Annotated in this window: 103 protein-coding genes and 1 riboswitch (1 of these 104 running past the window's edge); of the genes, 63 read left to right on the top strand and 40 right to left on the bottom strand. The window is 42.5% G+C overall.

What is annotated here, in order from left to right; translation table 11 throughout:
* From dnaA to GM182_RS00045, 9 genes are all read left to right on the top strand, one after another.
* The gene (gene dnaA / locus GM182_RS00005) at positions 1-1,353 is read left to right on the top strand and encodes a chromosomal replication initiator protein DnaA (RefSeq protein WP_449186547.1); all 1,353 of its coding nucleotides are present in this window, start codon (positions 1-3) and stop codon (positions 1,351-1,353) included.
* On the top strand, positions 1,350-1,616 hold the full coding sequence (locus tag GM182_RS00010; protein ID WP_449186548.1) for a hypothetical protein: 267 nt from the start codon (positions 1,350-1,352) through the stop codon (positions 1,614-1,616). The genes dnaA and GM182_RS00010 overlap by 4 nt, the downstream gene beginning before the upstream one ends.
* The gene (locus GM182_RS00015) at positions 1,607-2,731 is read left to right on the top strand and encodes a DNA polymerase III subunit beta (RefSeq protein ID WP_449186549.1); all 1,125 of its coding nucleotides are present in this window, start codon (positions 1,607-1,609) and stop codon (positions 2,729-2,731) included. Before GM182_RS00010 ends, GM182_RS00015 begins: the two co-directional genes overlap by 10 nt.
* A gap of 91 nt (positions 2,732-2,822) precedes the next feature.
* A complete protein-coding gene (yaaA, locus tag GM182_RS00020) occupies positions 2,823-3,050 on the top strand; it encodes a S4 domain-containing protein YaaA (RefSeq protein WP_449186550.1) in 228 nt (75 codons plus the stop codon).
* Positions 3,040-3,663, top strand: coding sequence for a PP2C family protein-serine/threonine phosphatase (locus tag GM182_RS00025; RefSeq protein WP_449186551.1), 624 nt, complete (start codon positions 3,040-3,042; stop codon positions 3,661-3,663). Before yaaA ends, GM182_RS00025 begins: the two co-directional genes overlap by 11 nt.
* A 755-nt stretch (positions 3,664-4,418) precedes the next feature.
* On the top strand, positions 4,419-5,057 hold the full coding sequence (locus tag GM182_RS00030; RefSeq protein WP_449186552.1) for a PP2C family protein-serine/threonine phosphatase: 639 nt from the start codon (positions 4,419-4,421) through the stop codon (positions 5,055-5,057).
* An 872-nt stretch (positions 5,058-5,929) separates the two neighbouring features.
* On the top strand, positions 5,930-7,159 hold the full coding sequence (locus GM182_RS00035) for a dicarboxylate/amino acid:cation symporter (protein ID WP_449186553.1): 1,230 nt from the start codon (positions 5,930-5,932) through the stop codon (positions 7,157-7,159).
* Positions 7,140-7,838 (top strand): cysteate racemase, encoded by a 699-nt coding sequence (gene cuyB, locus GM182_RS00040; RefSeq protein ID WP_449186554.1) that lies wholly within the window; start codon positions 7,140-7,142, stop codon positions 7,836-7,838. Before GM182_RS00035 ends, cuyB begins: the two co-directional genes overlap by 20 nt.
* A 327-nt stretch (positions 7,839-8,165) precedes the next feature.
* The gene (locus tag GM182_RS00045) at positions 8,166-8,555 is read left to right on the top strand and encodes a hypothetical protein (protein ID WP_449186555.1); all 390 of its coding nucleotides are present in this window, start codon (positions 8,166-8,168) and stop codon (positions 8,553-8,555) included.
* A 533-nt stretch (positions 8,556-9,088) separates the two neighbouring features.
* Here the strand turns inward: GM182_RS00045 and GM182_RS00050 are convergent.
* Positions 9,089-10,771 carry a methyl-accepting chemotaxis protein gene (locus GM182_RS00050; RefSeq protein ID WP_449186556.1) on the bottom strand — a complete coding sequence of 561 codons (1,683 nt, stop codon included), beginning with the start codon at positions 10,769-10,771 and terminating at the stop codon, positions 9,089-9,091.
* 156 nt (positions 10,772-10,927) lie between these two features.
* Between GM182_RS00050 and GM182_RS00055 the strand changes: the two genes are divergently transcribed.
* From GM182_RS00055 to GM182_RS00065, 3 genes are all read left to right on the top strand, one after another.
* A complete protein-coding gene (locus GM182_RS00055; protein WP_449186557.1) occupies positions 10,928-11,560 on the top strand; it encodes a hypothetical protein in 633 nt (210 codons plus the stop codon).
* A 43-nt stretch (positions 11,561-11,603) separates the two neighbouring features.
* Positions 11,604-12,005, top strand: coding sequence for a hypothetical protein (locus tag GM182_RS00060; RefSeq protein ID WP_449186558.1), 402 nt, complete (start codon positions 11,604-11,606; stop codon positions 12,003-12,005).
* 131 nt (positions 12,006-12,136) lie between these two features.
* Positions 12,137-12,508: a hypothetical protein gene (locus GM182_RS00065; RefSeq protein WP_449186559.1), complete on the top strand. Its 372-nt coding sequence runs from the start codon at positions 12,137-12,139 to the stop codon at positions 12,506-12,508.
* A 13-nt stretch (positions 12,509-12,521) separates the two neighbouring features.
* Here the strand turns inward: GM182_RS00065 and GM182_RS00070 are convergent, their stop codons facing one another.
* From GM182_RS00070 to GM182_RS00080, 3 genes are read right to left on the bottom strand one after another with little or no spacing between them, the layout of a single operon-like run.
* On the bottom strand, positions 12,522-13,316 hold the full coding sequence (locus tag GM182_RS00070) for an alpha/beta hydrolase (protein WP_449186560.1): 795 nt from the start codon (positions 13,314-13,316) through the stop codon (positions 12,522-12,524).
* Position 13,317: 1 nt separating this feature from the next.
* Positions 13,318-14,502: a M20 metallopeptidase family protein gene (locus GM182_RS00075; protein WP_449186561.1), complete on the bottom strand. Its 1,185-nt coding sequence runs from the start codon at positions 14,500-14,502 to the stop codon at positions 13,318-13,320.
* Positions 14,486-15,229, bottom strand: a complete 744-nt coding sequence (locus GM182_RS00080; RefSeq protein WP_449186562.1) for a hypothetical protein — start codon at positions 15,227-15,229, stop codon at positions 14,486-14,488. Before GM182_RS00080 ends, GM182_RS00075 begins: the two co-directional genes overlap by 17 nt.
* Before the next feature lie 198 nt (positions 15,230-15,427).
* Here GM182_RS00080 and GM182_RS00085 point away from each other — a divergent pair, with 198 nt between their 5' ends.
* The gene (locus GM182_RS00085; protein WP_449186563.1) at positions 15,428-15,580 is read left to right on the top strand and encodes a hypothetical protein; all 153 of its coding nucleotides are present in this window, start codon (positions 15,428-15,430) and stop codon (positions 15,578-15,580) included.
* A gap of 367 nt (positions 15,581-15,947) precedes the next feature.
* Here GM182_RS00085 and GM182_RS00090 read toward each other — a convergent pair whose 3' ends face one another.
* On the bottom strand, positions 15,948-16,403 hold the full coding sequence (locus tag GM182_RS00090; protein ID WP_449186564.1) for a glucosaminidase domain-containing protein: 456 nt from the start codon (positions 16,401-16,403) through the stop codon (positions 15,948-15,950).
* Positions 16,375-16,557, bottom strand: a complete 183-nt coding sequence (locus GM182_RS00095; protein ID WP_449186565.1) for a YvrJ family protein — start codon at positions 16,555-16,557, stop codon at positions 16,375-16,377. The genes GM182_RS00090 and GM182_RS00095 overlap by 29 nt, the downstream gene beginning before the upstream one ends.
* Before the next feature lie 558 nt (positions 16,558-17,115).
* Between GM182_RS00095 and GM182_RS00100 the strand changes: the two genes are divergently transcribed.
* On the top strand, positions 17,116-18,021 hold the full coding sequence (locus tag GM182_RS00100) for a DUF4349 domain-containing protein (protein ID WP_449186566.1): 906 nt from the start codon (positions 17,116-17,118) through the stop codon (positions 18,019-18,021).
* Here GM182_RS00100 and GM182_RS00105 read toward each other — a convergent pair.
* Both GM182_RS00105 and GM182_RS00110 read right to left on the bottom strand, forming a co-directional pair.
* Positions 18,018-18,761: a class I SAM-dependent methyltransferase gene (locus tag GM182_RS00105; protein ID WP_449187305.1), complete on the bottom strand. Its 744-nt coding sequence runs from the start codon at positions 18,759-18,761 to the stop codon at positions 18,018-18,020. The genes GM182_RS00100 and GM182_RS00105 overlap by 4 nt on opposite strands.
* A complete protein-coding gene (locus GM182_RS00110) occupies positions 18,748-19,593 on the bottom strand; it encodes a KaiC domain-containing protein (RefSeq protein WP_449186567.1) in 846 nt (281 codons plus the stop codon). Before GM182_RS00110 ends, GM182_RS00105 begins: the two co-directional genes overlap by 14 nt.
* Before the next feature lie 197 nt (positions 19,594-19,790).
* Here GM182_RS00110 and GM182_RS00115 point away from each other — a divergent pair, with 197 nt between their 5' ends.
* Complete coding sequence (locus tag GM182_RS00115; RefSeq protein WP_449186568.1) at positions 19,791-21,983, top strand: methyl-accepting chemotaxis protein; 2,193 nt, start codon at positions 19,791-19,793, stop codon at positions 21,981-21,983.
* A 168-nt stretch (positions 21,984-22,151) separates the two neighbouring features.
* On the opposite strand, the gene GM182_RS00120 is transcribed toward GM182_RS00115, so the two are convergent.
* The 3 genes from GM182_RS00120 to GM182_RS00130 form a co-directional block, all read right to left on the bottom strand.
* Complete coding sequence (locus tag GM182_RS00120) at positions 22,152-22,844, bottom strand: HesA/MoeB/ThiF family protein (protein WP_449186569.1); 693 nt, start codon at positions 22,842-22,844, stop codon at positions 22,152-22,154.
* A gap of 5 nt (positions 22,845-22,849) precedes the next feature.
* The gene (locus GM182_RS00125) at positions 22,850-23,707 is read right to left on the bottom strand and encodes a damage-control phosphatase ARMT1 family protein (RefSeq protein WP_449186570.1); all 858 of its coding nucleotides are present in this window, start codon (positions 23,705-23,707) and stop codon (positions 22,850-22,852) included.
* 67 nt (positions 23,708-23,774) lie between these two features.
* A complete protein-coding gene (locus GM182_RS00130) occupies positions 23,775-24,857 on the bottom strand; it encodes an aromatic amino acid transport family protein (protein ID WP_449186571.1) in 1,083 nt (360 codons plus the stop codon).
* A gap of 189 nt (positions 24,858-25,046) precedes the next feature.
* Between GM182_RS00130 and GM182_RS00135 the strand changes: the two genes are divergently transcribed.
* From GM182_RS00135 to GM182_RS00160, 6 genes are all read left to right on the top strand, one after another.
* A complete protein-coding gene (locus tag GM182_RS00135) occupies positions 25,047-25,241 on the top strand; it encodes a DUF1659 domain-containing protein (protein WP_449186572.1) in 195 nt (64 codons plus the stop codon).
* A 13-nt stretch (positions 25,242-25,254) separates the two neighbouring features.
* Positions 25,255-25,464 carry a DUF2922 domain-containing protein gene (locus tag GM182_RS00140; protein ID WP_449186573.1) on the top strand — a complete coding sequence of 70 codons (210 nt, stop codon included), beginning with the start codon at positions 25,255-25,257 and terminating at the stop codon, positions 25,462-25,464.
* 408 nt (positions 25,465-25,872) lie between these two features.
* Complete coding sequence (locus tag GM182_RS00145; RefSeq protein WP_449186574.1) at positions 25,873-28,275, top strand: copper amine oxidase N-terminal domain-containing protein; 2,403 nt, start codon at positions 25,873-25,875, stop codon at positions 28,273-28,275.
* A gap of 70 nt (positions 28,276-28,345) precedes the next feature.
* Entirely contained in the window at positions 28,346-28,876 is a 531-nt protein-coding gene (locus tag GM182_RS00150; RefSeq protein WP_449186575.1) for a type IV pilus modification PilV family protein, read from the top strand.
* A 1-nt stretch (position 28,877) separates the two neighbouring features.
* A complete protein-coding gene (locus GM182_RS00155; RefSeq protein ID WP_449186576.1) occupies positions 28,878-29,648 on the top strand; it encodes a type II secretion system protein in 771 nt (256 codons plus the stop codon).
* A 14-nt stretch (positions 29,649-29,662) separates the two neighbouring features.
* On the top strand, positions 29,663-32,824 hold the full coding sequence (locus GM182_RS00160; protein ID WP_449186577.1) for a hypothetical protein: 3,162 nt from the start codon (positions 29,663-29,665) through the stop codon (positions 32,822-32,824).
* Between the two features lie 421 nt (positions 32,825-33,245).
* On the opposite strand, the gene GM182_RS00165 is transcribed toward GM182_RS00160, so the two are convergent.
* The 3 genes from GM182_RS00165 to GM182_RS00175 form a co-directional block, all read right to left on the bottom strand.
* On the bottom strand, positions 33,246-35,012 hold the full coding sequence (locus tag GM182_RS00165; protein WP_449186578.1) for a Na+/H+ antiporter NhaC family protein: 1,767 nt from the start codon (positions 35,010-35,012) through the stop codon (positions 33,246-33,248).
* A 96-nt stretch (positions 35,013-35,108) separates the two neighbouring features.
* Complete coding sequence (locus GM182_RS00170) at positions 35,109-38,081, bottom strand: GGDEF domain-containing protein (protein ID WP_449186579.1); 2,973 nt, start codon at positions 38,079-38,081, stop codon at positions 35,109-35,111.
* Between the two features lie 25 nt (positions 38,082-38,106).
* A complete protein-coding gene (locus GM182_RS00175) occupies positions 38,107-38,613 on the bottom strand; it encodes a flavin reductase family protein (RefSeq protein WP_449186580.1) in 507 nt (168 codons plus the stop codon).
* A 102-nt stretch (positions 38,614-38,715) separates the two neighbouring features.
* On the opposite strand from GM182_RS00175, the gene GM182_RS00180 reads away from it, so the two are divergent.
* Together GM182_RS00180 and GM182_RS00185 are read left to right on the top strand one after the other, a co-directional pair.
* The gene (locus GM182_RS00180; RefSeq protein WP_449186581.1) at positions 38,716-40,269 is read left to right on the top strand and encodes a methyl-accepting chemotaxis protein; all 1,554 of its coding nucleotides are present in this window, start codon (positions 38,716-38,718) and stop codon (positions 40,267-40,269) included.
* Positions 40,270-40,321: 52 nt separating this feature from the next.
* Positions 40,322-40,906, top strand: coding sequence for a GerMN domain-containing protein (locus GM182_RS00185; RefSeq protein WP_449186582.1), 585 nt, complete (start codon positions 40,322-40,324; stop codon positions 40,904-40,906).
* Here GM182_RS00185 and GM182_RS00190 read toward each other — a convergent pair whose 3' ends face one another.
* Positions 40,907-41,842, bottom strand: coding sequence for a hypothetical protein (locus GM182_RS00190; RefSeq protein ID WP_449186583.1), 936 nt, complete (start codon positions 41,840-41,842; stop codon positions 40,907-40,909).
* A 122-nt stretch (positions 41,843-41,964) separates the two neighbouring features.
* Positions 41,965-42,237, bottom strand: coding sequence for a thioredoxin family protein (locus GM182_RS00195; protein ID WP_449186584.1), 273 nt, complete (start codon positions 42,235-42,237; stop codon positions 41,965-41,967).
* A gap of 121 nt (positions 42,238-42,358) precedes the next feature.
* Here GM182_RS00195 and GM182_RS00200 point away from each other — a divergent pair, with 121 nt between their 5' ends.
* From GM182_RS00200 to GM182_RS00215, 4 genes are read left to right on the top strand one after another with little or no spacing between them, the layout of a single operon-like run.
* Complete coding sequence (locus GM182_RS00200; protein ID WP_449186585.1) at positions 42,359-42,577, top strand: DUF2905 domain-containing protein; 219 nt, start codon at positions 42,359-42,361, stop codon at positions 42,575-42,577.
* Positions 42,574-43,236 (top strand): hypothetical protein, encoded by a 663-nt coding sequence (locus GM182_RS00205; protein ID WP_449186586.1) that lies wholly within the window; start codon positions 42,574-42,576, stop codon positions 43,234-43,236. The genes GM182_RS00200 and GM182_RS00205 overlap by 4 nt, the downstream gene beginning before the upstream one ends.
* 1 nt (position 43,237) lies before the next feature.
* Positions 43,238-43,555 carry a hypothetical protein gene (locus tag GM182_RS00210; RefSeq protein ID WP_449186587.1) on the top strand — a complete coding sequence of 106 codons (318 nt, stop codon included), beginning with the start codon at positions 43,238-43,240 and terminating at the stop codon, positions 43,553-43,555.
* 1 nt (position 43,556) lies between these two features.
* On the top strand, positions 43,557-45,170 hold the full coding sequence (locus GM182_RS00215) for a putative manganese-dependent inorganic diphosphatase (RefSeq protein WP_449186588.1): 1,614 nt from the start codon (positions 43,557-43,559) through the stop codon (positions 45,168-45,170).
* Between the two features lie 47 nt (positions 45,171-45,217).
* Here the strand turns inward: GM182_RS00215 and GM182_RS00220 are convergent, their stop codons facing one another.
* Positions 45,218-46,144, bottom strand: coding sequence for a hypothetical protein (locus tag GM182_RS00220; RefSeq protein ID WP_449186589.1), 927 nt, complete (start codon positions 46,142-46,144; stop codon positions 45,218-45,220).
* 153 nt (positions 46,145-46,297) lie between these two features.
* Between GM182_RS00220 and guaB the strand changes: the two genes are divergently transcribed.
* A complete protein-coding gene (gene guaB / locus GM182_RS00225) occupies positions 46,298-47,755 on the top strand; it encodes an IMP dehydrogenase (protein ID WP_449186590.1) in 1,458 nt (485 codons plus the stop codon).
* Between the two features lie 47 nt (positions 47,756-47,802).
* Positions 47,803-49,341, top strand: a complete 1,539-nt coding sequence (gene guaA / locus GM182_RS00230) for a glutamine-hydrolyzing GMP synthase (RefSeq protein ID WP_449186591.1) — start codon at positions 47,803-47,805, stop codon at positions 49,339-49,341.
* 48 nt (positions 49,342-49,389) lie between these two features.
* Here guaA and GM182_RS00235 read toward each other — a convergent pair whose 3' ends face one another.
* The gene (locus tag GM182_RS00235; RefSeq protein WP_449186592.1) at positions 49,390-51,402 is read right to left on the bottom strand and encodes a hypothetical protein; all 2,013 of its coding nucleotides are present in this window, start codon (positions 51,400-51,402) and stop codon (positions 49,390-49,392) included.
* Between the two features lie 141 nt (positions 51,403-51,543).
* Between GM182_RS00235 and GM182_RS00240 the strand changes: the two genes are divergently transcribed.
* Together GM182_RS00240 and GM182_RS00245 are read left to right on the top strand one after the other, a co-directional pair.
* Entirely contained in the window at positions 51,544-52,368 is an 825-nt protein-coding gene (locus tag GM182_RS00240; protein ID WP_449186593.1) for a PLP-dependent cysteine synthase family protein, read from the top strand.
* Between the two features lie 71 nt (positions 52,369-52,439).
* Entirely contained in the window at positions 52,440-53,261 is an 822-nt protein-coding gene (locus GM182_RS00245) for a PLP-dependent cysteine synthase family protein (RefSeq protein WP_449186594.1), read from the top strand.
* Between the two features lie 2 nt (positions 53,262-53,263).
* Here GM182_RS00245 and GM182_RS00250 read toward each other — a convergent pair whose 3' ends face one another.
* From GM182_RS00250 to GM182_RS00260, 3 genes are all read right to left on the bottom strand, one after another.
* A complete protein-coding gene (locus tag GM182_RS00250; protein WP_449186595.1) occupies positions 53,264-54,511 on the bottom strand; it encodes a glycosyltransferase family 2 protein in 1,248 nt (415 codons plus the stop codon).
* A complete protein-coding gene (locus GM182_RS00255; protein ID WP_449186596.1) occupies positions 54,508-55,338 on the bottom strand; it encodes a GGDEF domain-containing protein in 831 nt (276 codons plus the stop codon). Before GM182_RS00255 ends, GM182_RS00250 begins: the two co-directional genes overlap by 4 nt.
* Positions 55,339-55,400: 62 nt before the next feature.
* Positions 55,401-56,423, bottom strand: coding sequence for a glycoside hydrolase family 5 protein (locus GM182_RS00260; protein ID WP_449186597.1), 1,023 nt, complete (start codon positions 56,421-56,423; stop codon positions 55,401-55,403).
* A gap of 113 nt (positions 56,424-56,536) precedes the next feature.
* Between GM182_RS00260 and GM182_RS00265 the strand changes: the two genes are divergently transcribed.
* The 4 genes from GM182_RS00265 to GM182_RS00280 all read left to right on the top strand — a co-directional run bounded on the left by GM182_RS00265 (position 56,537) and on the right by GM182_RS00280 (position 61,163).
* Positions 56,537-58,201, top strand: coding sequence for an oxygen-binding di-iron domain-containing protein (locus tag GM182_RS00265; RefSeq protein WP_449186598.1), 1,665 nt, complete (start codon positions 56,537-56,539; stop codon positions 58,199-58,201).
* A 74-nt stretch (positions 58,202-58,275) separates the two neighbouring features.
* Positions 58,276-59,115, top strand: coding sequence for a hypothetical protein (locus GM182_RS00270; RefSeq protein ID WP_449186599.1), 840 nt, complete (start codon positions 58,276-58,278; stop codon positions 59,113-59,115).
* Between the two features lie 96 nt (positions 59,116-59,211).
* Entirely contained in the window at positions 59,212-60,570 is a 1,359-nt protein-coding gene (locus GM182_RS00275; protein WP_449186600.1) for a hypothetical protein, read from the top strand.
* Between the two features lie 5 nt (positions 60,571-60,575).
* Positions 60,576-61,163 carry a hypothetical protein gene (locus GM182_RS00280; RefSeq protein ID WP_449186601.1) on the top strand — a complete coding sequence of 196 codons (588 nt, stop codon included), beginning with the start codon at positions 60,576-60,578 and terminating at the stop codon, positions 61,161-61,163.
* Between the two features lie 222 nt (positions 61,164-61,385).
* Here GM182_RS00280 and GM182_RS00285 read toward each other — a convergent pair whose 3' ends face one another.
* Positions 61,386-62,270: a creatininase family protein gene (locus tag GM182_RS00285; protein WP_449186602.1), complete on the bottom strand. Its 885-nt coding sequence runs from the start codon at positions 62,268-62,270 to the stop codon at positions 61,386-61,388.
* Between the two features lie 231 nt (positions 62,271-62,501).
* Between GM182_RS00285 and GM182_RS00290 the strand changes: the two genes are divergently transcribed.
* From GM182_RS00290 to GM182_RS00300, 3 genes are all read left to right on the top strand, one after another.
* Positions 62,502-64,373 (top strand): ATP-binding protein, encoded by a 1,872-nt coding sequence (locus GM182_RS00290; RefSeq protein ID WP_449186603.1) that lies wholly within the window; start codon positions 62,502-62,504, stop codon positions 64,371-64,373.
* Positions 64,374-64,423: 50 nt separating this feature from the next.
* On the top strand, positions 64,424-65,053 hold the full coding sequence (locus GM182_RS00295) for a hypothetical protein (RefSeq protein ID WP_449186604.1): 630 nt from the start codon (positions 64,424-64,426) through the stop codon (positions 65,051-65,053).
* 141 nt (positions 65,054-65,194) lie between these two features.
* A complete protein-coding gene (locus GM182_RS00300) occupies positions 65,195-66,889 on the top strand; it encodes a hypothetical protein (RefSeq protein WP_449186605.1) in 1,695 nt (564 codons plus the stop codon).
* Between the two features lie 71 nt (positions 66,890-66,960).
* Here GM182_RS00300 and GM182_RS00305 read toward each other — a convergent pair whose 3' ends face one another.
* Positions 66,961-68,265: a methyl-accepting chemotaxis protein gene (locus GM182_RS00305; RefSeq protein WP_449186606.1), complete on the bottom strand. Its 1,305-nt coding sequence runs from the start codon at positions 68,263-68,265 to the stop codon at positions 66,961-66,963.
* Positions 68,266-68,516: 251 nt separating this feature from the next.
* On the opposite strand from GM182_RS00305, the gene GM182_RS00310 reads away from it, so the two are divergent.
* The 6 genes from GM182_RS00310 to GM182_RS00335 all read left to right on the top strand — a co-directional run bounded on the left by GM182_RS00310 (position 68,517) and on the right by GM182_RS00335 (position 74,395).
* Positions 68,517-69,830 carry an S-layer homology domain-containing protein gene (locus tag GM182_RS00310; RefSeq protein WP_449186607.1) on the top strand — a complete coding sequence of 438 codons (1,314 nt, stop codon included), beginning with the start codon at positions 68,517-68,519 and terminating at the stop codon, positions 69,828-69,830.
* A 42-nt stretch (positions 69,831-69,872) separates the two neighbouring features.
* Positions 69,873-70,397, top strand: a complete 525-nt coding sequence (locus GM182_RS00315) for a hypothetical protein (protein ID WP_449186608.1) — start codon at positions 69,873-69,875, stop codon at positions 70,395-70,397.
* Positions 70,398-71,510: a hypothetical protein gene (locus GM182_RS00320; protein WP_449186609.1), complete on the top strand. Its 1,113-nt coding sequence runs from the start codon at positions 70,398-70,400 to the stop codon at positions 71,508-71,510.
* 3 nt (positions 71,511-71,513) lie between these two features.
* The gene (locus tag GM182_RS00325; RefSeq protein ID WP_449186610.1) at positions 71,514-72,164 is read left to right on the top strand and encodes a glutamine amidotransferase-related protein; all 651 of its coding nucleotides are present in this window, start codon (positions 71,514-71,516) and stop codon (positions 72,162-72,164) included.
* A gap of 9 nt (positions 72,165-72,173) precedes the next feature.
* Positions 72,174-72,491, top strand: a complete 318-nt coding sequence (locus tag GM182_RS00330) for a hypothetical protein (RefSeq protein ID WP_449186611.1) — start codon at positions 72,174-72,176, stop codon at positions 72,489-72,491.
* 137 nt (positions 72,492-72,628) lie between these two features.
* The gene (locus GM182_RS00335) at positions 72,629-74,395 is read left to right on the top strand and encodes a M3 family oligoendopeptidase (protein WP_449186612.1); all 1,767 of its coding nucleotides are present in this window, start codon (positions 72,629-72,631) and stop codon (positions 74,393-74,395) included.
* Positions 74,396-74,658: 263 nt separating this feature from the next.
* Here the strand turns inward: GM182_RS00335 and GM182_RS00340 are convergent, their stop codons facing one another.
* The 6 genes from GM182_RS00340 to GM182_RS00365 all read right to left on the bottom strand — a co-directional run bounded on the left by GM182_RS00340 (position 74,659) and on the right by GM182_RS00365 (position 78,732).
* Entirely contained in the window at positions 74,659-75,225 is a 567-nt protein-coding gene (locus GM182_RS00340) for a biotin transporter BioY (protein WP_449186613.1), read from the bottom strand.
* Between the two features lie 87 nt (positions 75,226-75,312).
* Positions 75,313-75,696, bottom strand: a complete 384-nt coding sequence (locus GM182_RS00345; RefSeq protein WP_449186614.1) for a hypothetical protein — start codon at positions 75,694-75,696, stop codon at positions 75,313-75,315.
* Positions 75,697-75,706: 10 nt separating this feature from the next.
* On the bottom strand, positions 75,707-76,009 hold the full coding sequence (locus GM182_RS00350) for a NifB/NifX family molybdenum-iron cluster-binding protein (RefSeq protein ID WP_449186615.1): 303 nt from the start codon (positions 76,007-76,009) through the stop codon (positions 75,707-75,709).
* A gap of 46 nt (positions 76,010-76,055) precedes the next feature.
* Positions 76,056-76,775 carry an ABC transporter ATP-binding protein gene (locus GM182_RS00355; protein ID WP_449186616.1) on the bottom strand — a complete coding sequence of 240 codons (720 nt, stop codon included), beginning with the start codon at positions 76,773-76,775 and terminating at the stop codon, positions 76,056-76,058.
* Entirely contained in the window at positions 76,763-77,854 is a 1,092-nt protein-coding gene (locus tag GM182_RS00360; RefSeq protein ID WP_449186617.1) for an ABC transporter substrate-binding protein, read from the bottom strand. The genes GM182_RS00355 and GM182_RS00360 overlap by 13 nt, the downstream gene beginning before the upstream one ends.
* Positions 77,851-78,732, bottom strand: coding sequence for an ABC transporter permease (locus GM182_RS00365; RefSeq protein ID WP_449186618.1), 882 nt, complete (start codon positions 78,730-78,732; stop codon positions 77,851-77,853). The genes GM182_RS00360 and GM182_RS00365 overlap by 4 nt, the downstream gene beginning before the upstream one ends.
* 35 nt (positions 78,733-78,767) lie before the next feature.
* Positions 78,768-78,873, bottom strand: a riboswitch (TPP riboswitch).
* Between the two features lie 110 nt (positions 78,874-78,983).
* Between GM182_RS00365 and GM182_RS00370 the strand changes: the two genes are divergently transcribed.
* Positions 78,984-80,216: a cation:proton antiporter gene (locus tag GM182_RS00370; protein ID WP_449186619.1), complete on the top strand. Its 1,233-nt coding sequence runs from the start codon at positions 78,984-78,986 to the stop codon at positions 80,214-80,216.
* Positions 80,217-80,268: 52 nt separating this feature from the next.
* On the opposite strand, the gene GM182_RS00375 is transcribed toward GM182_RS00370, so the two are convergent.
* Entirely contained in the window at positions 80,269-82,248 is a 1,980-nt protein-coding gene (locus GM182_RS00375) for an immunoglobulin domain-containing protein (RefSeq protein WP_449186620.1), read from the bottom strand.
* A gap of 90 nt (positions 82,249-82,338) precedes the next feature.
* Between GM182_RS00375 and GM182_RS00380 the strand changes: the two genes are divergently transcribed.
* Entirely contained in the window at positions 82,339-83,130 is a 792-nt protein-coding gene (locus GM182_RS00380) for a hypothetical protein (protein WP_449186621.1), read from the top strand.
* A 46-nt stretch (positions 83,131-83,176) separates the two neighbouring features.
* Here the strand turns inward: GM182_RS00380 and GM182_RS00385 are convergent, their stop codons facing one another.
* Both GM182_RS00385 and GM182_RS00390 read right to left on the bottom strand, forming a co-directional pair.
* A complete protein-coding gene (locus GM182_RS00385; RefSeq protein WP_449186622.1) occupies positions 83,177-84,952 on the bottom strand; it encodes an SMP-30/gluconolactonase/LRE family protein in 1,776 nt (591 codons plus the stop codon).
* Positions 84,953-85,113: 161 nt separating this feature from the next.
* A complete protein-coding gene (locus tag GM182_RS00390; protein ID WP_449186623.1) occupies positions 85,114-86,931 on the bottom strand; it encodes a hypothetical protein in 1,818 nt (605 codons plus the stop codon).
* Between the two features lie 244 nt (positions 86,932-87,175).
* On the opposite strand from GM182_RS00390, the gene GM182_RS00395 reads away from it, so the two are divergent.
* The 5 genes from GM182_RS00395 (at position 87,176) to GM182_RS00415 (ending at position 92,424) form a co-directional block, all read left to right on the top strand.
* Positions 87,176-87,631, top strand: coding sequence for a flavodoxin domain-containing protein (locus tag GM182_RS00395; RefSeq protein ID WP_449186624.1), 456 nt, complete (start codon positions 87,176-87,178; stop codon positions 87,629-87,631).
* 86 nt (positions 87,632-87,717) lie between these two features.
* Entirely contained in the window at positions 87,718-89,175 is a 1,458-nt protein-coding gene (locus tag GM182_RS00400) for a DnaJ domain-containing protein (RefSeq protein WP_449186625.1), read from the top strand.
* A gap of 5 nt (positions 89,176-89,180) precedes the next feature.
* Positions 89,181-90,572 carry a TldD/PmbA family protein gene (locus GM182_RS00405; RefSeq protein WP_449186626.1) on the top strand — a complete coding sequence of 464 codons (1,392 nt, stop codon included), beginning with the start codon at positions 89,181-89,183 and terminating at the stop codon, positions 90,570-90,572.
* Positions 90,572-91,879, top strand: coding sequence for a TldD/PmbA family protein (locus tag GM182_RS00410; protein WP_449187261.1), 1,308 nt, complete (start codon positions 90,572-90,574; stop codon positions 91,877-91,879). Before GM182_RS00405 ends, GM182_RS00410 begins: the two co-directional genes overlap by 1 nt.
* A 137-nt stretch (positions 91,880-92,016) precedes the next feature.
* Positions 92,017-92,424, top strand: a complete 408-nt coding sequence (locus GM182_RS00415) for a bacteriohemerythrin (protein ID WP_449186627.1) — start codon at positions 92,017-92,019, stop codon at positions 92,422-92,424.
* A 20-nt stretch (positions 92,425-92,444) separates the two neighbouring features.
* Here GM182_RS00415 and GM182_RS00420 read toward each other — a convergent pair whose 3' ends face one another.
* Positions 92,445-94,070: a methyl-accepting chemotaxis protein gene (locus GM182_RS00420; RefSeq protein ID WP_449186628.1), complete on the bottom strand. Its 1,626-nt coding sequence runs from the start codon at positions 94,068-94,070 to the stop codon at positions 92,445-92,447.
* A gap of 153 nt (positions 94,071-94,223) precedes the next feature.
* On the opposite strand from GM182_RS00420, the gene GM182_RS00425 reads away from it, so the two are divergent.
* Entirely contained in the window at positions 94,224-95,309 is a 1,086-nt protein-coding gene (locus GM182_RS00425; RefSeq protein ID WP_449186629.1) for an SLC13 family permease, read from the top strand.
* A 247-nt stretch (positions 95,310-95,556) separates the two neighbouring features.
* On the opposite strand, the gene GM182_RS00430 is transcribed toward GM182_RS00425, so the two are convergent.
* On the bottom strand, positions 95,557-96,483 hold the full coding sequence (locus GM182_RS00430; protein WP_449186630.1) for a DUF2202 domain-containing protein: 927 nt from the start codon (positions 96,481-96,483) through the stop codon (positions 95,557-95,559).
* A gap of 244 nt (positions 96,484-96,727) precedes the next feature.
* Entirely contained in the window at positions 96,728-98,698 is a 1,971-nt protein-coding gene (uvrB, locus tag GM182_RS00435) for an excinuclease ABC subunit UvrB (protein WP_449186631.1), read from the bottom strand.
* Positions 98,699-98,779: 81 nt separating this feature from the next.
* On the opposite strand from uvrB, the gene GM182_RS00440 reads away from it, so the two are divergent.
* Both GM182_RS00440 and GM182_RS00445 read left to right on the top strand, forming a co-directional pair.
* Positions 98,780-99,370, top strand: a complete 591-nt coding sequence (locus GM182_RS00440) for a metal-dependent hydrolase (RefSeq protein ID WP_449186632.1) — start codon at positions 98,780-98,782, stop codon at positions 99,368-99,370.
* 5 nt (positions 99,371-99,375) lie between these two features.
* Positions 99,376-99,834 (top strand): flavin reductase family protein, encoded by a 459-nt coding sequence (locus tag GM182_RS00445; RefSeq protein ID WP_449186633.1) that lies wholly within the window; start codon positions 99,376-99,378, stop codon positions 99,832-99,834.
* Positions 99,835-99,883: 49 nt separating this feature from the next.
* Here GM182_RS00445 and GM182_RS00450 read toward each other — a convergent pair whose 3' ends face one another.
* Positions 99,884-100,948 carry a hypothetical protein gene (locus GM182_RS00450; RefSeq protein ID WP_449186634.1) on the bottom strand — a complete coding sequence of 355 codons (1,065 nt, stop codon included), beginning with the start codon at positions 100,946-100,948 and terminating at the stop codon, positions 99,884-99,886.
* A gap of 151 nt (positions 100,949-101,099) precedes the next feature.
* Here GM182_RS00450 and GM182_RS00455 point away from each other — a divergent pair, with 151 nt between their 5' ends.
* The 4 genes from GM182_RS00455 (at position 101,100) to GM182_RS00470 (ending at position 104,047) form a co-directional block, all read left to right on the top strand.
* Positions 101,100-101,744, top strand: a complete 645-nt coding sequence (locus tag GM182_RS00455) for a DUF47 domain-containing protein (protein WP_449186635.1) — start codon at positions 101,100-101,102, stop codon at positions 101,742-101,744.
* Between the two features lie 13 nt (positions 101,745-101,757).
* Positions 101,758-102,717, top strand: a complete 960-nt coding sequence (locus GM182_RS00460; RefSeq protein ID WP_449186636.1) for an inorganic phosphate transporter — start codon at positions 101,758-101,760, stop codon at positions 102,715-102,717.
* A gap of 90 nt (positions 102,718-102,807) precedes the next feature.
* Positions 102,808-103,767 (top strand): inorganic phosphate transporter, encoded by a 960-nt coding sequence (locus GM182_RS00465; protein ID WP_449186637.1) that lies wholly within the window; start codon positions 102,808-102,810, stop codon positions 103,765-103,767.
* Position 103,768: 1 nt separating this feature from the next.
* The gene (locus tag GM182_RS00470) at positions 103,769-104,047 is read left to right on the top strand and encodes a hypothetical protein (RefSeq protein ID WP_449186638.1); all 279 of its coding nucleotides are present in this window, start codon (positions 103,769-103,771) and stop codon (positions 104,045-104,047) included.
* Here the strand turns inward: GM182_RS00470 and GM182_RS00475 are convergent.
* Genes GM182_RS00475 through GM182_RS00485 form a run of 3 tightly spaced genes read right to left on the bottom strand, consistent with a single transcriptional unit; the run spans position 104,016 to position 109,131 of the window.
* The gene (locus GM182_RS00475; protein ID WP_449186639.1) at positions 104,016-105,977 is read right to left on the bottom strand and encodes an HD-GYP domain-containing protein; all 1,962 of its coding nucleotides are present in this window, start codon (positions 105,975-105,977) and stop codon (positions 104,016-104,018) included. The genes GM182_RS00470 and GM182_RS00475 overlap by 32 nt on opposite strands.
* On the bottom strand, positions 105,967-107,979 hold the full coding sequence (locus GM182_RS00480; protein WP_449186640.1) for an HD domain-containing protein: 2,013 nt from the start codon (positions 107,977-107,979) through the stop codon (positions 105,967-105,969). The genes GM182_RS00475 and GM182_RS00480 overlap by 11 nt, the downstream gene beginning before the upstream one ends.
* A complete protein-coding gene (locus tag GM182_RS00485; protein ID WP_449186641.1) occupies positions 107,980-109,131 on the bottom strand; it encodes a DnaJ C-terminal domain-containing protein in 1,152 nt (383 codons plus the stop codon).
* 119 nt (positions 109,132-109,250) lie between these two features.
* Between GM182_RS00485 and GM182_RS00490 the strand changes: the two genes are divergently transcribed.
* On the top strand, positions 109,251-109,943 hold the full coding sequence (locus tag GM182_RS00490; RefSeq protein ID WP_449186642.1) for a hypothetical protein: 693 nt from the start codon (positions 109,251-109,253) through the stop codon (positions 109,941-109,943).
* A 24-nt stretch (positions 109,944-109,967) separates the two neighbouring features.
* Positions 109,968-111,185, top strand: a complete 1,218-nt coding sequence (locus GM182_RS00495; RefSeq protein ID WP_449186643.1) for a hypothetical protein — start codon at positions 109,968-109,970, stop codon at positions 111,183-111,185.
* 44 nt (positions 111,186-111,229) lie between these two features.
* Here the strand turns inward: GM182_RS00495 and dnaK are convergent, their stop codons facing one another.
* The gene (dnaK, locus tag GM182_RS00500; RefSeq protein WP_449186645.1) at positions 111,230-113,095 is read right to left on the bottom strand and encodes a molecular chaperone DnaK; all 1,866 of its coding nucleotides are present in this window, start codon (positions 113,093-113,095) and stop codon (positions 111,230-111,232) included.
* Positions 113,096-113,303: 208 nt separating this feature from the next.
* Here dnaK and GM182_RS00505 point away from each other — a divergent pair, with 208 nt between their 5' ends.
* The 3 genes in view from GM182_RS00505 to GM182_RS00515 are tightly spaced (at most 54 nt apart) and all read left to right on the top strand, a layout consistent with a single transcriptional unit that may run on beyond the window.
* Positions 113,304-114,404 (top strand): tungsten cofactor oxidoreductase radical SAM maturase, encoded by a 1,101-nt coding sequence (locus tag GM182_RS00505; protein WP_449186646.1) that lies wholly within the window; start codon positions 113,304-113,306, stop codon positions 114,402-114,404.
* Positions 114,405-114,458: 54 nt separating this feature from the next.
* On the top strand, positions 114,459-115,046 hold the full coding sequence (locus GM182_RS00510) for a TlpA family protein disulfide reductase (RefSeq protein ID WP_449186647.1): 588 nt from the start codon (positions 114,459-114,461) through the stop codon (positions 115,044-115,046).
* A 9-nt stretch (positions 115,047-115,055) separates the two neighbouring features.
* Positions 115,056-115,343: the 5' portion of a hypothetical protein gene (locus GM182_RS00515; RefSeq protein WP_449186648.1), read on the top strand. It continues 189 nt past the right edge of the window; the window shows 288 of its 477 coding nt (coding positions 1-288); it begins with the start codon at positions 115,056-115,058; the stop codon falls past the right edge of the window.

Raw genomic sequence — 115,343 nt, forward strand, 5'->3', positions numbered from 1 at the left:
TTGAACACAGAAGAGATTTGGAATGCAGTCAAAGAAAGGCTCTCCCAAACATTGGGTGAACGAGTGTATCAGTTGTGGATAAACCAGATGTCTATTAAAGATATAGATGGTGAAAAAGTCATCCTGGCCGTACCAAACAAGACCGCCAAAGAAAAAGTCAAAGAGCAATACGGTATTGTTATAGAAGATGCACTTGCTAAGGTCATGAATATACCTTCAGTAGAAATAGAGGTGGTAGTGGAAGAGCCTCCTCAGGAAGAGAAACCTGAGCCAGTACTTCCCAAGACGGTGCCACCAAAGATTTCATATGGGGAAGACGGGCTCAATCCCAACCGCACATTTGATAATTTTGTGCCCGGTCCATCAAACAAGCTGGCATACAGTGCCAGCAAAAAGGTAGCAGAAAAGCCCGGCCTTGTCTATAATCCCTTATTTATATACGGAAAGGTAGGGCTAGGAAAAACCCACCTTCTTCATGCCATTGGCAATGCCGTGAAGAAGCAATATCCACATCTTAAGGTAAAGTACATGCAGGCAAAGCAATTCACAGAGGATTATGTATCCCACATCAAGAGCGACAAGCAGAGTGAATTTAGAGAAAAGTATAGGGAAATAGATGTGCTCCTTGTTGACGACATACAATTTCTTACCAAAGGCGAGTCGACACAGGAAGAGTTCTTCCATATATTCAATGAGCTATACGAACGGCAAAAGCAGATTGTCATTGCAGCCGATAGGAGCCCCAAGGAGCTGGAAAAAATCTCCGAAAGGCTCCGGACCCGTTTTGCATGGGGACTTATCGCCGATATCTCCAAGCCAACGCTGGAAGAAAGGGTCCTCATTCTGGAGCAGAAGGCACAGGAAAGGGGGGTATCCCTCCCCAAAGAGGTACTTGACATCATAGCATCTGAGATAGATTCCAATGTTAGAGAACTGGAAAGTGCCCTCAACAAGCTCATACTATACATGGAAATGAACGGTATAGAGGTACCCGACGAAAGCATCGTGAGACAGGCACTTCCTGATCTGTTCGCCGGTAAACGCTCCAAAGAAGAGCTATCCGCCGAGACCATCAAGCAGGCAGTGGCAGACTATTTTGGCATAAAAATATCAGACCTCGAAGGAAAACGTCGCACAAAGAATATTGCATATGCCAGACAGATTGCCATGTATGTTATCAGAGAACTTCTTGATATGTCAACAACGGAGATAGGCAGCGCCTTTGGTGGAAGAGACCACTCAACAGTGCTGCACGCCTATGACAAGATACGCAATCTTATAGAAAGAGACAGTCGCACAAAAAGAGATGTCAGGGAGATTATGCAGATATTAGGGGTGGATAAACCGTTATGATGATGTGGATAACTAAAAACTGGGTTGTTGATAACATATGTGAAAGTCAGACTTATCCACATAGGACAATTGAGAACATCACATTATGTGGAAATGTGGAAAACTATGTGGATATTATCCACAACCTACCAACAGCCATTTTGCAGGCATACAACAGAAATAATAGGTTATCCACAGATACACATGTCGTATCTTCTTCAACTTCCAATAAAAAGACTTATATAATGAAAGAGACGATAAGGAGGGGTGCCTTATGGGCATAAAAATGGTATTCAAAGTAGAAGACATACAGAAAATCCTGGATATCGGCAAGAAAATACTCTCAAAGAGAGCAGGCGCATTTGACATCACATCTGCCCTGCTGTTCTCTGTAAAAGATGGTGTTGTTGAAGTCAAGGCGACAGATTTAAAGAACTTCATCACCATCAAAACCAACGCCGAGGCCGAGGGCGACGGCGAAGTGGGTATTAGCATTAGCCACCTGAGGACTGTGCTCAAAGACAACGACGCAGATGAGGTTGTCATTGAAGCAACTTCCAGTGGTGCGGTGCTAACGGCTGGCAAGGTTAAGCTTAGGGTCTCCGTGGTGGACGGCTCCGCATTTCCACGCTTCCCTGAGATGCCGGCTGAAACGCACCTTGTTAAGATGAAACCATCCTTCCTTGAGGAAGTTATGACAAGGGTTAGGCCCTTTGCCGACAAGAAGGGTGGTTCTCTTGGTGTTGTCCACTTTGAACTGGAAGACGAAGGTTCTACAGCGGCTGTTGCCACCGATGGTTTCAAGCTTGCCGTCTACAGAGATGAGGATATCCAGTGGGAAGAGGGCCTTAAGATGTTTACCGTCAGGGTAGAGCCTTTAGAGGTTCTACACAGCACCATTAAGGACTGGGAAGAGATATATGATGTAGAGGTACAAGTTGCAGATAGCAGACAAGCCCTGTCTTATGGACCTGTTACCATTATTACTGATCCACCAACTGCTTCTTTCCCTAACTGGCGTAGGGTGTTCCCCAAAGAGGCTGTCATGATAGTGTCTGTGTACACCGACGAACTGATGAAGGTGCTCCGCCGTGCTGCTGAGTTTATGGGGGCCGATGTCGTTATGGGTGTTGATATTACCACAGATGGTAGCAGTCTTATTATCAAGGCCGATGTGCCTGATGTCGGATACTATGAGGACTTTGTTCCTCTGACCCACTTTGAAGGAGAAATTCTTTCACTGGCATTTAACCCCAAATTTCTCACCGATGCCCTCAGTTCTATGAAGGGCTTTGATGAGACACAGATGATATTCGTCTCTCAGCATGTGCCAGCCCTTCTATCTCCTAAAGACGACCAGGAACGCGTTCAGGTATTGATAATGCCTGTGAAGAGATAAGAAAGTATATGCCTTATACAGATAGGTCCCTTCGGGGGCCTATTTGTGTTTTTGTTAAGCTTCATTAGAATACATGTGAGGGGTGAGAACAATGGAAGAGATCACTTTTAGCGTTAGGGGTGAGTATATTACACTTGGTCAGCTTCTCAAGGTGCTAGATTTGGTGCCTACTGGGGGCCAGGCCAAAATGGTCATTCAGTCTGGGGAAGTAAAGGTTAACGGAGAGGTGGAAACCCGCCGCGGTAGAAAGCTCCGGCCCGGTGACATTGTGGAGATATGGAACTATCGTATAAAGCTGGTGGGAGAGGGTGAAGTATAGAATAAGAAGCTTTTGTCATCAGGGATATGTGCGACAGAATATGGAAGACAGTGCGTATCCCCCATGTGGCTTTGATGGTATCAAAAAGACCCCTTGTGCCATCGCTGTAGCTGACGGGGTAGGTGGACTTCCCGGTGGAGAGGTGGCATCTGCCATTGCAGTGCGCTATGTAGAACATATCTTTTCTGAAGAGACATTTAAGGAAGAGGTGCGAAAAGCCCATCTTGACATACAAAGTACTTTTCCCGGTAGTGCCACAACATTGACAGTGGCAGTCCTTGAAGATGAGAACATCTCTGTCTACTGGATAGGAGATTCTCATGCCCTTGCCATACTACGCGGAGGAGAATATAGGCTTCTTACAAAACCCCATGTGCACCCTGCTACAGGATATATTACACGGGTGCTTGGCGTGGGTGTTCCCCAGTTTGATAAAGTTTCAGTGGACACGGCTGACCTTGAGGCCTTGCTTCTGTTTACTGATGGCCTCACAGCCCATTTTTCTATACCTCAGATCGTTCAGATGTTTATAGAAGGTGCCGACCTTATAGAAGAGGCGTTACTTGAGGGTGGTGTTGATAACATGGCCCTTGTAATTGCATGGCCTCTGTGAAAAGGTTGGTGTCCTGTGCTTGTACAGTAATTAATTTTATGCTTTCCCATGCGCCTGTTAGTGTAGATCTGCTGTGCCCAAAATTTTAATAGTGCTTCTACCACTTCGGTATTGTTGGAGCAACACCTGTAATGTTTGATAATGCAGAATTGAGGGCGTATGCTGACAGTACAATTTCATGTTGAGCTTTTTCCGTTACTGCTGTAATAGTTGCCACTGCTTCGACATTGTTGAGGTTGTAGCGTAAATCAAGGTGTTCCTAACGATTCCTTTTATTAGGTACCAGCGGTATTATGGACACATGAATGGAGATAGGAAGAGGATATTAGTGGACAAGCAGATATATACCTATCAGAAGTAAAATCACTACTAAGATGATTTTTTCACTTTTGTCATTTTCTCCTTCATGTTGTCCACCTCCATCTTTCGGGGTATTTTATACACTGATGGTGATTTTTTTCACTTTCTGTGTTCTGTCCTAAAAATCTAGTTTGCAAGATGATGGCCCTGTTCATGATCGGTTAGATATATCTTTATGGCTTATTGTTTGTATTCTCAAAGGTTTCTAGAACGGATTTTCTCCTGGAGGTGCCATATAGTAGTTATCTACGTAATGGTTGAGAGGGCCTCACGAGATTTATATGCGGTTTATAGCCTTGTGGTGTTGTTGTTACCCTTTGATTAATAGTGCCTTTTGTCTATATCACTTTGGTGTTATTATATAGGTTGTTATTAGAGGGAAGGAGGGGATAGGTATGAAGTACCGTGTAAGGGTAAAGTGCGATCAAGGGCTTGTTCGCGAGAACATGGAAGACGCCGCTTATCCTGATTGTGGATTTGAGGGTATCTTAGAATCTCCACACGCTGTTGCCGTGGCAGATGGTTTGGGAGGTCACCCTGCAGGTGAGGTGGCATCTGCTATCACCGTTTCTCATGTTAAAGAGATTGTCGATGAGAAGACCTTTAAAGAGGCCATGCAGAAGGCGTGTAAAGAGGTTGGAGAGGCCCATCCGGGTTGTGCAACAACATTGACATTGGCAGTACTGGGTGATGATTATGTCGATGTTTATTGGATTGGCGATTCTCCAGCTATCCTCATTGACAAAGAGGGCAAGCCTTCTTTTATTTCCACCCCGCATGCAGAGCCATATACAGGCCGTATTACCAGTGTTATTGGTGGTAGAAAGCCCTGTGACTTCTTCTACGATAAAGTTAGGGTACCACTTGACAAGATTAAGGCTGTGATATTGGCAACAGATGGACTTACAGCCCATTTATCTCTTAAAGATATTGGTCAGAAATACCTCGAAGGTGCCGACCTTGTTCAGGAAGCTCTTGACAGAGGCGGTTCTGACAATGTAACAGTAATTGTTATAGAGCCTGTAGAAGAGTAGTAAGTGGGGGAGAAGCTCTCCCCCTTTTATATATTTCCCCGCGGAAACATTTTAGATTTCACATATATTTTCTTCGTAAGGAATGTTTGTTTTTGAAAATGAATTGAGAATTTCCACTATGCATTTGTGGCCTGTATGCGATGTAAATGAAAAGGTTTCCCCGCGGAAACTTATACTTTATGTTTATATGTAACTTATCGTTGGTGAGGGGTATTCAAAAGAGATAGATATATGTTATCTCCGCAATTGTATAGGTCTGCAATTTGAAAGATTCTTTGAAGACGAAATAAGCCTTTTATGTTGCCTCTGTATGGTGCTTATAAAATATAGCCTTGCATGTTGAGTATGTGAGTAGAGGTTGAAGGCATGTTCTATGTTTCCCCGCGGAAACATGTTATATGTGGTTTTACCAAGGATATTATTCTATAGGGTTTTGAGATAAGGATGTTTCCAGAGAATTTTTTGTTCGCAAGTTTGTGGTGTATTCGTAGCATAATCTTATATGCAAGTGTGTGGCGCAAAGCAGTTTGTATAACTTGCATTGTGAAGCCCCGCGTAATTTCAAAGATATTGTTGAATAGGCTGATGATGACATTTAGCGATATTCTTTGCGCAGATAGAACATCACAGCTATGAATACTAAACATATTGTAGTTTCCCCGCGGAAACTTATACTTTTATTGGGTTGGTTGCGCGTATAAATATGTATATGTCAATCTCCACGGATGTTGGAGCTGTGATTCACAGAGGTTTCTATAGCGTGTAGGAAGATGTGTATTGGAATGTACCAATGTGGAGTATTCGCCTATATGCTTTAGATATGCTATTTTGTGCATAAATATGTTTACAATATTAATGAAGGGGGTGATATCATGGCTCAAAAAAAGGGGTCTTCCCAGAAACTGCTAGTTTGGATTCTTGTGGGCTTTGCCCTAGGTATTGTTGGTGGTCTTATCTTGGGTAAAGACAATGTCATCTGGGTTGCCTGGATGGGCGATGTCTTCATTAGGCTTTTGAAAATGCTTATTGTTCCTCTGGTGTTCTCCAGCATTGTTGTGGGTGTAGCGTCTATTGGTGATCCAGCGAAGCTTGGTAGAGTTGGTCTCAAAACCATTCTTTACTATCTGCTTACAACTGCGTTTGCTGTTACCATTGGTCTTATTCTCGGTAACCTTATGAAGGTTGGTGCCGGTATGCAGATTGGAGAGGGACTGCAGTTTACCGGTAAGGAGGCACCATCGCTTTATCAGGTGTTCCTGAATATCTTCCCAAAGAATCCTGTGGCGGCAATGGCCAATGGTGCCATGCTTCAGATTATCGTGTTCGCACTGTTCTTTGGTATAGCAGCTCTGATGGCAGGTCAAAAGGGTAAGCTGGTGCTGGATGTTATGGATAGTGTGGCAGAGACAATGTATAAGCTGACAGCCATTGTTATGTGGTGGGCACCATTTGGTGTGTTTGGTCTTATTGCCAAGGTTGTAGGTACCAAGGGACTTGCTATCCTTCTCCCTTATACAAAGGTCATTCTTGGTGTCTATATTGGTGTTATTCTTCATGCCCTTATCACATACACAGGTGTGTTGTCTCTACTTGCTCGACTCAACCCATGGGTATTCTTCAAGAAGGCCTTTGAGGCTACATTTACAGCATTTGTCACAAGAAGTAGTAGTGCAACACTGCCTGTTACCATGAGGGTTGCCAAGGAGAAACTTGGTGTTTCTGAGTCTATAGCCTCATTTGTGCTACCTCTTGGTGCCACCATTAACATGGATGGAACAGCCCTTTATCAGGGTGTTGCGGCACTGTTTATTGCCCAGGTTTATGGTATGCACCTCACACTATCTCAGCAGATTATGGTTGTCGTCACGGCAACATTGGCATCTATCGGAACAGCTGGTGTGCCCGGTGCCGGTCTTATTATGCTGACACTGGTTACACAATCTATTGGACTGCCTATCGAGGGTGTGGCCCTTATTGCCGGTATCGATGTGTTCCTTGACATGGCAAGAACAGCCCTTAATGTTACCGGTGACCTGACAGGTGCCACATTTGTTGCAAAGAGCGAGGGAGAGCTAGACGAAAATGTCTACTATGCCGAGTAAGGTTGTAGGTATTATTGGTGGAATGGGCCCTGAAGCCGGTGTAGATCTTGTGTATAAGGTTATTAAGCTCTCGCCGGCCAAGAGAGATCAGGAACATATCCATGTCATTCTTGATAACTACAGCCAGATACCCGACAGGTCGGCCTACATCTTGGGGAGGGGAGAAAATCCCCTCCCTTACCTCATAGAGTCTGCCTTGAGATTAAAAGGAGCCGGTGCCGAGATCTTTGCCATGTCGTGCAACACAGCCCATTACTTTTATGAGGACATTGTCAAAGAGACAGGTGTGTATATGCTACATATTGCCAGAGAGTCTATGCGAGAGGTTGCCTCCCATAAAGTAAAAGGGCCTGTTGGTGTGCTGGGAACAGTAGGCACGGTGAAGGGTCACATATACGAGGGCTTTGGATATGATGTCATATATCCTGATGAGAGATACCTTACCATGCTCATGGATGCTATTTATACAATAAAGTCAGGTGTGTATGATAGACCGTCTATACTTATCCAGCGTGTTATAGACCACATGGTGGATAAGGGGACTGCTGCCCTTATCATGGCATGTACGGAGATTCCTCTTGTGGGTAATAAATTATCATCTCCTGTGCCACTTATTGATGCCACACTTGCCCTGGCAAAGGGCATTGTCAGGGAGGCATACGGTTTAGACAAGTTATAGTTTCCGCGGGGAAACATAGGAAGATGCTATATCGGGTTGTTTGTATTCGTTTATACTTGAAGCAACTTGTCTTGGTATATGGAAAGTATTTTGTAGTTTACTGATTCACCGTTTAGTTGTTTTTATCTGTGAAAAAGTTTATTCTTTCCAGAGCTTATTGTGTTCTGATTTCCATGTGAGAAAAGATGCTATTAGATGTTGCTGTGTGCTTGGAGTGAAAAAGGTAAGAGTCTCCCTTCAATCGATGCGTAAAGGATATACGTTTAAGATGTGGTTTTAGTAGAAAAGCAGGCTTATGTGAGATAATACACCTGTGGAGGTGGTTATGTGAAGACATGTAAAACTGGTGCCGATACAAAGCTTACTGTGTGGTTGAAGAGACTTATTGCGTATATGCTTGTTTTGATGATACCGTTTGGGTTGGCTGTTGCAGTGCAGGGTTATATGCAGAAAAATTTTGGATACCTTCACGATGGCATGTTTATGTTAACAGTCCCGTTTCTACTGTGGAATATTGTTATGGATGGGTTGGGTGTTAAAAACATGAAACTTGTCTCTGCTGGCTACTGGGTACTGTCTGTTCTGGCATTTCTTGATATCTTTGTTGTTACCGATGATGTTTTTCGTATACTCATGCTTATTATCTCTTTTTCTGCTATCTATGGGGCTATACATCCCGATTGGGCTATGACAAAGCCCAAGTTGAAGATAAAGTAGAAACAGAGAAATATCGTGTCAACAGGTTTGTTTTTATAAGAAGCCCTGATGTTCCACTTTTCTAGTAATCTTCCCTCAAGATAAAGAGCGAGAATATAGTATATCTCCATTTGTATGAAGATGTGCTAGTACTATATTTTGATAGTGTGATAACCGTATAGGGATGATTTTTGATAAGGCAACGCTTTTCGGTATTTCCGGTTTGTATAAAATGTGTCTGAAAGAACTTTATCCTTTAGCCTCCTGATTATTGGTCAAGAGATCTAGTAAAAAGTGCATCTGTTTATGAGGGGATAAAACCCTATATAGGCAATGTCTCTCTACCTTTGGTTTGGGGTGTATCTAATATAGATTTGTATGTTTTTCCGCTTTGTGCAGGGCATTAAAAAGAAGGTTCAGGCTATAGGACTATAGGCCTATGGAATAACAAACTATACAAAGTTGCTACTAAGAAAAAACGGACAAGTTATATCTCACATAGTATGTAAAAAGCCCCCGCGTACGCAGGGGCTCTTGTGTTTATTATTGTGGTATTACACATTAAATTGAGAAGCCTTATTGGCCAAGTCGTCGAATATCTCTTTGATAAGGTTTTCTTTCTGGGCAAGACCTCTAACATCTGATGCAAAGGAATTGATCTTTTCGTTGATCTCTTCCATGTGTTTAGCTATAGATTCAATGTTTTGAGATACAACCTCAACACCGGCAGAGATTTCTTCTGCTGTTGCAGACTGCTCTTCGGCAACTGCGGCGAGGTCTTCTGTTCTCTGGGTAACACCCTGAACATGTTCCAGTATGCTGCCAAAGATATCAACAATGCGGTTCATGCTCTCACCGACAGACTGAATAGCCTCTCCAACCTCTCTGGAGAATCCGGCTGTTTCCTTTGTAGCTGAGATAATCTCTTTGAGTTTTGCACCTATCTCCTCGGTGGAGCGCTGTGTTTCCTCAGCCAGCTTTCTAATCTCATCTGCCACAACGGCAAAGCCACGACCTGCCTCACCGGCACGGGCAGCCTCTATGGCAGCATTGAGGGCAAGAAGGTTGGTCTGCTCGGCAATGGAGGATATAACATCAATGATGTCGCCAATAGCATTGACAGACTTTTCAAGGGCATCGGTTTTTTCCATCATTGTCTGAGCCTTCTCGGTTACAATAGTGACCTTGCCCTGTGCATCTTCTACTACCTGATTACCCTCTTCTACCTCCATAACAACGCCATTCATATGGCTAGAGAGCTCTGTTGCCGATTCTGCAACGACAATGGCAGAGTCTGCAACTTGTTTAACATTGTCGGATATCTGCTCCATGTTGATAGACATATCTGAAATGGAGGCAGTGATTTCGTCGGTGACTTCTTCGATAAATTTAGAGGCTTCCTCAAGAGAGGTAATCTCCGCATGGAACTCTTCCATATATGCATATCCTTGCTCAACAGCTTCTACAAAGGACTTGATGAGATTCTGTAGTCTGTCCATAAACTTGTTGAAGTACAGAGATATCCTGCCTATCTCATCTTTCGATACTGCAGGTAGTCTTCTGGTGAGATCTGCCTCTCCTTCGGCAAGGTCTTCCATAGCGGCCTCAAGCTGTCTGAGAGGTCTGGTAATCTGAACCTCGAAATAGAAGAAGAAGAGTCCTATGATGATAATGTTTATGAGGAGTATACCGAGGGATATATCGTTAATGGTATGAAGTTTTGCCTCGTATGCGTCTTGGAACAGTCCTACAGCTTTATTCATCTCTGCAAGGAGCTCGTTATTGTGATCGGCTATGTACTGTATGGCCTCCTTGTCTGCACCCTGTGACTCTTCAACCTTGTTTACAGCTGCCTTGAAGGGTTCCCATAGGGACTGTACCTTTTTCAGCTGCTGAAGAGGTGCCCCCGACGCAGGTGGTAAGGGGGCTGTCTTCTGGGTCATATCTAGGTCTGCATATGTCTGACCGCCCTCTATAAGGGCTTTGAGGGATACATCAAATAGGTCTCTGGCCAATGCCAATTCCTTTAAAGCGTTATCCTTATTTACACTGGCATAGACCATCATGGCATTTTTTGCCATGCGCTGCGTTAGCATTCTCTGGCGACCTGCAACATTAATGACAGCACCGTCATCAAAGATCTTGTCAATCATGTAGGCATTGAATGCAAACCCAATGATGGACATCACAAGCATAATAATGAGGGGCATAAGTATTTTCGTTCTCACCCTTGTCACGGAGAACACCTCCTTATGAAATCAAATTCAAAAGTAAATAATATCCTTTACATTTGTATTGTATCAGTTTTGGAATGATTCTATTCATACTATAACCTTACTTGGATAGAGTTTCACGTGTGTTGTAGTGTACAATAACCATGGAGGGATATGTTGATGGGTGCAAGAACAAAGCCGTGGAATCTTGTTGTGAACAAGGGAGCTAAGATATTGTTTTCCCTTGAAGTCAATAGTGTTGCCCGCTTTTCAGCGTGGGGTGATGTTATTGATATATCGGAAGAAGACTTCACTGTTAGTACAGATGCACCCATCCCCGGATACTTCGATGCCAAATTTTTCTTTATGCCATCTGCCGGTGTTATATTCTTTGGTACAGGTGGAGTTTATGTTTCCCCTGAAAAGCAGGCTACAGTCTACCCTGATACCGAGTTTGTCTATGCAGAGGATGCCTTTGATGGAAATGTAGCCATGAAACCGTTTGCCATTCCTATGGTATGTGGTGGTGTGAAGATGTCCATCTTGTATCTTGACCCAGATGGTTCATCTGGTGCCACAGTCAGGGCCCTTGTACCTGTGCCTACATTCGTGAAGAAAGGTTTTTGCGATGTGAAAATTTATATTCCCCAGGAGTTTGCCATCAAGAAGGCCGATGCCAAGCTTGATGTGGTCTTTGCCACAGAGGTTGTATTTGGTCGTAATGAAGGTGTCGGAGTTTATGGCAGGCTAGATATGGATCCCTTTGATATGTCCCTCATTTCCTCTGCCTTTGTGCCTTTTGCTGAAAGGTAAAAGGCAGGTTGTTTTTATTATCATTTGAAAGGAGGTGCCATTTATGTGGAATAAGACACTTGGCGCCAAGATTTTTCTTTATGGTTCTTATGTAGGTGCAGTATTTGTAGTTTTGGGAGCACTGGCAATGCTTGTGGGTGGTTCTATGCTCTCTGCTTTTCTACCGGTTGAACTTGCAGGTAAAGGCTTTTTACTTGGACTAATTATGGCCATCATTGAGCTTGTCGTTGGTGGTTTCTTTGTCTGGATTATGTATTCTGCAGGTAAGGAGTATTTAGAGAGTAAGACTTTTGCAGAGTGGAAAGCATGGGTCGTACTGATATTTAGTGCATTGGGACTACTGAATTCTTTATTGCATTTCAGGGGAGGAACTATTATAGCCATTTTAATTGACGGTTTGTTCATATTTGCCGCCGCTGCCATGTTATTTGCCGAAGAAGGATAGTTTTTCTCCTCGGGGGGCGTGCCCCCCTTCTCTTTTACCTTTTGTTTTTTTGTATTCTCTTTTCATGAAGGGTAAATTGTTTTATAATAGTTATGTTATTTGTAAAAATGTTGCCTGGGAGGGAAGCAAGTATGTCTAAATATCTGTATGCTAAATCCATGCTCTATGGGGCATATCTTCTATTTGCATGGCTTGTAGTAGATGTTGTGCTTGTGTTATGGGTTTCTACCTCGTTTGCTACCTTTTTGTCTTCAATGGTTTTCTTATCGTTTATATTTTTGCTGTGGTTTGCATATGCATATTTGGTATACGATGTAGCCAAGAGCGTACTGGATACGGGCTATGTTACACACTGGAAAATAGTGTTGGTAACGGTTCTGTGCATGGTCAGCATGGTGCTTGTCAAAAGAGATCCTGTAAGTATACTGGGTATTTTTATAGATGGTCTTATACTATTTGGTGCTGTGGGGATATTGTTTGATGGTGCTAAAAGTGAAGAGTAAGGGGGAGAGCGGATTATACGCTCTCCCTTATGAAATCTACAACATCTGCTATGGCCTGTGTACCTATGTATGGGTCTTCATATAGTTCGTGAAAAGCCCCTTCATAGGCCTTGTATGTAGATTGTCCCTTCCATGTTTTTATAAGCTCATCTGCCCTGACGGGAGGCACCACTTTATCTTCTGTACCAACTTGTAAAAGTAGTGGTGCATTGCTGTTTGGTGCCTGTTTCCACAGGATATCTATATGTCTAACCATCTCTCCGTAGAGCCTTGCAGATATGCGGTCGTGTACCAGTGGGTCTTTTACATATGCCTCTACCTCTTCCTTACGACGGGAAAGGGCGGAAGCATCTATCTGATTTGATAATGTCACGGTGGGTAAGAACTTATCTAGTATCATGGCCAGTTTCTGAAGCAGTGGTGATACAGGCTTTATGTAGATGGCCGGACTGGAGGCTATAACCCCTTTGATTTTTTCTTCATGTTCTTGAGCTGACCTTAGGGCTATAAGCCCTCCTAACGAATGCCCCAGCACAAACCTTGTGCCACCTATCTTGTCAAGGTATCTACCAATGTAGTCAAGTAGGGCGTCAAAAGAGGCGATATGTCCCCTCTTGCCAGGACTTTTACCGTGTCCCGGTAGGTCAAATGAATATACATCTATTCCATTGTCGTTGAGTGCTTTTACTAAAGATTTATACCTACCTGCATGCTCTCCCAGGCCATGAATGATAAGCACAGAGACCCCTATAGGGGGCTCTGCCTTCCACTGATATGTGTAAAGCCTTACCTCCTTCACCTGTGCCATACTATTTCCCCCATACCTCTACAAATTCAAGGAATATGTAGAATGGTATCCACAATAGGTCCTCATCGATATCAAAGTAGGGGCTATGGTTAGGTGCGGTGATACCCTTATCTGGATTACTTGTTATGACAAAGAAAAATGCACCGGGTACACGCTGGGTATAATATGCAAAGTCTTCTGCTCCCATTACAGGTTCGATAGCCTCTACATAAGGTATTTCTGTGGCTACGGCTATCTTCTCTATAACATCGACAACTTCCGGTGTGTTATGTAGTGGCGGATAACCCCACTTGTACTCAAACTCTACATCGGCTTTGTACATCTTACCCATGCTCTTGGCAATTTCTTCTAACCTTGTGGCTATATACTGTCTATCTTCCGGAGTTACTGTTCTGACTGTCCCGGACATGTGAGTTTCTTCAGGAATGATATTGTGAGTGGTACCTCCATGTATTTCGCCAATAGTGATAACAACGGGATGCGTCTGATTGAGTTCCCTAGCCCTCATGTTGTATACGGCCATGACATAGTGGGCAGCGGGAACGATGGGATCTATGCCTGTGTGAGGAATACTGCCATGGGTACCCTTCCCCTTAAAAGATATGTGTATCTCATCGGCTGAGGCCATGAATGGACCACGCTTAGAGATAACTGTTCCCGGTTTGACCCCGGGCCAACCCAAGGCACCGACATGGGCTCCTGTGATGACCTCTACATTTTCTAACACCCCTGCCTCTACCATGTATTTAGCCCCAAAGTATCCCTCTTCACCAGGTTGAAATACCAATCTAACACCTCGCTCTGGTGGATTTTCTGCAAAATGATGTGCTACACCCAGTAGTACGGCTGTATGGGCATCATGTCCGCATGCGTGCATGAAACCGTCATGCTTGGATTTGTACGGCACATCTCTGAGCTCCTGAAGTGGTAGGGCATCCATATCTGCCCTTAGTGCCACATAAGGAGGTTCTCCAAAGTCCACAACAATACCGGGGCCCACATGCTTGGGTTCAAGCCCAAATGAGCGAAGCTTTTCTTCCACATAGGCTTTGGTCTTTGGTAGTTCGAGGCCTACCTCTGGAATCTGGTGCAACTCTCTTCTGTAGGTGATAATCTCATCAAGTCTCTTTTCAATGTCTGCCTTTCTGATGGCATCTTTCACAAGTTTTTTAAACTGTGAGTACATGTTTTCCACCTCCCTCTCCCTTGCTTGCACCATAAGTGCTTTGTGCTATTTCCAGCAAGGTTTCTACCTCTGGTGTGTCTATCTTTTTCAAATATATATGTAATGTTATACCTTTAAGGCCCCACTGAGCATATGCTTTTCTAAGGAAATCTATGGCGTCTTTTACAGAGGTTGTTTTTATCCGTATGTGGCCATCTTTTTCTTTTACCCCCATAATCTCTGCCCCTTTGTCTACTGAGACCTCTATGACAATTTTCTTGATACCTGCCAGCTTACGTGCCAACCTCATAAGACCAATGGCATTGCCTATATTGTCCGTCTGGAGGTATAGTATTCCGCTAAAAGCCGTTTTCCTTCTATCTCTTGCTTCTGCCTCTGTGTGTGATGATGTATATGTGTATTCCTCTTGTGGTGTTTGTTGTCTATCTGTATATGATGTGTATTCCTTGTGGGTGTAGCTCATGTCTTCCACTTTTTCTTGTATAGGAGGTTGATATTCTTGTGTCTGTTTGTTGTATGTATTCGGATTTTTAAACAGTTTGTCTATTGACGATGAATGGGATGTTGTAGATATTCGATGGTTTGCTGTTTTTTTCTTGCTTTCCGATATAGCCCATATAATACCTAGTATTATCATGAGTAAACCCAGTGGTAAGAATCCAAAAAGCATAACAATACCGAAAATGATGAGGTCACCGGGCTTTATGCCCTTTTTCTTCCTTGCCATAGCCCACCCCTCCTTTTTAACTCCTACTCAATGATAGCACGAAGTGTATATAAGGAATAAGGTGAATTACGGCTTTCAGGAGGTAGAAAAAGCTTTTCTATATAGGAGTTATGCCAGCACTTCAGAAATACCTCTTTCTTCCGATAACTGTTTTGGAGCCAGGGATGGCGTATTTGTCCAGGGATGGAGGTGGCGGCCATGAAGAAGGCAGAGAAGAAGCCTTCCAGGTCTGCCAAGACGCTGCCCACAACGCACCGTCGCGCAGCGGGAGGGGAGAGACCCTCCCGCCCTTTAAAGGGCAAAGCTGTAGGGGTGCGTAAGGAACGGTGGGTGATGCTGGTAGCCCTGTAAGGCTGATCAAATGGGGAGTGTCTAATGATGCTCCCCTTTCCCCATGCCCTGGGGGTACCTGCCCCCTCTTTTGCTCTGTGAAATACCATTTAGATAGAATATTGAGTATATGACTTTATGCCATAGGAGCATAAGTGACTTCTAAAAAGAAAGAAACCTGTTATAGTTAGCTCTCACATATGCTATTTAGTGATTATCCTGTTTTATGGCTTTGAAGTGTAAGCTAACTGTGGCTAAATTATGTGTATTTCTATGTCTTATGACTGGGTTATGTTCTGCTATATAAAGCCAAAGGGGGCCATACAGGCCCCCTTACAGTTATCCATGTGTCATAATGCCTAAAGTTTCAAATAAGAGGATATACAGGTTAAAATGAAGGACTAAAAGATAGATTGGCAACCCTGCATACTTTATATGCCCAGTCGGGGTCAGATGCGTAAAACTTTCCTATGGCCTTAGGTGTAATACCATTATAGAACTTTCCGCCTGGAGTAAGATATTCCCTATCCAAATACTGTGCCACATGTATGATGCAATGGGCCTTAGAAGGAAAGGCTTTTGCAGAAGCGTAAGGTGATCGGTCATATGCCATGAAACCGTAGATATTGTTTTTCTTCTGTGCCAGTTTTGAACGTCCCCAACCACTTTCTAATATCGCCAGTGAAGCGAGGAAGAGGGCATTTATGTTGTATCGGTATTCGGCATATTTCCATACTTCTCCTAGTCCTGCGAGTGAGGTGCCTTTTACGGGAGCATTGAGATCTGACGATGTTAGAGGTGTGGGAATGCGCAGCTCACTTTTGATTGTTAGTTTCCACTGCACCTCTCAGCACCTCCTTAAGCAAAGCTATTTCGCCACTGAGTTTCTGAATGCTACTGTCGAGTTTTCCCATCTTTGTAGACAGCTCTGCCATGAGATATACACTGACAAATATGGGAAATCCCAAGTTTGTGATAAGACTAATAATGTCTTGCATGGTTATCACCTCCATGAAAAGAGTATATTTGTATACTATGTCTAGCGCTTTTCTCCTTATTTCGGGGTTTCTGTGGGTTTTACGCATTTACATAACAGGACTATTTTTCATGGATATGTGTTATTTATTTTTCTATAGTTTACATATCTACCGTTATTAGTGATAATATGTGAAAATTAGAATAATAACGGATATATATTTGTTCGCATAAATGATGTGCCCGAATAATCTTGGTAATAAGTTTTGTATTATGTCTGTTTATGTAAAAATGCTATTGCATAATAAGACAAAAATTCTAAACACTTTACATAACATATAACATCTGCGTGTTATGTGATGATTGTTCTTTGGGCCATATGGGTGTGTTAATGTGATTAGGTTACTGATGGGTATATGGCTATTTATGTTAGGTTTTTTTTCATAGATGACCTATTATGCATGTGTACCCTACCCTTCCTGATGTCCTCTGTAAAAATCGGTGTTGATAGTTTTTAATGCTATAACAATGTATCGCTACCTTCTGCCTAATGGTGCGTATACATGTTGGAGGTGATAAAGATGAGACTACGCTATAAGGTGCTTATTGCTTTAATACTCGCTGTTACAGGTGTTTTTTTATTTGTAGCCCAGGGTATGCCATCGTCTCAAAAGACTGCACCATCATATGAGGCTGGTATGTCTGATAATGTCGTGAAGAGTATGCCACTGGCAAAGAGTGGGTATTCAGATATGCAGGAAACACTGGCATCGGGAGAGTCTCGCTCTCAGTCTTCAGTGTCTACCAATATAGATATGAAACCAAAGATTATCAAGACTGGTAATGTTACTATTTCTGTGGAAAAGGATCAGTTTGATAAGGTTATTACAACCGTTAAAACTATAGTCTCCTCATGTGGTGGAATGCCCCAATCTTCTGAGATAACAAAGGGAGAATATCCATATTTTTCTGCTGTGTACAGGGTGCCTGTAGAGAACTTTGACATGTGTGTAGATAAACTTCAGGGAGTTTCTAAAGATGTATCGATATCTGTTTCCTCTGAAGATAGAACGGCTCAATATATAGATCTTGCAGCCCGTCTGCAGGTTCTTGAGAGCCAGAAGGATTTTTATCTTGGACTGATGCAGAAGGCAAAGACAGTTGATGAAATGCTAAAGGTAAGAAGATATCTTGATCAGACCATAGCCCAGATAGAGAGTATAAAGGGACAGATGCAGTACATAGAGGGTAGGGCCACGTATTCTACACTCCGTATTACTGTGTCTACAACTTCTCAGACTCCTAAACCCAAGCCTTGGTATATTGAAGATTTGGAAAATGCCCTAAAGGCAGGTTTTCTTATGCTGTGGAATGTATTTTTAGCCCTCATCAAGGCCACTATTATCGTTGTGCCACTGTTCTTCATTGTCATGTGGTTGGGTATGTATATATACAACATGTATAAGAAGCTGAAGAAGGAGAGTTAACCCTCCTTCTTCAGCACCACAACATTTCTTCCTGCCCTGATAGACCATCCTCCCATATGGAGATCGCCAAATGCACCAAGAAAAGTTAGCCCTGTATTCTCTGCCATTGCCACGATCTCATGGAGGCTATATAGTCGCATTTGCCTATTCAAGGTGTATATATTGCCATCTTCTGCATGGATTTCGCGCTTGGTGATAAGCATACTGTCTTTCCAGTTTATGCGGTGTTTATCAAGAACTATGCCACCCTCTACTTTTTGCCATGTGCGGGATGGAGGCTTAACAACATAGGCATCTCTGTTGTCGGTATCTACAATGAATATACCTCCGGGCTTAAGAATATCGTGTGCCTTTTGAAATACTTTGTTGTCGTCAGACCAACCTATAGAGGAAAACAATGATAGGGCAAGGTCAAATTGACCTTGCATATCCTCTGGTATCTGCCACTGGGTAATATCTTCATATATAAGGTGGTTTTTAATCTCATTGGGCGCTGTCTCTCTAAAGTGTTTAACAAAAATCTCTTCTCTCTCTATACCCCACGGTTCTATACCCTTTTCATGGAAAATGAGCATATGTCTACCCCAACCGGCTCCGAGATCAAATACTTTTTGTGGTTTTCTTCCTACATAGACCTCGTATATACCGAGAATGTCTGACACCTCTTTTTCTGCTAATCTGTCAAGCTTTGGTCCCCAAAATTTCAAGTATAAATTGCTGAAATATTCACTCATCTTCATCACCAAGGACAGGACCCACCTTGGCAAGCCCTGTTTCCGTAATCTCAAAGAAATGGGTTCTGGGGTCATGGCCCGAGACACGGCAGCCATCTATGCGTATAAAGCGTACTAGCGAACCAATAGGAGCCTTGTACAAATCTACTTCCCACTTTTTCATGACGGTGATTTTCCACAATACAATGTTGACGTCTGCTATATGGGCAACGGCAAAACCACCAGCGGCTTCTGGTGATATTTCATCGTGTCCTGAACGTTTTTGGTTGACAAGTATCGTTGTTTGCCTGTGTGTCTTGGCAAAGGAGTATATCTGTCTGACGATACTTCTAGCCTTCATCTCTCTATCTTCAAATAGACCTGTTATGGAGTCTATGACAATAGAGTGGGTGCCACCGGTTTTTATTCCCTCTTCCATGACATCGAGCAGTGTGGGAATATCTTCTCTCAGTGTTGATGTTCTGGAGGCATCGACAATCCATATATTGTCTTTGACATCGTCCCACTCTATCCACATAGCCTGTGCGCGATACTTTAAAGATACAATGAGAAACTCTGCCGGTGTCTCTGTGGTAACAAACAGCACAGGGTATCCCAGTGATGCCTGTTTAATGGCAAATTGCCCTGCTATCAAGGATTTACCGGTGTCAGGCATGCCTGTAAGATTGACAACAGAGTATGCGGGTATACCCCCCAGTGACTTTTTCACAGGCCTATCATCTGTCCACTCAACGGTGTAAAACATGTCGTCAAGACCTGGTACTCCAGTCTTAAAACCGAACAATTTAGGTGGGTTTTTTAAGTCAGAGGCTTTCATGAGAAACTCTTCAGCTTTCACCTTTATGTTCCCCCTCTACATAAAAAGAATTGTATATTTTTATCATACCAGGATTGCCATAAGTTCACTCCTATATTTGTTAAGAGAATAACCCTTAACAAAAATTGCCAATTTAATACTTATGTTTTATACTGATATATGGAAGAAATGTAATTCCTTCTAATACCTTATAAAAATGTTTAAAGGAGGTGCAGACGGTGAAAAACCGCCGCAGAAGCCTGCTTCTTGGTGCCATAGCTATCTTTATTGTTGTTTCTCTTATTGTGGCATCTGTTGTTGCTTGGGTTATTAAAGACAATGTTGAGAAGCAGGTCTACACAATGGTAGAGCAGTCCGCCGAAGGTGTTGTAAATCTGACAGCAGGTCAGGTTTATATAGCCGATGCAGCAAGTGATTTTTATCTTTATAAGGCCAAGGACCATGCTAAGGAAAAGCTTGAGTCTATTGTTGACAGTGTTTATGCGTCTTTAGAGAATCTGTACAAGATGGAGGAGCAAGGTCTCCTTACGGCATCTCAGGCCAAGCGTAGGGCTATAGACTTTATATCTGGAGTGAGGTACGATGGAGGTAGTGGATATATCTTTGTAGTCGATACAAATTATACTATGCTTGTTCACCCCAAAGCCTCTTTGGTTGGGAAGAATGTCAAGGATTTGAAGGATCCCAATGGCAAGCCTATTATTCAGGAAATGGTTGATGGTGCTGTGAAGAATGGTAGTGTATTTGTAAATTATGTGTGGACAAAGCCCGGAGAGCCAGAGGATAAATATTTTCCCAAGATTACCTATGCCAAGTATTTTCAGCCTTGGGGTTGGATTGTTGCCACAGGTGACTATATAGATGATGTATATAGAGATGCAGAGCTATTCAAGAAACAGATGTATATGAGGGTTGGCAAGTCTATCACTTCGTTTAGGCTCCTAAACGCCTATCCATTTATTATGGATAAAGATGGATATCTTATTATTCACCCCAAATATGATACTGGGGTTGAGTTTGACAGATCAAAACAGTTCCAGGGTATAGATAAGAAAACAGGAGAGAACATTGGTAAGAAAGCTTGGGAACTCATGGAAAAGACCGGTAAGAATTTTGTTAGGCTTGACTACTATTACACAAAGCCCGGTCATGGAGACAAGATATTCAAGAAATTGGGTTTCTTCTATAAAATACCTGGCACCGACCTCATGGCAGTATTTTCCTTCTATGAAGATGATATGCAGGCTATAGCTATGAGTGCTGTCATGCCAACTATGGGTGTGCTTGCCATATTTACCCTTATCCTTATAGTGCTTATGTGGTATATCCTCAAGTATAAGGTTCTTTCTCGACTCTCGGTTGTACAAGAAATCTCCGATGAATTGGCTGCAGGTAATCTTGCTGTTGATCTTCGTGTAAAGGGCAATGACGAGATTACAGCCATTGTGGAAGGGCTTAGTAGTGGCATAGCCGGGTTGAGAAATATGGTGAAAGAGATTCTTCGCTCTGCAAAGATATTGAAAGAAGGTAGTGATGAGCTGGTAAGTATAACAAGGGTTGGTATGCAAACACTAGATGGTATGGTTTCTTCATTTAGCAATGTGAGAACCCAAATGATGCAGGCATCATCTCAGGTGAAAAGTGTTTCTGACAGTGCCGTTGCCTTACAGCAGAGTGCCGATGAGGTGGCAAATGCCGCTACAAGCCTGTCTACATTTGGTGCAGAGGTTACCTCTCTTGCTAGAGAGGGGCAGAGTGCCATTGAAAATGTTATAGGACTTGTGCAGAATACAGAGTTTGCCGTAAAGGATGCAGAGGCTCTTGTCGATAGACTAGCTGAGCGCAGTGAAGGTATAGGTGAGATTGTTGGTACTATCTCTGATATAGCTGAGCAAACCAATCTTCTTGCCCTTAATGCTGCTATAGAAGCAGCCCGTGCCGGTGAGGCAGGAAGAGGCTTTGCCGTTGTTGCCGATGAGATTAGAAAGCTGGCGGAGAATACCCAAGAGTCTGTCCAGAAAATTGCCGAGATACTCAGCGGTATTAAGGAAGATGCTGAGAATGTTAAGGCCAGCACATATGGTATTGGCGATAGTGTACGTATGGTAAGAGAAGCTTCAGAGGCTGCAGGAGAGAAGTTTGAAAACATAGTTTCTAAGATTGTTGAGATGAATACACAGGTAGAGTCCCTTGCAGCCATATCTGAAGAGCAGAGTGCTACCACAGCAGAGGTGCGCAGTGCTATCGAAGAGGTTGCCTCTCTCATGCATCAGGTTGATACGCAGGTTGAGGCTCTCAGTGGTGATGTTGACAGACTGAAGGAAGATATGGCCAAGATTGAGCATGCTGCTAAGGAATTTACAGAGATAGCCGATAGACTGTATAAGGATGCAAGCAAGTTCAGAGTGTAACCATAGTGTGGAAAGAGGGGGCTTTACCCCCTCTTTTTTAGAGATGGAAAAGAATGGTGGTGGTTGGCAAGTATTACCGATAGCATACTGCAGGGCTAAAGGTTACTCTTGTATGTAGGGTTGTCTAAAACCCATGTGGTATGGATAAAAGGGGGCTACAGCCCCCTTTTATCCCAACATCTTAATATCTCCCTGAAACAGGTCGGCTATGAGCATCTTAGTATTAACAAGGTCATATCTGTCTATGAGCATCTTCAGGGCCTCTGTCCACATAAAACCTGTAATGAACAAGAGTATGCTTGGCACGAGCCCGCCACTTTCTGCTGTAGGTACAGCCTCTGCTGTCTCTAAAGAGGGGTTCATAACATGGTGGAGATATATACCCTCTGTGTGGGGAAATGCCTTTGCCATGCCATATGCACCGGCAACGGCACCGAACACAAAATCTTTTTTCTCCCTTTCTGCATACCGTGACATGATAAAGCGAGTCTTGTAGTTGTCTGTGCCATCTAGTATGACATCGGCATCTTTCAGAAGGGTATCCATATTGTCAGATGTTAGCCTTTCTACATGGGATATTACATTGATATCGGGATTTATAGCCTTTACTATAGATGCCGCCACTTCGGCTTTGGGTTTACCGATATGCTCTCTTGTATACAGTATTTGTCTTCCAAGATTAGACTCTGATACATTGTCGTTGTCTATAAGTATCAGTGTGCCTATGCCACTGCGTGCTGCCATCTGCACAAGGGGGCTTCCCAGTCCCCCGCAGCCTACAATGGCAACAGTTTTACCCTCAAGTTTCTTTTGCGATTCTTTCCCAATAAACTTTGCCTGTACCACAAACATTTCATTCATATACATCACCTCAAACGGGAGAATATAAGCGATCCCACAGGTGCATGCCACTCAGAGGCAACGGGTTGGCATTTGGCCCTCAGCACGAAAAACAGTCTGTCACCGGCCACCTCCGAGAGTCCTTCAAAGTTACCCTGTCCCTTGGCTATGATAATATCTGCCTCTTCAAGGAGTTTTAGGGCTTCCTCTCTGGCACGGAATGGCACGAAGCCCGGCAGGTCTACACCTGTATCTATAATCCATTCTTTCGGTATACCGGCATCTATGGCATCTTCATATACGACATCGTTAAGCAGAGGTTCTCCCCTGACGCCAACTTTGATGTCAATCTCTGGGTATGCCTCTTTTATTGTTTCCAGTAGCAGCCTGTCAAATACAATCTCACCGGCATTGTCGGCAACAAGAAATATTGTCTTTGCATCTTTTAGCATGTCTATGAAAGTGTCCCTTTCGTCTATGAAGAAATGAATATCAAGGTGACTTTCTACTTCCTCTTTGATATCTCCCCACTGGTGTCCGTGAACGCCGAGGTCGATAATGTTGCCTACCACAGACAATCGGGCTGCCATCTTGATGGGATTTTCAGCCTGTTTTACAAGTTCCTTTAGCCAAGGGTATATCTGGAGCACCGAGTGGTTCATCTGCTTCTTCTGTTCTTTGTATATGTCTATAATCTTGCCACCTGTTAGCTCTGTGTATAGTACTTTGTAAAGCTCTACAGGTTTGGCATCTTCAGGTACTTCAGAACCTAACCTCATGAGTCTTTGCATGATGGCCCACCTGTTTTCTCTTATATCAAGGATATCCATAAGCTTTGCCATGCTTCCCAGATTGCACGAAGCACATAGCGGATACAGTTTCATAGCACCACCTCTTTCTTATATTGTGTATCTATTATAGAAGAAAGATGGCTCGATGTCCCTCCACATGCTATAGCATAAGGTTTGCGATAAATACGAGTGCAAACAGGGATAGCAAGGAATATGCCAAGTGTCGGTAGGAGGTTCTTTCACTGGCTTTTATGTATAAAAGCACCGGTATGATGCCGGCGAATATCAGACCGCCGTATGAGCCAGCTACAGAAAGTGCACCTGTGAAACTCCTTAGCCCCATAAGATATATGAATATAGGAGGCACGACAACAAGAAGCCAAGCAAGCAGCTTATTGCCTATAAGCTGCTTAATGTTATTCATCTGGGCATAGGCTATACCTATGAAGCTGGTAGAAATAGCCGTGAGGGGCACAAGAATGCCCAGCAGTGTGCCGAGTATACCAAATTTACCTGATATGGCCATCATTGCCATCTGTGGCACATCTTTACCAAATGCACCGACGAATGCCAGCACAAACAGGGCGTAGAAGACCATGGGGATGAAAAAGCCCCATATGATAACCTTTTTGGCCGTCTCTTTGTCTGTTCCTGTCTTAATCTCTGGCACTATGAGGTGGCTGGCATAGGCAAACATGCTAACGCCAATAAGTGGAAGAAGATTTTTCATGTCCCATGTCATGAGATTTCTTGCTTTCACGGAGGGCAGGACAAGGGTTATGGAGATACCCAGTGCCACAAGTAGGGATATGCCAATAAGCACTTCTGCCTTACCCGATGCCCTCAGTCCCATAAACACAATACCACTCATAATAACCCAGAACAGTAGAGCCCCTATAGTAGGATTGATGCGCAGGGCTGTAGATAAAATGTCTCCACTGCCGGCTATGTAGGCTATGAGGGCTCCATAGCCGTATAGGACAATGCTGAGGAATGTGAGGATACCAGCCCACTTTCCCAAACGAGAAGATGCCAGGTCGGTGAGAGTCGTATCTTCGTCTTCTTTTATGCATGCCAGTATGAATAGGGCCGTTATCATTGTGATAATGCCCATCAGTACCACTAAGGCTATCCCCATAAGTCCGCTGTCTTTCATAATGTAAGGTAGCCCCAATATACCGGCACCTATTTGGGTGCCTATAAGCAGAAGTAGAGCCTCTGTAAAAGATAGCTTGTGTCTCATATATACCACCTCCCTTTTGTATCTCGCCGTGATAATACCATGTTATGCAAAAGTAGGATGTGTATACATACAGTATTTGCATGTCTGATGCATATATTGAAACGCCTAATGTCATAAGCTTCTTTGTTATATACCGATAAGTTAGAGATATAAATTTGTATGTAATTATATCCTTGGAGGTGATGAAAGATGGCAAGAACAGTAGTTTCTAAGGCTTTGAGACTGGTGTACGAGAAGGATGGAAAGAAGAGGTCTCTTTCTGTCCGCAGGTTTAACCCCGATGCCACCGATGAGAACATTGGCACATTTAAAGGGGCTATCGAGTCCGTGTGTGACATGACATTTGACGATGTCGTTGTCACGACTATTGAAGATGTTGAGTAAGGAGGTGTAAGGTATGAAGAGGCTTGTTATGATTTTTCAGACCGACCAGGGCAAGACCCTGAGAATGACACTGCCCTATCCTAAAGATGGGCTGACAGCGGAGACCGTATCTACAGCTATGAATAACATTATTGCTTCTCATGTTGTTCAGGGCTCTACTGGTATTCCAGATTCTGCCGTGTCTGCTTACGTTGAGGAAGTAAGTCGCACAGAACTCTTTTAACCGAGGCTACTCCCTCCTTTCAGGGGCCACCTTAGGGTGGCCCTTTTTGTTTTTTCTCTGAGAGTATCGGATTTATGGACGATTGTAGAGTTTCTTGAGTCTTTTTCTGCAATGAGCTTGCCGTATATATTGTGAATGATTATGGAAACTTTCTTTCTTGGGTTGTTTCCTTTTTCGTATTTTCTTACTTATAGGTTTCCAAATACCTTGTTTCTCTTCACATCTGCATTCGCACAAGTTTGTGTTGATTGTATCTTCTGTGTAATATTGAAATGTTAAAACTCCCCGTTGTGTTTTGTTTGTGGAAGGTTGCTTTATACCGTGGAAATGTATTGTTTGGTGGGTGATAGTGATAAAATATATGTAGAGAATCACATAGAAAAAACTTAACACAGGGGGTAATAGAAAGTGAGAAGACTATCTGTTGTTTTAGTAGTTTTGTCATTGATAGTGACCAGTCTCGTATTTATGCCGGTTCGTGTATCTGCTGAAGACACACCACAGTTTGTCGTGCAGAAGTGGGCAGATGTGCCGGAGGGGGCCTTTTTGCTGAGGTTTGAAAAAGATTATACAGGTATTGCATCTTCCAGTGCTCCTCTATATGTAGCTGCAAAACAGGGGGACAACACCGTTATATACAAGATTACCAGTCAAAATGCCGATGCTGTAAAGGTTCTGTCAATAGAAGGCAACTATAAGTATTTTGACTTTGATCCAGCATATAAGGGATATATGTTTGTGCTAACAGGTGGGTTGTCGAATGTTTATGGTGATACTATCACTATCTATCAGAATGGAAGAAAAATAAATTCCTATCAGGATAAGAGGATGTTCGGCCTTTCCCATTGGAAGAATTATATTGTCTTTGCCAATACATTAGGTGTCAACACCATATATTGGTCGAATAATGCTTGGAAGAAAAATACAGTAGCTGAGTATGGTTCTCTCACTAAATCTGTATGGGGCGATGTTGGTGAATATTATCATGGCTTTGGACAGATTGCCTGGTATGAAAAGGGAGAAGCCGGTGGCTATGAATCTTTAGGTGAAAATAATGTAGAGACTATGTTTAAAGACGAAGATGTCATCTATATGGTTTTAGCCAATATAGACTCAGGTAAAAGGTCTTTGTATCAGCTGGTAAGAGGGGATTTGAAGAAACTGTTTGATCTTGATGATCAATATATAAATGCCATGTTTACAATAGATGATACTTACATCGTTTATACAGGTGGAGCTCTATATAGTATTACCTCTGATGGTACGATGAAAAAAGTAGTAGATTACGCATTGGCACCTGTATTCCACGATGGGAAGATATGGTACATAGGTAAAGATGGCATATATACTTTGACCGTTAAGCCATATATTCCATCTGTTAAAGCCATATTTGATGTTGGATCTGGCGAGGTAGAGTACAAAGATTTTGCAAATTGGAAGGGTGTACTTGCCATAGAAAACAGTGATACAACGACGGTTAGCGTATCATGCTCTCCTAACGTGGATTGGCTACTTCCAGATGCATGGTCAGTAACAGTAGGACCCGGTAAAACTTCTAAAGCCTCGGTTATGCCAAAGCCAAGTGCCATAGAGGCACATTGGCCTACTGCTCCAAGTATATATGGCTCTTATACATGTAATATTAAGTGGAGTAGTGGTAACATGGTGCAGCACACATCTACTTTAAGGGTAAAGTTGCCTCAGCTGGCCTTTAAGAGTCTTGTGTATGACATCAATGTTTCTCAGACAACGACCGATGTGGAAGTTGTAAGAATAGAAAATGGTGGAGATGGTTTGGGAGAGGTATCGTGTGAGGCAAATCAACCGTGGGCACATATAAAGATGGCCGTGGATGGGGGAACTCTTCACGACACGGCACTGGCAGTGATTCGTAAGATGGGTATTGTCGCTTTGAACTTTGACTATGGTAGCATGCCAACAAACGGTCTTGTGGATGTTACATGTCGTTGGGCTGGGGGAAGTTATCAAGCAAGCTTCAATGTCATTAAGCAAGCAGAAACAAAGTACTCTCTGAATATCATTACCACCAAGATACCACTAGCCGATGTTATAGATGACTTTGCCACTATAGCAAATGTTAGTGTTAGTGGTGGGAGCATTCCTCTCAGTGTATCCGCCGACAAGGGTTTTATTATTGTGAAGGCAGATAGTGAAGTGTCAAATGGTTCTGCCGATATATCTATATCTATAGATAGAAAGAAGATTACATTTGCCGATATGACGCTACCGTACATAAAGATTAATCTCACAGTTCAGTATGGAGATAAAAAAGAGGTTATTCCTGTCAAGATAGAGATAAAGAGAGCATTGAAACTATTTGTACCGAAAAATAAGCTAGAGCAGTCTTATGAGCTGTGGACACCTGAAGAAGAATGGCAAAAGCTTGTATCTCCCGATTCTGCACCATTTATCAACCCTCTGTATAATCGTACATACGTGCCACTGAGACTGGTGTCCGATGGTTTAGGACTTAAAGTAGGTTGGGATAATAAGAATAGGCTTATTACCATAGAAAGCGATAAATTCAAGATTGTGCTTGATGTTAAGAAAGTGGTAAAGAAAAAAGTCAAAATAGCCGGTAGATATGAATATATATATGAATCGACAAACAGATATGCCAAGGTCTATGATAAGATGGCAGGTGCCACGAGCTATGGCCGCAGTGTTTATGTTTATCCGACAGCTATTAGAAGAAATCGTTCGTATGTGCCGATAAGATTTATAGCAGAGCAGGTGAAGTCTTTGGTGTTTTGGGATGGTAAGACTCGCACAGTATATATATATAGATAACACTGTGTAAGGGAGTATACTAAATACACATAAGGGGGGAGGTAACTCCCCCTTTTAAGAGGTGTTGTATATGAGACAGATGCAGAGAGGATTTAGTTTAGTTGAGCTAATGGTTGCTATTACTATACTTCTTGTTGCGATATTGGCTATATTTGGAGTCATGACTTCTCTTTCCTTCAAACATATGGAGGTTAAAGAAAAAATCATCGCGATTAATTTAGCTCAGTCTATAGATGCTCTTATAGAGTCTATGGATGATCTTATTGTTGTTGATGCAACCACAGGTAGTGTTGCTCCATTTCATGATTTAGATATAACCAATTTGGAGAACTGGAGACCCGTAGTGTTATGGATGGACGGAGCTACGTATAGGACCGATTTACCTATCAAGATCAATAATGTTAATTATGTTGTCAGGGTTTACGCGGAAGTGAGCCCTGTTAACTCGATATCACCAGGTGATCCGCCTTCTATAGGTGAAACTAATATTACTAGTAAAGATCTTATAACAGTCGCTTATGTTATTTCTTGGAGAACTTATAGTGGAAAGATAGAAAATGTAGCCTTTATGAGAAGGTATTTTAAGAAGGGGGCCAGATAAAATGGAAAGAGAAAGGGGTTTTACTTTGGTAGAAATGATGGTCTCCCTTGCTATATTTTTGATCATTGTTGCTAGTGTTTTTGGTCTGTATATTGGGGCAACGAAATATTCTGCCTTTATGCAGGCAAAGACAGATATTTTAAGTACCGTTGGATATATATATGATGTTTACCGCCCATATTTTTATGGGGCATCTACAGTCTATGATCCGCAAAATCTTGCTCTGGGTGATATTTTCAATCTTCCCAATAAAATGGAGCTACAGAGTGTTGAATTCTATACTAGGATTCTTGACAAAGATGGTGTAACACCGGAGGATGCTTGGGTTTTAATCACATCGACTACAACAGGTTATTACATTAAAATTTACAATGAGTCAACTAATACATGGGAATGTGTTCCTCAAAGAAGGGTTGTTGTGTATAGGAAATTTGCAGATACATCTTTTGGGGGAAGCGATATAGATGAGAATACACCTCCTACTTTTCAAGATTGGAGAGATTGGGAAGCAGCAGGAGATATTCAGAAACAGGTTATAACACCTGTTGTTGGAAAGCTTAATGGTCTTTCAACGGTAAAAATTATATATACTCCGTACTCTGTTAATGCTAGTGGTGTCAATATTAAATGGAGAAAAGTACAGGTTATCTTTACTGTTGGTATTAGAAAAGAGATATATTCGGATAACTCTTGTACGAATGTTGTTAGCCGGTATCCCGTAGGTTTATATCCGTATACTGTCGTGTTGTCTATTACTTCTCTAAATAGGTAAGAGGGTGATGTAGTATGAAAGGTGTAAAAAAGCAGAAATTAAGTGAAGAAAGAGGTTCAGCATTACTTTTGGTATTGGTGTTTACGGTTGTTTTCATGATAATGCTAACTATTTTGGTCTCTCAGGTATTATTCAACTGGCGGATATACGCATATGTCAAAGGAAAGTTTCTTTCACAGCAGATGGTATCTGACATTACAGCAGTCTTGAGATTTGAAGAAACAAGGGAACTAACAGATGGTGATGATGATTATTCATATGTTTATGATGTTTGGGAAAATTCTGATATGGTCAAGGTTATGAAATATGTGCCAGGGGATACAACAGATGCTTATAACTTTCTGAGGTATTATCCTATGCCTGATTTGAGCTCCCTTGCAGCTGTTGGCGTTTCCCCGAATGAGATAATGTTATCTAAGGGAGCATTTTACTTAGACGCTACTAATAATAGTGGTAGTTCTGATGTTCCAAGTGACCATTCTATTAGAATTGTGGCAGTAACAACTTACTTGGGGAATTCAGTTAGCAAAATTTATAATGACCTCGTTGCAGAGTATAACCGTACAGGAGATGTTCTGGCAAACGAATATAGAAAAGTTGCCAGTGATGTATCATTTGATCTGTCGTGGAAAAATAGTGAAACAATTGTTATGGCTACAGGTAATGCCAAGGAGTGGGGTGAACAGCTTAGGGTTAAGGGAGATGTTTGGGAGAAACCTGCCGATGATTCCACTATCGTTAACTTTAGACCGGTTAGGACTGCCCTTAATACTTGGGAGGTTTACAATCCCGGGGAAACAGATCCCTTTGCGAAAAGTAGTAAATATCTTCAGTATAAGGGAAATGAGCTTATAGATGACCATGTTATGGATTCGGTGGTTGCGTATGGACAGTATCACTATGGAGGATCTTATTTTTCTGTTGATGGGATATTATTTGGTAATGGACCTGAAGACAATTCTAATAAGGTTATTCCATCTTCTGGTAGTCTTTGGGTTGATACCAATAGTGGAAATAAGTATATTACAATATATGATCCCACGGCAGGTAAGTTTAGAAGATATGCTCTTGTTAGCCTTACAAGAAAATCTATAAGAGACGAGGATTGGGATACTCCTGAAACAAATGATCCTTGGAATGATATAGAGAAGAATAAATATGTTTCTCTGAATATACCATGGTATAGGTTTGTTGCATCAGCTAACTGGGTAGTCTATAGTGATGGCAGTATTGTTCCCGATTCAGAGGATTTTATATATTGGGAGTACCATGCTGTTAATAGTCAACTTATGTCTCCTCAAGACCTTTCTGGGGATAATGTAACACTGGGAAACTTTTACACAGATATTCTCCTAACAAAGGGATTTGCCACATCTGATAATAGATTGTTTGATACCTTCTTTACGGGGCATACATGGGATGAGCTTGTAGAGGATGGGGATCTTGCACCTGCCAAACGAGCTTTGGATAATGGGGATGAGATAACAGTTAGTGCTACAGACAGCTATGTTATTACACTATATACCGAAAATGTTGGTGGTGAGCTTCATACATTTCTCAGATATGCTCCTGGTAGTTGTGAGTATAAACATGGTTGTGAGCTGACAGGTAGTTCAACTGATTTGGATCTTCAGGCAAATAGTTCTACAGGCAAGGGAATTTTGGTTGATTTTGGTGATAACGCGGATTTATATTTGGTTACACCTTGTCAGCCTGAAAAGGATACATGGATACCTATCTGGGGAGATTTATGTAAGGTATCCTTTTCTCCGGAAGTTACTCCCAATATAAGAGGTAGTAGTACTTTACTTACAGATGGTAGTCAGCTATTTAATAGTCCTTTTGGATATGCAAGATATGATTACACCTACTCGTTAAAAGAAGGAGAGTATAAATTTACATATGATCCGGATGATCCTAAAAATGTGTATTTGGCGGATTTTGATATTACAGTCAGATGGAATGAACACTGTGTAGATCCTGATCCATATGCTGCTAATAACTGTCCTCCAGGGTGGTGGGAAGGTCCCGAGTCACTTGATACAGCCTCTATTCCAGATGATATTAAGGAGAAGATTAGACATGATGTTCTTGAACAGCTGATAGGTTATAGTGATTATTTTGTTCTTTATCCTTCAGACGATATTAATCCCTTAGTCGCTGATTCTACATATAATCCCAACTGGCAGTATGAATGGACAAGAGTTGTTCCTATTACGGAAAATGGGTTTGAGAACTACTTTGGTGGTTATTCCAAAAATGGGGTGGAAGCAAAGATATACCATCCAAATTGGAAGAATATGATTCAGTATAACTTTAAGATAACTCTAGTGGGTAAGAGAATGAGCCTGTTAGGGGATGTTATACCTGTTCCCGGTGATATTAAGGAAGATAAGATTCCAGTTTATGAAGTGGATTTGGCTGCTGATCCTGAAAAGAATGCAGATATTCCTAATTTGTCTAAGATTCCTTATGGTGAAAGGTTAGGGTTCTTGCTTAAAGGATGCAAGGATGCCTCCTATGAACTTGAACCCGGTGAGACTACGCCTGATGTAGATGCTGGAACATGTTCTGGTTATTCTTTCTGGATTTGGGATAAAATAGGACTCATCAATTATGAAGATAGTGACACAAGTGATAATCAACATTTCGATTTTCTCTCTAAAGGAAACAAATATGGATTTCGCTTTGCAAGAGATGGAAATGTCTATATAGGTAAAGATGTTACTAATAGAAGTATGGATCTTGATGATGATGATCCATATAACCCATATCATTGGGAACTAAGATCTTGGGATAAGCTCTTATATGCAGATGTTTATGTGAAAAATGGTGGTGTGGGAGTTATCTATCTTGATAATTACGATGACAGAAATTATATAACCGATCCAGATTCCGGTATTTGGTACGACGATGGTTATGAATATCCGATAAACTCAGAAACATTTAGATTGCTTGGCTCTATGATGATGTGGGGCGGTAGAGATATGTATGAGGCTGTTAGTTTCCATTTGGGTGGATATACACATACGCTTTCAGATCCCGGATGGGGTTTTTCTTCTCCTATTTACTATCTACCTGACAATGCTTTTTCTAACAAGAATACTTATTGGTTGATGTCAGAAGATGATGAGATGGTCAATGTCAATGTTGGTGATATTCGTATGAGAAGGTAAGAGAGTGAATGTATAGGATAATTGCCCCACCTATTACAGGTGGGGCTTTTCTTTTAGGATTATTTGGCAGTTTTTTCTGTAAAACCACAGCTAAAGGCTTAGTCCGTTTTCGTGATTTATGAAGTCATGCCATATCCTTAATACATGATGGTTGTGCTCCTTTCGTAATCTTGTGAGACTATGTATTTCATTTGTTGACCATTTTCCTTGTCTTATGTAGGGTGTTTTTACTAATTTAGAGCCACTTAGTGATATACAGTATAAGTTAACCTCTATCTGCGTTTTAAACCAGTTTCTTATGCAAATACTCATAGTTTACAGGTTATTTAGCATACAACGATTACTTGGGTAACCTTTCTTATTGTGGAAAAAATCAGCCCCCGCGGGGTGCGGGGGCCTATGAAAAGGTGTAGGGTGAGCCTCACTTATCAAGCTTTTCTAGTTCGTCTACTGTGAGGTTTGGTACAGGTTTACCGAATATGTAAACAATGGCTATTATGACGGCTGCCCCAATAAGAAGGAGTAGCCACACGGGTATAAATTTAACAAACAAGAAACCTACAACGGCGGCAACAGTTGCCGCTGTGAGAGAATAGGGTATCTGAGTTGTAACGTGATCCATGTGATCACATGCCGATGCCATAGAAGACAAAATTGTTGTATCAGATACAGGTGAGCAGTGGTCACCAAATACGGCACCTGTCAGGACAGCACCTATTGTAGCGAGGTGCATGACACCGACGGCGTCGGTGCCGTAGAACTTACCGGCAAGGCCTATGGCTATAGGCATGAGTATTGCCATTGTTCCCCAAGATGTGCCTGTTGCAAAGGATATCAGCGCGGCAGATAGGAATATGCCTAGTGGGAGTACAGAACCGGGTAGCCAACCTTCAACAAGTCCTACAACATACTGGGATGTGCCAAGATCTCCATTGATGCTGCCCAGTGCCCAAGCGATGGTCAATATAACAACGGCAACCATCATGGACTTGGTGCCGTCAAGCCATGCATCAACGATTTCACCGGCATTCATAATCTTTTGCCATATGACCATGATGGCTGCAACGGCTGTAGCGGCTGCAACAGCCCATACAAGGGCTATAGAGGCATCGGCATCGCCAAATGTATATGTTAAGGCTTTAAAGGAGGAGTGGAACTGATCAAGATACCCTTTATATGTTTCCATACCGCCGGCTGTAACCCACAATGCCCATATGGTACCAACAATTAGCACAAGAATAGGTAGCCATGCGTTGATAGATCTCAGGGGAACACCCTCAGGTTTAGACAGCTCGGAGATTTCTTTGGATATTGGTAGCTGGGCCCCATCTCTGTAAACTTTGCCCTCTTTTCTTGCTCTCATCTCTGCCTTATACATGGTGGCATAGTCTCTTGATGTTATTGCAATAGTGAATAGTAATACAAGGGCAAGGAGAGAGTAAAATCTATAGGGAATAGACTGTAGGAATACGGTATATGCTGCGTTGGCTATCTTTTCGCCAAAGCCTTCCTGTTTCAATGCGTCGGCAATAATACCGACCTCATAGGCGATCCATGTGGATATTAGCGCTAGAGAGGCAACAGGTGCCGCGGTTGAATCGACAATATATGCCAGTTTTTCACGGGACACACGGAATTTATCGGTAATTGGTCTCATGGTATTGCCGACAAGGAGTGTGTTGGCATAGTCGTCAAAGAATATGGCAACACCCATAATAGCTGCAAATACCTGTGCTGTGGCGGAATTTTTAGCCTTGCGTGCCAATGCTTCGGCAATGGCCCACATGCCACCGCTACGGTTTATGATACCTAGCAACCCGCCAATCATAAGTGTGAAAGTAATGATACCAATATACCAAGAGTCGGCAAGAACACCGACAATACGATCGGAGAAGACGTGGAAGAACGATGTGAAGAAAGCATATAATGCTTTACCAGTTTCACCTTTGGCAAACAGAGGAAGGGCTTCATAGATGTATTGACCTGTCCAGATACCAATGAATAAAGACAAAATAGGCCTGTGTGTGGCAAACGCCAAACCTATAGCTACTACTGGAGGAATGATAGACCAGAAGCCATAAGAGAACTTCTCTGCTTCATCTCCTCCAGCCATGGCTATTGCCATTGAAAACATGGCAAATAATAATACGGCCAGCAAGATGATACCGACCCACCTGAGGTTTTTCATAAACAATATCCCCCTTTCGTGTGGTGGTGCATAGAAAAAGTTTTAATACATAAATATTATACAAGATGTGTGGTTATTTATGCAAATAGGGTGTTTTTATGCATGACTGTCATATATTTCTATGCGGTCTTTACCCTTTGTTTTGGCCATGTACATAGTTTTGTCTGCTATATCTATGGCCTCTTCCAGAGAGATATCGGGTGAGTCTGTGTTGTATATACCGATGGATAAGGTAATCATGTATCGTCTTAAAAGGGGATTGTTTCTTACCCTGGTTTGTATACGGTTGGATACTTTGTATGCCGATTGTCTATCTGAGTAAGGGAGTATTATGAGGAATTCATCTCCACCGTACCTTATAGCCCTGTCTGATATTCGTATCTCTTCTGTGATGATAGATGATACAAGCCTCAACACCTTGTCTCCTTCACTGTGGCCATATATGTCGTTGACATACTTGAAATTGTCAATATCTATAAATATGAGCGATACAGAATGTCCATCTAGTAATGTTCGTTTCCACATACGAGGGGCTTCATCGATGAGAAACCATCGTGAGTGCAGTCCGGTAAGACTGTCGAATTTGGCTTTTTCTACAATAGACAGGTTGTCTAGTATGTTGATAATGCTGTCGGCAAATCGTCTCAAGGTAGATATTGTTGTGTTGTCGAATATATCTTCTGCATATCTATGCTCTGCATAAATAGTCAGTTTTTTATCACCTAATACATGGGTAATAAAGGCTGTAGATGGGTGTGATGTAATAACAGGTCCCTCTCCTGTTGGTATATTTAGGTCTTCTACTGATTCTACGCCAACAATAGAATATATAGCCTCTATAGTTGAAGAGGCAGTTTCGTATTTGCCATATGCTGTAGTGAATGGTATCTGAAGGCCTTTGAGAAGATGCTTCATAACGTCTTCTTTGGTGCTGCTTCCCATAGCAGAAAGGACAACTTCCAGTAACCTGCTTTTTTCCCTGTAACGTTTTGCAAGCAACTTGAAGAATGACTCGTTTAGCTCGGTCTTCATTCCTCCGCTGGCCTCTGCAATATCTTGTGGTGGTATACCGTCAAGTTCGTCGTATATGAAGCGTGATGCAAGGGCATGCTCCATAGCCATAGCTGGATTGGTATCCTTTGTTAAGCGATACAGGTATGTATGGGTTTCAGCCCTTCCAAGAGGGTCATCTCTTTGCATATACCGTCTGTGAAGTGCCATAAGGGCGGAGATGATTTTTTCGGTATTGTCTGTATATTTGCCTATGATGTATAGAAGTACAGGACTGCTGGAATGGTCAAATGACTTAACACTTATGCGCCCCTTAATCGTTTCTAGTGCCATTTTTAGGGCTTCCCATTGGGCCCTAAAGTAGGGTATAACTCCGTAACTTTGCCACTGCTTTAGAATAGTTTCCAGCTGTTGCCACATTTCTTCTCTCATGTAGTAAAGTGCTTTTATGCGAAATAGTATGTTTTTTTCTATTACATGCCTTTGAGGTTCTTGTAGTTTGTCTACAATCTCTGTGTATTTTAGAAAATCCTCTATATGACCATATTGCAGGCTTGCTTCTGCCATTGCACCGTACAGATAAATGGATTCTTTAGGTCTAAAGACACTGGAGAGACTCTCTACAATAGATGTGAAGGTATGTTTGACAGTTGTATAGGGTATTCCCGCGTGGGGAGCTGTGATGAGCCAATGGCCAAACGAGCTGCTGCTGTGCATGAGATCGAGCCCTATGGCCTCCCAGTACATGGTAAATGGTATAGAGGGAGGTACATCGGCCTTGTACATGAGTATTGTGGCAAGACTTCTTAGTAGATGCCCTTTAAATGCCCTCAGTCCTTCCCTGTCGGATATTTCCTCTATGGTATTTCTGATGGTCTCTATAGCTTTCTCTGTGTGAATGCTTTTGCCAAGATGCCGTGAGAGTATTCTCAGTAGGTGCACCTTAATATGAAGTGGGATATCTTCTGGTATGGGATTGTTCGTTATAAGGGATTCTACATCAATGTGGTGTTTTGTGAAGTGAACCATGTTGATGATGCCATAAGCGGCATATATCTTGTTTGTACTATCTGCTGTTTCATAAGCCCTGTGTAGGGCCTGCCACAGCTCTTCGTGGCTGTCAAGTTCTGTGCCCTCCATAATAACGGTTAGGAGCATGAGGAGTAAGGGCTCTGATATGCCCAGCTCTTGGAAATGTTCCAGTACATACATACCATATGTGCCCAGTAATCTTGTGTAGCCTAATACAAGTATGGCGTATCGTAATAGGTCCTTATCAGCGATAATTTCCTCGGTGGTAAGTGTGCTTTCTATGAGGTGATATGCCGTGAGAAAGTGCTCTTGTTCTTCTATATACCTCTTTAGAATCTCTTTGATGTATGTGGTTTTTTCTTCTTTCAATGTTTTAGATGCTATCAGGCCACCAAGAAAGTTGGGAATGCCTATGATATCCAGTGCCATATAGGCGTGCTTTGGGGTAGCCATATTCATGAGTGTGTAGACAGTATCTATGTCCTTGGGTATGAGATAGGGACCTACTCCCTCTTTGAACAGGTGGTGAAAGTGACATACCTTTTCTGCGTGTTCCTTTTTCAGGGCAAAGTTTTCCATTGATAGTAGGGAGAGTACTATATCGGTATCTTTGTGAGAAAGAACCATTTTGCGTCGTGGCATTCGTATGTGTATTTTGATATCCGAGGAGATATTGAGTTTGGGTATCGTGCGTATAAATTTTTCCATAGGGAAGTAAATGCCCGGAATATATCTATCTATTACCCATGTTTGGATTCCTGTTCCCTGAGAAATTTTCTCCATGCTTTGAAGTACAAGGGCATAGGGTATACGTCCATATGGTCTATCTCTACTGCTTTCTTTCATGTCCTTTAGCACCTTGAGATTCATGTGAGGGAGTTTGATATCGTTTTGGCATGCATACCGTAGTACATAGCTGGCTATGTTTTGCAAAGGATATGCCGAGGCATGATTAGACAGCGGCAGATAGAAATATTCACCTTTCGGCAACGATGCCTTTTTTACAATATGAAACTGCTTGTTCACTGTTCTCTCCCCCCACGGGGGCACTCTATGCTGTAAATGTTGGTGCCTTTGGTGGTTCTTTACCTCTTAGCACTTTATGATAATAGTCGTATGTCAGTGGTGTGCCCTCACTTATAATATCGGCATCTACTACCTCTCCGATAAATAGCATATGAGTGCCTACATCTAGCTCGTGTTTAACTTTGGCCTCAAGATAGGCTAGAGCATGGTCGAATACGATGGGTGCACCGGTGTTTCCTATCTTCCAGTTGATGGTATTGTCAAACTTATTAAAGTCTCTTCCACTACGAAATCCAAATCGACCTATAAATATCATGTCTGCTGTCTGATCGAGAACAGACACGCTAAATACCTTGCTGTGCCTTACATATTCACATGTTAGGTTGTCTTTGTGAAGGGCTATTGCTACCTGTACGGGATTGGCAGTGATTTGGAATGCCACATTGGCAATCTGCCCGTTAGGTCTTCCATCTTTCACAGAGGCCACTATATACAGCCCATATGTCAGCTTATGCATTGCACGTTTGTTCATAAAAAATACCCCCTTTTCTGTATTGTATCAGAGGATATATGTAATGGCATAAAAATGATGTTTGATAGTATAAATATAAGAGATGGTCTGGAGGTGATGTTTATGCTTTGGGCTATGTTTGTCTTGCTATTTGCATTTAGTGTTTATGTTTCCTTTTCTGCTGGTGTGTGGTTTGGCGTAATAGATACTTTGCTATTTTCTGTTTTTGGCGTGATTTTATACAGGCATGTTAAGAGTGCATTATTAGTGGATAACATTGCAAAAGAAGAGAAGAAAGATACCCTCCTGACGAGGGATATGGTAAAAATGACGACAAGGCTTGTAGAGGAGAATGAGAAACTTAGTGTTGATGCCGATGCTCTGAAAGAGAGCACGGAGAAACTGAGGATAGCCGAAAGATATCTGGAGGAGAGCGTTGCAGAGATACAGAAGGCAACAGGCCTACTTTCAGAGCGTATGGATATGTTGAAGAGCTATTCAGATGAGGCCCTTTCCGCTGCTGAGAGTGCCAGCAAATCTGGCGAGACATTGGAGTTTTTATCGAGGGAAGGAGAAGAGGCCCTTAAGAAGATGGAAGATAGCATAGAGCGGATAGAAGTTGTGGATAAACTCAATAGAGACATGGTAAAGAAGTTGGAGGAAAAGAGTAAGGGTATAACAGAGCTTATAGATGTTATAGAGAAAATAGCAGCCCAAACCAACCTTCTTGCCCTCAATGCTGCCATAGAGGCGGCCCGTGCCGGTGAGGCGGGTAAAGGATTTGCCGTTGTGGCCTCTGAGATACGTAAGCTAGCAGAGGAAACAAAACACACGGCTGAGCAAATCAGAGAGGTTATAGGAGAGATGTCCGAGGCCGTTGCCGAGGTGCTATCTACAAGTGATAACCTCTCAGAAGAAATGAAATCTATTGCCAGTATAACCGAAGATGTAACTTCCAAGTTTTCCTCTATCATTAGCGGTGTAATGGATATAGGTAGCAGTATAGAGAATATGGTGAAGCTTGCCAGTAGCACGAGAGAAGTTGCCTCTTCTATCGGTGAGGCCACGGCGCTTGTTGTATCTGCTATGGAAAAGTTGCAATCGGAGACGGAGGTCCTTGCCGACGTGACGGAAAAAATCGAGAAAGCCACTGCCGATGTTATGCATAGTACTGCTATTACATCTGATATTGTTAGTGAGACAGCGGAAAAGGTATTTGGTGCCTATGAGGATACTCTCAGGTCAAAGATAGAACCCTTTGTCGATAAGGCTATGTCCATTGTTGCTGCTTATCATGAGAGGGAACAATCAGGCCAGCTGACAAGGCAGGAGGCGCAGGAACGGGCTAAGCAGGAGCTTAGGGATATGAGAAAGGGAAATTTATACATCTTTGTCAATGATGGAGACTATGTATCCGTGGTCAATGCCAATAGAGACCTTGAGGGGCAAAATCTTGAACATATCACAGACCCACATGGTGTTGTACTTGTTAAGGAGATGGTTGATGGTTCTAAGGTGGCAGGTGATAAAGGTAAGACCCTCATATATGTGTGGCCAAAGCCCGGAACCGGCAAGAGTTCCCCTAAGATGTCTATTGCCAAGTGGTTTGCCCCATGGAGATGGTCTATTGGAACAGGTATTTATATAGATGAAGCATTTGATAATAAGCAGTTGTGATACTATTAATATATAGACCATCGTTGTATATACGAAGGGGGATGGGGGTTTTATGAATATGTGGCGTCGTATGTCTGTTTTGTTGGTGCTTTTGATTAGTATATCGTTGGTGCTGGTGGGTTGTTCTTGGGGCACATCTTCCACCACAGGTACTTCTACTACCACTCCAGTATCGCAGGGAACAGATGTCCAGATGACGGCATATGTGATAGCAGATGGTGGCACATATTTTTACCTAAAACCTGTCAAGGTAAAGGTGCACTTTGACTCTACACCAACACTTGAAGATAAGCTGAAAATGGCGTTGTCTTTGCTTGCATCACCAACTATTGCCACTGCCACTACACAGGTGCCACTACCTGAGGGTACTAAGGTGCTTGATGTCAAGGTGACAGGTTCCGTCGCTACAGTGAATTTCTCTAAAGAGATTATGAAAAATCCCGGTGTCGGTGCCGAGGGGGAGGCTCTTGCCCTGTGTAGCATACCCCTTACGGCTAAGCAGTTTGGTATAGAAAAGGTCTATGTGCTTATTGAAGGACAGAAGCCATCTGGAGCCAACGGTTATATAGATTTCTGGGGACATGTGGGACTTTATGAGCAGCCCCTCACCGCACAAGGTTGCCAAGACACACCGTAACTAGACATTGAGGCCATAGATGTCTCTATAGAAGGCATCTATGGCCTTTCTTGCATGCATGTAAAAGAAATTATCGGGGATATCAATCTCATCTATCAGCGAAAACTTCATAAATAGGCATCTGAGGCACTCCTCTCGGGGCTGTGATATGAGTCTATTCATAATGTTTTGTATATGGCTGGGCAAGGGAAAGGATATATGCCTTCTAAATGTCAGGTGCCCGTAGATGTATAGGGCTATAAAGACCTGTCTCAGTATATCTGGAGTTAGCTCACGGTTGCGTTTATAATAGTCTCCAATATCCATATCTATACGGTCTATAAGCACATCTACCCTAACATCTTGTATTTTTCTACCGAGCATATCTATACCCACCTGCGTGTGATGATTTTCTCCCCTCCTACTTCTGTAGGGTCTGACAATGCGGTAGTTACTCCAGTCTATGAGGTCTATGATGTCGGATATCGAGTCGTCTCTATCAAATTCCTGTATCTCTTCCCTGAGGTGCTTCAGTTCCTCTATATATTCCTTGGTATATTCAAAATGCCTGAGATACTTGTATATGATGCTGGATATACCGTACAGATCAAAGTTCACGAGATTGCCTAGTTGTGATGTTATATATTTCTCCCATAAAGGGTGTTTGTATACAATTGCCTCTGGATTGGTGTAGCTATAGGCAAGCAATATGCTATCCATGTCTCCCTTACCTATTCCCTTAAGAAATGATTGAAGGGTGATATAGGTAATAGTGATATCTCCCTCGGTAAAATCAACTCTGCCGGGACTGTCCATGTACATGATGCTTCTCAGTGTTGGTAGAAATACCCCCATAAGACGAGAAGTGTGTTCTTTTCCAAGTGTCAGCTTTTCATCTACCGATGCTATGTAAAGCACGTTAGGTACTATCTGTTTGCTCTTTAGCTGTATATCCACATTACCCCCTCCACATATCTAATATATCATCTGGTGAGTTTATAAAGAAAAAAAAGGGGACCCGTAGGTCCCCTGAAGACTACACACCACTTCCAGAAAGGGGGATATGTGTAAGGCACCTGTTACATGCTCATGTAATAGGTGTACCTATCAATGTATGACTCTATGTCTCTCAGTGAGAAATTACGGGCAAAGCGTGTTAGCTCTTTGCCCTCAGAGTCTACCAGCACAACGGCTGGTACCGAGAAGATGAGAAACTGACCTGCTGTTTCTGGGTCGTTTTCCACATTAACAACCTGAAAAGGCACCTCATATTTCTCTGCTATCTCCTGTACACGGGGCAACATTGCCTCGCATACTTTGCAAGTATTATTTTTAAAGTATAGTACCTTCACAGTTTTCACCTCCTCGGGCATACATCGTTTTGCATTTTATCACAAGTTTGGAAATTGTAAAGGAGAGGTTCTTAAAACTTATATGAGAATATAGGATACAATACATAAAGAGGTGATGTATGTGAAAGTGGCAGACATGCTTATTGTTGTTGGTTTGCTTTTGATTATCTTGGGACTTGTCTGGAAGGCTTTTCCCATGCTTGGCCGCTTGCCCGGTGACATTGTTATAAAGGGAGATGGCTATAGCATATACATACCTATTGTCTCGTCTATAATAGTATCTGTTTTACTAACAGTTGTTCTCAATATTATCATTAGACTCTTGGGGGGATCACGATGAAAAAGTTTTTATCTGTGTTTCTTATAGTATTCGCTTTTATAGGTCTGGTGGCCTGTGGTGGGCAGGGTGATAAGCAGAGCGCACAAACAGGTGTGGAGAATGCAGATGGTATTGTGATCACAGAAAACCTTGAAAAGGCAATATCAGAAAACCACCTGTCTATTGTTGGTTATGGCTTTTCTTGGCAATATGCCGGTATGCCCTCTGTATTCGTGCAGGTGACGCCTACAGCGAACCTGCCTTCTATAGCCGAAAAATATGGCCTGACTTTCATAGACACTGAACCTGATAAGCTATTTGATATTGCCAAAGATTATGACGGCAAGGGGTATATAGACAAGCTTTCATGTAAAGGCCAGATATGCACACTAAAGGCCCTGAAGGATAGACTGGTAAAAAAGGTACCCTCTTTACGATTCAACGTGTATATAAGAAAGAATGGAGGTTTTAGCCTCAGGTTTTTCCTTCCTAAGGCAGGTATGACATGGGAAAATACGGCTTCTATGACAAAAGAGGATATGTTGAAATATATTGCCGATACTTTAGACGTGCAGTGCGATAACGTGAAAGATAATATGGGGCTTCTTGAGTGCCGTGCAGGTAATGTGGCTATATCTGTTGGGCAGGAACTGGGCTCTGTTATATATGGGGTGAAATAATATGAAGGTAGACTTTCTTGTATCTGATAAAAACGGTATATATTCTCATCTGGCAAGGTCCCATAGAGATGTAAGTTTTGTTGCCGTATATGATATTCGTATGGCAGATAGGTTTAATGAGGCATTAGAGTTTATACCCGTTTATGGCTCATATGAAAAGGTTATAGAGATAGCAAAAGATGGAGGTATACCTGTTATAGCCATGTCTTTCCTCGATGAGGCATTTATTAAAGAGGTGGCAGCATATGGCATTGGTGTATTTGTCAGCTTAGATAAAGAGCGTATATCTGACATCATCTATAGTGTTGGGGGTGGATAATATGGCCGAAATACTGGTTTCAGGACATAGAAATCCCGATACAGACTCGGTAACATCGGCAATATCTTATGCTTGGTATAAAAACAAGATAGATGGTTGTAACAATAAATATATTCCTGTGCGTGCAGGGGCTGTCAATGATGAGACGGTATATGTATTGAAGCGTTTTGGGGTAGACAAGCCTATACGCATGGATTCCTTTGAACTGACGGCCATGGACATTATCCTCGATGTGCCTACTGTTAGATACGACGACCCCATTAAGGTTGCCGTAGACCTCATTAAAGATTACCGCACACTACCCGTTGTTGACATGTCCGGCAAGCTTGTGGGACTTGTGGGCCTGAGAGATGTCTCTCAGGGCTTTCTGTGGCATGCTGCCAGTAAGCTGGTACATATAGAAGTTGCCCCAGCTCAGGTGGAGAGTGCTTTGCCCGGCAGATGGCTTGTGGAGCCTGAAAGCATAATAAGAGGAGTACTTACCGTTGGTGCCATGTCTGCGGAAAAGGTGGATATGGAGCTGAGAGATGATGCCATACTTGTGACTGGTGATAGGCCTGAGGTGTGGGAGGTAGGCCTTAGAAGAAGGCTACCTGCCATCATTATCACCGGTGCCCCGGAGATACCAGCGGAGTTTATAGACAGGGCCAAGGAGTCTGGTGTAGGGCTGTATGTTACACCGCTCAATACTTTTTCTGCTGTGAGAATGCTCATGTTTGCACCGCCTATCGCCACTGTTATGACCAAAGAAGTGAGATATTTTTCTCCTGATGACACCATATCCCAGATGCGTCAGATCATGAGAAAAGATAGCCATAGGTTTTTCCCCGTGCTTCGCTCCGACGGGGTGTATATAGGCATGGTTGATGCCACCACCGTGGCATCGCCACCCCGCAGAAAGGTTATTCTTGTAGACCACAACGAAAAGTCTCAGGCTCCTTATGGTATTGATGAGGTGGATATACTGGAGATTGTTGACCATCACAGGCTTGGTGATATTCAAACACCCTTCCCACCTAAGGTTATCATAGAGCCTGTAGGGTGCACGGCAACGGTAATATATGCCCTTATGGAGCGTGATGGCATAGTGCCTCCTAAGGAGATAGCCGGTATTATGCTGTCTGCAATACTTTCCGACACTGTGGGACTCACATCGCCGACAACCACCGATAGAGATAGGGATACTGTGAAGAAACTTGCCATGTGGGCCGGCGAAGACCCCACAGACCTCTTTAGGGGTATGCTATCAGCCCGTGTAGAAGGTATACTTGATGACCCATCTAAGCTGACACTGGATTACAAAGTGTATAGACTGGGTGACAGTGTTGTTGGAGTAGCACAGGTAGAGATACCCGATGCCTCGGGCTTTGTAGATAGGCTAAAGGACGAGATATGGCATGCTCTGGAAAATAAGATGGAAGAAGATGGACTGACCCTTGCCATCTTCATGCTGACAGATGTTACCAAGCGAGGATCATATATCTTTGCCCGTGGTGATATCCACTTTGTGGAGATGGCCCTTAATGTCAAACTTCAAGGTGGCATGGCATGGGTAGATGGCCTGATATCCAGAAAGAAACAGCTTATACCGGCCCTTAGCCGTGTGCTGATGTAACACTATATAGGGAATAAAGGGGCGGGATATCCTGCCCCTTTATTGTGTCAGTATCTGATGATGTAGAAGGAGTATTCATTTCGTGCCTTGTCTACCTGTTTGCCATTTATGTAGAGTGTTTTCTGTCCTGTATTGTCTGGTACCACTTTGACCTTGTACCCATCTACTTGCCACTGCTTGTCTGGTGTCTTCTTTACCTCCTGTAAGTCAAAGCCCATATCTGTGGTTGAGAATTTCAAAAGCACAGCACTGCCATCTTCCCTTTGGCATAGCTGGTAAGTATAAGTGCTCTTTGCTATGTCTGCGTACAGAAGTGGCACATAGCCTGATACAAAGCAGTTTTTCACCTCAGATGTCTGGTATACTACCCCATCTGTGATGTTCTTTATCTGCACCGTTGTATCAGGTCCTTTATTTGTCATACGGCTATAACCCCATATGAGGTATATCTTACCGCTTTCTTCATATCCTGTGGCAACAAAGTTTATCTGGTCGCTTCCGCTCCACGGCATCTTGTCAGATATGACCTTGGTATCACCAATGTATACTTCGACATAGTCTTTATTCCATGACGCAATGTAGCCACCATGTATGGGGGTGATACCTGCCCCCATATTATCATCGTTGTAGTAGGGTAGTATATATGCCTGCATTATCTTGTTGTCTATAACTTTGTACTGACTCTTGGGGGGTAGATACATGTATATAACTTTGCCAGCCATAGAGAAGTTTCTTTCCCTCAAAATATAGGTTGTGGTTGTTGCCAGCGCCACTTCTTTGGTTTCAAGTTTCTTACCATCAAAGTACAGTGCCTTCACAGTGTATGTGTTTAACACTTTTCCATGGGTTGCCATTGTCATACCCTCTATCTTTAACCCTATAAAGGCTCTGGTACCCGGTGTGTTTCCGCAGCCAAGGAGAAGTAAGGATATTATTAAAGAACTGACAATTATTGATATGATTTTTCTGTCCATGAATATCCCCCCTCGTGTTGAGCATATAAAGACATAACTTCTCAATATTAATTATCTCACCAATACAAAATAGTATTTTTCTCCTCTGCTGTCTTTGTGATATAATCCACAAAATACAAATGGGGGACACATTTGTTGGGGGTGATATGCTTTATGTTTAAAGAGGCTTTGACATTTGATGATGTTCTACTTGTACCCGGTTATTCCGAGGTGCTGCCACACCAGACCGATGTTTCTACAAGACTGACAAGGGGTATTAAGCTAAATATTCCCCTTGTGTCTGCTGCCATGGACACTGTGACAGAGGCAGAGCTTGCAAAGGCAATAGCCCGTGAGGGAGGTATAGGTATTATCCATAAGAATTTATCTCCGAAGGAGCAGGCCTATCAGGTTTCCCTTGTTAAGAGGGCGGAAAATGGTGTTATAGAAAATCCTATCACCATCAGACCAGACACAACGATTAGAGAAGCCGACAGAGTTATGGGTGAGTATAAGATAGGTGGACTTCCTGTTGTAGATGAAAACTGCCATCTGCTTGGCCTTCTTACCAACCGAGATATACGCTTTGCTACAGATATGGATATGACAGCACTACAGCTGATGACACCCCGTGAAAAGCTCATAGTTGCCAAGCCCGGTATTACCCTTGAAGAGGCAAAGAAGATACTTCACGAGCACCGTATAGAAAAGCTACCCCTTGTTGATGATAGAGGGTGTCTTGTGGGACTTATTACCATCAAGGATGTCAATGCCGTTATAGAGCATCCTCAGGCTGCTAGAGACTCCAAGGGTAGGCTCATTGTCGGTGCCGCCGTTGGCACAGGGAAAAACACCATGGAGAGGGTAGAGCTTCTTATAAAGGCCGGTGTAGATGTCATTGTTGTAGACACTGCCCATGGCCATTCAAAGCGTGTTCTTGACACCATTAGGGCAATCAAAGGGGTATGGCCCGATGTCCAGCTTATAGGTGGGAATATTGCCACAGCAGAGGGTGCTGCTGACCTTATCAAGGCCGGTGTGGACGGTGTTAAGGTGGGTATAGGACCCGGTTCTATATGCACCACCCGTATTGTTGCCGGTGTAGGTGTGCCACAGCTGACAGCCATTATGGATGCCGTATCTGTTGCCAGAAAATACGATGTGCCTGTGATAGCAGATGGTGGCGTACGCTACTCTGGTGACATTGTCAAGGCTCTGGCTGCTGGTGCCGAATCTGTTATGCTGGGTAGCCTCTTTGCCGGTACAGAGGAGTCTCCCGGTGAGACCATTCTTTACCACGGCAGAAAGTATAAATCTTATCGTGGCATGGGTTCTCTTGGTGCCATGAAGAAAGGCAGTGCCGACAGATACTTCCAAGATAAGGAAGAGCAGGGTAAGTTTGTTCCCGAAGGTGTAGAGGGCATGGTGCCATATAAAGGCTATGTGAAGGATGTTGTACACCAGCTTGTGGGCGGACTGCGCTCTGGTATGGGCTATGTGGGTGCTGCCACCATAAGAGAGCTTCAACAGAAGGCACAGTTTGTCAAGATTACCAGTGCCTCTATGAAGGAGAGCCACCCACACGACATATTCATTACCAAGGAATCTCCAAACTACTGGACACAGGGATAACACGGGAGGGGCATGCCCCTCCCTTTTTCATATAAGGGGGGATGTTTGTGAAGTCTATACTGGTGCTTGATTTTGGTTCTCAGTATACAAGACTCATTGTCAGAAGGCTGAGGGATAAAGGCTACTACGCTGTGCTCTTGCCACACAGCGTGTCTGAAGATGTGGCCCGTGAGTATAACCCCGGTGCTGTAATACTCTCAGGTGGACCAAACAGCGTGTATGAAGAGGGAGCCCCACAGATGCCAGGGTGGGTGCTGTCTCTTGGTGTGCCTGTGCTTGGCATATGCTACGGGCTCCAGCTTATAGCCCACACGCTGGGTGGTGAGGTTCAGAAGGCACCACACAGGGAGTATGGTAGGGCAAGGCTCCATGTGGAAGATGACAGGCTCTTTGAGGGACTGCCTCGTGAGTTTGATGTGTGGATGAGCCATGGTGACAGGGTGGAGAGGCTACCGGAGGGCTTTTTCCCCATAGCCCACACAAGCGATGCCCCGTATGCAGCCATTAGGAATAAGGAGGGCAACATGTATGGTGTACAGTTTCACCCAGAGGTTGCCCACACACAGTATGGCTCTGAGATACTGGCAAACTTTGCCCATAAGGTGGCGGGGCTACAGCCCACATGGAAGGTAGACAACCTTGTAGATGTGCTGATAGAAGAGGCAAGGGCTCAGGTAGGAGATGGCAAGGTTATATTAGGCCTCTCCGGTGGTGTAGACTCCTCCACTTTGGCACTGCTACTTCACAAGGCCATAGGTGACAGGGTGATCCCCATCTTTGTAGATACAGGTCTTATGAGGAAAAATGAGGCTGGGGAGGTAAAAAGTGCCTTTGAAAACTTGGGTATTCACATACACATGGTAGATGCCTCAGAGGAGTTTTTCAGAGCACTGAAAGGTGTGACCGACCCGGAGGAGAAGAGAAAACGCATAGGCCATACCTTTATAGATGTCTTTACCCGTGAGGCCGAAAGGTTGAAAAAAGAACATGGTGATATAGAGTTTCTGGCACAGGGCACACTATACCCCGATGTCATAGAAAGCAGTGTGCACGGTGGACCATCTCGCACTATCAAGACCCACCACAATGTGGGAGGACTTCCCGAGAAGCTGGGCTTTAAACTGGTGGAGCCCTTTAGGTATCTGTTTAAAGACGAGGTGCGTGAGATAGCCCGGGCTTTGGGACTACCTGAATACCTTGTGAAGAGACACCCATTCCCGGGCCCCGGTCTTGCCGTGAGGATACTGGGCGAGGTGACTCCTGAAAGGGTAAAGCTTCTCCAGGAGGCAGATGCCATATTTATAGAGGAGCTTAAAAAGTGGAACCTTTACGACACAGTGTGGCAGGCATTCGCCGTTTTGCTGCCCGTGCAGAGCGTTGGTGTTATGGGTGATGAGCGCACATATGAAAATGCCGTGGTGCTAAGGGCTGTTGTCTCCACCGATGGCATGACAGCCGACTGGGCAAGGCTGCCGTACGACTTCCTTGACTATGTGGCCCGCCGCATAGTGGGCGAGGTAAGAGGCATAAACAGGGTGGCCTATGATATCACCTCCAAGCCACCAGGCACCATAGAGTGGGAGTGAAAGTAGAGTAGAGGCCGGTATCTCAATACAGAAGATACCGGCCTTAGACTAATTATTTGAAGTTTTTGATGAAGTATTAATTTCTTTGGCAATAAATAGATTTTCAAACGGCTTGAAGGGATAGACTCTGCAGTAGTCGTGTGTGTTATCGTCTTGGCAGTCTTTGGCTATTTTTCTTTCTAAACGATAAATTTTTTCCTCTAGTCGTATTGTTGCTGTTTGGGTAGTATTGTCTTCAAGTAAAGATTTGAGGAATTGGCCTTTAGTAATTATCTCATTTTCCAAATTTTCAAAATCTTTTGGCGGTTTTTGAAAATCAATACAGATTATCTTATGATCGCTGTTAGAGTTTAATGATAATATGTCTTGATTAAAGCAGAATAGTCCCTGTGTTGTAAAGAAATAACTCTCATTGTTGAATATAATTTTTTGTTTCTCAGGAAGTGTTACAGCTGTGATGGTGGAAATTGAGTTTGTGGGAGTTATTGGGTTTAGGTAAAAATTATATATTGTATTACGTGACTTGTTTATCAATAGTATGTTTCTTTGTGAGTATAGTAATGTTTCGGTATTAGGTATGGGAATTCTTAATTTATGTAATTCTACATGTGTTATATTAGTGAAAGTATTACTATACTGAAACTTCAGTGCATAAAGGTTGTTGTTTTGGTTTTTATCTTTTAAATAGATTGTTGTGGTTTGACCGTTGATAGCATTGATCTGATAAGAGCTCCTGCTGAGTGGAATACAGTTTTTAATACCAGTTACGTTTAATGTTATGGGAGGGGGATATATTGCGAGATTATATATTCCTCCAGATAGATTTACTTTTATAGGGGATTTTATTAATAAAATATCCTTATTGTTATTGTTGAAAAAGTCAAGTTTTATATTTTTTGTCTGGTTGTTCGTTTTATATTTTACATCGATGGAGAAGAGGAATTGCATGTAGGATTCATATCTATTTTTTTCTTCTGGATAAATCTGTTGATTTGCTTGAGTGCTTACATTTGAAAATAACGGCGGTATTAAATATAAGAGGGATGTTATTAGTATGAAAAACGCTATTATGAAAAAGAACTCAAAGAAATAAGTGTTTATGTGCTGTTCTTTGAATATATAAAAAATTAGGCTTCCACCAATGAGTGTTATTAATCCTGTTAATAAATTTTGTCCTGTTACAGGATAGTTTATCATAATTAAACAAAATGTCCATAAAAGTATTATTATGAACAGTTTATCTAAAGGCATTACAAGGGGGGCTGTAGTAGAAAGTTTTCCTATGGGGGATATGCGTGCTATTACTGTAAACAGCAATATGGTTATGGAGAGTGTCAAAGTTGTAAACCATGGCGAAATAGAAAATTGTATTTTATTAGTATGGAAGAAGAAGAACATTAATTCTGTAATTCCTAGTCCGATGAACAGACTGATAATAAGTGTAGAATTTTCGTAAATCTTGTATATGTAGTTATATTTTTTATCTATGCTTATAGTGAGAAAAGTGAATAATAGATAGCTTATTATTAATAATATCTTTGTCATCTTTGGTATATTGAACAACTTATAAGCATACAAAATTGGTAGGGTAGTCGTAAATATAATTATTGTTTGTGCTTTAATATTTAGTTGGTGTGTAAGGTTTAGTAAAATCGATACTATAGGAATTATAGAAATGGAAACAGATAACCATATAAGTGGAAATTGGGGAAGAAGTATATAAGGAGTATTGTTTAGAACAGGAGTTAAATGAGTATTTCCGTAAAGTGATGTAATAGTGCCAAAAGTTAAAAGAGTTAATACAAATAGGTATGGATATATTTTTGTTAGGTCGTTTTCTCTCTTCTCTTTTATATACAATCCAATAGTTAATGATATATAAAAGGAGATTGCTATGTTGATAATACTCCATATGTAAAGGATAAAAAAGAAATTCATATAAGATATTTTGTAGAAACGATTGGATATTAGTAGAACTCCTGTGTTTGTAAGTATTATTGATGCTAAAGTTAAATATTGTATTTCATAAATTTTTAGCTGTCGTTGTGTTAATATCTTCATTTCTGATATCCTCCTCCTGAACGGACTCTTATATAAGATAATAAATGATAATCGTAACAACGACAATAGTGTTTTTATAATATATTGGATTTATTTTTTGTGTGGATCATGTAAAATAATACACCATGGGAGGCGATAACAGTGCGTGTACCTATTATTAAGACACCGACAATATATCTTGAAGAGCTGGGCGTGTGGGTGAAGCTGGAGAACTTGCAGTATACGGGGAGCACAAAGGTGCGTCCTGCTTATTTTATGATTATGGATGCTATGAGAAAAGGAATACTGAAGCCCGGAGATACCTTTATAGAGTCTTCTTCTGGCAACACGGCCATTGCCATGGCACATCTGGCACCTATGCTTGGTTTGAAGTTTAAGGTTGTACTATCTGAAAGTGCTTCTGAGGAGCGAAAGAAGATACTTCGCTATCTCGGTGCCGATGTTATAGAGGCACCGCAAAAAGAGGTTATAGATGTGGCACAGGCTATTGCCGATGAAGAGGGCTACTATTTTATAGGCCAACATGAAAATCCTATGAATCCGATCTCCCATGAGATGACAACTGGTCCCGAGGCCCTTGCTGACCTTCCCGATGTACCCGACTGCATAGCCCTTGGTGTAGGTACAGGTGGTACTATCACCGGTTTGATGCACTTTTTCCGCAGGCTAAAAGATGATGTGTATGTTGCCGGGGTGCGTCCTGAAGATGAGGTGTCTGTATTGGAGGGTATTAGTAGAAAGTACCTTCCGGTCTATGACTTTAAGGGGGTTAATGATGAGATTATTGTCACCAATGAGGAGGCATTGGAATTCCACAAGTATCTTGCCAAGAAATATGGCCTTTTCCTTGGCTATACATCGGCTGCCAACATACTCGTTAGCCACAAGCTGAAGATAGAGAGAAAATGCGATATTGTCTTTACCATAGCCCCTGACGGTGGAGATAGGTATGTAAGCAAGCTGTGATGTGTGGGCACCGAGAGGTGCCCTTCTCTTTTGGGGGTATAATCTCTAAAAACATGTGTGGAGGCGATAGCATGAAAGTGCCTATGATAAAGACACCGACAATATATCTTGATAGCCTTGGTGTATGGGTGAAGCTGGAGAACCTACAGTATACAGGTAGCATAAAGGTGCGTCCTGCCTACTTTATACTGAAAGATGCCATGAGAAAAGGGCTTTTAAAGGAAGGAGATACCTTTGTGGAGGCCTCTTCTGGCAACACGGCCATTGCCATGGCACATCTTGCCCCTATACTTGGTCTAAAGTTTAAGGTGGTTTTGCCCACAGATGCATCTGAGGAGAGAAAAAAGATACTTCGCTATCTTGGTGCCGATGTCATAGAGGTTGAAAGAGATGATGTTATAGATACGGTTAGAGAGCTTTCAGAGGAAAAGGGTTATTTCTACACAGCACAGCATTATACCCCTGTCAACGGCCTTGCCCACGAGATGACAACAGGCCCTGAGGCCCTTGCCGACCTTCCCGATGTGCCAGATTGCATAGCCCTTGGTGTGGGTACAGGTGGCACCATATCGGGGCTTGTCCATTTCTTTAGAAGATTAAACCCCAATGTGTATGTGCTTGGTATAAGACCTAAGGAAGGCACGGTGATAGAGGGGCTTAGCAGAAACTATCTACCTGCATATGACAAAGATACCGTAGACACCGAGATAGATCTCGACCCTGAAGAGGCACGGGAGTTTCACGGCTACCTTGCAAAGAAACATGGCCTATTCCTTGGCTATTCGGCAGCTGCCAATATACTGGTAGCCCATAGGCTGAAGACAGAGAAAAGGTGTGGCATAGTCTTTACCGTAGCTCCTGACGGTGGCGACAGGTATATAAGCAAGCTGTAGATTTAAAATCTTGGGGTTTTATCCCATTTAATGGTGTGCCCTTTTCTTCGGGCTTTCCATTGTTGTATCCAAGCATTGGCCAATATTACCAGCCATGCTTGGGCATATGTGAAGTACATAATGGTTGCTATAATGATATTTTTCGGTGTTAGCTCACCTTCTAAAAATGCCGCCACAATAAGTTGTGTGGCATATATCCACCACGATTCAAACCATAGGGTTAATAGGGGTAGATGGGTACCTGCTGAGAATATACCCAAAAGGCCCAATATAAACCATATATCTGATAGTATGACAAATGTGAAGAACACATAATAAACAGATATTAGCTGTATGGCATTCCACAGATTTCTACCGCTTCGATATTCCTTTGTTGCTATGGTTTTCTGTACAAGATATAGGTTGCCTAACATCCACCGTGTTCGTTGTCTGAACCATACGGAAAACTTTTCTGGTTCTTGTTCCCACGATTGAGAACGGGGTTCTATGGCTATAAGATAACCGCGGGCTGTTAGGGCAAGGCTCTGTTCGGCATCTTCGGCAAGGGCGTATTCATCCCATCCTCCTATTTCGTCGAGCACATGCCTTTTTATCATCATGTTGGTGCCCGGAAAGCTACCTAACTTGAGGAGTTTCCATCTGCCAGATTGCATAGTTAGCTGATATAGCAAACTTTCTAACCCGATCATGGTTGTTAGTATCGTCTTGTACATGTTGTAAGACCGATAGTATCCGGCAACTCCTCCATATTTTTCGTTTTCCATGAGTTTGTAGACAAGGAGCTTTACGGCATCGGGGTTAGGTCTATTATCGGCGTCGTAAACGGCGATAACTTCTTCATAGCTGATATACCTTCCGTAGTTAAGAACACGGGATTTACCTTTTGGCTCTCCCGGTGGCACTTTCACATGATGTATATTGACAAATATATTTGCCCAGAAGTCGGCTATATCTCCTGTTCTGTCTGTGCTATTGTCGTTGAGCAGGTATATGTTCATAGGGCCTTCATACTCCAGCGATGCCATTGCATCGAGTGTTTCAAATATGACAACCTCTTCATTGTGGGCAGGGATAAAAACGGCTACACTAGGGAAATACGATGGTATGTTAGGCTCTTGCTCCATGGTTTCTACTTTGTATATGATGCCGAATATACCAAGAATAGTGTAATAGAACATGATGACCCAGAAGGCTACCACAATAAAGTAAAACAGCCAAGATAGTGCTTTGATAAATAGCATTGCTATCATTGTGTGTGATCCCTTATAATTTGCTCATTGGTTTCCGGATTTTCTGTTGCCGGTAGGGTATATATTTCCATATACTTTCTCAGTTCTTCTCCCGATATTTTGGGATATTTTTCCAGCTTCTGAAGTATTCTATTTATCACTATGTTGGCTTTATCTGTATCTGTTCCCTGTAGCATGATGACAAAGGTGTTATTTCCAGTCTTCCCTACTATATCGTATCCCCTTCTGATGCTATCGAGTATGGTATTGCCAATGATTCTTAAAAGAGTCTTGGGCTCTTTGCCCAGAGGGGTTTTTATCTTTATGAATATGAATGATGCCGGTTCATTTCTTCGTGCAATGGCTTTGGTAACAAGGAACATCTCGCTGATAAATTCATTGAATGTAAGAACTCCACTGACAGGATCTATTTTTCTTAACTGGTTTAGCATTGCTTTGAGCTTTATGAGATTTTCTTCCTCTGTGTATATTAGGGCTACTATAAGCCACCACGACAGGAATATGGTGGCGAATAGCAGTTGATGGGTAATTAGTTGAACCTGATTGACATTCTGGTGTAGCAGGGCATAGGTCACCACAAATAGCGATAGGCCAAATATGATGGTGCTTGCAATAATGATGCTACTGAGAACAGAGAAGGTATACATGATAATAAATGTCAGCAACACGCCGGCAAGCAGTGTGAGAAATTCTACAGCTGATAAAACATGACCTCCGATATATGTTGATACGATTCCTATTATCGATAACAAGCCTATGAGGTATGTTTTTACCTGTTTTACACGATTTGGTATCAATTGTTTGTTTGTGTTTCTTTTCTTATACATATTAAGTATTATATCTCATGCGAGAGAATCATTCTAAATATGTGTTGATATGAAAAATCGTTCTAATTCCATAACATCTTTCCTTTGGGATGGCAGGGGTATAGTACGGCCATGAGCACAGGATACCTGTCACTTCTCCACTGGTAATGCTCTATATCGTAAAATTGGCCATCGGCATTGATGGCAAATGGTATGCGGGCATACAGTAGAGAGCAGGACATGTATGAGGCAAAGTTTATCTGTTGGCCAATGGAGTATGTGTCACCTTTGTTATAGTTGCCGGGCATCCACGCTCCAACCCATGTGCGCAAGCCCGTTTTCTTCTGCCAGCTAAGTGCCGCTTCTATCTTGTTCCATATGAGAGATTTTTCATAGGGTGTGCCTGTGGTCCACTGTTTGTTTGTTCCTATCTTTGGGTTAGGGCCTGCTGCATAGAAGTGCCACTCTCCCATGATATAGTTGTCCCCTGGTGGAATATACAGCTCATCAAGATAGTACGGGTTTGAGGCATAACGGGGGGATATGAATATGATGCGGTATGGATCTACTTTCCTTATGGTTGGTATCACCTGTTTGTAAAACTCGTTTAGAAGGTCTGGATAGTTGTTTAGCTCTTTGCCCACCTCAATAATCATGTCATAGGACAGCAGATAGGGATAATCTTTAAACTCTTCTGATATCTTGCTCCAAAATGCCACAGATTCTTTCAGGGTTTCCTGGGAGGGATGTCTATTAAAGTCTTTGGCAGCATATGCGATTATGGGTATCAGCCCCACCTTAAAGCAGTCATTTACCACACGATGCAGGAGCGCTATTGTCTGGGTGCTGTCGTCTGCCACACGTATGCGGACATGCTGAAAACCTATTTTTTTAAAGTCCAGTGCCACGGTTGCTGTATAGCCCTTGCGCCATTTCTGGAATGTTACCCAATCCACATTGATACCAATGCCAAGCATGCGCTGATACTCTATTGGAGATATAGGTGTGTTTAGTGTCTGTGCCGATACAGATGTCATTGTGGGGAGAGAAGTGCCAACCAACATAACAATTGCTATCAGAACACTGAGTGATTTACATATTTTCATGTTCCCACCTCCCTATGGCACATTATTTTACAACAATTCCTATTTGTTAGATATGTAAACACATTTATTCTAAAGATGTAAAATATATGTATGTATGAAAGGAGGAGTTTTATGTGGAGTATGATTTAACGAAACCTATAGAGATAGCAGAGGATATTTACTGGATAGGCTATGTAGTACCAAATGACCCTTTTCAGTGTCATGTGTACCTGATTAAGAATGGAAAAGAAAGTATTCTTATAGATCCCGGTAGTAGGATCGTGTTGCCCGTGATTCTAGAGAAATTGGTGTCCCTTGTGCCACTGAGCCATATCAAATATATTATCTTTCACCATCAAGATCCCGATATTACCGGTTCATTTGAAATATTGGAGCAATTATTTCCCCCCAATGGAGAGCGGTATGTTATCACACACTGGCGTAGTGCTACACTCCTAAAGCACTATAATTGGAAGACACCATTTTGGCTTGTTGATGAGCATGACTGGAAGCTGAATGCAAATGGTAGGGAGCTTGAATTTATCTTTACCCCATATGCTCACTTTCCCGGTGCATTTGTAACATACGATAAGAAGACAGGGGTGCTATTTTCTAGTGATATCTTTGGCTCTATTAGCGATAAGTTTATGCTCTTTGCCGAAGATACCGAAGAGTATTATGAGGGGGTAGAGCTATTTCATAAGCACTATATGCCGTCTAATATGATTCTTAATTATGCCCTTGATAGGATAGAGGAGAGAAATCCAACACTGATAGCACCGCAACATGGAAGCATTATTCCTAAGCACATGATTAAACCTATCATAGAACGGTTAAGGAAGTTGGATTGTGGACTTTATCTACTTGATGACGAATTTGTTGACCTGTTTATGTTGTCAAAGCTTGATAAGGTGCTGCAGAACATTATTAAGGCTGCTATCTCTGCATACAAGTTTCATTCCCTTGTTGAAGAGCTTTATGTCTCTATAAAAAGTGCTATTCCCTCAGTTGACAAGATTGTTGTTATGGGATATGTGGACGATGGCAAGCAGAGATATTGGGTAGTTGACGATACAGGCATTAGTGTTTACGATGATGAGTTTAAGATAGACGAACCCAAGGTGTTCGAAGCTCCTCTTGATATCAATAATGAAGAAGTTGGCAAATTCATGGTGTTTGCTAAAGATGCCACTTTGCAAGATGAGAGGTTTTTCAAGGTGCTGTTCAAGCACATAAACTATGCATTGTCAATGAGCCTGCAGAGGGAGATAGAAAGGGAGAGCTTGGAAAAAGAAAAAGAACTGTTTGAAAAGCTTGCAGAGACCGATCCCCTTACCAAACTCCATAATAGGGCTTATCTTATGGAGTATGCGGAAAAGTTACTATCTACTGTTACCAACGAGCCTATTTCCGTTCTCTTCATCGATATAGATCACTTTAAACAGATTAATGATACATATGGCCATATCATAGGAGACAAAGTGCTTAAGGAGATAGCCGATATCCTAAAGGCAATGTTTAGAGAAGATGATATAGTAGCCCGTTATGGAGGAGAAGAGTTTGTTGTCGTTATGAAGGATGCCACTTTACGCGATGCCTGTAAAAAGGCAGAGTATCTAAGAAAGATTGTTGAAAAGATGAGAATAGATGTCGCAGAGGGTGTTTCCCTTGGTATCACCGTCAGTATCGGTGTGACAGAGTATAGAGGAAGAGAAGATTTTGCCACTTTGTTGCATCGTGCTGATGAGAATATGTACGAGGCCAAAAGAGGTGGCAGAAACAGGGTTGTTTGTAAGTAGATAGTATATCTGTGTATAGAAAATAAAGGTCCTCATTTACAATAAATGTATAACATTGGTAGGGGGTGGCTTTTATGAAGCGTGGTGTATATGTCATGTTTCTCCTTGTGTTTGTCCTGCTCTTTGTCTTTGTGGCGTGTGGAGATGGTGGTGCACCCAAAGTGGGAAATGATAGTAGCCAGTCTACTGGTGATACTTCCACCATCACCGTGTCTGGAGATGTATCCAATAAAAACCTTATAGGAAAAGGGCTAAAAGGTGAAGGCACGGCTACAACTGTTGAAGCGCTACTGAGGGCTCTGCCCGATGGTTCTCCTGTGAAGAGCCTGACAGTATACGGTGTAGAGAATAAGTATCAGTATGACATTGTGCTTGGAAAGAAAGGCACCCTTGAGAGTGCCATGGGGCAGATAAAAAGTTTACTGAAAAAGATGCATTGTAGTGAGGATAACATGTTTATCTCTGATGATAGCAAGGTTGTTTCTTGCTACGCCGATGCCATATTGAAGATAGAGGATAAAGGTGACAGTTGGCATGTGTTTTACTTAAAGCGGTTTTCGCAGCCTCCTACCTCATTTGGTATAGACCTCTCGTATGCTATGCCCACAGCATGGCCCTTTATCAAGCGGACATTTCAAATACTTGATGTGCCCCTGTTTCACGCTGTGCACGACAAAGCCCCCTATAGGATATCTCTTGTCATAGATAAAGATTCTGTTGTGTTTAAGTACCAAGGTGATGTGGGAAAGGATTGGGATAGGTCTCACATCCTTGCCCTCAGCGAGGCTTACCATATAGGTGGAGGCTGTGCCGGTGGTGCATGCTCTGCCGAGGGTATGGTAAGAGGTGTAAAGATACATATCAGCACTCTAAAAAACACATTGTTTGTGAATATGACATTTACAAGAAGGTAAAGATTGTATTCTATACTCCTTATATAGGTTGTTTATTTATTGTTTTTATGTAAAATGATAGTGGAAAACAAGGGAGTGTATTAGGGGGTATAGAATATGAAACAGTTAAAAATAATGTTTTTAGTGCTTGTGGTGGCATTGCTGTTTGTTTCATGTGGCGCTGCTGATGTGTCCTATGGAGATACCTATAAGCATATTACATATGCCATCGTAGATGGCACGCTGCCCGGTATATTCACAGAAAAAGGCTTTCAAACACTTGATGGTAAGGTGACGGTGTCGGCAACAGTTCCGACAGATTATATTCTTGTCTCTGCCTCTCAGGCTGTGGGGGCACTGCACGATAAAACGCTTGTTGTGGCATATGGTGAGGGTGCTGTATGGCATGTAAAGACTATAGAAGGTGTGGAGTATGTCGTGCCCGTGCATGGGTGTCTTGGTGTCTCTACATATACGCAAACAGAAAGATATGGCTACTACAAGGTGTGTAAAAATGGCGTAGAGAAGACCGACAATGTGCCCCTCTTTGGTACATGGGCTGCCCGCTTTGAAACAGATCCTGTCTATGTCCTTGATACAGGTGAGACGGTCAATATAGGGCAGGTAGCTCACTCTCCGGTGGGTGCCGTGGTAGTAAAAGATATATATCTACTACCTCCAGGAGACTATCAGTGGATGGTGCCCGGAAAAGGCTTTTATGTCTTAGAAAACGATGTGGGTCTCTACATTGTTAGAAATGATGGTAGTTTTATGGGTCCTTACGATGTGGGGAAGGCATCATATGTATATCTATCTGAAGATGGTGCATCTGTCTATGTGTCTACAGACAAAGGGCTACTGGTCTTTACAAGTGGTGGTGTTAAGGCATATGATGTTCCTCAGGGCATAATTGTTTCGTCAAGTGGTGACAAGGTGAAGGTGCTAACAGATAAGGTAAGTGAGGTAACTCTCAAGGAGAAGAATATACCATCTCCCATTCACAAGCTGTATCTGGGGCAGGGGTTATTTATAGACCTACCTAAGGAGGCTACAGGCTGGCTGAAGGGTGATGTTTCAGTAACATCCACATCATTTACCATTGGCGATAAAGTGATAGAAGGCACCTACACGCTGAAGGATGTTTTGCCAACACCGATAATGACGGGTATTCAGAAAACCATTGATGTTCTTGGTAAATACTACGATGTCAGCAAGTGGAAGGTGGTAATGGGTAGCATGGAAGGTACCTATCCCATATTTGACATATACTTTCCTGCCAAGGTGTCTATAGAAAAAGTCAAAGATGAGGTTATATCCGATTTACAGTCGGCCGGTTTAAGACAGATGCCTTCTGTAGATGAGTCGGCAATAGCCCAGTTTTACATTCCCGGTATCAAGGTAGATGACAATGCCTTGTTGCTTTATAAAGATGAGGCACGCATTAATGTCTTGGTGCTTAAGAAAATAGGGGAGTGATAACGGTGAAGCGGTATATGTGGGGTGTGATGCTTTCGTTGGTTATGCTTTTTGTATCCCTTACCGGTATGTCTGCACCTGCTGTCTACAGTGTGGCAGAGTTTCCCACATATACTCCACATGTGGGTCTTGTGGGGAGCCGATATATCAGGGCAGATGTGGAGAGTATAGAAAGAGACGCTAAGGGCTTTTTGATAGCGCAGAAGAGGTGTGATTTGGTAGCAGGCAGGGTATGTGAGCTTAGTGTAGATAAGATTTCCTATGTTAGGGGTACCCTTATTACCGATGACAATGTAGCTCTACCTGTAGGTAGACTACTTAAGGATGTTAGTGTGTATGTGGGTAAAGATATATCTCTTGTGCTGGGAGATGAAGATATAGCCACCTGTGGCGTGAAAATGTCTATTGGGGAAACCGTGCCCGGTATGTATAGGGTTGTGAAGGCATATATTCCCGCTTTATATATCAAGGGGCGTATTGTATATGAGGTGTGGGACCCTGTAAGGGGCGATACATTTATAAAGGTTCCCTTTTCCATGAAAGTGCCCGAGCCCATAGGTGTGATATTTGACTATGACGATGTAAAGGGTTAAAAGCTGTCGGTTTGGGTACTGTATTTATATGGAATAGACACAGGGGACAGAGGAAGTGTCTTTGTTAGACGTGTTATAGCAGGTTTTAGGGGAAATTTTGTAAAGTAAAGTGTTTTTCAAGTAGATAGAACAAGAAAAGACATGCTCAGAGAAACACAACAGATATGTAACTCTTTGGGGAGGCTACGGGGATCTCTTCAAGTGGAAGATAGCCCCCTTACCCTAGGGGGCTATCTCCTTTTTATATACCCTGTCTTCTGGCAAAATGCTAAACAGTCCTCTTAGCAGTGGTGTCAGCGGTGGGTGGGGTGTGTATGTCCCGGCATATGCCATCTTTGTCAGCTCAATATACCTTCTTAGGTGATATGCCAGCATGGCCTTGCCTCTATCTTCAGATGCAAGCTGAGGGTTGCCTACATATCCCGGATTTTCTTTTTCCAGTATCCAGCCTATAAGTGTGTCCAGTAGCTCACCGTATACCCCCATGGTCTTTTTCAATACCTTACCGAGCATGCCGGCAGATGGTTTGTGGTGCCCCGGCAGTGGATGTTTAACAAGGTGTGGGTATGTTTCCAGCATAAGGGATGTCTCATTGGTACCACCGTGAAGGTCTGTGGCATCTCCTACCATACCCTTGGTGCCGATATATTTCTCTATCTCAGGTGCAACGATGAGCATCTCGTGCATGATATGCAGGAACGGGGCTATGATATAGAAGCCACGCCTTAGCATATATCGGGAGGCCCTGTATATGGCTATCTGGTGTCTTGGTCCTCCGTGGTTGTCAAACACAAGCATGTACCTAAAGCCCATAGATTTAAGAGACAGTGCCCAAGAGATAAGCACCTTTTTCAGGGCAGAAGACGGGGCCGAGAAACTTCCCTTCACGGGCTGTGGGTCTGAGCCTATGGGAAGCTCTGGCAGTTTTACCACCGGTGTATCTGTCCATATCTTGTGAAACTGCCTTTGCAGGTAGCGGGCAATGAGTATATCAGTACCCACAGGTAAATGTGGACCGTGCACCTCTACAGGTGAAAGTACGACTGTAAACAATGTATCTTTAGGCAGTTTGTATATCTCTGGAGCTGTTAGTTTCATGTACTCCATTTGTCATCACCTCCAATATACCCCTTCCCATCTATTGTAATCCCTTATAGTCATATAACAACTTATTAATAATAATGGGACAAGGACTTGGATGGTGTAAATAGTGCTTACAAAAATAGGCAAGTATTACATAAAAGACTCCTTTAGATAGATGTGTAGTTACATTGTAAAATTGATAATATATTTTAGTATGTTCTCATTTATTGAGAATATTACATAGGGGGGCATAAAATGAAGCTGAAATTGAAATCATTAATTCTTGAGAACTTCAGAGGATACTACGGTGAAGTCACAGTTGAATTTGGTGATATTACTGCTTTTATTGGAAAAAATGATGTTGGTAAATCTACCGTCTTGGAGGCTCTTGATATATTTTTTAATGACGGAAAGGGAATAGTCAAAGTTGATAGCGAGGATGTAAATAGAAAGGCACGAGAAGAAGGAAAAGAAGAATTTTCTATTGGGGTGATTTTTACTGTCTCCGAAGGTTTTAAGATAATGGGGGATAATTCAATAGATTTAGAAAAAGAATATCTTTTAAATGCAGATAAAAATTTGGAAATACGGAAGATCTATAAAAATGGTAGGTTGAAAGATATATATCTAGTTGCAAATCATCCAAGCAATGATTCATTTATAAAAAATCTGATATTTAAGAGTACCAAAGAGCTTAAAGACTTTGTTATAGATAAAAACATAACATGTGATGGTGATAAGAGAAAAACGGAGACTTTGAGGGAATGTATTAGAGATTATTATGAAAAAAACGATGGAGGGCTTGTACTGGAAGATATAAACATTAATATAACTAAGACAGATATTTGGAAGCAGGTAAAGAGTAAAATGCCATTCTACGCTCTTTTTAAAGCAGATAGAACTAACACAGATGATAATCCAGAGATACAAGACCCCTTGAAAATTATAATAGAAGAAGTTCTTAAGAGTGAAGAAGTTAGTAAAAAGCTTGAAGAAGTGGCACGTGTGGTAAAGGGAAAAATAGAAGAAACAATGGAACTGACATTGGAAGAATTAAAGAGTATTAATCCCGAAGTAGCTAACAGTTTGTTGCCATATATCCCAGATACAGACCAATTGAAATGGCGTGATGTTTTCAAGAAGATAACAATTATTAGTGATGATGAGGTTCCTTTGAATAAGAGAGGAAGCGGTGTTCGTAGACTGGTTCTTTTAAGTTTTCTTTCGTCTCAGGCAAAGCGTAGGCAAGAAGCAGAAAATTTGTCATCTATTATTTATGCTATTGAAGAGCCTGAAACCTCGCAACATCCGGATTTCCAAAAGAAATTGATAGATAGTCTTGTAGATTTATCTAAAGCTGCTAACACGCAGGTTATAATAACGACCCATAGCCCTTCTATTGCTCAATTACTTCCTATCTCAAGTTTAAGACTGATTAAGAAGGAAGATGGAATACCTACTATTAAGTCTAATGATGAAAAAATATTGCTTGAAATAGCTGAAACTTTGGGGATAAATCCTGTATTAAGTAAGCTTGTTATCTGTGTTGAAGGAGAGAATGACAGGGCATTTTTACTAAATATAAATAATAATATACCTGAATTAAAAGAAATTGTGGCTCTTCATGCTGATAGAATTTCTATAATTCCTATGGGAGGTTCGAATTTAAAATCGTGGGTTGAACGTAATTATTTAGAAGGAGCTGGTGTTATTGAGTTCCATCTTTATGATAGGGATGCTAATCATCAATATAAAAAATGGGTCGATAAAGTTAATCAAAGAAGGAATTCTTTTGGCACCTTGACTCAGAAGAGGGAAATGGAGAATTATGTTCACTGGAGATTGATCCAAAATTTTTTCAGAGAAAAGCATAACTGTGATATTGACTTTAGTTCGGTACAAGAGAATTGGGACAATTTAGATGTTCCTAAATATGTAATGGAGTATTTGGCCAAAAAGTGTAAAAAGGATATACCAGAGAAGGAAATAAAGAGAATAATCAACTATAGCATTTCAAAGAAAATGACGAAAGAGTTGTTTGAGGAGTTAAATGCATGGCAAGAGGTTAGGGGATGGTTTGAACAAATAAGAAGATTGATTAATAAAACAGTTGATAGAAAGAGGTGAGAAATCTTCCTGTATGAGTGTATTGATTTTATGAAATGGGAGATGATTTTATGAAGGCTTACATGTGGGTGTATATGTACATTGTTTTGGTTCATATAGTTGTAGCTGTTTCGGCGTTAGTATTTTTCTATGTTCCATTCTATGTATCTGCTCTTTTTATATTTCTCTCTTTGGTAACTTTCTTTTATCTATGGAGAAGGGAATATGAAAAAATATATCTTCTGCACTCAGCTAACAACATTTTGCTGTGTGCTGCTGCTGGTGTAGTGTTTGTTAAGCTAGTGCCCGATGTATCTTTTATCTTTGGTTTTGTGGTGGCAGTGGCACTCATAGATATTGTCAGTTTTACCGGCTGGGGAAAGCGCTTTCCGAATAGAAAGATGGCGGAGAATGTGGCTTTGGCAAAAAGGTTATCTGCAAGCCTGCCTATACCGGGTATAGATGAGGTGTATCAGATAACGGGTATGGGAGATATGTTCTTGTCCTCGATTGTTGCTTCTTCTGCTATAAAGTTCTTTCCTGCCGTAGCATGGATAGGTGTGGTATCTGTCGTGTTTGGTCAAGTGCTGAATATATTGCTTGTCCATGTGATGAGAAAAAGAAAAAATTATGTAGGAGTTCCTGCTGCTCCTGCCGTTGTGTTTTTATACATCTTCCTTCTACTTATATTCCATAGCTGATATTCCGTGAGTGGTACCTCATGTTTTTTTTTTGTTTAAAAGGTTGTGTTTTTCTCTTTCCAGAATCGTCTTCCCATCTATTGTAATTCCTCATGTTATAATAAAAATATATAAAGGCTTCTTAAAACAGGGGGGATAAAGATGAAAAGGGCATGGGCAGCAATTATTGTGCTATCTATAATATTTACCTCAATGATATTTGTGGGGTGTGGTGCAGATCGCACGACGATGGCAGATGTGGTGCGCTACTACGGTGCCGATGGTACTATGGGGCTACTCTTTGAGTGGACAAATATTACCACTTACGACGATAAAGACCTGAAAGAGATATCTTCTGACATGTCATCACTGGCCAAAGGAATCCTTGTGTATATACCATCTTATGGTCTGATGGGAACAGCTATGAATCCTATGGCCTTGTGGAAGAATCTGCTTATTGTTGTTGATACACCATCTGAGATGTCAGACAAAGACTTTGCAGATAAACTGTCTACTTTCATGAATAAGTGGTTTGATGTCAAGATGTCTGTTTCTACCGACGGCGATAAGGTGGCTATAACATTTATGGATACCAAACTGTATGTCTACAGTGTGGGTAAAATGAAAGTCTTGACAGGTAATAGCACACTGAAAAAACGCAGTGAACCTCCTAGATACCTTGACAAAGTGCTTGATAGCATGCTGTCTTTAAAGGGAGATTACAGGGTAGCTCTTTTCAACGAGGATACCTATGGGGTGCTTGCATTTACCGGTGGCAGTACCCAGCTGATGGGCAAATTTAGATTGGGTATAGCCGTAGAAGGTGGTTTAAAGAAAGAACTGCTACCGCAGTATGCACCAGTGCCCGAAGACAAAGCTGTGGTATTTGGGGCAGTAGATGGGGCACTACTTGATGCCGGTTATAAGGCTCTTCAGAAGATTGCCGGTGGATTTATAAAGCCTGCTAATATACCCCACGGCATGCAGATATCCACGGTGATATCTGATTATACGGGGAATGCCCTATCAATAGTTACCATAGGTGGAATTACACCAGAGGAGCTATTTGATCTTATAGGGAAACTCGAGGGACGAAGACCAAGTGTCACTTCTGTAGAGTGGGATGGTGGCATTACCCTGTATAAGATTGACGGGGCTGTATCACCATACAAAGACGGCATAATATATGGGTTTATTAGCAAACAGCCTACAGAGGCTGTGCTGAGGGAATTTTTCACAGATAAATATAAAGAGTTTGCCCAAACATATACTGATCTCATTGGTAGAGATGATATTCACCTTATAGGATTTGTAAAGATAGATGACGACATGGTTGCCAAAGAATTTAAAGATGCCGTACCCCATAAAGTTACTATTGAAGTGTATGGTACTGACGAGCTGACACTTCAAATGACCATGGACAAACCAGTTGATTTGAAGAAAGAGATATACAAGTATATAAGGGACTTTAAGAGTTTGACTGTAGCATCTCAAATGAAAAACAAGGTAGAGAGGGCTAGAAGTGATCTTGTTGGACTAGGATTTTCTGTTTCTGTTTTCTATACGAAGTATGGCCATCTCCCAAATGATAAGCAAGAACTTCTTTCTGCACTGGATGATTTTATTAAGCAGAGGGTATGGCTAAATGGAAAGCATTTTTCTGATGTTGTAATGTCTGATACCACTATCTACAAACCAGAAGGTGCCGACGATGCCATTTTATGTATACAGGTGCCACAGGAATATATTAAATATGCTGGTGGTCAGTATGCCGTTATGCACCTTGGCGATTTTATAAAGACAAGTCAACTGAAAAATCCGGCAGACCTTGTTATGTTTCTCTCCGAGTGCAGATAAAAAGCAGAGTTGATTTTAACTATAAAAAAGGCCTCCCCATACGGGAGGCCTTTTCCTTACAGCCTTTGAGACTATTCCTTGGTTTCATAGTGTAGTCCCATCTGTTCGAGCTTCTCGTTGATATCCTTGGCAATTTCGAATGTATTTCTCACCATACCTTCGATGGTGTGGAGTGATGCGGTCTGGGTTTCTATCTCTGCAATGTTGTTTTCAATAATGCCATTGATAGACTCAACTCTGTGTGCTATCTCAACCATGGCATTAGAGACAGATTCTGTGGAAGAAGAGATAGAAGATATGCTATCGGCTATTTCTTCTAGCTTGGAGACAATATCGCCCACAGAAGATGTGACAATCTCCAGTTTCTCTCCTGCTTCGTCTGCCAGGGCTGATCCTTCTTCTATCTTGGTGGCAATGTCTGCTGCCTTTTTCTCTGCAGAACGGACATGACCCTCAAGTCTACGGAAGGTCTCGTATATCTGTTCTGATGCTTCTTTAGACTGTTCTGCCAGGGTGCGTATTTCCGAAGCTACCACGGCAAAGCCCTTTCCTGCCTCGCCGGCACGGGCTGCCTCTATGGCTGCGTTGAGGGCAAGAAGGTTAGTCTTATCGGCAATGCCCTGTATGGTGTTGACAAACTCTTCTATTTCGCCGGTGGCCTTTTCAAAGGCATGCACCAGTTCTGTGATTTCATCGGACACCGTGCCTATTTCTTTAAGTTTTTCAATAGATTGGGCTACAACAGTGCTGGCTCTGTGAACATTTTCTACAGCCTGACGGCTGTATTCAACAGATTGCTTGGTGTTTCTATCTATGACCTGAACACTGGCGTTGATTTCTTCTGTAGAAGCTGTAACATTTTCTATTTCTGCGGTAATCTCCTCAAGATTTTCCGTAGCCTCTTCGAGGTGGTCTTCAGATATTGTGATACTCTTGGTGATTTCTTCTATACTCCTCATAATGTTTTCCATGTTTTCTACAAGTTTTTTATTGTCATTGGATAGTTGATGTAGATTTTCTACAAGTAGTTTTCTGAACTCTGCCAGTTCGTTTTTTAGCTGTATGATTTCAGGAAATGTTAAAATTCGTCTATCTTCTGGAAGCTCTTTTCCTTCCTTAAGTGCTTTGGTATACTCAAGGAACATTTTTAGTGGTCCCACAATGAGGCGATATGTAATGATTGTAAATATGGTAAGCAAAAGCCATACACCAAATGAAGATATCCATATGAAGTTTGATATACGTTTGACAGCTTCTGGGGTGATACCTGGTAGTGCCTTTATCATGCCCACTGTGTAGTATGCTCCGTATCCGAATATGAAGAGCAGAATGATTAGCATAATGGTGAGACCTAGCTTCATTGACATCCTACCCATCTCCGTCACCTCCGCCTTCAAGGGTTTTTGGTTTTTCCCTCCCAGCTCCGCCGCATATAACCAGATAGGGTGTAAACACTCACTTTGTTAATACCAAAAAATCTGCTGCATAATGAAAACTAACCCTACTGCTAATAATATTCTAACACCGCAAGAGTTCACTACTGATACGAGAGTTTATATTTCTGTACCTCATGAATTTATGCGTGAGGCTGTTCTTCCGATAAACAATATTGAAAGGGGTGTGAGATGTGAAAAGAGTTGTTGGTATGGTCGTGATATTGGTTATTATATTGGCTTTGATATATGTGACACCAAGCGGTGCACAATCTTATCTATCGCATGACTATTGTAGTGTAGCTCTAAAAGGTTCAACGGTGTATTTTTACCTTGTCAATCCATCGTCTGAGTCTATTAGACATGTATATCAAACGTCTCAGCATATAGACTACTTTGTGTTTGGTAAAAGATTTTACTACCACTACGCCGACGGGAAGGACTTCATGCAGGCTGTAACATATATAGATGTTCCTCCCGGTGGCAGAGTCCTTATAGATACATTCTCGCTGCCAGATATAAATGGCCCTTATTACATCTATGCCGACTTTCTTGTGTGTCAGCCACGATTGTATGTGGTGAAAAAGGGTGTCATATCTGAAGAACTACCCTCTTTATTTGCCACCAAGGTAGAGACAAATGGCTATTATTTTGATATTGGTGAGACACTGTCGGTAACGGTATCTCTTGTCTCCCGTGTACCGCTGGGAGGCAGCGCCTATATAGATATAGACTTTTCTCCTCAGCCTGTGCTAACTGTATTTTATGAAGATGGTTCTATAGATAGTGAGACATTTACAGGTACCACGGTAAGGCTGTCTGGTGGTGAAGATATCCTGTTTTTGAGACGTATTAGGGTAAGAAATCCTATAAAGGCCATATATGTGCTACTAGATGGTGTGTCTTTCACCATAGGTGGTAATTCTGACCAGTATATAGAGAAAATGCCTCCTGTGGCCGTGCCCATATATACTATAAAACCCGGAGAGGAACCTATTATTACAGGTGTGCCATATTGGGCACAAGACGATGTCTTTTATATGTATAAAAAGCGTATTCTTCCCAAGTCTGTTTTTGTGGGTATGGAAGATAATATTACCCGTGAAGAGCTTATTAGGGGTATTGCCTCTATTATGCATGTGCCGGCCATGAGCTTTTCACATACATTTAGCGATGTTCGAAAATATGTGTGGGGTAGCTATCTATCTGGTATGCAGTGGTATCATTTGCTAAGTGGTTTTCCCGATGGTACGGTAAAAGGCGATAAGTATCTTACCCGTGCCCAGATGGCGGTGATTCTTGCCCGCATACTGCCACCAAAGCCTTCGAAGGTGTCGTTTTCCGATGTGAAACAGACAGATTGGTACTTTCCTTATATAAAGGCCATCTCCGGCTACGGTATACTGAGAGGTTGGAATGGTAAATTTTATCCAGATAAGACTCTATCTAAGGCTGAGGCAACTGTAATGCTACGCCGTATTATGCCCCTTGTAGAGCCCCTTCCGTGATAGAATGCCTCTAAGAGTGTATTCTTCTTGGAGGTGGTAAGTATGAAGAAACATACTGTCCTCGTGATTGCCTTGCTTTTGCTTTCATTTATCTTTGTCTCTTGTGGTGTCTCATCTGGTGAAAAGACTTCTTCAGGCTCTACATCCGGAGCATCTACCACCAAGGTGGCTACAGAGCCAGCTGTAGATAAGGGGGGAATTGTTGTGTCGAAGCCTGTGGAAAAAGGCACGGTGTATGCTTATCTTGAGGTGAAAAAGGACAGTAATGGTCGTTATGTTGCATATTTTCATGTGAAAAATCCCACAGATAGCACATATGAATATACATCCAACAACGGTTGTGTTGTAGACTGGAAAGTCTTTCAAAAGGTGGGAGATTCTTGGAGTCTTATATTCCCTAAGAGACCACCTATATGCACCCAGCAGATTGTTGTAGTGCAAGTGAAACCCGGTGAAGACAAAGTTATAACTACCGGTGTGTTTCCCGTACTGGATAAACCTGGCACATACCTTATAGAAGGTAGTATGGGAACATTGAAGGCACAGCAGATTATTGAGGTGAAGTAGATGGGTATTGTGAAGTTTTTCTTGCAGGCTGTGGAGACTCTGGGCTTTGAGCAGACAGGGGCGCTAATAAACCTTGGTAAGAAGGGGATTATTCAGCGTTTTGACAGCCACGGTATAAACACACTGCCACTGAAAAGGTTCTTTGATTCCGGGGACTATGATGGACTGAAGATGATGTTTGCCGGATTTGAGGCTGTAGAGTTTCTTAGGGTGCCTCTACACCAGATGAATCGCACCCAGAAGATTGGTACATTTATGTTTCTTGCTGCAGGCTTTGAAGATGGAGATATCTCGTGGGGTGGAGTGGTGCCGCAGCTTATAGCCGATGGACTGAAAGATGAAGATGGCGATGTGAGGCTGTGGGCTCTGAAATCCCTCCTTGCTGCACTATCTGCCAGGAAGGTTGATGTCGTGAAGGTTCCTCCTATTCTGAAGGGTGCCCATAAAGATACACTACCGTATCTGTATGCCATGGGGCTTGCACACGATATGCCCCGAGATATAAGGGATGCAAAGCACCTTGTTCCCTTTATTGTCTATGGGCTGGTGTCTGGTGTGAAACCCGATATGAAACCTTTGTGGGATATGCTTTCTGCTGATGAGAAGGTAGAGGTGCTGAAGTATGTGGGTATGGCTGTGGATTCTGGTACAGCCCGCTTCCACGATGGCATAGCTCAGGTTGTAAACCTTGCCATGAATGGAGAAGAAGAGGTCAGGCGCTGGGGTATAAGGCTGCTTGCCGCCGGTGTATTTCACGGTGATGTGCCAAGGGATACACTTGTGTCTTTTATTGAAAAGCACTACGGCGATGAGGCCCCGTTCATCAGGGTGTGGACTGCCAACCTCGTGTTTCATGGTATTCGCACCGGTGTATTAGCTCCCGATGATGTGAGAAAAGCACTCTTGTCTTGGGTGTCGTCTTCTGACATGGAGCTCTTTGAGAAAGTACTTGACACCGTCAATCTTATTATGACAACAGGTAAGCTGACAGTGGCAGACAGACCGCTGATAGAAGCTATAAAAAATAGGGCATCGGAGGAGAGCGGTGAATACTGGCAGAGTGTTAATAAGGCTGCATCAGATGTGCTGTCTGTTCTTGATAGGGAGGTGTAACCGATGAAGAGTATTGTTATCCTTGACTTTGGTTCTCTCTTTACCCAGAAGATAAAGCATGCCTTTGACAGGTGGTTTATTACCTCTTATATTGTGCCTCATAATATATCGCTTGAGGAGATTATGGAGATAAAGCCCTATGGTATAGTGTTTTCTGGTAGTCCAGATATGCTTTCTGAGAATATCAGATATGGTAGAGAAAACCCAGAGGATTTGAAGGCTGAACCTATCCATGGTGTACCAGCTCGTAGGCCACATCCCGGTATTTATAACCTTGAAATTCCCATACTGGGAATATGCTATGGACACCAACTCATTGCCGAACACTTTGGCGTGAAGATAGAAAAGAGTCCGAAGCCTGAATATACCAAAGATGAAGGCATGTATACATTCCATGTGCTTGAAGATAGCCCGCTGTTTGAAGGGCTTCCGGGAGAGTTTCCTGTGTATATGGCACATGGCGACTGGGTGCCGCAGCTCCCAGAGGGATTTACACTGCTTGGCAAAACTGATAATACCCTTATAGCCGCTTTTCAGAAGGGGCATATCTTTGGTGTACAATTTCACCCAGAGGCTGATGAAGATGGTATCTCAAAGCAGGTGCTTAGAAACTTTGCCGACTATGCCTTTCAGGTAAAGATTTATGATGAGTGAGGTGAGATAGTGCCAGATTATAAGTGGGAGCCTGAGGTTGAAAGGTTTTTAAGGGAGCATGGCATAGATCCTAATAATCCTCGTGGTAAGACAAATTCTTTGAAATCGACTTCTTTGGAACGAAAGACTAATTCTATTGATAATAAGCATGAAGATAAAAAATGCTCGTGTGTTAGAGTATCTATTGATAATGTCTTTATCCATTCGTTTATAGCAGGTATAGGTTTTACACTGGGGGCAATATTGACATGGTTTGTTGTTACTATTTTGTGGGGTACTGCTATCTTGTCGTATATTTCTCATTTGCTTAGTCGTCTCCCACATTAAATTATTTCCTCCATCTTTCTTCTTTTAAAAATATCCGTATAACCGCAGTATAGTTTTAGATACCCCGTGTTTTTACCATCTCTTAATGGAAAATATATATTCCGGGTGTATATTATCAGTGTGGAGGTGATTTATACATGATGGAATGGGATCTTACACCCCTGTATCCCTCATTTCAGAGTGAGGAGTTTCAGGGGGATCTGAAAAAGCTTGAAGAGAAGATAGAAGACCTGCTGAAGTGGACAGAAGAAAATCTTGCATCCACAGATAATGCCGCGGAAAAAGTTGCAGAATTTCTAAGAAGATACATAGATATAGAGGAGCTGTTTGACCTACTGGGTCACTACGCATTTCTTACCATGTCAGTAGAAGCGGACAATGAAGATGCCACTCTCTATGCCGACAAGATACAGATGATAGGCTCCCGCCTTACGCCGGCTATAGTGAGATTTGAGAGGTTTCTTGCCTCTCTGGGTAGCCTTGATGAGGTGCTTACCACAGATATAGCCAAGGAGCATGAATACTGGCTCAGAAAGCGTCTTGAGCATGCCCGCAGACTACTTTCTGAGAAAGAAGAAGAGCTTATTGCCCAGATGAAGACAACCGGTGGCTATGCATGGAGCAGGCTTCGTGGTACCGTAACAGCGAAACTCACAGGCACCATAGAGATAGATGGTGAGAAGAAAGAGCTGTCTATCAATGCCCTCAGAAATATGGCATATGATAAAGACCCCGATGTAAGAAAGAAGGCATATGAGGCAGAGCTTGCCGCATATCCCAAGGTGGAGGATACCGTGGCATCTGCCATGAACTCTATCAAGGGTGAATACCTTATCATCATCAAGAAGCGTGGTTACAATGATCCGCTAGAGTCTACCCTTGAGTATATGCACCTTGATAGGGATACATTTGAGACCGTTATGGAGGTTATCAGGGAAAACCTACCTGCATTTAGAAAATATCTCAGACACAAGGCTAAGCTTCTGGGCTATGAGGGAGGACTTCCTTGGTATGACCTGTTTGCCCCTATTGGAAAATTTGACAAGACATATACCATAGATGAGGCAAAGGAGTTTATCCTGTCTGTCTTTAAGCAGTTTGATGAGGAGCTGTATGCCCTTGCAAAGCGTGCTTTTGAAGAGCGCTGGATAGACTACACACCCCGTAAAGGCAAAAGAGGCGGTGCATTTTGTGCCAAGGTGCATCCACTTAAGCAGTCTCGTATTATGGCAAACTTTGATGGCTCTTTTGATGGTATTACCACACTGGCACACGAGCTGGGCCATGCATTCCACAACTACAATCAGAGAAAAGAGAGCATACTGAATGCCACAAGCCCAATGCCCATTGCCGAGACGGCATCTATCTTCAATGAGGTGCTTGTCATAGAAAAGACACTGCCTACTGTAGATAAAGATGCCAAGGTCTTTATCCTTGAGAAAGACCTCAGCGGTAATACACAGGTCATTGTGGATATCATGAGCAGATTTATATTTGAATCTGAAGTGTTCCGCAGAAGGGCAGAGGGGGTATTATCTGTTCCTCAGCTGAAAGATATCATGCTAAATGCCCAGAAAGAGGCATATGGTGAAGGTCTTGATGAAAACTATCTACACCCATATATGTGGGTTATAAAACCTCACTACTATTCACCTGACCTTCATTTCTACAACTTCCCATATGCATTTGGGCTACTCTTTAGCCGTGGTCTGTATGCCATGTATAAGAAAGAGGGAGATGACTTCATACCCAAGTATAAAGAGCTGCTGAGGAACACCGGTAAATACGATGTGGGAGATATAGGAAGCATCATAGGAATAGACCTTAGGGAAAAGGATTTCTGGCAGGCATCAATGGATGGCCTGAAACAGGAGATTGAGGAGTTTATTGCCCTTACTTCATAGGGGGCTTAGGGGAGAGGAGTTTTTGCAAGGGGAGGGAAGAGGGGCCCTCCCCGATTTTTATTTTGTTCTATGGGTAAGCATATATGGTGTGGGAGATACAGTAGCATCATATGAATAACCATTAGGAAAATATTTCTGGTGTGCGCATCTGTGATCTGAAGCGGGAGATATAGGAAAAACCATCTTTACTGCATAGGTATTATGAAGTAAAGATTGGGAAAGGGGAGCCTATAGGCTCCCCTTTTGTATTAATAGGTATCTTTTCACCTCACCACGGCAGAGAAGCCGCTGGCAAAGATACCTTTAAGGGTGTCTACGAGTATGAAGGGCACCACACCAGCCACTATAGCCTGACCGGGGCTCATGCCGTATGCTATGAGACCCAACACGCCAAATGTGTATATAAGTGCAATACCAAGCATAGAACCAAGCAGTGAACCTATGGGGCTATTTATCTTTTCGGCTACAAGGCCGGCAATGTATGAGGCTGCTATAAAACCGACAATGTAGCCACCGGTGGGGCCCATGATGTGATGAATGCCACCAGATGCACCGGTAAACCATGGCATACCCATTGCACCTATAAGTGCATACATAAGCATGGAGATAGCTCCCCACATACTCCCCATAAGCAAACCGACACCAAGCACACCTAAAACCTGCAGTGTCATTGGCACTGGTGTAAAAGGTAAGGGCATACGCACCTGTGCCAGCACGCCTGTAAGTGCAGCACCTATAAGTGCAATAGCCGTTTTCTGTGCAAACGATAGGTTTTGAAAGCGATCGTAGATTGAAAGTTTAGATGTCAAAATAGCTGTCTTGCTTCTCACAAAAATCCCCCCTTAGGTAACGATTTCCAACATTCTACTATATTAGACCCGCCTCCATGAAACCTGTTTCATTGGGAGGGAGAAGGTTTAATTTTGCTTGCCTTGGACTATTTGCTTGTAGAAATACATCTTGAGGTATGCTGCCATGTAGGCATTGATGACTGCCAATATAAGCCCAATACCAAGAGATTTCATGTTCCATATTCCTCTGATGCCAAAATATTTAACGATGATCATAACAATGAAAAATTCTACAAGGGCAATGGCGTCTGCTACCAGTACAGATTTCCAGCTATCTACTATGCTACCCAGCATACCTACCATAACAATGACAGATAAAAACGACACGGCAGTTATGGTGTCACCTGTTTGTGGTGGGTTAACTATGGCTATGGCAAGCAGTTCTGCTACCATAGCCAGAAGTATATATACAGCCTGTTTAATACCTACAGAACGTATTTTAAAGGCCATCGATATCACCTCATAGATTTTCTAAAACTCTTTCGAGTCTGCCGTATGCCCCTTTAACGAGGTCTATACCCATGTCAAGTATCATGTCTTCGTCATCTTTTCCAATTTCATTGACAACAAATAGGTCTACGGCACGGGATGCCAAGAAAGGAATAACCTCATCGGGTTCCATGTTGTTTTCTATAAACCTGATGTCTTCAATCTGACCTGTTTCTGACATATCTATTATGGCAAACGCCTTAGCACTCTTTATCTTCTTTGCCACACGCGATGACAGACCATCTGTTTCTTTTACAGGAATACATATTCTCATGTTCTCACCTCCCTATACTGAATAATACCAGTTTAGGGGGTTTTCATCACTTTTCTATAACAGCTTCTAAGACTTCTTCGGCAAGATGGGCAAACTGTGAGGTGCCCATGTGGTGGATATCACGAGGATGTGGAAGAGATACATGCACAACTTTCTTGATACGGGCTGGAGGCCCATCAAGGATGATGACGGTATCTGACAGAAACACGGCCTCTTCTACATCGTGGGTAACCATGATAGTTGATATATCCCAACTCATGCGACGCTCTTCGAGCCACAGCCATAGCCTTCTGCGATTTAGGGCATCTACTGCCCCAAATGGCTCATCAAGGAGTATGAGGGGAGCCTCTACCATCAGTGTGCGTAGCAAGGCGGCACGCTGGTACATGCCACCAGACAGTACAGAAGGATATTTATCTTCAAAGCCCTTTAGTCCAAACTCTTCAAGGTGGTTTTCTACTTTCCTTCGTGCCTCTTTCTCAGGTATGCCTCTAAGGGTAAGGGGTAGTGTGAGGTTTTTCATAACAGTATACCAAGGTAGTAAGACGCCTTTTTGGGGCATATAGCCAATGCGCTCAGGAGTGCCCTCCACCGAACCTTCATATGGTATAAGACCGGCGACAGCTTTGAGAAGGGTTGATTTACCACAACCAGAAGGACCTACAAGGGCTATATGAAGGCCGTGGGGGACATCAAAGGAGACATCCTCCACGGCCACAAAGTTGCCATATTTCACGGTGAGATTTCTAACTTTTACCTCTGACATGGTAAGAACTCATTTGTAAATAGGGTGCTGACATCTGCGGGTTTCTGTTGTATAAGTCCCATCTCTACCATGTAGTCAGAATATCTGTCCCATACCTCTTTTTTCATATAACCCCAGCATTTACCATCCCATATGTATTTAGGTGAAAGCCACTCTTGGGACTTTTCTACAAGGTCTTTTTTTAGCTCTGGTGCGTATTTCAGTAGGATCTCAGCACTTTCCTGTGGGTGTTGTGCTGCATAGGTGTAGCCCTCAGATACTGCCTCTACAAATGCCCTGACAACATCAGGATGTTCTTGCATGTACTCTTTATGTGTAATGAATATGGGGCTGTAATGGTCAAGTTCGGGGAAGTGCTGGCGTAGATCAAAGAATGTAAAGTCGAGTCCTCTGAGCTCGGCGTCAATGCCCTCCCAACCGTAGAATACCCATGTGAAGTCGTACATTTTCTTTACAAGACCGGTAATCTGGTCAAATACACCCAGCTCTATCATCTTTACAGTGCTTGGGTCGGCACCATATTTTTTCATGATGTAAGAGATCATGGCCTTTTCAGAAGAGCCTCCCCAACCTCCGTATCGCTTGTTTTCCCAGTCTTTAGGGGTCTTAATGCCGCTATCGTTTAGCCATATGAAGCCTGATGTATCGTGCTGAAGTATGGCTGCGATGGCTATGAGAGGGGCTCCCTCTTTGACGACATACTTGGTCATAGAGCCCTGAAAGGATATACCAAACTGTGCTTTTCCACCGGCAACAGCCTGCTCAGGCCATACATTAGATGGCTGAATAATCTCCACATCAAGGTTTCTCTCCTTAAAATATCCTTTGTCAAGGGCTACATATATGCCCGTGTGGTTGGTATTAGGTGTCCAATCAAGCATGAGAACAACCTTTGTATTCTGTGGTAGCTTGGTAAAAGATGTCTTAGGTGTGCTTCCTGTCTGTGTCTGGGTAGAAGTTGTAGAAGTCTGTGTCCCTGAAGTTGTGCCTGTGTTTCCGGACTGTATCCCACCACAACCGACAAGCAATAGTGACATAGCCAAAATCATCACCATCAAAGTCAAAAATTTCTTTCTCATAACATGCTCCCTCCTTCTCTCCACTTGGTAAAGATGTTCTTGATATATGCCACGGTAGCCCATGTTAGGAGGCTAAACACGGTAATAATCAGTGTACCGGCAAATACTTGGGGTAGCTCAAACGATGAAAATGACCGTTTGATATACAACCCAAGCCCTTGAGTTGTGCCCATCCACTCAGCGGTGAGGGCACCGAGTATGGCGTAGGGAGACGTAATTTCCAGTCCCGTTAGTGTATATGCCAGTGTGTGGGGCAATGTGATGTGTCTAAATATCTGCCATCTGCTTGCCCCCATAGCCTTCATGACATCTACCATGTCTTTATCTATAGAGTGTAGTCCCAGAAGTGTATTAACGGTTATGGGGAAGAATGTTACCCACACAACAACGCCAATTTTTGGTCCTCTGCCAAAACCAAACCATAAGATGATGAGTGGTGCAACGGCTATGGTTGGTGTTGCCTGGGACAAGACCATGAGTGGATAAAGCAAATCTTCCAGTGGTCTTATGGCATGCATGATAATGGCCAGTAGCGTGCCGAAAAGCAGAGATAGTAGAAGACCAACATATGAGATAGACAGTGTATACCAGAGGTGTTTAGCTATGATTGTATGCTGGGACACGATGATATGCCATACATCACTGGGAGACGGTAGTATATACGGCTGCATTAGGTGTAGATGGCTGGTGATATCCCACCATAAGAGTATAAACATAAAAAAGGCAAGAATTCTTAGTATGAGGTGGTTATCTCTGAACAGCACTGTGGACGATACAACGACAAGTGCGAAGCCAAGTAATGAGACCCACCAAACGGGCAATGTTAGTAACACTACGCCTGTTATCAGCGCAAGCAACCACCCAATATGTTTTTTCATACTACCTCCCCTTTCCGGGGAGGGCACGGGGCAGATGTCTGTCTCGTGCCACTCCCTACGCCGGCATTACCCGGATCAGGTTCCAGGGGTCGGGACCGTGCCCCTCTCAGCCTCCTTACGGAAGCTCCCCCGTGGCTTGTTTATTATACAACACTTGTTTTATGTTGGTGGTAGACATATAAACTTCCTTATTTTTGCAAGTAGTGGTATTATCATAGTTATGTGCTTAAAGGATAGGGGAGGTGAGCGATATGGAAAGCGTAATATTAGAAGTCGCTATAATAATTCTTACTGGTTATCTTTTGGGAATACTGGCCAATAAGATAGGACTACCTCGTGTAACAGGATATATATTTGCCGGTTTACTTCTTAACCCTTTTACTATGCAGCATGTATTTCATATCAAGCTCATAGAAGGAGCATTTGTTCAGAGTAGTACAGTGCTTGCCAATCTCACACTGGCTATCATCACATTTGAGGTTGGTGGTTCACTTGCCATAGATGCCATAAAAAGACTGGGTAAAAATGTGGCATATATTACAGTGTTTGAGGCAGAATTTGCCTTTATTGCTGTTATTACAGGACTTTACCTGTTTTTCCACTATACAAATATGTTTCATGCTGGTTGGAGGGTAGACCTTGCTCTTGCCCTTGTCATGGGTGCATTAGCATCTCCAACAGACCCATCGGCCACACTAGCCGTTATGAAACAGTATAAAGCCCGCGGTGAAGTGTCTTCTATGATTATGATGATTGCCGCATTTGACGATGCTTTGGGTATCATCAACTTTTCTATAGCCATGGCTATATCAGCTGTTCTTCTCAGCGGTGCCCCTATTAGGGTGTCTGCTTTGATTCTCGATCCAACAAAGGATATTTTGCTTTCCATTGCCGTTGGTTTCCTTGGTGGTATTGTCTTTAAGTATATGGTTACGCTAGTAGAGGGTCAAGATGAAGATGCCATGATGTTACCTGTTGTCTTGGGTATGCTATTTTTAGTCTTTGGTTTAGGTCAGATTTTAGATGTAGATAGTCTTATGGCTATCATGACGACAGGTGCCGTTATTGTTAACTGGTGTGCCCGTAAGAATCAGGTATTTGCCGTCACCGACCATGTTATGGAGTTGGTGTTTATAGTGTTCTTTGTTGTATCCGGTTTGAAGCTGGACTTCTCTGTTCTTGGAGGAGCAGTTTTAGTAGCTCTGCTGTTTGCCGCTCTTCGTATCACAGGTAAGTTCCTTGGCGTCTTTGTAGGTGCAACACTTGCAGGTGCCGATGACAAGATAAAGAAATACACTGCCGGTGGTCTTGTGCCACAGGGCGGTATTGTGGTAGGTCTTGCCCTTCTCTTTGCTTCTAAGCCAGAATTTCAGCACTATGGTGCATTTATCGTTAGTGTGACGATTGGTGCAACCATATTCCACGAAATTATTGGTCCTCTGACATCTCGTATGGCCTTGAAGGCTGCAGGTGAGATAAAGTAAAAAAGTCTTATTTTTAAGATAGTGGGGAGAGCGTATGCTCTCCCCATTTCTATTAGGGCATTTCTTCGTGTGAATGTATTGGCACTATGCTCTTGATTTCATAACCATTATCTGAAGGTAATAACTGTAAAATGGCTATGGATAAGGTTTTGTGGTTATCTCTGATAGTCAATATGAGATTATTTTCATAGTAAGACCACAAGCTTACGGTGGTGTATTTCTCGGGTACTGTCAAGATGGCTTTGTCGTTCAACATGGAACCATTCTTGCTGAGATTTACCATATGTAGCACATGATTCTTTATGTAAAACAGCAAGATGATGTCCTTGTAAGTCTTGTAGAAGGTATCAGGTGGTGTGGTATACGCTTCTACTATGTTTCCATCTGTGATGATATCCTTTGTATTCCACTTGATACCATCTGGAGTGATGTATGCTATGCCTTGTGATTTCTCTGTATAAGTGGCAATAATGCCATCTTTGTACAGGTATATTTTGTATGCTTCTATGTCAAATACCTTATATGTACCATTGGGTGAAAGGTATAAAATGTGACCATCTATTTTTAGCCATAGGTTGTCTTTGTCATATAGCCCATCTATGTTATTTCCATTTAAAGATATTCCTGTTGGGGTCAGGTATGCCTTGGTGTAATCTGTAATCTGCCCATCTGGGGCAATGTAGTAAACCTGTGTAGATGCTTTTTCGTTTGCGATAACAACCCATAACCCTCTGTGATATGTGCCAAAGAGCTTGATATCACCTGAATATGGTAAGTTTAATGTTGTTCTTACTATGGGGGGTGTCCCATCTTTGGGTATATCTATGATGTATATCGTGGCTGTCTTTTGCATGTATCCATCTATTACGGCAATAGTAACCTTGTTGCTATCGTCTCCCACATAGCCATATAGACATCCATCTGAGGGTGATGAGAATACTCTTTTCTGCCAGCCTGCTACTAAAGCATATATGCTATTGTAGAGGCCGTAGTTTTTGTCAGAATTTCTGCCGAATATGTATACATCATTTTGGAAGTATGGGGCAATGTTCTTATCCACTACTATACCATCTTCTTTTAATGTTAAATGGGCTACAACATCATAGGTATTGACTTTTGCAATGAGATTATATACTCCCTCTTGATAAGAGATTTTTACCCGTGGATTGTTTTTGTATATGATAGGGGTGGTAATATCTACGGTGCTTGTGGTGTTCCATAAGTATATATGTATGTGTCCGTCTGATGACACATATGGTATAGCAATAGAGTTTTGACCTATGCTATACCCATTTCCTTCAGAAATATATGGGCTTTGGAATTGTATATTCCAAGATTGACCTGAAGGAGATAAAACGATGTGGTGTATTTTGCTTCCCCAGCTATTACCTACAAGATAGTTCTTGTATAAAGACGGGGTGTATAATGTCGCGTTGTAATGATGTATTTGGTTTTCTCTATCTATGAATGCTACCTTGCCGTAGGATGTTATCCACAAGCCCTGATTTGTGGGTAAGATATCCAAGATATTTGGCAATGTAGCCCAGTTATTATTTATGACAGACTGACACTCTAGAGATTCTCCGATGATGCATGAGTCAATTCTATGTTGTTTTACGATAATAGCCATTACGGTATCGTTTGTTTTATATAGTCTGATATCAGAAGCCGTTTGTAGTGTGGTAGATGACATAGTATTGAGGTCGTATATCTTCAGTGCAACATCGTAGTTGTAAATGTCGTATGGAGATACTATATAGTATTCGTGTGGTATACCCTCCAGATATACAACCTTGCCATCAAGTAGAGCATAAGATGTCAGAGAAGGTGTCAGCATGGGCAGAGGGTAGAGATTTTCTGTGATGGTGGCCGTTTTACCCTCTTTTTCTACAGTGAGTATATAGGCACCTTTTTCAAAGTCAGGAGTTAAGCGAAGGGCAATGCTCTTGTTTGTGGTTGTAGGGCTGTCACATGATAACAGCAAAAGGGCAAGAACAGTTAGTAAGGTGATTGTAGTCTTTATCTTTTTCATGATGCACCCCCTATGTTATGTGAATATCATATACATTATATAATGTAAAGCACATATTGGTGATATGATGAAAAGCTAGGAGGTGTTTTTATGAAAACATTTATAAAGGTTGTTGTTTTGCTTCTGATTTTTGGTGTTGTCTTGACAGGGTGTGGCATGCAGGGGGGAGGTACTAATACTGCTTCTACTACCGGTGTGGAAAATACCGCTTCTGGGGGGTCTACATCCTCACAGACAGAGCGGGCGACAGCTACCGATGTGAAAACTGTAAAGGCTGTTTTACCTGAGGCAGTAGATGCCGTGAAAAACTTTGGGGCATCTATGCTGACGTTTGATGAGATCCATATGCCTATCGTGGAGGGGTATCCCCTGTGTGTGATGCTAAAAACACGAGATAAAGATAGTGTTGTCTCATATATCGGTGGTGATGGTTTGGCGCTGGGAACCGACGGAGATGGATATGTTGCCGTGTGTAAGAAGACAAATCAACCCATGGATAAGGTTATACAGAAGATGCCAGATATATCTTATTATCCGCTAATGAAAGAACTATATCTTGGCCTTGAAAAGAAGTTGGTTGCAGATGGTGGAGTGACTTTGACAGGTGCAGAGTTTGATGTGCTGTTTCCTAAAGAACAGGGTTTTATCAAGGTGCAGTGGAAATCCTATGATAAGGCCATAGACAGTGCCAAGATGAAAGAGATATTTATATCGTGGCTTGGTGACTTTGGCGTATCTGCTGATTATGGCAACTTCAAAGAAGATCATGGGGAGATGTTCTACACTGGTACCACAATAAAAGGCTACCTTATAGATGTATTTGCCTTAGATAATGATGGAGATGGTATATACGACGAGGCAAGTTTTTATATAAGCAAATAAAAAAGAGGGGGCGCATGTCCCCCTCACTATATGAAAGTGGCCAGCACTATTTGGTGGCTATATACATGAATGTGCCGGGCATATCTCCTGTGCCAAACATCAGCAGACTATATACAACTCCTTGATTGTTTTCTGAGTAGATGCGGGAAAAATCACTGTGAAATTCCTTGGTGAATATGACCTTACCATCTTTTATCAGAAGTGCCAGTGCATGGTTGTAGTCGGTAGATGCAAATGCATATATAGATAGCCCTTTGGGTGCAGACTTAACATGCCATGTGCCACCTGAGAGGTCTATCTGGTATGTGCTATTTGCATATGTCTCTGTGGCACCTGTTTGTAGATGCCAGCTGAAAAACGGATGAATGGATAACTGGGGCTCGACCTGAACTTTGCTCAGTAGACTGTGGGGTGTGCCGGTGCTGTCTATGTCGTAGAGGTAGAAGGCATTTTTGTCGCCGTCTTGAGTAATAACATAGACATGGCTTTTTCCTTTTACCACTTTGATAATGTTACCCTCTATGCTTAGCTGTTTCACTTTGCCATCTTCGTCAATGGTGTATATCTTGCCTGTATCTGTGTAGAAAAAGCCCATGCTGTCAGATATGTTTGTGAAATACTTTACTGCTCCGTCTATGTTGGCACTATCCAGTGGGGTCACATTGCCCGTGCTGGGGTCAAAGGTGCAAAGTTTCAGCTGGTTGTTTTCAGATGTCTGTACTATGAAGATGTTTCCTATCTGGGTGATGAAATGAGGGTCTATATCTACTTTCTTTACACTGTCTTGAGAGATAAGATAGTTTTCTCCTTTATTCATATCGTTTGTGTAGATGGTTAGAATAATGTCGTCTCCCAGGGCAGAGATTTCTCCTCCTACACCATTTGGTAAGGAGCTATCTGTAGATGCCTCGGGGTTAACGGTTATACCAAGATTTCTGTTTTGCAGTATCTTACCGTCTTTGTCAAGGTATAAAAGGTATATGGTATTGTCTTTATTGACATATGGAATAAACACTGTATTGTCTTTTATAAGAAACACAGGTCCTCCTGCACCTGCTGGGAACCATAGGCTCATCTTGTAATCTGTCATTGTTGTTGTGTCAAATAATGTGCGTCCATCTGGAGCCACAAGCTTGTACTGCCACTGACTGTTTTGGTTATATCCTAATGCTATGAGTAGGTTGTCTCCTATGGAGTTCCATGTGATTGTTTCTTCATTGGCTCTTGGTATGGTTATGGAGTGAACGACCTTGCCGTTTTTATTTACGTACAAAAAGACATAGTCGTCTCCGTTCATTTCTATCCACGCGGAGCCATCTTCTTTAACATAGATGGGTTTTACTGCCGAGCAATCGCACCACGGTGTGCGGTATGTTGGTAGATATTCTGAGGTGTTGAATAGCACTTTGCCCTGTCTGTCTATCAGTACGGCAACACCTTCCCAAGGGAATAAAAGCCATGTCCTGTCTCCCCGTTTGTAGGGCATGACCTCCATTGCCGTGTTCTGATTTTGAAAAAGGGCTGTTTCACTCTTAGAACTGGTCTCTGGATTTATGTTAATGATCTTTTGTGTACCATCTCTATCGCCTATAACCAGTGTCAGCGTTGCACCATTTCCCTGTGCATACATGAGTTTGCCATCATCAAGCACCTCAGAACTACCGTCTTCTTTGTAGAGCACAACCTTGCCGTCTTTGGTATCTACCATATATGCATGGGTGGTAGATGTGGTCTGTGGACCGGTGCACCCTACAAATGAAGACAGTGCTAAAACAACTGTTAATACTACAACAAGCGATGAGATTCTTATTAATGTTTTCATATGTCTGTCCCCCTCTAGACACATTGGTAGTTAAGAAAAAATTTTACTATCACTAAAAGTATATCATGTTGTAACGGATTTGGTCACTTTTTATCTTGTAACCAAAGTATTTGATAAGTCCGCTTTATAAATGTAAGTGTTTCAGCTATATGCTATGAGCCCTAATGTCTCTTTATATACACAAATATGGAGCCGGGATTGTCTAGGCTGCGAACATTGGCATCTACAAACACGCTGTAGATACCATCTTGGTCAGACTCTGTATAGAAGGAGGAGTACGAACCACCATCGGGCATAAGCCACTGTTTGAATATTAGCTGAGATTTATCTAAAACGGCAATGATAGATATGTAAGGATAGTCATTTGAGGCAAATACATATAGATATGTACCATTGGGTGCTTTGTCCACTGTGAACTTTTTATCTTCGTATGTAAATGCCACATGGTTGTCCATGTAAGTTGTGCGAGTATGCGTTTTTATAGCCCATGTAAATGGTTCTTCATCGGATATATATGTGGGAGCTCCCTCGTGAATTTGTGTCAGTTTCAAATTGTCTTCCAGCTTGTATAAATGGTAGTTTATGCCATCGTTAGTTGTGAAGTATATAGGTGATGTAGGTATGATGTGACACCTCGAAATACCATTGCACTTATACATGTCTTTGTGGTATAGCCTGCTTGATATTTCTCCTTTAACTCCAATTGTGTCAAGGTTGATAAATTTTCCTTCTTCAGATAGTGCAAAGATGTGCCTATCGTATGTTGTCAATATGGCATAGTCTTTTAGCAGGGCTAACATCTCGGGATTTTTGCCGTCTATCTTCTCTACTTTGTGGGTTTCTGTGTTGTATATGTAAAACCAGTTAACACCACCTTCAGGTGTCTTGGTAGGTTCTATGATGCCGATATGACCCAGTGGGGTATAGCCCCATGCATCAGGTACAGAGGCAGTGTATATGTTATCTGATGTGAGGTGAATAAGTGTGGCATTATCTTTCCACTGATGATTAATCAGCACTACCCCGCCATCTTCAAGTATATATACACCTAAGGCTGTTTCATCGTAATTTATATCTAAAACCTTGTTGTATATAATCTTGCCGCTATCCTCTATCATAAGTAAATGCATGTGCTTTGCCTTATCAATATAGGGAATAACCATCTTATCGTTCAGTATATCTGTGACAGGTGAACCGGCACCTGCCGGCATTGTAAATCCATGATTGTAGTCGGGAAGGTTTTCTGTATTTAGTACTATCCTGCCGTCAGGGGCGAATATCTTGATTTGCCACATGTTTTGTATTCCGTCCTTTTCATATCCAACAACGATATTGTCCCCAAATGTGCCAAATCTTGCATTGTCTTTGCTGCTAATATTAGTATTAATGTCTTTTTGTATATTGCCCTTTGAATCAATGTATACAACGTATATTGTTCCCTTTCGGTCTGCTGTTATGAGCCATGCACTGCCATCTTCAAGCGTATATAGTGGATACTGGTCTATTGAGTCTGACCATGGCAGAGTTCTGTTGGGAAATGCTTTTTGTGAGTTGAATAAAATATTGCCTGACTTATCTATCAATACAGCAGTGCTATCCCATGGTATCAAGAGCCATGTGCCTTTTTGTGTCTTCTTTGCTATCGCTTCTGGTATTGGGTTATCACTTTTACTTGTGGCTATCTCAGTTGCCGTTGTATTATTTGTATTTAAGTTTGTGATGAGTAGTTTGAATGTTCCGTCTTTGTCCATGACCAGCGATAGAATCTTGTCCCCATTTGCCTCGGCGTATAGAAGATGTCCTTGGGAGATTTCTTTAGATGGGCCACCTACCTTGCTGAATACTACAGAATCTTTATGATTTGCCACTATAAAGACAGATGTTTTCTGTGTGCTTTGATTTGTTGTACATCCTATAAATAAAGCCAATAAGGTGGTGAGTACAATAAATATTGACAGGTACTTTGTCAATCTTCTCATGATTTCACCCCCCTAATGTGCTTGTCTACATCTTGGAAATGCCTTTTGCTCTTTAAGAGTATATCATGTTTTATGTTTGTAAATCTTAATAAAAATATGCATTGATTGCCTTGATGGGTTGTTTGTATAACAGAAAACTATGTTTCTCGAGAAGGCTATCAAGAATGATTAAGTTATTCGTTATCTATAAAGTTTTCTTCGATTGTATACTGTAATAAACATTGTTTACAAGGGGGTGTCTGCCGTGAAAATTGCCATTGTTTATGACACAAAGCGGGGTAGCACGGCGAAGATAGCGGGATATATAGCAGAACCTTTGAAAGAGGCAGGTCATGAAGTGGACATATGCAAGGTGTCTGAGTGCACAGATATATCTTCTTACGATGCCGTTGTTGTGGGTAGTCCTGTATACTACGAGTCTCCTCTAAAGCCTGTAAGACAGTGGCTACAGGAGCACAGTAGTGAGCTAAAAGAGAAACCTGTGTGTCTGTTTGTCGTGTGTATGGCACAGATGTTTGGGCATCCTTTTAAGTCGTATGTATACAAGCGTTACCTTGGTGCTTTGCGAAAAGCACTGGGCAAAGAGCCTCTATGCCAATGGGATATTATGGGCTATGTGCTAAAAGAAAAACCACAGTCAAGAGAAGATGCTATAACCTTCGGCAAGCATGTGCTTGAGGCTGTAGCAGATAGAGAATAAATCTATTGTGATTATTTAGTGTGTATTAAAACCCTAAGTATAAATATCCGTCTCGTAGTTTTTATATAATAAAGATGGTGAATAATATGAATGTAGATGAGGCACTACGCATACTCGGGTTTTCGCAGATGCCCGATGAAAAGGCTCTGAAGGACACATACCGCTCTCTTGTGCGACGGTATCACCCAGATGTTAGCACAGAGGCCGATGCTGAGATTCGCATGGCACAGGTTAATGAGGCGTACCTCATTGTTATGGAGGTTCTATCTGAGAAGAAAAAGACAAAGCCAGCTGAGCAGTTCTCCATTTCAGCACAGTCGCTTGCCATGCTTATAGAGGCGCTTGACCATTACAGTGTGTGTCCGGCTATGTTTCGTCTCATATACGACCTGAAAGGTGCACTAAGCACATACTATAAGGCACTGCAGATAGGTAAACCGGAGCTTATAAAGACACAAGAGCCTATGATTAAGAGGGCATATCTGTATCTGAAGATTTTTCAGAAGGTAGAGCCCACACTGGATGTTCTATCGGAAGATATCAGACACAGCTTTATGTATAGGCTTGGTGAGTTTCTTGCGGGAAACCACTGGAAAAACCTCAGTAGGGAGGTTAATACACTGCTGGAGGCATACTTTAGGGCATATAGCCTTATTGTGTCGTTAGAGGGAACCGAGCGGGTTCATATGCCAACGCTTCCGTCTGGGGGGAAGGCCGAACCGTCTCCCCTTGGGACATTTTCGGCTATGTCTATCTCCGGTAAGATACGCTCATTTGCTGCGCGGCTGAGGCTTCTTTTAGAGCCGAGGGTGTTTAAAATGCCCGATGAGCTGCTTGCAGAGGTGGAGGAGATAGGCAGACAGATAGCCGACCTGACATCGCTGGTGTATATGGCAACAGACCTTCAGAAACGGGTGATGAAGTATTCATACTTTGGGCCATGGATGAATGAGATCAAAGCATATATCACCAAGCTTGTGTCTGGTGCTGTGACTATAGGAGACAAAGATGTTGATGTGGAGGGTTTGAAGTTACTATACCGCTCTGCCGCATCCGTGCTTGACGAGATGGATGAGGTGCGGGCTCTTGCCCGAGAGGTTGCATCATTGTTTTTTAAGGCACATGTGCCTTATGATATTCAAGAATTTGTAGAAAAGGTGTCGCGTGGTGAGGTATTTGCCGGTAGAACATGGTCTGAAATCCCCATGCTTCTTCACGAGCTTAGGAGGTACCTTGAGGGGGTGCTTTCTCTGGGGGAAGTGGTGCGTGAGGTGTCTGCACTGCTTGACTCTATACACGAGAAAATATTATGTCTTCAGTGTGAAGACATAGATGAGGCATTTGACGCCCTGAAGGGGCGGGTATGGGGCAGGCTATCACCGCAGGTGCCTTCCACCGATGCCTTTTCTGCAATGCTGTCTGAGCTCAGGGCTATAGATGCATTTTTAGATGTGATGTCTCTGGAAGACTGTGACAGTGTATCTGGAGTGATGAGGGGACTGTATTCTGAGGAAATGTTACTAAGAAAAATGGGAAGGGAGTGAAGTGTATGGACAGAGAAGTGTTAAGTAGGGTGCTAAAGGAGGCACTCTCACGGGGAGGAGACTTTGCCGATGTGTTTGTGGAGGACAGCACACGCTACAGTATCTCTATGGAGAACAAGAAAATTGAGACCCCCAGTGTGGGTGGTGCCATTGGTGCCGGTGTGAGGGTTATCAAAGATGGTGTTGTTTACTATGCATCTACAGAGGACATTTCAGAGAAAGGTCTGCTTGATGCCGCACGATTTGTGGCATCTATGGTAGGTAGTTCCTCTAAAGATGTAGAGATAAACCTTGAGCCACTGACACCACCATTTCAGTGGCCCCAGCGTACCCTCATTATGCCAGATACCATACGCAGTGTTGCCGAGAACATTGTCATGAAGGCCAACGAAGGTGCATGGGCGTTTTCTGAGCGTATTGTTCAGGTTAGTGTGTCCTTGGTGCAGAGCCAGAGACATATATGGGTTGCCAACTCTCTTGGCAACTATACAGAGGAGTTTAGGGTGCTGACAAGACTTGCCGTGTCTGCCGTTGCAAAACTGGGCTCTTATCTTGAGCGTGGTTTCTCTGCACCGGGAAAGGCTATTGGTATAGAGCTATTTGAGACCTCTGTAGACCCATATGAGGTAGGACAGAAGGCCGCTAAAGTTGCCGTGACAAACCTCAGTGCCATAGATGCCCCCTCTGGTAATCTGCCTGTTATTTTGGCACCAGGCTTTGGCGGTGTCATATTCCACGAGGCAACAGGTCATGGTCTTGAGGCCGATGGTATCAGAAAGGGAACATCTGTTTTCAAAGATAAGATTGGCCAGAAGATAGGTACAGACAAGGTAACGCTGATAGACTCCGGCACATTGCCCGGTGAGTGGGGCAGTGGTCAGTTTGACGATGAAGGCTTTGAGAATCAGCATACTGTCCTTATTGAAAACGGAGTTTTGAAGGCATACATGGTGGATTACAGGGAACATCTCTTGACAGGGCTTCCCCATTCCTCTAGTGGTAGAAGACAGAGCTATCTTCATGCTCCACTGCCTCGTATGAGGAATACATATTTGGCACCAGGGAGTGACAAGTTTGAGGATATGGTGGCAGATATCAAGAAGGGTATATACGCCGTGCGCTTTGGCGGTGGACAGGTTGACCCATCTACTGGCAACTTTGTCTTTGGTGTCACAGAGGGTTATCTCATAGAAAACGGCAAGATTGGTAAGGCTGTTAAGAATGTCACATTGGCAGGTAATGGACTGGAGATACTCTCCCATATTGTGGGTGTTTCCGGTGAGGAAGACATGGACTTTTCTCCGGGTATGTGTGGTAAAGGTGGTCAAAGCGTGCCTGCCGGTATAGGCCAGCCATATGTGTATGTGGATAGCATTCTTGTGGGGGGGACGAAGTGATGATGGTGAGACCAATGGTGGAATATATCATAGATAAGATTAAACATATGGGATTTGAAGGAGAGGTATTTGCCTCTGAAGGTTATAGAACCTCTGTGGATATGAGGCAGAAGAATGTAGAAAAGGCACAGAAGGTATCCTCCAAGGGATATGGTATTCGCCTGTATAAAGATAGTAAGATGGGATTTGCCTATTCCAATGATTGGAGCAAAGACGGTATAGATAAGGCCCTTCAGATGGCAAAAGGCACATGGGAGCTATCTGATGAAATGCCAGAGATAAAGTTTCCCGGTGGCTACCATGTTAGAGAAGATGAAAGAGAGGAAGAAGAATCTGATATTAAAGATATTCTCCTGAAGCTGGAAGATAAGCTGTATACCGATAGCAGGGTGTTTACCGATAACTCCAGCGTGGTGCAGTCTTGCAGTCGCTTTGTTGTAATGAATACGGCCGGTGGTCTTGTAGACTGGTGGGAAAGCATGTCTTACCTGATGGCATGGGTTCTTCTAAGAGGTAAAAAAGGCATGAATGGCTCTTTTGCTTTTACATTTGGTAAAAAGGCATCTGAGCTGGATATAGACAGTGTTGTATCCCGTGCCATAGCCCGTGCAGAGTCTTCTCTTGATGGTGAGAGGCTTTCGGTGTCCGATGTGCCTGTTGTCTTTGATACCTATGAATTTGCCATGATATTCCTCTCTGCCATCGGTCAGTTTGACGGTGAGGCAGTGGGTAGGGGCAAGTCTTATCTTGCCGGTAAGAAAGACCAGCGTATAGCCGACTACGGATTTTACCTCATAGATGGTCCTGAGCATCCCGATTTGCCATTCAAAATACCATTTGACCATGAGGGTATGCCAGTGCAGAAGAAAGAGCTCCTTTCCAGCGGTGTTGTTCGTTCATTTATGTACGATCTCAAGTCTGCTGCTGAGTTTGGAGCTGTTTCAACAGGCAATGGCTTTAGGCATTCTTGGGCATCACTCCCGTCTGTAAGCCCTGCCATTACATATATTGAGATAAAGGGTAAAAAACCATTGTCTGACCTGGATAAATACTTCCTTGTTACCTCTGTTAAGGGAGTGCACAGTGGATTTTCCCCTATTAGTGGTACAATGTCAGTTGGTGTTGACGGTGTCTTCATAGATGGAGACAAGCGCATACCCGTGCAGGGTGTCACCGTCAGTGGTAACTTCTGGGAGATGCTTGGCAGAATAGCCGCAGCCGATAGCGATGTAGAATTTCTCACAATGGGTAGTGGTGTGTTTGGTGCACCTAAGGTTGCCTTTGAGGGACTGAAGATAACGGGATAATTCTCCTCCCGTAGAGGGTAGGCGGAGGGTATATACCCTCCGCTTTTTTATTTGTCAGATTATATTAAGAACAATATTCTTTTTATGCTTTTTTACGCAACTAATCATATAATAGTGGTGGTAAGGGGGTGTACATGGTGAAGAAGATCGAGTGGTCAGATGAGTTTATGTTAGGTATTCCCGAAATAGATATGCAGCACCGTTCCCTTGTAAATAGCCTTAATAAGCTTGTGGAAAAGTATGATACCAACCCCGGTGAGATAAAAGAAATATTAGATTTTCTTGTTGATTATGTGCTTCTTCATTTTGAAACGGAGGAGACGTTGATGGATAAATATGCTTATCCAGATATGGACGAACATGTAAAGGAGCACAGGGCGTTTACCAAGGATTTAAACAAGCTGATGGACGACTTTATTATGTTAGGTCCATCTCCCGAAATGGAGAGACGTATAGAAAAAGGACTTGTGTCGTGGATAGAAAATCATATTATGAATGTCGATAAAAAGATGGGGAAGTATTTAAAGGAGAAGATGGGATCCTAGCCCATCTTCTCCTGGAGAGATTATATCTTGAAGAAGGAAAGCTTTTCCGTGAGTACGGCAACAATATCTTTCAGCTTATGAGAAGTATTACTCAAATCTTCGGATGTTAGTTTTAGTGTGGATACCTCTGCTCCTATGCGTTCTATGACATTGGTTAGATACTCTACAGACGATTCCACCTCTTTCAGAGAAGAGGATATTTGCTGTGATGCTGCTGTTTGCTCCTCTGAAAGTGCGGCCAAGGATTCTGCTTTTTCACTAAGCACTCCTGCCTGATTGTGTATATTATGGAATATATTGAGGGTTTTCTCTTTAACTTCTACTGTTTGTGTTATACCCTCTGCTACACTTCCCATATCTGTTTTGGCTTCTTGTATTCCCTTTATAACATCTTTTAATACCTGTCCTATTTCATCGGCGGCTCTTCTGCTTCCCTCTGCCAATTTTCTGATTTCATCGGCAACAACGGCAAATCCCTTACCTGCCTCACCGGCTCTTGCTGCCTCAATAGCGGCATTAAGGGCCAAAAGGTTTGTCTGTTCTGCGATGTCTCCAACAGTTTTAACGATATTGCTGATAGTATCGGTAAATTCTAGTAGGTTCTCAACTTTATCTGATGCATTTTGGCTACGGGAAGCCACTTCTTTAATAGCATTGTCCAGCTTTTCCATTGCTTCAAGACCTTCTTCTATAGCAGATGTTAGCTCAGCAGAAATACCAGCCATGTTGGTTGCAGAATCGGCAAGTTCAGATGTACCACTAAGGATTTCAGAAACACTATCCAGAGTAGCTGATATATTTTTCTCTATTTCCTCTGAATGCTGACGAGAGTTTTCTACAGAGGCTGAGAATTCTTCTACAGAATTTTCTAATGTTAGCGCTTTTTGGGCTAAATTTTCGGACATCTGTTCAAGAGCTTGGTTAGTTTGCACAACAGAGAGAATAATGGGGGATAGTTTATTCTTTATAAAGTCTAGAATCTTGTTAACGGCTATACCAACTTCTGTTTTTAGTGCTTCTTTCTGTGTTTCTATATTTATGTATCCGTTTTCAAGTTTTTCAGATACTATTTCAAGCTCTTTGGTGGCCTTGAGGGCATTGGCCTGTATGTATATGCTATAGATGACAATGATAAGTAATATTGCCAGACAGGCTACAATTAACCCTCCTGTTAGGTATATTCCACTTGCCGTACTGGCTTTTAAATTAGAGTAAATCTTGTCGATGTTATCCCCTATTTGTTCTGCAATACTGTCTCCCTTATGCATGAGTTCGATACATTGAGGATTTCCGGCGGGTTTATCATATGAGAATATTTCCTCTGCAACTTTGTCAAGGTCTTTAAGTTGATTCTCAATGTTTATGAGTAGGCTCAAATTCTCCCCTTTGAGTTCTTTTTTCAGCAAGGCTATCTGATCGTTTATTTGGCTTAATAGCTGGTGGTAATCGTTGATTTCGGATTTATCACCTGTAATGATATAGTCGTTGATTGCCATATTGGCCGTATATATATCGTCCTTAAGCACAAGGAAGTCATTGGTTGTATCGAATAGTGCATTTATGTTGTATAGGGCAGTTAACATTGCTATAGCTCCCACTACCATCATTACAGCTGTGAATATAAGAACTTTTCCCAGCTTTTTCATAGAATCACCTCCATATAACCTGTTTAAATGTTTAGCTATCTATTAATTTTCTTCTTGAGATTTTACCATGTCTTGTTATGTTCATATATATAAACGCTACATATATTAAAAATGTGACACTTATTTTCTGAAAGCGATGTAGTATTAAGATGTATGGTGAAAATAAAGAACTGGTTCAAAAATAACTGGTTGCTAGTAGTTTCTGTTACTGTTGCTATTGTTTTGTATGCATTTGATAGAGGTCCTCTTCACCGCTATATTGGTTATCATGATGCCAAGGTCTTGCTTGTGCTTTTTACAATGATGCTTATAAGCGGAGGACTTGAGCGTAGTGGAGTTTTAAGATGGCTTTCTTATGTTTTTATGGACAGAGCGCATGGAACTTTTCAGGCCACGACTATGCTTATTATTATTACTGCTGTGTTTTCGGCTTTTGTTACCAATGACATAGCTCTAATGGTTATGGTGCCATTTACAATAAGGGTATTTCTCTCACTGGAATTGTCGCCTATGTGGCCTGTTATATTTGTCACTATTGCAGCCAATGTTGGTAGTAGCTTGACACCATTTGGTAATCCACAGAACATATACATCTATGCCTACTATGGCCTAGATTTTTCACAGTTTATCTCAGCTATATGGCCATTTACCGCTTTGGGTGTTTTCTTGCTTCTTGTGTCTGCTTATGTGTTTGTTGATAAGAAATCGCTTTCTATAAAAGGTGAAGTTTCTACTCAGTCATGGGCCATATGGTATGTTTTATCTCTTCCTCTATTTCTCTATGGTGTGCTCTTAGACGATGTGTTTATTCTTACCATTCTTGCTGTTATACTCGGTATTTATTCTCTGTGGCACCAAGATGTGTGGGCTGATGTTGACTTTTCGCTTTTGCTTATATTTGTTAGTTTCTTTTTCATCAGTGGAAGTATCACGCATATGTATAATCCGGAACCTCTAACATCGTCTAAATCGGTATTTTTGCTTTCTGCTTTTCTATCTCAAGTCATATCCAATGTGCCGACGGCTACTATACTGGCAGATATCACACCGCTCTGGAAACCACTTCTTATAGGTGTGTCGGTTGGAGGGGTGGGGACACTGATAGCCTCTATGGCGAACCTCATAAGTTACAACATATATGTGCGTAGGGTGGGTAAAGACCGTTATCTGTGGTACTTCCATGTATACAGCTTTGCCTTTTTGGCCATATTGATAGCGTTTATGTGGTTTTGGGTGTAGATTGTCTGGTCCTGACTTTAAGAGAGAATGTTGTGTTGCTGATCATCTTAGAATAAAAGCCCCCTTCTTGCCTCACATGTATAGCCAAAGGATGCGCTAATAAAATGTAAAACAACAAGAGGAAGCCCCCGTAAGGGGGCTTCCTATGTGAAAGGCGGTGTGTTGTGTTGAGCCTATTCCTATCTGTATGTTGTTCTTCTCACAGGGTGTAGGATAGGCAGAAACCCGTGCTTTTACTATCTGTCCCTTATCTGTTTCCTCCCATGCCTGCTTTCATGCCTCCATGCATACCCTTCTGCATGTTCCCTTGCATCATGCCTCCCATGCCCTGCATATTTCCTTCTCCATTGATTCCATGTCCTTTTCCATGCCCATGCCCTTGTCCGTTCCCTCTGCCATATCTTCCTATCTCCATGCTTATGATTTCCTGATATTCCTCTTCACTTAATACCTGTGGGCTATACTCTTCTCCATATTTCTCCAATGTCGTTACAAATGCCTTCAGGTGATGATATGAGCCATTCTTCAGGTTCTCGTATACCTGCTTTATATCCTCATTGTCTGTCCTCGCTATAGCCTCTTCAAGGTCCTTGATGTCTACCTCTTCTATCAGTGCTCCTACTTTTAGTGCCTCTTCTACACTCTCGCTTCCCTGTGCCACCAACTTGTCGTACAGTGCCTGTAGGTCAGGATTGGTGAATTTACCTACCTCATTTATTACTGGACTCTCTATGTCATATCTATCAAGCAGTGTTGCTATGGCATCCATGTGCCTCTGTTCAGACTGGGAGATATTCTGAAATACCTGCTCTCCCCATTTGTCGTATAAGGTGATGTATACATCCCTTGCAACTTTCTCTTCCTCTGCCATATACAGTAGATCTGCCTTTTCATCTTCACTAAGCTCAGATGGTGCTGGTAGGTTCATACCGGTGCCCGAACCTCTACCGTATCCACCTCTGTCTACCTCATTTTGCTTACCATACATCATGCCTGTTCCATCTTGAGGCCTGGTGCCCAATACTGTCTGTACTGCTGTGTTTACTGCACCTGTATATGTAGTTCCTGTAGATGCTGCATATACTGCAGGTGCTCCTGCCAGTAGTGCTACACCTACTACTCCTGCTACTATCTTCTTAGTCCATGTTCCCTTTATCTTATCTGTCAGTCTCATGACTGATCCCTCCTTTATTTTCATGTTTTGGTTTGCCCTTATGGGCTCTGTGTCTTTCTTTTGCTCTCTCTTCTTTGAGGTCGTCTTTTTTCATCTTCACCTATATATACGCACAGGAATGCTTTTTGTGACACTTTGGAATAATTACAGAAAAGGATGGGAAAATACCGATGAAAAAGAGGAAATGTTTAGATAGACACATAGATTAGGGGCATTTCTGTAGTTCACAAGGGCGACTGTATTCTCACACCTTGTGCTTCCTCTTTAGCATTGCCTTTAGTCTTTCTATCTTATCGCGGTACTCAATAGCCTTTTCAAACTCAAGGTTTTCGGCATGCTCGTACATCTTGCTCTCCCACATAGCTATGAGGTCCCTAATCTCTTCATCGCTCATTGATTCATAAGAGGATATAGGCTTTTCACCTTCGAGGAAATCAAGGAAGTTTTCTATCTTCTTCTGTATGGTCTGTGGGGTAATACCATGCTTGCGGTTGTACTCCTCTTGTATCTTTCTACGCCTGCGGGTTTCCTCTACAGCTTTCTGTATAGATGGGGTAATCTCGTCGGCATAGAGTATAACCTTGCCAAGTACATTGCGGGCCGCCCTGCCCATAACCTGTATAAGGGAACGATAAGAGCGTAGGAAACCTTCTTTGTCAGCATCAAGCACGGCAACGAGTGTCACCTCGGGAAGGTCCAGTCCCTCTCTGAGCAGATTGACACCAACAAGCACAGAAAATACACCTTCTCTAAACTGCCTGAGTATTTTAGCCCTCTCTATGGTGTCAATATCGTGATGCATATACCGTGCTTTGACACCAAGTGATGTGAAATACTGGGCCACTTCTTCTGCCAGTTTCTTTGTTACGGTGGTGATTATCACCCTTTCACCACGCTCAGCTCTATCTGCTGCCTCTTTTAGCACATCTTTTACCTGTCCAGTGGCAGGTCGTATTTCTACTTCGGGATCCAGCAGTCCTGTTGGTCTGACAATTTGTTCTACCACCTGATGAGATACCTCAAGTTCATAATCACCAGGTGTTGCAGATACAAATATCACTTTATCTACCAGTTCCCAAAACTCTTCAGGTCTTAGAGGTCTGTTTTCCAGTGCCGATGGTAGTCTCCAACCATACTCTATTAGTGTCTTTTTTCGTGATATATCGCCATGATACATGCCCCTCAGCTGTGGCACGGCAAGGTGGCTTTCGTCTATAAAGAGTAGGAAATCATCGGGGAAGTAATCAAGGAGCGTATATGGCCTTTCTCCCGGTTTTCTCCCTGTGAGATACATAGAGTAGTTTTCTATACCCTTGCACCAGCCGGTTGTCAGGAGCATTTCCATATCTGAGCGGGTAATCTGCTCAAGCCTTTGTGCCTCCACCAGCTTGCCCTGTTTCTTAAACCACTCTACACGTTCCTTCATCTCTTTTTCTATCTTTTTTACAATCTGTGCCATCTCCTCTACTTCTCTTACATAGTATGTAGCGGGCAGAAAAGTATAGGAGTGATACTTAAAGGTTATGTCGTGGGTAATGGGGTCTACCTCGACAATACGCTCAACATCGTCTTCATCAACATATATTCTGATAATGCCCTCCGATGTTGGGGGATATACCTCTATGAGGTCGCCCTTGATGCGGAATTTGCCCGGTGTGAGTGCTGTATGTTCCCTTTCATATCCCATCTTGACAAGTCTTCTGGAGAAATTCTGTATGCTTAACTCTCTGCCGACAGATACCGGTAGTGTGTAACGTCTGAATTTAATAGGGTTATCAAGAGAATAGATAGCAGATACCGATGCCACAACAATGACATCATCACGAGATACAAGGGAGGATATGGCAGAGAGCCTCATCTTGTCTATCTGCTCGTTGATAGAAGAGTCTTTGGGGATGTAAGTGTCTGTGGCTGGTATATATGCCTCGGGCTGGTAGTAGTCGTAATATGAGATAAACAGCTCAACGGCGTTTTCTGGGAAAAAGTCTCTAAATTCTCTATAAAGCTGGACGGCAAGCACTTTGTTGGGAGAGAGTATAAGAGTAGGTCTTCCCCACTGAGCTATGACATTTGCCATGGTAAATGTCTTACCAGAGCCTGTTACACCAAGGAGTGTCTGATGCCTGTATCCCTGTTTCAGCCCTTCCACCAGCTTCTTGATAGCCTGTGGCTGGTCACCTCGTGGGCTGTAAGGAGCCACCAGTTTAAATGGCATATATCCACCTCCCTCTATATGTTACCAAGCAGTTTTCTGTTTATGAAGTGTTAATATTAGAGCAGGAGGTGTGGATAAGTTATGACAGGGGCTACCCATAGTGCAACTGCTGGATTAATTGTGTTTTCTGTTATGGAAATGTTGGGTTTACCTATATGGTATGTATATGTTGGGGTAGTATCGGCTATGTCGGGTGCAGTTGTTCCTGACTTTGATATTTTCTGGTCGGGGATGTCTAAAAAGTTATCTGATAGATTCGCACAGGCGGGTATTCTATTTCTACCAAGTATAGTGCTGCTTGCCATAGGAGCTCTCGTGACAGGTTATAAAAAGCACCGAACTATAACTCACTCTGTTGTAGGGTTAGGGCTATTTGTTACAGGCCTGATTATTTCATTGTCTATTGTCTATTTCCTCTTTGATATGCTAATCTTTAAACTGGCTATGGTTTGGGCTTTAACAGGGTTAGTAGGATATATTCTTCATCTTGTTGAAGATGCCATGACAGTGTCTGGTATTCCTTTGTTTCTTCCATATAGTGAAAAACATTTCTATGTGTTGCCTGAAAAAATTCGAGTAAAGACAGGAACGTGGATGGAAGGAATTTTCTTGCTTTCCTTTTTGGGTGTATGTTTTCTCCTGTATTTTTGTTTTATACCTGTGTGGAGGTGATAGTCTTGAAAAAGATATATTCTTCTGTGGGGGTACTAGCCACCAAATATGAAGATGAGCTCTATGGGATGGCAGTAGCGTGGGTGTTTCAGGTGTCATTTGCCCCTCTTCTTGTTGCGGTGGGTGTTGGGAAAAACAGGCGAACACTTGAGGGAATCAGAAAGGCGGGTAGATTTGCTGTTTCGCTGATGTCAGAAGATAACCTTGATGTTGTTTTACGCTTTGGTAGCAAATCGGGAAATAAGTGGTCTGGTACGCAATATGTGCTTATTGATGATGTTCCAGTAATAGATGGTGCTATTGAGTACTTTACAGCAGAAGTGGTGAATATGGTAGAAACTGGTGATCATGTACTTGTGATAGGGAAAGTGAAGACAGAAAGAACTGTGGATGATAAGCCTCCCATCCTCTACGGTGAAGATGGCTTGATATTCATCAAGGATATGGAGATAAAGGAATTTTGAAAAAACGCCCCCGCATATGCGGGGGCGACGGGAATAGTATAGCTGTATGTTATGGTCTGAGGGCCTGGGATATGAGTCTCATTACTTCCATCTTTGCCTGTCTGAATTTTACAAACAGGTTGTTTTCTCTGATATATGTCATAAGTTTTCCATCGTCTACAATCTGTTTGGCTTCATCTAAAGAAATACCTGCAACTTTGCCAAGCACGACAACGGTTACGGCATAACCTACATTCTTTTCTTCTATTAGTTTGGCTATTTTATCTTTGTCAAATCCAGACCACTGAGCAAGAACTTCTGATACTTTATCCTCAGCTTTTTCCTTAAGATTCTGAGCTTCCTCTCTCAGAAGCTGCATAACTTCCTGTCTTGCTGTCTGGAAAGCTTCGGTAAGACCCTGCTGATCTAGGTAACTGCGCAAGTTGCCATTTACTACAATACTGGCAGACACCTGCAAATCTATATTGCCTACCTTAGCGAGAACAACGGCATTAATGGTGCGTGCGGGGTTGAGGTTGTAATCTTTTTGAATGCTGGCAATTGTCTGGGTTGGTATACCGGCCCAATTTGCCAGTACACTGGTAAAGTCGTTCCATACTCTGCCTTTGATACCGGGAGCCTTTTTCTGGGCGTGTCTAACACCATGCTTGAAACCATCTCTGAAGCCTCTCATATACTGAGCCAGTTCTCTGCGAGTTTCCATGAACTTCTCTTGAAGTTTATTCTGCTCTATATACTGTTTAAGGTTTCCTTCTGATACGATCTTTGCAGCTTCTTCAAGAGAGATGTTTCCAGCCTTTGCAAGAATTACTGTGTTAATAAGCTGTGGGATACCAAGATTATACTGCTTCTGTATAGCTGCTATGTCCTCCGCAGAAAAACCTGACCACTCTGCCAGTATGCCTATAATCTGCTGTTGGGAAGGTTTGTGGCCTTTGTCCCCTCTACCTCCTCGATGCATAGGAGCATCCACTGGTAAAGTGCCTATACTATTAACCTCCTGTGTGGATTGAGCGGCAGCATAAGCACTATCTGGCATAGAAAACACCATAGGACTAATAAAGATTGCTAGGGCTATGAATCCTGCTAGCATGACTGTTCCTATCTTCTTCATACTCCATCCCTCCTTCATGTTTTTGTTTTTCCACTTATATATACGCATGTATGTGACACTTTGTGACACTTTTCGTAAAAGATGTTTCTCCACTTTATTTGTAGTAAAATAAAGCACACTTCTAAAATTAATGTAAAGGAGGTGCACCGCTATGATTGGAGGCATATCTACAGTTGTTAAACGTATTATGGACCATATGTCCCTTGTAGAAAAAACACTTGAGGCCTTTAATGAGGTGCTTAGGCAGTATCTAAAGGAGGATATGGATATTGATGAGCTGAGTGGTTTAATGAAGCTTGTTCATGATCTTGAGGGACAAGCTGATGATATGCAGGAAGAGGCCACAGAATCTATTATGCATTCTAGACTTCTGCCGGAAACCAAGGTAGAGCTTATGAGACTTGTTGACAGGGTTGATGGTGTTGCCAATAAGGCAGAGTCTATTGTGGACCATGTGTTTCTGTTTGCCCATCTGAAATTTCCCGAGGATATGAGGGGACAGCTTGCCCAGATTATGGAAATCACAGTAAAGCAAATGAAATCTGCTAAAGAGATGGTCAAGTTCCTATTTGAGGACTTTAAAAAGGCCAAGGCTAAGGCCGAAGAGGTAGACGATTTGGAGTCTGAGGTTGATGGTCTGGAAAGGGCTCTTATTGCCGAGCTAAGAAGGTGGGATGTGTCTATTGCGGAGAAATATGTGTATCTTAATTTTATTGAAAAGCTTGCCGATATCTCTGATGCTTTAGAAGATGTGGCATCTGTGGTAGAGCAGATTATAGCCATAAGACAAATCTAAGGGGGGAGCTGATATGAAGTTCCCCGCGTGGCTGAAGTCTTATGGACCTTTATCTTCGGGGCTTTATCTTGGTTGGGCTCTTGGTACCAATGATGCTGCTAATGTCTTTGGAACAGCTGTTGCTACAAGGGTTATTCCATTTTTATGGGCTGGTGTATCTATTCTGATATTTGCTACCCTAGGTGCAGTGTTAGAAGGTTATGCCGGTTTTCAAACTTTGGGTAGATTTGGTGCTATGACACCGTGGCAGGCATTTTGGATAGCTCTTTCTGCTGCCTTGACTGTTACACTTATGACATATTTGGGCTTGCCCGTCTCTACATCTCAGGCTATTGTTGGTGCAATCATTGGTGCTGGTGCCGTTAATGGTACCTTGGATCTTTCTCCTCTGGGTAAGGTTGTTATCTCTTGGATATCTACTCCTATTGGTGCTGGTGCTATAGCATTTCTTTTATACTTCATCTTAAAACCGCTCATCTTAAAATTCTCGCGGGGTCTGTTTTGGTGGGATAATTTTATCTTCTGGGGACTCCTTATAGCCGGCATATATGGTGCATATTCCCTTGGTGCCAACAATGTTGCCAATGTTATGGGCGTCTTTGTCAATGCCAAGGTCGTTTCACCATTTATGGGGGCTCTGCTTGGTGGTCTCTCCATTGGTCTGGGCGCCCTTACATACGGAAAGAAGGTTATGGAAACAGTGGGTGAGGGGATAGTAAGACTTTCACCATATACAGCTCTTGTCGTTGTTCTTGCTGAGGCTATTACCGTTCACTTCTTTGCCGTTGTCGGTGTGCCTGTGTCTACATCACAGGCTGTTGTTGGTGGTGTTATTGGTGTGGGATTTGTGGAAGGTGTTAATCGTATAGATAAGCAGACGGTAAAGAAAATCATCTTTGGGTGGATAGGTACCCCTACAATAGCAGGTCTTTTGGCAGCACTAATAATGTTTGTCGTTAATCTGGCAAGATAAATTTTATTGCGATATGGGAAAAGAGGGGGCCTCAGGCTCCCTCTTTTTTGTGTGGTATAATACCCTCCACATTTGAAGGAGGTAGTGCCTGTGTGGTGGTGGACTGTATCATCTGGTGCCTTTTTGGGGTGGACACTAGGCTTTAATGATAGTGCCAATGTCGTTGGCACTGCTGTTGCCGTGCGTATTATACGCACGACACTGGCCGGTATTATTATGTTCATCTTTGCCACTCTGGGTGCTACTCTCATGGGGCACTATGGATTTACTACACTGGGAAATCTTGGTGACCAGACGCCTCTTACCGCTTTTTCCATTGCACTTTCTGCGGCTATAGCTGTAAGGTGGATTAATCGCTATGGTATTCCTGTCTCTACATCTCAAGCTGTGGTTGGAGCAATACTGGGTATGGGAGCTGCGATGGGGCATGTCAATTTGTCTCCTCTTACGAAGATATTTCTTGCTTGGGTCTTTACCCCTATTGGTGGAGCCCTATTTGCCTATATCCTGTTTTTCGTGTTGAGACCTATAACAAGGCCATTTCGTAAATCTATATTTGCATGGGATAACATGATATGGTGGGGTATGATTATTGTTTCATCATATGGTGCATTTTCCCTTGGTGCTAACAATGTTGCCAATGTGACCGGTGTCTTTGTCAAGGCTGGTGTGTTAACACCGTTTTGGGGAGCGTTTATCGGTGGACTGTTTATAGGTCTTGGTGGTCTTAGTGTTGCCATATTTAGAGGTGCATCTGGTAAGCTGTTTAGCACTGTTGGTGGAGGTATTGTTAAGCTTGATAGTTATACGGCTCTTGTGGCCGTTCTGGGTGAGGCTATTACTCTCCTCCTGTTTGCCCGTCTCGGTGTGCCTGTATCTGCTACACAAGCCCTTGTAGGTGCTGTTATCGGTGTAGGACTTGCCGAGGCACCACATAGAATCAATCTTGGTGTGCTGCGTAATGTCATTACATCGTGGTTTACCTCCCCACTATTTGCCGGTGTGTTATCATTCCTTATGGGAATGACTATAAAGGTAATGGGGTGGTAGTGTGGAACTGACACTAAGGGAAATGTTGGAGTGTTTGGAGAGGGCTATATGTTACCTTGCTAAGAATGATGATATTCAGTGGCTTATTCCTCGTATAGAGAGAGTGCTAAATTATCTATCTGGGCTACCTAAAGGTGATGACAGGGACTTTATTGAAGGCATACGGGCATTTTTTGTCAATTATAGAGATATGTATAGGCAAACTGGTATTAAGAAGAGAGATGCTGCCAAGAACTGGGCACAGATTATTAGGAAGTATCGTCTTCATATGAGTGAGTAGGCTCTATAGCTTCTTTTGCCACTTTTATAATCTCGGGGTCGTAGTAAATGCCGGCATATTCCTCGAGGTGGGCTACAGCTTCTTCAGGGGTATGTATACTTCCATATGCTTTGGGTAGTGTCATGGCCGTGTATGTATCAAGCACCCTCAGTATGCGGGCAAGCAGTGGTATTTCTTCTCCTCTGAGCCCGTGTGGATAGCCACTGCCATCGTAATTTTCATGATGATATAGCACAGCAGTGCCTACCTCTGTAGGTAGTTCTTCAAATTGGCTGACAAATTGCTGACTATATATAGGGTGTGTTTTTATTGTATTCCAGTCTTCATGAGTGAGAGATGATTGCTTTAATAATATGTCAGGTGGTATATAGAGTTTACCTATGTCATGAAATACAACGGCAAGTCTAAGATCTATGCCATTTATAGGTAATTTTTTCTCTATCTTTCGTGCTATGTCTAACATTGCACGAGTTTGGCCTTTGGGTTCTACTCTCAAATCCTCCATAGCTGTAGGTAGAATCATACTTAGTCTTTTGATAATTTGGGTATGAATATCTATGTCGTCAAGATAATCTTTGACAACATGAAGATTGCGAAATATAGCCTGTATGGCCTGTTTTTCTATGGGAGATAAATCTCGCTTGTGGACAATGATGATGTCGATGTCGGTTTCTCTCAATTTTGTTATAAATAGACCATTTTCAAGAATGCTTGTATACCTATTTTGTAGACGATATATGACATCTTTTATATCTATATCTTTTGCCTCTTTGAGTATTACGATGTTTTTATCTTTTATAGCGTATAGCCCTCTTATATTGTTGAAGTGCTGGGCGATGTTCCTTATAGGATCCCACATCGATATATTTTCTTTGGTTGTAGTATCGAGCATCATAGAGAATGTTGAAATAGCAGACTTTATAAATGATAGCTGACGCGAAGATGTGTCTTGAAGCCTTTTCTGAGTGTATCCCATTTTCATTATGTTTAGTGTATTTAATACTGTTCTGGCATCTGTTTCTGTGAATGGCACAGTGGTATAAGTTGTAAAAAGCCCTAAAGTGAAAATATTGTCTTGATTGTCTTTTTCTGTTCCTACTATACCGTATGATAGGTTATCTAGATAAGCCTTAATTTCCTGTGAGTTACTAAGAGACTTAAACATGTTGAATATGTATGATGGGATATCCCATTTTTTTATGAGAGATATACCGGCTCCTCTGTGTTTTTGTATATGTTTCCACATGGATTCGTCCGGGGTAATGCTTAGCTTGAGTGTATGCTTTTTTATAGTGAGTATGCCTTCCAAATGTTCTTTGTTACCGGTAAGCACAATAGAGATAGGAGATTTCTCCGATAGTAGTATACGTGCTATTGTTTCAAGTACTTTGTTTAGATCGTTTATGTTGGTAAAAACCTTTGTGCTGATGTCTTCATAGGCTTTCTTGGAAATATCTATAACATAAGAATATGTTGTGCGTTCAAACAGTCTTTTAGCTTGAGAGAGGTATTCTTCGGCAAAGTTGATATATATATTCTGAAGAGGTGATGGCGACTCGAACATGATGATGTACAAAGGATAGTCATCAGAGTGTACAGGAAACAATGTGTAAAAACGGTTCTCTTTAAATGGTGGAATAGAGGGATAATCTTCTGGTATTCTGACAATGTGTCCTTCTTCTACGTGCTTTATACTATCAAGGCTCTTGGGTAACATAATATCCGTGAATATTCCGTTACCTATGCGATGTGATAGCACATATGCACCCAGTGTTGGAACATGTCTCATTGCATATATGGCTACAGATGGTATTGGGCTTGTATTCCATAGATGGTAGAGTATCTTCTCTTCAGCCTGGCGTACTGTTTTAATGTTTCTGCTTTCGGACATAAGTTTGGTTAGTGCTGTACCAAAATTTCTAATGTCCATCTTTGTACACCTCTAATATAAGTTTCAGGTTATCTACCGCAAACATAGAGTAGTGTGAGGGACTATGTGAGTGTATAACGCGCAGTGCTTCTTCTAGGGAGAGCCCTTTGGATATGAGATGATGAAAATGACATAGCATACCAACGATTTCTGCTTCTCTTGGTATATCACTTCCTTTAAGACCAAATGGACCACCACCTAATGCCTTTTCGTGATGATATTTGACAATATTGGAAAGATGTGACAAATAGTCAAGTCCGGTAGCTTCAATAAGTTGTGAGCCTAATACGACATGCTTATTGGTATCTATGCCAGAGTTTTGTCTCTCCTTACCTGTAAGCATGATTTTCCCTATGTCGTGTAAATATAGACCGTATATAAAGTCTTCGGGAATGTCCCCCCATGTTTGCTTGGCTATTATAGGACTTACTTTTTTCATAAATTCCATGTGTCCTCTGGGTTCAAGATTTATATCTTCAAGGAGTTTTCCCACATGAAATGCTACACTTCTTGCCATGTATCTCATGTTTCTTGCCTGTGTGACTATCTTTACGAATGAGACAAAGTAATCGAGTATAAGTTGGAGTGCAGTAGTCCACCAATCCCCATGAGGTAGAAAATCCTTTTTGGTTACCAATATTTTGATATAGCCGTGAGTAAGGCTTCGTGTAAACCAAGTTACATATAGATGCTTAGGTGATATGTATATGCTGTTTTCAGTAGGGGATGTATCTATCTTCTTTATGAGATTAAACATTTCTATGTCATCTTCTTCGGGATATATCTGAACCCAATCTGACTGCATAGGATAATGCATGGCAAATATGTGGCTTGGGCCTAATACTTTCATATTGTCTATAAGCGATTTGATAAAGATATCTATAATGTTTCTCATATCCGTTGTGGCACTAGGACTATCAAAGTGTGGGGCAGACAGTGTTTTAATAAGTTCTACATGTGTCAGTATTTCTTGATAATGTTTTCCTATTTCTGCTGATGATGCAAATATATTGCCGATGAGCATGGCTATATCTATATCTACATCGTCGAATGCTGCGGGAGTTGTAAAATTGTCAATATTGAGAAAGTATTTTACCTTACCGCCTACGATAATAGGAATCCCTAGTGTTGATTGGGCTCTTTCGATGGCTTTTCCTACCTCTACATCATAGTTGACATTGTCTCTCTTCAAGATTTCCTCATGTCCGAGTATGCGAGGTATCCCTTGTTTCCACCTGTTTTCACCAAATCCATACCATCTTAGCTGGTGTTCGTAGGGAATAGGAGGTTTTTTCAGTAGTTCCTCACTATATCCCATCACACCTATAAATCTGAAACCATCTTCGGTTAGCATTAGCAGTGAGCCATATTCGGCACCTTTGATTGTGTCTTTACATAGATGTAGAGTTTCTTTGGCAAGATTTACAATGTTGTCTGGTGGATTGTCTGTATGATAAGATGCAAAGTCTGCTATAAGTGTGCTAGATTTTCTAAATTTTTCCATGCGGGCTTTTAGGTATATCCGTTCGTATATGATGCCAGCCTGTATAACCATTGACCTTAAGGTGGTAATCTCTTTGGGTGTGAAAGGTCTTCCTACCTTAACAGTCATGATGACCAGCATCACTTCTCCAGAGCTGTCAAGGAGTGGAATAACGGCATAGTGTTCTCCTTCTTCGTAAGTTCCTACCTCTTTAACGCCTTTGGGGATATCACTTTTCCTATTGATAAATAGGGGAACTTTATATTTAATGATATACCCTGTTAGCCCCATATCATCATCGGTATAGTTGTGCTTAAATTGCTCATATATACCATATGTGTGGGACATGAAAGTTTTTCCTATGTGTTTAATGTGTCTAATGGCGGCAACACCATCGACATCGACAAATTTCGGTATAAGCTCAACAAGAAGAGCCTCTATTTCATCAGTGCTCTTTGCTTTCTGCAAGGTCTTGCTGACCTGCGATGTAGCCTCTCTAACGCTTAACCAATCTTCCATTTATTTCCTTCTTCTAAAGAGGCCTCCCAGAAAGCCCCCCGCCGAAGAGGACTCACCTCCTGCATCTTCCTCATAAAGTTTTCTTATTTCCTGCAGGAGTTCTTTTTCTTTACCCGATACCTTATTAGGCAGTTTTGGTACTAAGACGACTTTAAAATCACCTCTTCTGCCGTACCCTCTGGGATAACCCTCTCCGCTTAAAGTAATGACATCGCCAGCCTGTGAACCGGCCTTGATTTTTATTTCTTTTTCGTCACCTACGGGGGTTTTTACCTTGGACATGCCCCCTAATATCATTATAGGGTATGGAACATAGTGGTAGGTGATAATGTCATCGCCTTTTATTTCAAAATCACCGGTATCTACAACAATTTCTACGAGCAGATCTCCCGGTGTGCCACCGGGTATTTCTTCCCCTTTACCCCTTATGGTGAGAATATCACCTGTTCTTACTCCCGGTGGTATTTCTATTTCTATGTCTTCTATAGTATCTACGATGCCCCTACCGTGACATACAGGACACGGCTCTTCTATGATCTTGCCCGTGCCATGACATGTTGGACATGGTACTGTTGTGGAGAATGTCATAAAACCCATGTTCTGGGTTCGTCTGACATAGCCTGTACCACCACATGTGGGACAGGTTTTTACCTTGCTTGGGTCTTTGGCACCTGTTCCACCACACTCTTTACATATTGTAGGTCTCTTAACGGTAACCTTGGTCTTGCCACCCTGTAGAGCCGTCTTTAGAGGTATCTCTACCCTTACCTTAACATTTCTTCCTCTACTGCGACGGGCCTTGGTTCTTCCTGTAGGGGCCCCACCGAAGAAAGAGCCAAATAGATCGCCAAAGATTTGCGATAAATCTTCGAATCCCCCTGCGCCACCGAATATATCCTCAAAGGTGTATCCCCCTGTGCCTCCTGGTGAGCCGCTAAAACCTCCCCTTAGCATGGCGTCGTACTGTGCCCTCTTCTTGGGATCGGATAGTACCTGATACGCCTCATTGATCTCTGCCATCTTCTTGGCTGCTTCTGGATTGTCTTTATTAATATCAGGATGATACTTTTTTACCAGTTCTCTGTAGCGTTTTCTTATCTCCTCTTGTGTTGCGTTTTCTGGCACACCCAGTATTTCATAGTAGTTTTTCAAGGGATACCACCTCCATCTTTCATTTTAAACCACTTTCTACTTTCCTTGTTACCAAACATTGTGGCACGTTATAAGGTTATATAATAAAAATACAACCTAAATGAAAGGAGGTGAAAAGAATGAAAAAGGTTATCTCTGCCGTGGCTATCTTGGTGCTGGTCGTCTCTCTGTTTGTGCCCACCTACTCGTCACACCACTATATTACCGATGCCGTATCTGCCTACATGTCATGGCGTTTGGGTATGGGCCATATTAGTGATTTGTCGTATGATGTTATGGCTCGCTCTGATATTGATGGTAAAACCTATATTGATGTCAAACTCACCTACACGGCATCGGCTGTATCACCGCACAAACTTCCCTTGCTAAAGATTTATCGCCTGCTGGGACTTGAGATGTTTATGATGAAACCTGCCTTGTCTGTAGTATCTGCTTCAGGTGTAGAAGTTGCCTATCTCACCATTGTTGTAGATAGCGGTGGTATACAAGACACTCTCGTTGATGGTATTTACAAAGATGGTGTCCCTGTAAAGACCTTGTATGCCTACAGTATCCGTTCCCTAGCAGATATACCCCTGTCATCTGAAGGCTGGCAGGCGGTCATTACATCTTCAGGAGCTGTTCCTGTACCCGGTAGTGGTGCTATGTATGCTTCTGCAGCCCCCTCTGGTGGCTCTCAGGCATATGCCAAAGTCATAGCTATTTACACCACACATGTGGAAAGGCCACTGCCTTCCGCTGGAGTTATCTATGACATACCAGATAGCCATGAAGTGGCACATATGCCACTGTTTATTCCCATGCTTTGTTAGAAAATATGAAAGGAGGAATGTGTTATGCGTAAGATTACCGTTATTTCTGTTATCATTATTGCCGCCTTGTTGGCGGGAGTGTACGTCTACCACTATGTAGGGGAAAATAAAACCTCGGAAAGCACCACATTACCCCTCGTGGGAATCATGAGTGATGAAAATCTCCTCAAAGTTATTCCCATAGAGATAGATCCTCAGAGAAAAGAAGTTTCATATGGTGATGCTCTGCTATCTATAAAGCCAGGGGCATTGCTGGGACTCTATACATCTAGTGGAAAACTATTTGCCTATGTAGATCCTACTATTGATGAGCACTACAAGGTCAGTGGAGATATTTATATACTGGAAAAGTATCATCTGCCCAATGCATGTTTACCTGGCGAGATATTTCCATATGCCGGGGGTTTAGGCTATATATGTGGCACCAAGGTGTATCTGTTTGACGGAAAAGAACATGTACTGCTTTACGATCTTTCCAAAGATACCGATATACTCAGGGTTAATGTGACGGTTAGTGGGGATATGTCTTCAGCCCATGTGTCTGTGCCAGATCACATCACCATTGACCATATAAACTATGCAGAGCCTGTGTTAGAGGGTAGCGTGAGGCTTTACTACAACATCTCCTATGACAGACCGGATGGTGTATATGTAGAGGTAGGCTTTATTGTACTTCCGAAAAAGCCCGGAGAGCCGCTGCATGTAGAAAAATACAACAAGGTTATAACAATGGATGATGCAAAGTATGTATACTTTGTCTACTACTCAGATGATGATCATGCATGGCATGAACTACGATACAACGCAGATTACTTCAATGTTGCCGATGTGAAAAAGCAGGTGCGTAGAATGATGGAAGTGGAGAGCAAGATACAGGCAGATTACTATTATGAGATATCTATGGCTGGAAAGATGGTTATGGCTGTGTTTTCTATAAAAAGCCACCAGTGTGATGTCTTTGATAGAGATAAAGATGATGTGGTAGCCGACCTTAGCATATACAGGCAGTCCCCATTCCTCAGTGGTTTTGTGAATGTGCTGTCAAGTGGAAAAGAAGGTCCTGTGTACAGGACTTTTCATATAAAGGGATATACTGTCACATGGTATCCTGGATTTATACAGAAAGGGTGCTATCTTATTGAAGACCCAGAGCATAAAAACCTTGTAAAGGTGGAAAAAGATGGCACATCTTTTCAGATAAGGTTGATGCGAAACATCTTATACATCGTGCCCAGACAGTAAAAGTAAAGGGGGAGCTTATGCTCCCCCTTTATGTGTGAGGCTTTTTAGAAGTTTGGTGTGCCATCTATGGTGTCATTGTCGTCATCAGAACCAGATGGTCCCTGTCCGCCGTTAGGTGGTACATCACCACCGCCAAATGGACCTGTACCGGGTGCACCACCGGCACCGTATATGGATTCTCCTATCTTCTTAACCTCTTCAGAGAGCTCTTCCATCTTTGCCTTTAGTTTTTCTGTTTCTGCCTGCTGCTTGACGAGCTCCTCAAGTTCATTTACAAGCTTCTCAATACGCTCTTTAATGTCTGCTGGCACTTTGTCGCCATATTCCTTTAGCACCTTGCGTGTTTCATACACCATCTGATCTGCCTTGTTCAGTGTCTCAACATGCTCAGCCCTCTTTCTATCCTCTTCGGCAAATTCTTCTGCCATCTTTCTCATGCGCTCAATCTCCTCTTCAGAGAGGTTCTTAGAGCCTGTGATGGTAATATGCTGAGACTTACCTGTTGCCGTATCCTTTGCCGTGACTTTCAGTATGCCGTTTTCATCTATCTCAAATGTCACCTCTATCTTGGGCACACCACGGGGTGCTGGTGGGATACCATCAAGTATGAAACGACCAAGAGATAGGTTGTCTTTGGCAAACTTTCTCTCACCCTGCACGACATGAACTTCAACCTGTGTCTGGTTGTCGGCAACGGTGGTGAATATCTCACTCTTCTTCACAGGAATTGGTGTGTTTCTTGGTATGAGAACATGGACAATACCACCAAAGGTCTCAACACCAAGGGACAGTGGTGTAACATCGACAAGCACAATATCTTTCTCCACACTACCCTCAACAATACCTGCCTGTAGTGCTGCACCTATGGCAACAGCCTCCATGGGGTCTACACCACGCTCAATAGATTTGCCGAAATAATCTTCAACAAACTTCTGAACAATAGGCATGCGAGTAGGACCACCGATGAGAATGATCTTGTCTATGTCAGCCTTTGTCATACCGGCATCTTTCAGTGCCTGGTCAATGGGTCCCCTTGTGCGCTCAACAATGGGGGATACAAGGCTTTCCAGTTTTGCCCTTGTCAGTGTCATCTGCAGGTGCACAGGCTGACCATCTTTCATGGCAATAAATGGCAGGGATATATCGGTTGTGAGGGTAGAAGAAAGCTCGATCTTGGCCTTTTCAACTGCCTCCCTGAGTCTCACCATTGCCATGTGGTCCTGTCTGAGGTCTATACCGTGCTCTGCTTCAAACTCAGATAGCACATATTCCAGAAGTGCCCTATCCATGTCTCTACCACCGAGCTTGGTATCACCGGCAGTAGATAGCACCTGGAATACACCACCACCAAAGTTCATGATGGTAACATCAAGTGTACCGCCACCAAAGTCAAACACGAGAATATTAATGTCATCGCCCTCTTTGTCAATACCATATGCCAGTGCTGCTGCTGTAGGCTCGTTTAACAGTCTGACAACCTCCAAGCCCGCAATCTTACCGGCATTCTTTGTTGCCTGTCTCTGTGCATCGTTAAAGTATGCAGGTACGGTAATAATAGCCTTCTCTACAGGCTCACCAAGAAATGCCTCGGCATCTTTTTTTATCTTCTGCAAAATAAAGGCAGATATCTGCTCTGGGGTATACTCCTTATCAAATATTTTAATCTTTTTACGGGTACCCATAAGCCTTTTCACACCAGTTACGGTACCCTCAGGGTTCATGGTTGCCTGTCTGCGTGCAGGTTCTCCAACGAGCACCTGCCCGTCTTTGGTAAATGCCACAACAGATGGCACAGTTTTTCCGTACATTGTAGAGCCCTCTGCAGAGGGTATGATTGTTGGTCTGCCACCAAGTACAACAGCGGCGGCAGAGTTAGATGTTCCTAAGTCTATACCTATAATTTTTCCCATATGTTCCACCTCCCATCCACACAAAGTGTGGGTATCTACTTAAAGGATACCACAATATTAGCAATAGTATGAGGAGATTGCTAACATATGTAAGTGTAATCCCCTCTCTTTAACAAGTTGATGTGTATAAAGAACTACTATTTTTCTAATAAATAACCCATGTTTGTTCTATAATAGGTAAAAGTGAATATACGAGGAGGCGACCGCAGTGGAATTCGTTGTGGATTTTAGGGGTGAAAAACTTATTCTCACCGATAAACCCGACTTGAAGAAGATATACATTGAGTTCAATAATACCTGTAATCTCAGTTGTAAGATGTGCTATCGCCAGACATGGAAAGATGATCTGGGTAATATGAGTGATGAAACATTTGACAAACTTATGGAGGATTTGAAGGCTTTTCCTCATCTAAAAACCGTTGTAGTTGGTGGTATAGGAGAACCTACATTTCATTGGCGTTTCAAGGAGTGGATTCAGAGGTTAGCAGAGAGAGGTTATTACATTAAAATTACGACCAATGGCACAATGATTACTGACGAGCTGGCAAAGTTTCTTGTAGACCTTCACATTGGAGAGGTTATCATTTCTGTAGATAGTCCTAATGAGGATATATTTGCCGATATTAGGGGTATCAGTCTGTCTACTGTGTTTGATGCTACAAGGAGACTTCTTGAGTATCGTCGTGAAAAATCCCGTGCTTTTCCCCGCGTTTTATGGGAAATGGTTATTATGAAGGAGAACTTTGCCCTTGTAGAAGAGGAGATAAAAAAGGCCGGTGAGTTTGGAGTGTCCGGTCTCATACTGTCCAATGTTATTCCTTTTGCCGAGAGTGTCAAAGATGAGCCTATATATCCTTTGCTTCCCGATGATGCAAGAAAACTAAAGGATAAGATCTATCTGTGGGGAGCAAAATATGGTGTAAAGGTTGAGATACCTGAGTTTACTGTGAAATCTGAGAGGTATTGTCCATTTGCCCTTGACAAGGCGACGGTAATAGGTTGGGATGGCGAAGTTCTTCCATGCTATAGGCTGGCCCACTCATATACTGAATGGATTTTTGGTGAACCTGTTGAAGTACAGCGGTACTCGTTTGGCAATATTATGAATGAGAGCCTTTATGATATCTGGAATAAGCCTGAGTATAGGCTATTTCGTTTCAAGGTCAACACCTATCAGGTGCCTGACTGTGCCACATGTGATCTCAAAGGTAGATGTGAGCTGATGCAGACAACCTGGTCTGATTGTTGGGGTAATACCCCATCGTGTAGCTCATGTCTGTGGTATCACAGATTTTCCCTATGCCCGTAATGTGCTAATATCTATATAACATTTGTGGTATAAGGGTATAGGGAGGTGTTTGTTATGAAGTGGCGCAGATTATTAACAATATTGGCAGTAGTGGTTATAACTGCTGCGGTGGCTTTGTCATTTGTGGGATGTGGTAATAATCAGTCTCAATCTAACAGTAGCGGTGGTACCACAGGTACTACCCAGACTACGAGTACCCAGACTGTAGGAACAACAGAAAACTGCCCTCCAGAAAAAGGGCTTGTGATATTTGGTACAGAGGGATGTCCTCACTGCCGTGCTCTCAAGGGTTATGCTACAGAGGTGTTTGGTAAGAGCGGTATGTGTTTTGTAGAGGTCAATCCCGGTTATGGGGCCACCAAAGATGCCCAGCAGTTCTTTGTCAAGATATACAAAGAGGCCTATCCGGGTATTCCGGAAAATCAGATGGGTGTTCCCCTGGCATTTTTCTTCTATGGTGGCAATGTTAGAGGTGTGTTTGTAGGCGAGGTAGGGACGAAAACCTTGGTGTCACTGGAAAACTTTGTCTCTACATCTACCAAGTCTATTATTGTGTGGAATGGTCAGGCTTATGAGCTGTCGGCAACAGCTGCCCAGAAGCTTACAGAGGATATTAAGGGTTTCTTCAAGTCTCATAAGTAAAGTAGAGTGATGAAAGACTGGTTTTATGTTATAGCCTTTGTCATTCTTGTGGTGGTGTTTTTCTGGTTAGGAGGGGCTCTTCTTGCCCCTCCTCAACCTTATGAGGGCCATGTGCTTCCTATACAAGATGGTACTATGGCTATTGTGTATGGCACTTTACCACCTTTAGATGCCAGCATCACCATAGGTAGTAGTATATGTCTCTCTTCTGTGTTGAAAATGGCATACCCAGAAAATACTCCTACAACCAATGTGGTGTATGTTCTTGTACATAGAGGTGAAGTTAAGGGAATTATC

It is taken from the genome of Zhurongbacter thermophilus (assembly GCF_026184435.1).
In the GTDB taxonomy this organism is placed as follows: Bacteria; Coprothermobacterota; Coprothermobacteria; order Coprothermobacterales; family JAADFF01; genus JAADFF01.

Bases quoted from the DNA above. Each gene is read 5' to 3' on its own strand.
- cuyB (WP_449186554.1), top strand. From the start codon at position 7,140: ATGTCTACTATGCCGAGTAAGGTTGTAGGTATTATTGGTGGAATGGGC.
- GM182_RS00070 (WP_449186560.1), bottom strand. From the start codon at position 13,316: ATGGCACAGGTGAAGGAGGTAAGGCTTTACACATATCAGTGGAAGGCA.
- GM182_RS00320 (WP_449186609.1), top strand. From the start codon at position 70,398: ATGGGTATTGTGAAGTTTTTCTTGCAGGCTGTGGAGACTCTGGGCTTT.
- GM182_RS00460 (WP_449186636.1), top strand. From the start codon at position 101,758: ATGAAGTTCCCCGCGTGGCTGAAGTCTTATGGACCTTTATCTTCGGGG.
- GM182_RS00385 (WP_449186622.1), bottom strand. From the start codon at position 84,952: ATGAAAACATTAATAAGAATCTCATCGCTTGTTGTAGTATTAACAGTT.
- GM182_RS00430 (WP_449186630.1), bottom strand. From the start codon at position 96,483: ATGAGACTGACAGATAAGATAAAGGGAACATGGACTAAGAAGATAGTA.
- GM182_RS00155 (WP_449186576.1), top strand. From the start codon at position 28,878: ATGGAAAGAGAAAGGGGTTTTACTTTGGTAGAAATGATGGTCTCCCTT.
- GM182_RS00165 (WP_449186578.1), bottom strand. From the start codon at position 35,012: ATGAAAAACCTCAGGTGGGTCGGTATCATCTTGCTGGCCGTATTATTA.
- GM182_RS00205 (WP_449186586.1), top strand. From the start codon at position 42,574: ATGAAAAAGTTTTTATCTGTGTTTCTTATAGTATTCGCTTTTATAGGT.
- GM182_RS00160 (WP_449186577.1), top strand. From the start codon at position 29,663: ATGAAAGGTGTAAAAAAGCAGAAATTAAGTGAAGAAAGAGGTTCAGCA.
- GM182_RS00335 (WP_449186612.1), top strand. From the start codon at position 72,629: ATGATGGAATGGGATCTTACACCCCTGTATCCCTCATTTCAGAGTGAG.
- GM182_RS00130 (WP_449186571.1), bottom strand. From the start codon at position 24,857: ATGAGACACAAGCTATCTTTTACAGAGGCTCTACTTCTGCTTATAGGC.
- GM182_RS00275 (WP_449186600.1), top strand. From the start codon at position 59,212: ATGAAACAGTTAAAAATAATGTTTTTAGTGCTTGTGGTGGCATTGCTG.
- GM182_RS00350 (WP_449186615.1), bottom strand. From the start codon at position 76,009: ATGAGAATATGTATTCCTGTAAAAGAAACAGATGGTCTGTCATCGCGT.
- GM182_RS00300 (WP_449186605.1), top strand. From the start codon at position 65,195: ATGAAAAGGGCATGGGCAGCAATTATTGTGCTATCTATAATATTTACC.
- GM182_RS00105 (WP_449187305.1), bottom strand. From the start codon at position 18,761: ATGAAGATGAGTGAATATTTCAGCAATTTATACTTGAAATTTTGGGGA.
- GM182_RS00450 (WP_449186634.1), bottom strand. From the start codon at position 100,948: ATGAAGAAGATAGGAACAGTCATGCTAGCAGGATTCATAGCCCTAGCA.
- GM182_RS00370 (WP_449186619.1), top strand. From the start codon at position 78,984: ATGGAAAGCGTAATATTAGAAGTCGCTATAATAATTCTTACTGGTTAT.
- GM182_RS00480 (WP_449186640.1), bottom strand. From the start codon at position 107,979: ATGGAAGATTGGTTAAGCGTTAGAGAGGCTACATCGCAGGTCAGCAAG.
- GM182_RS00365 (WP_449186618.1), bottom strand. From the start codon at position 78,732: ATGAAAAAACATATTGGGTGGTTGCTTGCGCTGATAACAGGCGTAGTG.
- GM182_RS00035 (WP_449186553.1), top strand. From the start codon at position 5,930: ATGGCTCAAAAAAAGGGGTCTTCCCAGAAACTGCTAGTTTGGATTCTT.
- GM182_RS00185 (WP_449186582.1), top strand. From the start codon at position 40,322: ATGAATATGTGGCGTCGTATGTCTGTTTTGTTGGTGCTTTTGATTAGT.
- GM182_RS00285 (WP_449186602.1), bottom strand. From the start codon at position 62,270: ATGGAGTACATGAAACTAACAGCTCCAGAGATATACAAACTGCCTAAA.
- GM182_RS00150 (WP_449186575.1), top strand. From the start codon at position 28,346: ATGAGACAGATGCAGAGAGGATTTAGTTTAGTTGAGCTAATGGTTGCT.
- dnaK (WP_449186645.1), bottom strand. From the start codon at position 113,095: ATGGGAAAAATTATAGGTATAGACTTAGGAACATCTAACTCTGCCGCC.
- GM182_RS00065 (WP_449186559.1), top strand. From the start codon at position 12,137: ATGTCTAAATATCTGTATGCTAAATCCATGCTCTATGGGGCATATCTT.
- GM182_RS00010 (WP_449186548.1), top strand. From the start codon at position 1,350: ATGATGATGTGGATAACTAAAAACTGGGTTGTTGATAACATATGTGAA.
- GM182_RS00055 (WP_449186557.1), top strand. From the start codon at position 10,928: ATGGGTGCAAGAACAAAGCCGTGGAATCTTGTTGTGAACAAGGGAGCT.
- GM182_RS00440 (WP_449186632.1), top strand. From the start codon at position 98,780: ATGACAGGGGCTACCCATAGTGCAACTGCTGGATTAATTGTGTTTTCT.
- GM182_RS00060 (WP_449186558.1), top strand. From the start codon at position 11,604: ATGTGGAATAAGACACTTGGCGCCAAGATTTTTCTTTATGGTTCTTAT.
- GM182_RS00375 (WP_449186620.1), bottom strand. From the start codon at position 82,248: ATGAAAAAGATAAAGACTACAATCACCTTACTAACTGTTCTTGCCCTT.
- GM182_RS00175 (WP_449186580.1), bottom strand. From the start codon at position 38,613: ATGAACAAACGTGCAATGCATAAGCTGACATATGGGCTGTATATAGTG.
- GM182_RS00015 (WP_449186549.1), top strand. From the start codon at position 1,607: ATGGGCATAAAAATGGTATTCAAAGTAGAAGACATACAGAAAATCCTG.
- GM182_RS00290 (WP_449186603.1), top strand. From the start codon at position 62,502: ATGAAGCTGAAATTGAAATCATTAATTCTTGAGAACTTCAGAGGATAC.
- GM182_RS00295 (WP_449186604.1), top strand. From the start codon at position 64,424: ATGAAGGCTTACATGTGGGTGTATATGTACATTGTTTTGGTTCATATA.
- GM182_RS00075 (WP_449186561.1), bottom strand. From the start codon at position 14,502: ATGTACTCACAGTTTAAAAAACTTGTGAAAGATGCCATCAGAAAGGCA.
- GM182_RS00315 (WP_449186608.1), top strand. From the start codon at position 69,873: ATGAAGAAACATACTGTCCTCGTGATTGCCTTGCTTTTGCTTTCATTT.
- GM182_RS00250 (WP_449186595.1), bottom strand. From the start codon at position 54,511: ATGATAGCAATGCTATTTATCAAAGCACTATCTTGGCTGTTTTACTTT.
- GM182_RS00510 (WP_449186647.1), top strand. From the start codon at position 114,459: ATGAAGTGGCGCAGATTATTAACAATATTGGCAGTAGTGGTTATAACT.
- GM182_RS00380 (WP_449186621.1), top strand. From the start codon at position 82,339: ATGAAAACATTTATAAAGGTTGTTGTTTTGCTTCTGATTTTTGGTGTT.
- GM182_RS00260 (WP_449186597.1), bottom strand. From the start codon at position 56,423: ATGAAAATATGTAAATCACTCAGTGTTCTGATAGCAATTGTTATGTTG.
- GM182_RS00140 (WP_449186573.1), top strand. From the start codon at position 25,255: ATGAAGAGGCTTGTTATGATTTTTCAGACCGACCAGGGCAAGACCCTG.
- GM182_RS00030 (WP_449186552.1), top strand. From the start codon at position 4,419: ATGAAGTACCGTGTAAGGGTAAAGTGCGATCAAGGGCTTGTTCGCGAG.
- GM182_RS00220 (WP_449186589.1), bottom strand. From the start codon at position 46,144: ATGGACAGAAAAATCATATCAATAATTGTCAGTTCTTTAATAATATCC.
- GM182_RS00210 (WP_449186587.1), top strand. From the start codon at position 43,238: ATGAAGGTAGACTTTCTTGTATCTGATAAAAACGGTATATATTCTCAT.
- GM182_RS00490 (WP_449186642.1), top strand. From the start codon at position 109,251: ATGAAAAAGGTTATCTCTGCCGTGGCTATCTTGGTGCTGGTCGTCTCT.
- GM182_RS00095 (WP_449186565.1), bottom strand. From the start codon at position 16,557: ATGCAAGACATTATTAGTCTTATCACAAACTTGGGATTTCCCATATTT.
- GM182_RS00245 (WP_449186594.1), top strand. From the start codon at position 52,440: ATGAAAGTGCCTATGATAAAGACACCGACAATATATCTTGATAGCCTT.
- GM182_RS00410 (WP_449187261.1), top strand. From the start codon at position 90,572: ATGATGGTGAGACCAATGGTGGAATATATCATAGATAAGATTAAACAT.
- GM182_RS00400 (WP_449186625.1), top strand. From the start codon at position 87,718: ATGAATGTAGATGAGGCACTACGCATACTCGGGTTTTCGCAGATGCCC.
- GM182_RS00455 (WP_449186635.1), top strand. From the start codon at position 101,100: ATGATTGGAGGCATATCTACAGTTGTTAAACGTATTATGGACCATATG.
- GM182_RS00405 (WP_449186626.1), top strand. From the start codon at position 89,181: ATGGACAGAGAAGTGTTAAGTAGGGTGCTAAAGGAGGCACTCTCACGG.
- GM182_RS00475 (WP_449186639.1), bottom strand. From the start codon at position 105,977: ATGGACATTAGAAATTTTGGTACAGCACTAACCAAACTTATGTCCGAA.
- GM182_RS00125 (WP_449186570.1), bottom strand. From the start codon at position 23,707: ATGAAACTGTATCCGCTATGTGCTTCGTGCAATCTGGGAAGCATGGCA.
- GM182_RS00325 (WP_449186610.1), top strand. From the start codon at position 71,514: ATGAAGAGTATTGTTATCCTTGACTTTGGTTCTCTCTTTACCCAGAAG.
- GM182_RS00135 (WP_449186572.1), top strand. From the start codon at position 25,047: ATGGCAAGAACAGTAGTTTCTAAGGCTTTGAGACTGGTGTACGAGAAG.
- GM182_RS00085 (WP_449186563.1), top strand. From the start codon at position 15,428: ATGAAGAAGGCAGAGAAGAAGCCTTCCAGGTCTGCCAAGACGCTGCCC.
- GM182_RS00270 (WP_449186599.1), top strand. From the start codon at position 58,276: ATGAAGCGTGGTGTATATGTCATGTTTCTCCTTGTGTTTGTCCTGCTC.
- GM182_RS00495 (WP_449186643.1), top strand. From the start codon at position 109,968: ATGCGTAAGATTACCGTTATTTCTGTTATCATTATTGCCGCCTTGTTG.
- GM182_RS00305 (WP_449186606.1), bottom strand. From the start codon at position 68,265: ATGGGTAGGATGTCAATGAAGCTAGGTCTCACCATTATGCTAATCATT.
- GM182_RS00390 (WP_449186623.1), bottom strand. From the start codon at position 86,931: ATGAGAAGATTGACAAAGTACCTGTCAATATTTATTGTACTCACCACC.
- GM182_RS00215 (WP_449186588.1), top strand. From the start codon at position 43,557: ATGGCCGAAATACTGGTTTCAGGACATAGAAATCCCGATACAGACTCG.
- yaaA (WP_449186550.1), top strand. From the start codon at position 2,823: ATGGAAGAGATCACTTTTAGCGTTAGGGGTGAGTATATTACACTTGGT.
- uvrB (WP_449186631.1), bottom strand. From the start codon at position 98,698: ATGCCATTTAAACTGGTGGCTCCTTACAGCCCACGAGGTGACCAGCCA.
- GM182_RS00355 (WP_449186616.1), bottom strand. From the start codon at position 76,775: ATGTCAGAGGTAAAAGTTAGAAATCTCACCGTGAAATATGGCAACTTT.
- GM182_RS00255 (WP_449186596.1), bottom strand. From the start codon at position 55,338: ATGTATAAGAAAAGAAACACAAACAAACAATTGATACCAAATCGTGTA.
- GM182_RS00180 (WP_449186581.1), top strand. From the start codon at position 38,716: ATGCTTTGGGCTATGTTTGTCTTGCTATTTGCATTTAGTGTTTATGTT.
- GM182_RS00360 (WP_449186617.1), bottom strand. From the start codon at position 77,854: ATGAGAAAGAAATTTTTGACTTTGATGGTGATGATTTTGGCTATGTCA.
- GM182_RS00080 (WP_449186562.1), bottom strand. From the start codon at position 15,229: ATGGCAAGGAAGAAAAAGGGCATAAAGCCCGGTGACCTCATCATTTTC.
- guaB (WP_449186590.1), top strand. From the start codon at position 46,298: ATGTTTAAAGAGGCTTTGACATTTGATGATGTTCTACTTGTACCCGGT.
- GM182_RS00100 (WP_449186566.1), top strand. From the start codon at position 17,116: ATGAGACTACGCTATAAGGTGCTTATTGCTTTAATACTCGCTGTTACA.
- GM182_RS00120 (WP_449186569.1), bottom strand. From the start codon at position 22,844: ATGAATGAAATGTTTGTGGTACAGGCAAAGTTTATTGGGAAAGAATCG.
- GM182_RS00345 (WP_449186614.1), bottom strand. From the start codon at position 75,696: ATGGCCTTTAAAATACGTTCTGTAGGTATTAAACAGGCTGTATATATA.
- GM182_RS00425 (WP_449186629.1), top strand. From the start codon at position 94,224: ATGGTGAAAATAAAGAACTGGTTCAAAAATAACTGGTTGCTAGTAGTT.
- GM182_RS00420 (WP_449186628.1), bottom strand. From the start codon at position 94,070: ATGAAAAAGCTGGGAAAAGTTCTTATATTCACAGCTGTAATGATGGTA.
- GM182_RS00235 (WP_449186592.1), bottom strand. From the start codon at position 51,402: ATGAAGATATTAACACAACGACAGCTAAAAATTTATGAAATACAATAT.